95 protein-coding genes, 1 pseudogene and 1 riboswitch are annotated in these 104876 nt (G+C 71.4%); of the genes and pseudogenes, 60 read left to right on the plus strand and 36 right to left on the minus strand.

Going from position 1 to position 104876, the window contains the following annotated elements; genetic code table 11:
• Positions 1 to 225: 225 nt before the first annotated feature.
• From tig to clpX, 4 genes are all read left to right on the plus strand, one after another.
• Positions 226 to 1677 (plus strand): trigger factor, encoded by a 1452-nt coding sequence (gene tig / locus FCN22_RS10175; RefSeq protein ID WP_137121443.1) that lies wholly within the window; start codon positions 226 to 228, stop codon positions 1675 to 1677.
• 219 nt (positions 1678 to 1896) lie between these two features.
• Positions 1897 to 2511, plus strand: a complete 615-nt coding sequence (locus FCN22_RS10180; RefSeq protein WP_137121444.1) for an ATP-dependent Clp protease proteolytic subunit — start codon at positions 1897 to 1899, stop codon at positions 2509 to 2511.
• 33 nt (positions 2512 to 2544) lie between these two features.
• Positions 2545 to 3195: an ATP-dependent Clp protease proteolytic subunit gene (locus FCN22_RS10185; RefSeq protein WP_137121445.1), complete on the plus strand. Its 651-nt coding sequence runs from the start codon at positions 2545 to 2547 to the stop codon at positions 3193 to 3195.
• 196 nt (positions 3196 to 3391) lie between these two features.
• The gene (clpX, locus tag FCN22_RS10190) at positions 3392 to 4678 is read left to right on the plus strand and encodes an ATP-dependent Clp protease ATP-binding subunit ClpX (protein WP_137121446.1); all 1287 of its coding nucleotides are present in this window, start codon (positions 3392 to 3394) and stop codon (positions 4676 to 4678) included.
• 66 nt (positions 4679 to 4744) lie between these two features.
• Here the strand turns inward: clpX and FCN22_RS10195 are convergent, their stop codons facing one another.
• The 6 genes from FCN22_RS10195 to valS form a co-directional block, all read right to left on the minus strand.
• A complete protein-coding gene (locus tag FCN22_RS10195; RefSeq protein WP_137121447.1) occupies positions 4745 to 5311 on the minus strand; it encodes a hypothetical protein in 567 nt (188 codons plus the stop codon).
• 28 nt (positions 5312 to 5339) lie between these two features.
• Positions 5340 to 6668 carry a DUF58 domain-containing protein gene (locus FCN22_RS10200; protein WP_137121448.1) on the minus strand — a complete coding sequence of 443 codons (1329 nt, stop codon included), beginning with the start codon at positions 6666 to 6668 and terminating at the stop codon, positions 5340 to 5342.
• A gap of 1 nt (position 6669) precedes the next feature.
• On the minus strand, positions 6670 to 7650 hold the full coding sequence (locus tag FCN22_RS10205) for an AAA family ATPase (protein ID WP_137121449.1): 981 nt from the start codon (positions 7648 to 7650) through the stop codon (positions 6670 to 6672).
• Positions 7647 to 8150: a hypothetical protein gene (locus FCN22_RS10210; RefSeq protein WP_137121450.1), complete on the minus strand. Its 504-nt coding sequence runs from the start codon at positions 8148 to 8150 to the stop codon at positions 7647 to 7649. The genes FCN22_RS10205 and FCN22_RS10210 overlap by 4 nt, the downstream gene beginning before the upstream one ends.
• Complete coding sequence (locus tag FCN22_RS10215; RefSeq protein WP_137121451.1) at positions 8147 to 8926, minus strand: DUF4129 domain-containing protein; 780 nt, start codon at positions 8924 to 8926, stop codon at positions 8147 to 8149. The genes FCN22_RS10210 and FCN22_RS10215 overlap by 4 nt, the downstream gene beginning before the upstream one ends.
• A 318-nt stretch (positions 8927 to 9244) precedes the next feature.
• Positions 9245 to 11905 carry a valine--tRNA ligase gene (valS, locus tag FCN22_RS10220; RefSeq protein ID WP_137121452.1) on the minus strand — a complete coding sequence of 887 codons (2661 nt, stop codon included), beginning with the start codon at positions 11903 to 11905 and terminating at the stop codon, positions 9245 to 9247.
• Between the two features lie 221 nt (positions 11906 to 12126).
• Here valS and FCN22_RS10225 point away from each other — a divergent pair, with 221 nt between their 5' ends.
• The 11 genes from FCN22_RS10225 (at position 12127) to ndk (ending at position 26821) form a co-directional block, all read left to right on the plus strand.
• Positions 12127 to 14412, plus strand: a complete 2286-nt coding sequence (locus tag FCN22_RS10225; RefSeq protein WP_137121453.1) for an HAD-IB family phosphatase — start codon at positions 12127 to 12129, stop codon at positions 14410 to 14412.
• On the plus strand, positions 14409 to 15320 hold the full coding sequence (locus FCN22_RS10230) for an SDR family NAD(P)-dependent oxidoreductase (RefSeq protein WP_238384657.1): 912 nt from the start codon (positions 14409 to 14411) through the stop codon (positions 15318 to 15320). The genes FCN22_RS10225 and FCN22_RS10230 overlap by 4 nt, the downstream gene beginning before the upstream one ends.
• Positions 15313 to 16143, plus strand: a complete 831-nt coding sequence (locus tag FCN22_RS10235; RefSeq protein ID WP_137121454.1) for a lysophospholipid acyltransferase family protein — start codon at positions 15313 to 15315, stop codon at positions 16141 to 16143. Before FCN22_RS10230 ends, FCN22_RS10235 begins: the two co-directional genes overlap by 8 nt.
• Positions 16140 to 17810, plus strand: coding sequence for an FAD-binding oxidoreductase (locus FCN22_RS10240; protein WP_137121455.1), 1671 nt, complete (start codon positions 16140 to 16142; stop codon positions 17808 to 17810). Before FCN22_RS10235 ends, FCN22_RS10240 begins: the two co-directional genes overlap by 4 nt.
• Positions 17811 to 17825: 15 nt before the next feature.
• Positions 17826 to 19436, plus strand: coding sequence for a polyprenol phosphomannose-dependent alpha 1,6 mannosyltransferase MptB (gene mptB, locus FCN22_RS10245; protein WP_137121456.1), 1611 nt, complete (start codon positions 17826 to 17828; stop codon positions 19434 to 19436).
• A 111-nt stretch (positions 19437 to 19547) separates the two neighbouring features.
• Positions 19548 to 20183, plus strand: coding sequence for a hypothetical protein (locus FCN22_RS10250; protein ID WP_137121457.1), 636 nt, complete (start codon positions 19548 to 19550; stop codon positions 20181 to 20183).
• Between the two features lie 311 nt (positions 20184 to 20494).
• On the plus strand, positions 20495 to 23839 hold the full coding sequence (ileS, locus tag FCN22_RS10255; RefSeq protein WP_137121458.1) for an isoleucine--tRNA ligase: 3345 nt from the start codon (positions 20495 to 20497) through the stop codon (positions 23837 to 23839).
• Entirely contained in the window at positions 23836 to 24462 is a 627-nt protein-coding gene (locus tag FCN22_RS10260; RefSeq protein WP_238384658.1) for a GNAT family N-acetyltransferase, read from the plus strand. Before ileS ends, FCN22_RS10260 begins: the two co-directional genes overlap by 4 nt.
• Positions 24459 to 25853 carry a bifunctional folylpolyglutamate synthase/dihydrofolate synthase gene (locus tag FCN22_RS10265; RefSeq protein WP_137121459.1) on the plus strand — a complete coding sequence of 465 codons (1395 nt, stop codon included), beginning with the start codon at positions 24459 to 24461 and terminating at the stop codon, positions 25851 to 25853. Before FCN22_RS10260 ends, FCN22_RS10265 begins: the two co-directional genes overlap by 4 nt.
• Complete coding sequence (locus FCN22_RS10270) at positions 25850 to 26314, plus strand: DUF4233 domain-containing protein (protein ID WP_137121460.1); 465 nt, start codon at positions 25850 to 25852, stop codon at positions 26312 to 26314. Before FCN22_RS10265 ends, FCN22_RS10270 begins: the two co-directional genes overlap by 4 nt.
• A 69-nt stretch (positions 26315 to 26383) precedes the next feature.
• Entirely contained in the window at positions 26384 to 26821 is a 438-nt protein-coding gene (gene ndk / locus FCN22_RS10275) for a nucleoside-diphosphate kinase (protein ID WP_238384659.1), read from the plus strand.
• 45 nt (positions 26822 to 26866) lie between these two features.
• Here ndk and FCN22_RS10280 read toward each other — a convergent pair whose 3' ends face one another.
• The gene (locus FCN22_RS10280; RefSeq protein WP_137121462.1) at positions 26867 to 27412 is read right to left on the minus strand and encodes a MarR family winged helix-turn-helix transcriptional regulator; all 546 of its coding nucleotides are present in this window, start codon (positions 27410 to 27412) and stop codon (positions 26867 to 26869) included.
• An 83-nt stretch (positions 27413 to 27495) separates the two neighbouring features.
• Between FCN22_RS10280 and FCN22_RS10285 the strand changes: the two genes are divergently transcribed.
• The 12 genes from FCN22_RS10285 to FCN22_RS10340 all read left to right on the plus strand — a co-directional run bounded on the left by FCN22_RS10285 (position 27496) and on the right by FCN22_RS10340 (position 41150).
• On the plus strand, positions 27496 to 28770 hold the full coding sequence (locus FCN22_RS10285) for an MFS transporter (protein WP_238384660.1): 1275 nt from the start codon (positions 27496 to 27498) through the stop codon (positions 28768 to 28770).
• Between the two features lie 115 nt (positions 28771 to 28885).
• Positions 28886 to 29929 carry a rod shape-determining protein gene (locus FCN22_RS10290; protein ID WP_137121525.1) on the plus strand — a complete coding sequence of 348 codons (1044 nt, stop codon included), beginning with the start codon at positions 28886 to 28888 and terminating at the stop codon, positions 29927 to 29929.
• A 61-nt stretch (positions 29930 to 29990) separates the two neighbouring features.
• Complete coding sequence (mreC, locus tag FCN22_RS10295; RefSeq protein ID WP_137121463.1) at positions 29991 to 30818, plus strand: rod shape-determining protein MreC; 828 nt, start codon at positions 29991 to 29993, stop codon at positions 30816 to 30818.
• 34 nt (positions 30819 to 30852) lie between these two features.
• Complete coding sequence (gene mreD, locus FCN22_RS10300) at positions 30853 to 31350, plus strand: rod shape-determining protein MreD (protein ID WP_137121464.1); 498 nt, start codon at positions 30853 to 30855, stop codon at positions 31348 to 31350.
• Entirely contained in the window at positions 31347 to 33380 is a 2034-nt protein-coding gene (gene mrdA / locus FCN22_RS10305) for a penicillin-binding protein 2 (protein WP_137121465.1), read from the plus strand. Before mreD ends, mrdA begins: the two co-directional genes overlap by 4 nt.
• A gap of 196 nt (positions 33381 to 33576) precedes the next feature.
• Positions 33577 to 33846 (plus strand): 30S ribosomal protein S15, encoded by a 270-nt coding sequence (rpsO, locus tag FCN22_RS10310; protein WP_137121466.1) that lies wholly within the window; start codon positions 33577 to 33579, stop codon positions 33844 to 33846.
• 214 nt (positions 33847 to 34060) lie between these two features.
• On the plus strand, positions 34061 to 36508 hold the full coding sequence (locus FCN22_RS10315) for a polyribonucleotide nucleotidyltransferase (protein WP_137121467.1): 2448 nt from the start codon (positions 34061 to 34063) through the stop codon (positions 36506 to 36508).
• Between the two features lie 346 nt (positions 36509 to 36854).
• A complete protein-coding gene (locus FCN22_RS10320; RefSeq protein WP_137121468.1) occupies positions 36855 to 37889 on the plus strand; it encodes a YihY/virulence factor BrkB family protein in 1035 nt (344 codons plus the stop codon).
• Positions 37890 to 38017: 128 nt separating this feature from the next.
• On the plus strand, positions 38018 to 38662 hold the full coding sequence (locus FCN22_RS10325) for a PadR family transcriptional regulator (protein WP_202911516.1): 645 nt from the start codon (positions 38018 to 38020) through the stop codon (positions 38660 to 38662).
• A 236-nt stretch (positions 38663 to 38898) separates the two neighbouring features.
• Positions 38899 to 39927, plus strand: coding sequence for an ATP-binding cassette domain-containing protein (locus tag FCN22_RS10330; protein WP_137121469.1), 1029 nt, complete (start codon positions 38899 to 38901; stop codon positions 39925 to 39927).
• Positions 39924 to 40676 (plus strand): ABC transporter permease, encoded by a 753-nt coding sequence (locus FCN22_RS10335; RefSeq protein ID WP_137121470.1) that lies wholly within the window; start codon positions 39924 to 39926, stop codon positions 40674 to 40676. The genes FCN22_RS10330 and FCN22_RS10335 overlap by 4 nt, the downstream gene beginning before the upstream one ends.
• Positions 40677 to 40760: 84 nt before the next feature.
• On the plus strand, positions 40761 to 41150 hold the full coding sequence (locus tag FCN22_RS10340; RefSeq protein WP_137121471.1) for a VOC family protein: 390 nt from the start codon (positions 40761 to 40763) through the stop codon (positions 41148 to 41150).
• A 20-nt stretch (positions 41151 to 41170) separates the two neighbouring features.
• Here the strand turns inward: FCN22_RS10340 and FCN22_RS10345 are convergent, their stop codons facing one another.
• On the minus strand, positions 41171 to 42430 hold the full coding sequence (locus tag FCN22_RS10345; RefSeq protein WP_137121472.1) for a low temperature requirement protein A: 1260 nt from the start codon (positions 42428 to 42430) through the stop codon (positions 41171 to 41173).
• Between the two features lie 118 nt (positions 42431 to 42548).
• On the opposite strand from FCN22_RS10345, the gene FCN22_RS10350 reads away from it, so the two are divergent.
• Entirely contained in the window at positions 42549 to 43667 is a 1119-nt protein-coding gene (locus FCN22_RS10350; RefSeq protein WP_137121473.1) for a DNA glycosylase AlkZ-like family protein, read from the plus strand.
• Here the strand turns inward: FCN22_RS10350 and FCN22_RS10355 are convergent.
• Positions 43654 to 44220, minus strand: coding sequence for a cysteine hydrolase family protein (locus FCN22_RS10355; RefSeq protein WP_137121474.1), 567 nt, complete (start codon positions 44218 to 44220; stop codon positions 43654 to 43656). The two genes, FCN22_RS10350 and FCN22_RS10355, sit on opposite strands and share 14 nt — an antisense overlap.
• The gene (locus FCN22_RS10360) at positions 44217 to 45710 is read right to left on the minus strand and encodes a purine-cytosine permease family protein (RefSeq protein WP_137121475.1); all 1494 of its coding nucleotides are present in this window, start codon (positions 45708 to 45710) and stop codon (positions 44217 to 44219) included. Before FCN22_RS10360 ends, FCN22_RS10355 begins: the two co-directional genes overlap by 4 nt.
• A 62-nt stretch (positions 45711 to 45772) precedes the next feature.
• On the opposite strand from FCN22_RS10360, the gene FCN22_RS10365 reads away from it, so the two are divergent.
• Genes FCN22_RS10365 through FCN22_RS10375 form a run of 3 tightly spaced genes read left to right on the plus strand, consistent with a single transcriptional unit; the run spans position 45773 to position 48414 of the window.
• Entirely contained in the window at positions 45773 to 47266 is a 1494-nt protein-coding gene (locus FCN22_RS10365; RefSeq protein WP_238384662.1) for an MFS transporter, read from the plus strand.
• 10 nt (positions 47267 to 47276) lie between these two features.
• Positions 47277 to 48026, plus strand: a complete 750-nt coding sequence (dapB, locus tag FCN22_RS10370; RefSeq protein ID WP_137121476.1) for a 4-hydroxy-tetrahydrodipicolinate reductase — start codon at positions 47277 to 47279, stop codon at positions 48024 to 48026.
• Between the two features lie 19 nt (positions 48027 to 48045).
• On the plus strand, positions 48046 to 48414 hold the full coding sequence (locus FCN22_RS10375; protein WP_137121477.1) for a hypothetical protein: 369 nt from the start codon (positions 48046 to 48048) through the stop codon (positions 48412 to 48414).
• Between the two features lie 180 nt (positions 48415 to 48594).
• Here the strand turns inward: FCN22_RS10375 and FCN22_RS10380 are convergent, their stop codons facing one another.
• From FCN22_RS10380 to FCN22_RS10390, 3 genes are read right to left on the minus strand one after another with little or no spacing between them, the layout of a single operon-like run.
• The gene (locus tag FCN22_RS10380; protein ID WP_137121478.1) at positions 48595 to 48909 is read right to left on the minus strand and encodes an AzlD domain-containing protein; all 315 of its coding nucleotides are present in this window, start codon (positions 48907 to 48909) and stop codon (positions 48595 to 48597) included.
• Between the two features lie 10 nt (positions 48910 to 48919).
• Positions 48920 to 49633 carry an AzlC family ABC transporter permease gene (locus FCN22_RS10385; RefSeq protein WP_137121479.1) on the minus strand — a complete coding sequence of 238 codons (714 nt, stop codon included), beginning with the start codon at positions 49631 to 49633 and terminating at the stop codon, positions 48920 to 48922.
• The gene (locus FCN22_RS10390) at positions 49630 to 50229 is read right to left on the minus strand and encodes a GNAT family N-acetyltransferase (RefSeq protein WP_137121480.1); all 600 of its coding nucleotides are present in this window, start codon (positions 50227 to 50229) and stop codon (positions 49630 to 49632) included. The genes FCN22_RS10385 and FCN22_RS10390 overlap by 4 nt, the downstream gene beginning before the upstream one ends.
• An 83-nt stretch (positions 50230 to 50312) precedes the next feature.
• Between FCN22_RS10390 and paaA the strand changes: the two genes are divergently transcribed.
• The 5 genes from paaA (at position 50313) to paaE (ending at position 54320) form a co-directional block, all read left to right on the plus strand.
• Positions 50313 to 51359, plus strand: a complete 1047-nt coding sequence (gene paaA, locus FCN22_RS10395; RefSeq protein WP_137121481.1) for a 1,2-phenylacetyl-CoA epoxidase subunit PaaA — start codon at positions 50313 to 50315, stop codon at positions 51357 to 51359.
• A gap of 65 nt (positions 51360 to 51424) precedes the next feature.
• Complete coding sequence (paaB, locus tag FCN22_RS10400; protein ID WP_137121482.1) at positions 51425 to 51748, plus strand: 1,2-phenylacetyl-CoA epoxidase subunit PaaB; 324 nt, start codon at positions 51425 to 51427, stop codon at positions 51746 to 51748.
• Positions 51749 to 51814: 66 nt separating this feature from the next.
• Complete coding sequence (gene paaC, locus FCN22_RS10405; protein ID WP_137121483.1) at positions 51815 to 52627, plus strand: 1,2-phenylacetyl-CoA epoxidase subunit PaaC; 813 nt, start codon at positions 51815 to 51817, stop codon at positions 52625 to 52627.
• 58 nt (positions 52628 to 52685) lie between these two features.
• Positions 52686 to 53198, plus strand: a complete 513-nt coding sequence (gene paaD / locus FCN22_RS10410; protein ID WP_137121484.1) for a 1,2-phenylacetyl-CoA epoxidase subunit PaaD — start codon at positions 52686 to 52688, stop codon at positions 53196 to 53198.
• A complete protein-coding gene (gene paaE / locus FCN22_RS10415; RefSeq protein WP_137121485.1) occupies positions 53199 to 54320 on the plus strand; it encodes a 1,2-phenylacetyl-CoA epoxidase subunit PaaE in 1122 nt (373 codons plus the stop codon).
• Here paaE and FCN22_RS10420 read toward each other — a convergent pair.
• Complete coding sequence (locus tag FCN22_RS10420; RefSeq protein ID WP_137121486.1) at positions 54308 to 56029, minus strand: glycerol-3-phosphate dehydrogenase/oxidase; 1722 nt, start codon at positions 56027 to 56029, stop codon at positions 54308 to 54310. The genes paaE and FCN22_RS10420 overlap by 13 nt on opposite strands.
• Before the next feature lie 82 nt (positions 56030 to 56111).
• Entirely contained in the window at positions 56112 to 57626 is a 1515-nt protein-coding gene (glpK, locus tag FCN22_RS10425; protein ID WP_137121487.1) for a glycerol kinase GlpK, read from the minus strand.
• A 193-nt stretch (positions 57627 to 57819) separates the two neighbouring features.
• Between glpK and FCN22_RS10430 the strand changes: the two genes are divergently transcribed.
• Positions 57820 to 58716 (plus strand): universal stress protein, encoded by an 897-nt coding sequence (locus tag FCN22_RS10430; protein ID WP_162308184.1) that lies wholly within the window; start codon positions 57820 to 57822, stop codon positions 58714 to 58716.
• A gap of 35 nt (positions 58717 to 58751) precedes the next feature.
• Here the strand turns inward: FCN22_RS10430 and FCN22_RS10435 are convergent, their stop codons facing one another.
• The 3 genes from FCN22_RS10435 to FCN22_RS10445 all read right to left on the minus strand — a co-directional run bounded on the left by FCN22_RS10435 (position 58752) and on the right by FCN22_RS10445 (position 60401).
• On the minus strand, positions 58752 to 59042 hold the full coding sequence (locus FCN22_RS10435) for a hypothetical protein (RefSeq protein ID WP_137121489.1): 291 nt from the start codon (positions 59040 to 59042) through the stop codon (positions 58752 to 58754).
• A gap of 73 nt (positions 59043 to 59115) precedes the next feature.
• Positions 59116 to 59592, minus strand: a complete 477-nt coding sequence (locus tag FCN22_RS10440) for a dihydrofolate reductase (protein WP_137121490.1) — start codon at positions 59590 to 59592, stop codon at positions 59116 to 59118.
• Positions 59589 to 60401, minus strand: coding sequence for a thymidylate synthase (locus FCN22_RS10445; protein ID WP_137121491.1), 813 nt, complete (start codon positions 60399 to 60401; stop codon positions 59589 to 59591). Before FCN22_RS10445 ends, FCN22_RS10440 begins: the two co-directional genes overlap by 4 nt.
• A 250-nt stretch (positions 60402 to 60651) precedes the next feature.
• On the opposite strand from FCN22_RS10445, the gene dapA reads away from it, so the two are divergent.
• The 4 genes from dapA to FCN22_RS21600 all read left to right on the plus strand — a co-directional run bounded on the left by dapA (position 60652) and on the right by FCN22_RS21600 (position 63979).
• Complete coding sequence (dapA, locus tag FCN22_RS10450; RefSeq protein WP_137121492.1) at positions 60652 to 61551, plus strand: 4-hydroxy-tetrahydrodipicolinate synthase; 900 nt, start codon at positions 60652 to 60654, stop codon at positions 61549 to 61551.
• Positions 61548 to 63233: a ribonuclease J gene (locus FCN22_RS10455; protein WP_137121493.1), complete on the plus strand. Its 1686-nt coding sequence runs from the start codon at positions 61548 to 61550 to the stop codon at positions 63231 to 63233. Before dapA ends, FCN22_RS10455 begins: the two co-directional genes overlap by 4 nt.
• A gap of 184 nt (positions 63234 to 63417) precedes the next feature.
• Entirely contained in the window at positions 63418 to 63762 is a 345-nt protein-coding gene (locus FCN22_RS10460) for a DUF1905 domain-containing protein (protein WP_238384663.1), read from the plus strand.
• 67 nt (positions 63763 to 63829) lie between these two features.
• On the plus strand, positions 63830 to 63979 hold the full coding sequence (locus FCN22_RS21600) for a hypothetical protein (RefSeq protein ID WP_162308185.1): 150 nt from the start codon (positions 63830 to 63832) through the stop codon (positions 63977 to 63979).
• A gap of 22 nt (positions 63980 to 64001) precedes the next feature.
• Here FCN22_RS21600 and FCN22_RS10465 read toward each other — a convergent pair whose 3' ends face one another.
• The 6 genes from FCN22_RS10465 to FCN22_RS21885 all read right to left on the minus strand — a co-directional run bounded on the left by FCN22_RS10465 (position 64002) and on the right by FCN22_RS21885 (position 69849).
• Positions 64002 to 64787: a hypothetical protein gene (locus FCN22_RS10465; protein WP_137121494.1), complete on the minus strand. Its 786-nt coding sequence runs from the start codon at positions 64785 to 64787 to the stop codon at positions 64002 to 64004.
• Positions 64784 to 65434: a SatD family protein gene (locus FCN22_RS10470; RefSeq protein ID WP_137121495.1), complete on the minus strand. Its 651-nt coding sequence runs from the start codon at positions 65432 to 65434 to the stop codon at positions 64784 to 64786. The genes FCN22_RS10465 and FCN22_RS10470 overlap by 4 nt, the downstream gene beginning before the upstream one ends.
• A gap of 113 nt (positions 65435 to 65547) precedes the next feature.
• The gene (locus tag FCN22_RS10475) at positions 65548 to 66000 is read right to left on the minus strand and encodes a MarR family winged helix-turn-helix transcriptional regulator (RefSeq protein ID WP_137121496.1); all 453 of its coding nucleotides are present in this window, start codon (positions 65998 to 66000) and stop codon (positions 65548 to 65550) included.
• A gap of 8 nt (positions 66001 to 66008) precedes the next feature.
• Positions 66009 to 67631 carry an MFS transporter gene (locus FCN22_RS10480; protein WP_202911518.1) on the minus strand — a complete coding sequence of 541 codons (1623 nt, stop codon included), beginning with the start codon at positions 67629 to 67631 and terminating at the stop codon, positions 66009 to 66011.
• Positions 67632 to 67788: 157 nt separating this feature from the next.
• On the minus strand, positions 67789 to 69318 hold the full coding sequence (locus FCN22_RS10485) for an aminotransferase class V-fold PLP-dependent enzyme (protein WP_238384664.1): 1530 nt from the start codon (positions 69316 to 69318) through the stop codon (positions 67789 to 67791).
• Positions 69319 to 69369: 51 nt separating this feature from the next.
• A riboswitch (SAM riboswitch) is annotated at positions 69370 to 69483 on the minus strand.
• 186 nt (positions 69484 to 69669) lie between these two features.
• Complete coding sequence (locus tag FCN22_RS21885; RefSeq protein ID WP_152186980.1) at positions 69670 to 69849, minus strand: hypothetical protein; 180 nt, start codon at positions 69847 to 69849, stop codon at positions 69670 to 69672.
• Between FCN22_RS21885 and FCN22_RS10490 the strand changes: the two genes are divergently transcribed.
• From FCN22_RS10490 to FCN22_RS10500, 3 genes are read left to right on the plus strand one after another with little or no spacing between them, the layout of a single operon-like run.
• Positions 69842 to 72418, plus strand: a complete 2577-nt coding sequence (locus FCN22_RS10490; RefSeq protein WP_202911523.1) for a DNA translocase FtsK — start codon at positions 69842 to 69844, stop codon at positions 72416 to 72418. The genes FCN22_RS21885 and FCN22_RS10490 overlap by 8 nt on opposite strands.
• Before the next feature lie 36 nt (positions 72419 to 72454).
• Positions 72455 to 73132 (plus strand): ion channel, encoded by a 678-nt coding sequence (locus tag FCN22_RS10495; protein ID WP_137121498.1) that lies wholly within the window; start codon positions 72455 to 72457, stop codon positions 73130 to 73132.
• A gap of 28 nt (positions 73133 to 73160) precedes the next feature.
• Complete coding sequence (locus tag FCN22_RS10500; protein WP_137121499.1) at positions 73161 to 74000, plus strand: YggS family pyridoxal phosphate-dependent enzyme; 840 nt, start codon at positions 73161 to 73163, stop codon at positions 73998 to 74000.
• Here the strand turns inward: FCN22_RS10500 and FCN22_RS10505 are convergent.
• Genes FCN22_RS10505 through FCN22_RS10530 form a run of 6 tightly spaced genes read right to left on the minus strand, consistent with a single transcriptional unit; the run spans position 73916 to position 79233 of the window.
• Positions 73916 to 74656, minus strand: coding sequence for a RibD family protein (locus tag FCN22_RS10505; RefSeq protein ID WP_137121500.1), 741 nt, complete (start codon positions 74654 to 74656; stop codon positions 73916 to 73918). The two genes, FCN22_RS10500 and FCN22_RS10505, sit on opposite strands and share 85 nt — an antisense overlap.
• Positions 74649 to 75716 carry a lysylphosphatidylglycerol synthase transmembrane domain-containing protein gene (locus FCN22_RS10510; protein WP_137121501.1) on the minus strand — a complete coding sequence of 356 codons (1068 nt, stop codon included), beginning with the start codon at positions 75714 to 75716 and terminating at the stop codon, positions 74649 to 74651. Before FCN22_RS10510 ends, FCN22_RS10505 begins: the two co-directional genes overlap by 8 nt.
• A gap of 39 nt (positions 75717 to 75755) precedes the next feature.
• Positions 75756 to 76613, minus strand: coding sequence for a class I SAM-dependent methyltransferase (locus FCN22_RS10515; protein WP_137121502.1), 858 nt, complete (start codon positions 76611 to 76613; stop codon positions 75756 to 75758).
• Positions 76610 to 77806 carry a glycosyltransferase family 4 protein gene (locus FCN22_RS10520; RefSeq protein WP_137121503.1) on the minus strand — a complete coding sequence of 399 codons (1197 nt, stop codon included), beginning with the start codon at positions 77804 to 77806 and terminating at the stop codon, positions 76610 to 76612. The genes FCN22_RS10515 and FCN22_RS10520 overlap by 4 nt, the downstream gene beginning before the upstream one ends.
• A gap of 25 nt (positions 77807 to 77831) precedes the next feature.
• Positions 77832 to 78230, minus strand: a complete 399-nt coding sequence (locus tag FCN22_RS10525; RefSeq protein WP_137121504.1) for a 6-pyruvoyl trahydropterin synthase family protein — start codon at positions 78228 to 78230, stop codon at positions 77832 to 77834.
• Between the two features lie 4 nt (positions 78231 to 78234).
• Positions 78235 to 79233 carry a zinc-dependent alcohol dehydrogenase gene (locus FCN22_RS10530; RefSeq protein ID WP_137121505.1) on the minus strand — a complete coding sequence of 333 codons (999 nt, stop codon included), beginning with the start codon at positions 79231 to 79233 and terminating at the stop codon, positions 78235 to 78237.
• A 95-nt stretch (positions 79234 to 79328) separates the two neighbouring features.
• On the opposite strand from FCN22_RS10530, the gene FCN22_RS10535 reads away from it, so the two are divergent.
• Both FCN22_RS10535 and FCN22_RS10540 read left to right on the plus strand, forming a co-directional pair.
• Positions 79329 to 81722: a CDP-alcohol phosphatidyltransferase family protein gene (locus FCN22_RS10535; protein ID WP_202911519.1), complete on the plus strand. Its 2394-nt coding sequence runs from the start codon at positions 79329 to 79331 to the stop codon at positions 81720 to 81722.
• Entirely contained in the window at positions 81719 to 82549 is an 831-nt protein-coding gene (locus FCN22_RS10540) for a class I SAM-dependent methyltransferase (protein WP_202911520.1), read from the plus strand. Before FCN22_RS10535 ends, FCN22_RS10540 begins: the two co-directional genes overlap by 4 nt.
• Here the strand turns inward: FCN22_RS10540 and FCN22_RS10545 are convergent.
• Positions 82528 to 83736, minus strand: coding sequence for a dipeptidase (locus FCN22_RS10545; protein WP_137121507.1), 1209 nt, complete (start codon positions 83734 to 83736; stop codon positions 82528 to 82530). The genes FCN22_RS10540 and FCN22_RS10545 overlap by 22 nt on opposite strands.
• Before the next feature lie 36 nt (positions 83737 to 83772).
• Between FCN22_RS10545 and rimO the strand changes: the two genes are divergently transcribed.
• From rimO to FCN22_RS10565, 4 genes are all read left to right on the plus strand, one after another.
• Complete coding sequence (gene rimO / locus FCN22_RS10550; protein ID WP_137121508.1) at positions 83773 to 85311, plus strand: 30S ribosomal protein S12 methylthiotransferase RimO; 1539 nt, start codon at positions 83773 to 83775, stop codon at positions 85309 to 85311.
• Between the two features lie 133 nt (positions 85312 to 85444).
• Complete coding sequence (pgsA, locus tag FCN22_RS10555; RefSeq protein WP_338016647.1) at positions 85445 to 86185, plus strand: CDP-diacylglycerol--glycerol-3-phosphate 3-phosphatidyltransferase; 741 nt, start codon at positions 85445 to 85447, stop codon at positions 86183 to 86185.
• A gap of 29 nt (positions 86186 to 86214) precedes the next feature.
• Complete coding sequence (locus tag FCN22_RS10560) at positions 86215 to 86706, plus strand: CinA family protein (RefSeq protein ID WP_338016648.1); 492 nt, start codon at positions 86215 to 86217, stop codon at positions 86704 to 86706.
• 228 nt (positions 86707 to 86934) lie between these two features.
• Positions 86935 to 87246 carry a helix-turn-helix domain-containing protein gene (locus FCN22_RS10565; protein WP_137121509.1) on the plus strand — a complete coding sequence of 104 codons (312 nt, stop codon included), beginning with the start codon at positions 86935 to 86937 and terminating at the stop codon, positions 87244 to 87246.
• Between the two features lie 30 nt (positions 87247 to 87276).
• On the opposite strand, the gene FCN22_RS10570 is transcribed toward FCN22_RS10565, so the two are convergent.
• The 5 genes and pseudogenes from FCN22_RS10570 to FCN22_RS22940 all read right to left on the minus strand — a co-directional run.
• On the minus strand, positions 87277 to 88074 hold the full coding sequence (locus FCN22_RS10570) for a DNA-formamidopyrimidine glycosylase family protein (RefSeq protein ID WP_137121510.1): 798 nt from the start codon (positions 88072 to 88074) through the stop codon (positions 87277 to 87279).
• A gap of 45 nt (positions 88075 to 88119) precedes the next feature.
• On the minus strand, positions 88120 to 89022 hold the full coding sequence (locus FCN22_RS10575; protein WP_137121511.1) for an LLM class F420-dependent oxidoreductase: 903 nt from the start codon (positions 89020 to 89022) through the stop codon (positions 88120 to 88122).
• 89 nt (positions 89023 to 89111) lie between these two features.
• Complete coding sequence (locus tag FCN22_RS10580; protein WP_137121512.1) at positions 89112 to 90719, minus strand: acyl-CoA dehydrogenase family protein; 1608 nt, start codon at positions 90717 to 90719, stop codon at positions 89112 to 89114.
• A gap of 178 nt (positions 90720 to 90897) precedes the next feature.
• Positions 90898 to 95730, minus strand: coding sequence for an ATP-dependent helicase (locus FCN22_RS10585; RefSeq protein ID WP_137121513.1), 4833 nt, complete (start codon positions 95728 to 95730; stop codon positions 90898 to 90900).
• Positions 95731 to 95863: 133 nt separating this feature from the next.
• Positions 95864 to 95995, minus strand: a pseudogene (locus FCN22_RS22940) (response regulator transcription factor); the annotation flags it as partial.
• 51 nt (positions 95996 to 96046) lie between these two features.
• Between FCN22_RS22940 and FCN22_RS10595 the strand changes: the two are divergent.
• From FCN22_RS10595 to FCN22_RS10640, 10 genes are all read left to right on the plus strand, one after another.
• Positions 96047 to 96820 carry a CPBP family intramembrane glutamic endopeptidase gene (locus tag FCN22_RS10595; protein ID WP_238384665.1) on the plus strand — a complete coding sequence of 258 codons (774 nt, stop codon included), beginning with the start codon at positions 96047 to 96049 and terminating at the stop codon, positions 96818 to 96820.
• A gap of 109 nt (positions 96821 to 96929) precedes the next feature.
• The gene (locus FCN22_RS10600; protein WP_137121514.1) at positions 96930 to 97154 is read left to right on the plus strand and encodes a DUF3046 domain-containing protein; all 225 of its coding nucleotides are present in this window, start codon (positions 96930 to 96932) and stop codon (positions 97152 to 97154) included.
• A 37-nt stretch (positions 97155 to 97191) separates the two neighbouring features.
• On the plus strand, positions 97192 to 98124 hold the full coding sequence (locus tag FCN22_RS10605) for an ABC transporter ATP-binding protein (RefSeq protein ID WP_137121515.1): 933 nt from the start codon (positions 97192 to 97194) through the stop codon (positions 98122 to 98124).
• Position 98125: 1 nt separating this feature from the next.
• Positions 98126 to 98959 (plus strand): ABC transporter permease, encoded by an 834-nt coding sequence (locus FCN22_RS10610; RefSeq protein WP_202911521.1) that lies wholly within the window; start codon positions 98126 to 98128, stop codon positions 98957 to 98959.
• Positions 98956 to 99801, plus strand: a complete 846-nt coding sequence (locus tag FCN22_RS10615; protein WP_137121517.1) for an ABC transporter permease — start codon at positions 98956 to 98958, stop codon at positions 99799 to 99801. The genes FCN22_RS10610 and FCN22_RS10615 overlap by 4 nt, the downstream gene beginning before the upstream one ends.
• Before the next feature lie 318 nt (positions 99802 to 100119).
• Positions 100120 to 101169, plus strand: a complete 1050-nt coding sequence (gene recA, locus FCN22_RS10620; protein ID WP_137121518.1) for a recombinase RecA — start codon at positions 100120 to 100122, stop codon at positions 101167 to 101169.
• Positions 101170 to 101183: 14 nt separating this feature from the next.
• Positions 101184 to 101849: a regulatory protein RecX gene (locus FCN22_RS10625; protein WP_238384666.1), complete on the plus strand. Its 666-nt coding sequence runs from the start codon at positions 101184 to 101186 to the stop codon at positions 101847 to 101849.
• Between the two features lie 57 nt (positions 101850 to 101906).
• Positions 101907 to 102380, plus strand: a complete 474-nt coding sequence (locus FCN22_RS10630; protein WP_137121519.1) for a carboxymuconolactone decarboxylase family protein — start codon at positions 101907 to 101909, stop codon at positions 102378 to 102380.
• Positions 102381 to 102431: 51 nt separating this feature from the next.
• On the plus strand, positions 102432 to 103934 hold the full coding sequence (miaB, locus tag FCN22_RS10635) for a tRNA (N6-isopentenyl adenosine(37)-C2)-methylthiotransferase MiaB (RefSeq protein WP_137121520.1): 1503 nt from the start codon (positions 102432 to 102434) through the stop codon (positions 103932 to 103934).
• A 70-nt stretch (positions 103935 to 104004) separates the two neighbouring features.
• Positions 104005 to 104796 (plus strand): class III extradiol ring-cleavage dioxygenase family protein, encoded by a 792-nt coding sequence (locus FCN22_RS10640; protein ID WP_137121521.1) that lies wholly within the window; start codon positions 104005 to 104007, stop codon positions 104794 to 104796.
• Positions 104797 to 104876 lie beyond the last annotated feature (80 nt).

Raw genomic sequence — 104876 nt, forward strand, 5'->3', positions numbered from 1 at the left:
AGTGACATGCCACACCTCCGCGCTAGGTGCCAACCATGTCGCGGGACAGGTGCCAACTATCTCGTGGAATCAGACACTGTCAGCCCGACCAGTGGCTTGCTCCCGCGCGGTCGGGCTCACAGTGCGGCCGTCGCCGTTTCGGTTCTGCGCGCCGCAGCCGATAGCATGGTTCGTCGTCCGCATCTGTGACCCCCACAGCCCCCACACGTTCTGGAGTGCCCTGCAGTGAAGAGTGCCGTCGAGACCCTCAACCCGACCCGGGTCAAGCTGACCGTCGAGGTCCCTTTCGACGAGCTCAAGCCGAGCCTCGATGCGGCCTACAAGGCGATCGGCGGGCAGATCAACGTGCCGGGCTTCCGCAAGGGCAAGGTCCCCGCCCGCATCATCGACCAGCGGGTCGGCCGCGGCGCGGTGCTGCAGGAGGCGGTCAACGAGGCCCTGCCGCAGTTCTACGGCCAGGCCGTCGAGGAGCAGGGCGTCCGCCCGCTCGGCCAGCCCGAGGTCGAGGTGACCGGTGTCCCCACGGGCGAGGGCGATGAGCTCGCCTTCACCGTCGAGGTCGACGTGCGTCCCGAGGTCACGCTGCCCGACTACTCCTCGATCAAGGTCGAGGTCGATGAGGTTTCGGCCTCCGACGAGGACGTGCAGGAGCGGATGACCGCGCTGCGCCAGCGGTTCGGGACCCTCACCGGTGTCGAGCGCGCAGCAGCCGAGGGAGACTTCGTCTCCATCGACCTGTCGGCCACGATCGGCGACGAGGAGATCGACTCCGTGACGGGCGTCTCCTACGAGATCGGTTCGGGGAACATGCTCGAGGGGCTCGACGAGGCGCTCACCGGTATGTCGGCCGGCGAGACCAAGGACTTCACCGCACCTCTGGCGGGGGGCGACCGTGAGGGCCAGGACGCCGACGTGACCGTCACGGTGCAGTCGGTCAAGGAGCGGGTCCTGCCCGAGCTCGACGACGAGTTCGCCCAGCTCGCTTCCGAGTTCGACACCATGGACGAGCTGACCGAGGACGTCCGCGCCCAGGCCGAACGCGCCAAGAAGTTCGAGCAGGGCGTCCAGGCCCGCGACAAGGTGCTCGAGCACCTGCTCGAGACCACCGAGATTCCGGTGCCCGACTCGCTGGTCGAGGCGGAGGTGCACAGCCACCTCGAGGGTGAGAACCGGCTCGACGACGATGAGCACCGCGCGGAGGTCGGCGAGAGCACTCGCAAGGCGCTGAAGGCCCAGTTCCTGCTCGACGCCATCGTCGAGAAGGAGGAGGTCCAGGTCAGCCAGGACGAGCTGATCGAGTACCTCGTGATGTCGGCCCAGCAGTACGGCATGGAGCCCAACGAGTTCGCCCAGGCGGTCGACCAGGGTGGGCAGGTCCCGGCCATGCTCGCGGAGGTGGGTCGACGCAAGGCCCTGGCGAGCGTGCTGGAGCAGGCCGAGGTCGTCGACAGCGCAGGCAACGTCGTGGACCTCAACGCGCTGAACACCGAGGAAGACGTCGAGGACGCCACCGACGACGCCGAGGCGACCGAGGCTGCTGCGATGGCGGCGGCGCAGGCCACTGCCGAGGAGACTGCCGAGACCGAGGAGGCCGCCGACACGCAGGCCCAGGATGCTGAGGTCGCGACCGACGAGGCCGCGCCACGCGACGAGCAGGCCACGCCGGCCGGCTCCTGACGCCCCACCGCTCGCGCACAGGGCGCCCCGCTCCACACCGGAGCCGGGGCGCCCTCGCGTCTCCCGGTACGGCCGCGGACTTGTGCGCTCAGGGCGAACACCGTGCCCTACGGGGACTGTCCCGGGGAAGCCGGGCGTTAGGGTCACTGTCAGGCACAGCAGACAGACAAACAGTGGGACCGAACCTGCGGTGGTCCCCTCCCGACAGATGGAGAAACGGTGAGCAACAGCAGCGAGATCGTCGCCGCGGAAGACGCGCGGCCAGGCGGTCTGGACGACCAGATCTACAACCGTCTGCTCAAGGAGCGCATCATCTTCCTGGGCTCCGACGTCCGGGACGACAACGCCAACGCGATCTGCGCGCAGCTGCTCCTGCTCGCAGCAGAGGACCCCGACCAGGACATCTGGCTCTACATCAACAGCCCCGGTGGCTCGGTGACGGCCGGCATGGCCATCTTCGACACGATGAAGTGGGTGCCCTGCGATGTGGCGACCGTGGCGATGGGCCTGGCCGCCAGCATGGGACAGTTCCTGCTGAGCGCAGGCACGCCGGGCAAGCGCTACGCGACCCCGCACGCCCGCGTGATGATGCACCAGCCGTCCGGCGGCATCGGCGGCACGGCCTCGGACATCAAGATCCAGGCGGAGCAGATGCTGCACATCAAGAAGCAGATGGCCGGCCTCATCGCGCAGCACACCGGGCAGACCGTGGAGCAGATCGAGAAGGACTCCGACCGCGACCGCTGGTTCACCGCCGAGGAGGCGAAGGAGTACGGGTTCGTCGACCACGTCTACCTGAGCTCCGACGAGGCCAGCAACGCCGAACAGTCCTGATCCGCCATACCTTCGAGACTTGGAGCACTGCAGATGATCAACCATTCGTATGGCGGCCCGCGTGTCCCCGCCCCGTCCAGCCGGTACATCCTCCCGCAGTTCGAGGAGCGCACCTCCTACGGCAGCAAGCGCACCGACCCCTACACCAAGCTCTTCGAGGACCGCATCATCTTCCTCGGCGTGCAGGTCGATGACGCGTCGGCGGACGACATCATCGCCCAGCTGATCGTCCTCGAGAGCCAGGACCCCGACCGGGACATCCTCATGTACATCAACAGCCCCGGTGGCTCCTTCACCGCGATGACCGCGATCTACGACACGATGCAGTACGTCCGCCCGGACGTGCAGACTTTCGTGATCGGCCAGGCGGCGTCCGCGGCTGCGGTGCTGCTCGGCGCGGGGGCGAAGGGCAAACGCTTCGCTCTGCCCAACTCCCGGATCCTGATCCACCAACCGGCCATGGAGGGCCTCGGCGGCCAGGCCAGTGACCTGGAGATCCAGGCCAACGAGGTCCTGCGCATGCGTGAGTGGCTGGAGGAGACCCTCGCCGCTCACTCCGGCCGCACGGTGGAGCAGGTCCGTGTCGACATCGAGCGTGACAAGATCCTGTCGGCGGAGGACGCCAAGGAGTACGGCCTCATCGACGAGGTCCTGCAGAGCCGCAAGGCAGCGCTCGAGGAGTGAACACTCCCGGCCGGCCCGCGCACGGGTTGTCCGCCCTGAGCGGACAACCCGTGACGGGAGGCCGACACCGGCGTTCAATGAAGGCGACTCGACGGCCCTCGGGGTAGCGTCGGGCCACGGCAGGGCAGCAACAGACGCACGAAACCGACAGGGCATCCGGACCACGGGTGCAGACCAAGGATGAAGGGGCCGCCTCGTGGCACGTGTGGGAGACGGTGGAGATCTGCTGAAGTGCTCCTTCTGCGGCAAGAGCCAGAAGCAGGTCAAGAAGCTCATCGCCGGGCCGGGCGTCTACATCTGCGACGAGTGCATCGAGCTGTGCAACGAGATCATCGAGGAGGAGCTCGCCGAGTCCTCCGACCTCGGCCTGGAGCAGCTGCCCAAGCCGCGTGAGATCTTCGACTTCCTCGAGCAGTACATCATCGGCCAGGACGTCGCCAAGCGGGCGCTCGCGGTGGCCGTCTACAACCACTACAAGCGGATCCAGGCCGGCGAGAACGTGTCCAAGAAGGACGCCGAGCAGGTCGTGGACATCTCCAAGTCCAACATCATGCTGATCGGCCCTACGGGGTGCGGCAAGACCTACCTCGCGCAGACGCTGGCGCGGATGCTCAACGTGCCGTTCGCGATTGCCGATGCTACGGCCCTCACGGAGGCCGGCTACGTCGGTGAGGACGTCGAGAACATCCTGCTGAAGCTGATCCAGGCCGCGGACTTCGACGTCAAGAAGGCCGAGACCGGCATCATCTACATCGACGAGGTCGACAAGATCGCCCGCAAGAGCGAGAACCCGTCGATCACCCGCGACGTCTCCGGTGAGGGAGTGCAGCAGGCACTGCTGAAGATCCTCGAGGGCACCACCGCCTCGGTGCCGCCCCAGGGTGGCCGCAAGCACCCGCACCAGGAGTTCATCCAGATCGACACCACCAACGTGCTGTTCATCGTGGGTGGGGCGTTCGCCGGGCTGGAGAAGCTGATCGAGTCCCGTTCGGGCAAGAAGGGGCTGGGCTTCGGTTCCGAGCTGCACCAGGCCAAGGACGTCGGTGAGTCCTATGGCGACGTGATGCCCGAGGACCTGATGAAGTTCGGGCTGATCCCGGAGTTCATCGGCCGGCTCCCGGTGATCACGACCGTGTCGCCGCTCGACCGCGACGCCCTGGTCAAGATCCTCACCGAGCCACGCAACGCCCTCGTCAAGCAGTACCAGCGGATGTTCGAGATCGACGGGGTCGAGCTCGAGTTCACCGACGAGGCGATCGAGGCCGTGGCCGACCAGGCGATGCTGCGCGGTATCGGCGCCCGCGGACTGCGCGCGATCATGGAGGAGGTGCTCCTGCCGGTCATGTTCGACGTGCCCAGCGAGGAGGACATCGCCCGCGTGGTCGTCACCCGCGAGGTGGTCCTCGACAACGTGAACCCGACCATCGTGCGTCGCGACGAGCGCCCCGCCCGGGCCAAGCGCCAGCGCAAGGAATCCGCCTGACCAACCCGCCTGGCGTCTGATCTCGCACGTCGCGCTGGCCCACTCGGCGCATGCTTTGCGCGCGCATCAGAGCCGGCGCGGGCCTCCGGGCGGGCGCAGCGACCAGCGACGGGCAGCCACCAGCGCCGCGGCCGCGACCACCCCGGCCGTCGTGGTCAGCACGACGCTGCCAGCGGTGTCCAGCGCGGCGAAGGCCCGCCCCACGGCATACACAGCGATGGTCACGCCGGCGACGACCGCTGTGCGGACCGACCAGCGGGCAAGGCTGCCTGCGGGCAGGCGGCCGGTGTGCGGTGCGCGGGTCGTGGCCGTGGTGGCGACGTGGAACCCCAACAACGCCAGAGCGGCGACCAGGGTCCACAGGGTGTGGGGATCGCCCTGGTGGCCGAAGTACCAGACGGCGAGCAGGTAGAGGGTCGTCAACGTCCCGGCGTCGCTGTCAGGGGCGAGCACCGTGAGGAGCGCCAGCAGCAGCCCCACGACGACCGCCCACACGGGGACCGAGCCGGCGGCCAGCACCGCCGCCAGGAACACCGCCGGCGCGAGCAGGACCACCAGGCGCAGCAGCAGCTCCGCACCGGCCAGCTGGAGCAGGTCGCGCAGCGCGTCGTCGAGCCGCCGGAACGGGGTCATCGGGGAGCCCCGGCTCCGAGGTCGGACCTCATCGGTGGGCCATCCGCGGTCCGGCAGCTCGCTGGGCGAGCTCGCGCAGCACCTGATCGAGACTGCCGGGACCGCGCCAGGCGACGACCGGCACGCCGGCCTGCTCGATCCGGCGGATCTCCCGCGCGCGCTCGAGCAGCCGCAGCCGCCACGCGAGGTGGCCGTAGCCGTCGTGGTCCGGCACCGCGAGGTCGCCCGGCAGGCTGTCGATCACCACGACGGTGAGACCGCGACTGGTCAGGGCCACCGCCTGCTGCAACGCCACCGGCGACACCAGCGGCGAGAGCATGACCACCAGCGCCCCCGCTCCGATGCCGAGCCGGGTGAGGCGCTCGTCGGGGTCACCGCGGTCGGTGCCGGGCCGGATCGCGGCCAACGTGTCGAGCACCCGTCGCAGGTGGCGCCGTCCGGTCGCGGGCGGGACACGGGTCACGTCGGCCGCGCCGAGGACCCGCAGGCTGACCCGTTCGCCTCGGTGCAGGTAGTGCTCGGCGACCGCTCCGGCGGCCCGCACGGACACGTCGAGCGTGCTCGCGCTGCCCTCGATGCCCTCGCTCTCACCGAGGTCGTTGAAGGCGTCGACCACGAGCACCACGTGGCTGTCCTGGTCGGCGTAGCTGGAGGTGACGTGCAGCTCACCGGTGCGGGCCGAGACCGGCCAGTGGATGCGCTTCAGCCGGTCGCCGACCTGGAACGGCCGGATGCTCGCGAACTCGCTGCCCTCGCCCGGCCGGGCCGCCCGGTTGACCCCCACCAGACCCTGTGGATGCGGTGCGTGGGCGGTGGTGTCGAAGACGGCCGGCAACGGCAGGGTCCGCACGCCGATCGGCTCGAGCTCGACCGGGCCGAACCGGAACGCACCCCACGAGCTCGTCGCCCCGACCAGTCCCGGCCCGACGTTCCGCTGGCCCCAGCGCAGCGACCGCCACGCGGTGCTCACGGTGTGGCGGGCCGGGTCGCCGCCGGCGTCGTCCTCGCCGTCGTGCAGGCTCTCGGTCCGCACTCCCGACACCGGGTCGAGCTGGGACCAGACCCCCCGCTCCAGCACCGTGGTGACCTCCTCCATCCCCTCGACCCGGGTCAGGTGCACGTTCCAGAGCGTGGCCTCTCCCTCACGCACGGTGGTCAGCGAGATGCCGCACGAGATCGTGGGCGAGGAGCGGGGCCTCGTGAGGACGGCCCAGAGCGCGATGGTCGCGAAGGGCGCCCCGAGCACCAGCAGGTCCGGACGGTGCAGCACCAGCGCGGCAAGCATGGCGAACGAGGCGACCAGCAGGGCGCGCAGGTGAGCGGGCGTCGGCCGCCAGCCTCGGTCGGAGCGTGCCATCTCAGCCCGCTGCCCGGCTCTCGCGGGCGGAGGGCGTGGGCACCGAGTCGAGGACCTCGCCGACCACCGAGGCGCCGGACACGTTGCTCATCCACAGCTCCGGCTTGACGGTGATCCGGTGCTCCAGCACCGCGTGTGCCACCTGCTTGACGTCCTCGGGGGTGACGTAGTCGCGGCCTTGCAGCACGGCATACGCCCTCGCCGTAAGCACGAGGGCGAGGGAGCCGCGTGGCGAGGCACCCATCAGGACGTGCCGGTGCCGGCGCGTCGCGGCGGCGAGCGCCACGCAGTACTCGCCGACGCTGGGGTCGACGGTGCCGCGCTCGATCGCGGCCTGCATCTGCAGCAGGCCGTCGGCCTCCGTGACGGCCTCCAGCGTCTGCTCCTCGTGCCGTCGTCCGATCCGCCGCTGCAGCACGTCGAGCTCCTCCTCCGCCCTCGGGTAGCCGAAGCTCACCCGCATGAGGAACCGGTCGAGCTGTGCCTCCGGCAGCGGGTAGGTGCCTTCGTACTCCACCGGATTGGCGGTCGCGAGCACGTGGAACGGCGCGGGCAGCGCGAAGGTCCGTCCCTCCACCGTGATCTGGCGCTCCTGCATCGCCTCCAGCAGGGCCGACTGGGTCTTGGGCGGGGTGCGGTTGATCTCGTCGGCGAGCAACAGGCCGGTGAACAGCGGGCCCCGGCGGAACTCGAACTCGGTCGAGCGCTGGTTGTAGATGAAGGAGCCGGTCAGGTCACTGGGGAGCAGGTCGGGAGTGAACTGGGCCCGGGTGAAGTCGAGCCCGAGGGCCTGCGCGAAAGAGCGGGCCGCCAGGGTCTTGCCGAGCCCGGGGTAGTCCTCGAGCAGCACGTGCCCGCCCGCCAGGATGCCGCTGAGCACCAGCTCCAGGGCGCGCCGCTTGCCCACCACGGCGGTCTCGACCCGGTCGAGGACGGTGTTCGCCCGCTGGGAGACGGTGGGCAGGTCGGGGGGAGTCGTCACAGTGCCTCGATTCGGGTCAGGTGGTCGGACAGCGTGGAGCGGCTGAGCTCGCCCAGCCGCTCGGGTGGTCGTGACAGGTAGTCGTGCAGCGCGGGACCGAGCAGCTCGACGGCGCGGGCGTCGTCGAGCCGTATGCCGTGTGCCGACTCCAGCCGTTCGGCGGCCAGGTCTGCGAGCAGTTGCTGCAGGTCCACCGGAGGCCGACGCCGCCGCAGGTTGCGCGCGTCCTTGTCGATCGCGTCGCGGACGATCCGGTGCAGGTGGGACAGTCGCGGGTCCGCGCCCCTCGGCCGGGGCGCCGGCGAGTAGAAGCCGGCCCAGTGGGCGGGCTGTGACTCCAGCGCGAGGTCCTGCACTAGCCAGGACAGTGCGAAGCCGGCGGCGAGGTAGCCGGCCAGCACGGTCACCGCGGGGTCGGTCCGCAGCCACCAAGCCAGCAGCACCACGACGAGCCAGACCACGGCCAGGCCGAGGACGCGCCGCCGCCACAGCCGGGTCACCGGTCCTCCCTCGTCGGGCCGTCGGGCGGGGTGGTGGGAGGTCTGGGAGGGCCGGGAGGGCTGCCAAAGCTCGCGCCGGTCGGTTGCCGAGGCGTCTCACCGACCCGCTGCAGCCCCTCGTGGGTCACCCGCAGGGCCGAAACGGCTCGGTCACGGTCGGCCTCGCCGAGGTCGTGGGTGGAGAACCGGGCGACCCGGTAGAGGTGGGCGAGCTCGTGGACGGAGTCGGGGTCGACCGCCAGGCCGGTGAGCACCCGGGCGGTGAACTCGGCAGAGGTCTCGCTCGGCCGGCGGGGCAGACCCGCGCCGGCCACCGCCTCCTCGAGGCGCAGCCAGCAGGCCACGATCGCGTTGCGTGGCCGGCCCTCGGCAAGGGCCGCGAACTGTGACTCGGCGTCCTCGACGACGGAGGTGGCGATGTCGGGCAGGACCTCGAAGGCCGTCTCTCGCGGACGGTCGCGGCGGAAGCGCACCAGGCGGTAGACGTAGTAGGCCACGGCGGCCACCACCAGCACGGCGACGAGGACGGCCAGGATCGTCAGCAGGAGGCCGAAGACGGTGCTGCCGTCGTGGACCTTGCTCATGTCGATGCTCGGCTGCGGGGGCGGGGTGCCGCTCGGCTGCGGTCCAGGGGTGCGTGGGCGCACCGTGGCACGGGGGAGCTCGAACGGGTCCTGCGGGGGTCCGAGGACGGTGACCGGGCGGCTGCTGGTCACCCACAGCAGGAGCGTCAGGGCCCCCGCCCCGGCGACCGCGATCCATCCCCGCCGAGTCACCCTCGCACCGTACACGCAGGCGCCCGGTGCTCCTTCGCGGTCACGGGGCCCGTCGGGAGGGCGACCGCACGCGCCGCGGTCGGCCCGAGACCGAGCAGCAGGGTCAGGCCGCCGAGGCTCCACCACGGGCGCGAGCAGCCCACGGCGTGCAGAGCGGGCGGTTGCGTGGATGTGGGCCGCAGCAAGCGGCGCCGGACGTCAGTGGCCGCGGTCGGGCGTCGCCGATGACGGGTCAGCTCGCCGGTATGACGGTGCTCACCGCGGCCGCTCCCCACCCTTGCGACACCGGCCCGCAGCGAGCAGCGACACCACCGGGAGTCAGTGCTTGACGTAGGGGACCAGCTGGACGTCGCGCACCTCGAGCTGGTCTGCCTCGGCATAGCTGATCGCGGTGACGTGTCCGGTGGCGGCCAGGTCGGCCTCCGCGCCCCGGACCTGCTCGACCTGGGCGGACGGGGCGGCCAGCACCATCGAGGTGATCTCGGACTTCATGCCGACCTTCGCCTCCGACTTGACCTTGCGCACCCCGGCCAGGGCGAGCCCGACCGTGTCGAGCAGGGCCTTGTCGGCATCGCCCGTCGCGGCGCGCAGGCCGGACGACTCCGGCCACGGCGACCGGTGGACCGAGCCCTCGTGCCACCACGACCAGACCTCCTCGGTGGCATACGGGAGGAACGGCGCCAGCAGGCGCAGCAGCACGTCGAGCGCGACCCGCAGCGCCGCCCGCGCCGACGCGGCCGCCTCATCTCCCTGCCCGCCGTAGGCACGGTCCTTGACCAGCTCGAGGTAGTTGTCGCAGAACGACCAGAAGAAGCTCTCGGTGACCTCGAGCGAGCGGGTGTAGTCCCAGGACTCGAAGCCCGCGCCCGCCTGGTCGACGACGTCGGCGAGGGCGGCGAGCATCGACCGGTCCAGCGGATGCGTCACCCGTGCGGCGAGGTCGTCGCCGTCCGCCGTGACGTCACCGAAGGACAGCGCGAACTTGCTCGCGTTGAGGATCTTGATGGCGAGGCGCCGGCCCACCTTCATCTGGCCGTCGTCGTATGCCGAGTCGGAGCCAAGCCGCCCCGAGAGGGCCCAGTAGCGCACCGCGTCGGAGCTGTGCTGCTTCAGCACGTCCTCGGGCGTGACCACGTTGCCCTTGGACTTGCTCATCTTCTTGCGGTCGGGGTCGAGGATCCAGCCGTTGATGGCCGCGTTGTCCCACGGCACGCTGTCGTGCTCGAAGTGGCTGCGCACCACGGTCGCGAACAGCCAGGTGCGGATGATGTCGTGGCCCTGCGAGCGCATGTCCATGGGGAAGATCCGGTCGAACAGCTCGGCGTCGTTGCGACCTCCCGCGTCGCTGGTCACCGGCCAGCCGGCGGCGATCTGGGGTGACAGCGACGAGGTCGCCCACGTGTCCATCACGTCGGGGTCCGCGGCGAAACCGCCAGGCCGGCCGCGCTGGTGCTCGTCGTAGCCCGGCGGGGTGTCTGAGGTCGGGTCGACCGGCAGGCTCGCCTCGTCGGCCAGGATCGGGTTGGCGTGGTCGGCCGTTCCGTCGGCGTCGACGGGATACCAGACGGGGAAGGGCACGCCGAAGAAGCGCTGGCGGGAGATCAGCCAGTCGCCGTTGAGGCCCTCGACCCAGTTGCGGTATCGGGCCCGCATGAACGCCGGGTGGAAGCCGATCTGCTCTCCCCGGGCGATGAGCGCCTTGCCGAGGTCGGCCTCCCGGCCGCCGTTGCGGATGTACCACTGGCGGCTCGTGACGATCTCCAGTGGCTTCTCGCCGCGCTCGTAGAAGTTCGCCTTGCGCTGCGTCTTGACCGGCTCGCCCACGAGGTCACCCGACTCGCGCAGGGCCGCGACCACGTTCTCCCGGGCGGTGAACACGGTCTTGGTGGCGAGCGACTCGGCATACAGCTGCTCGCCCGGACCACCCGCGATCCAGGCGGGGGTCTCGCCCTGCATCCGACCATTGCGGGTGACCAGCGAGCGGATCGGCAGCTGCAGCTCGCGCCACCACTGGACGTCGGTCAGGTCGCCGAAGGTGCAGCACATCGCGATGCCGGCGCCCTTGTCCGGCTCGGCGAGGCGATGGGCCAGCACCGGGATCTCGACCCCGAACAGCGGTGAGGTGACAGTGGATCCGAACAGGCCGGCATACCGCTCGTCGTCCGGGTGGGCGATCAGCGCGACGCACGCCGGGATCAGCTCCGGGCGGGTGGTCTCGATCTCGACGGCGTCGGCACCGTCCCGGTGGAATCGGATCCGGTGGTAGGCGCCGGGGTAGTCACGTGCCTCCAGCTCGGCCTGGGCGACCGCGGTCTGGAAGGTCACGTCCCACAGGCCCGGAGCCTCCGCCTGGTAGGCCTCCCCGCGCCGGACGTTGCGCAGGAACGCCTGCTGGGCCACGGTGCGCGACCGGTCGTCGATGGTGCGGTAGCCGCGCGACCAGTCCACCGAGATGCCGAGCCGGCGGAAGAGCGACTCGTAGGCCTCCTCGTCCTGCACCGTGAGCGACTCGCACAGCTCGATGAAGTTGGCCCGGCTGATCGGCTGCTGGTCGGCGGCCTTGATGCTCTTGGAACCCCCGCTGTGCGGCGGCTCGTAGTCGGGCGCGTAGGGCAGCGAGGTGTCCCCGCGCACGCCGTGGTAGTTCTGCACCCGCTTCTCCGTGGGCAGGCCGTTGTCGTCCCACCCGATCGGGAAGAAGACCTCCCGACCACGCATCCGCTGGTAGCGGGCCATGCAGTCGGTGTGGGTGTAGCCGAACACGTGGCCCATGTGCAGCGAGCCGGACGCGGTCGGGGGAGGCGTGTCGATGGAGAAGACCTGCTCCCGCGGCAGCCCGAGGGCGCGCTCCCGGTCGAACGCGTAGAGGTCCCGCTCCTGCCATACCGCCATCCAGCGGTCCTCGAGCCCGTCGACGGACGGCTTGTCGGGCAGCGTGGGCGTGCGGCGGTCGGGAGTGCCTGGGGCGGGTGAACTCATGCGGGGATCTTCCCAGACCACGGGGCCGGGCCACCAATCGGTTGACGCCGTCGCAGCCGCGGGTCGCGCCGCAGATTCGGCAGGCCCGGCGACCTTCACTAGAGTGTCGCTGTCGTGGGCCGCCATGGACGGACCCTGGACCGACCTGGACCGACATGGAGTGCCACGGAACAGCCCACGCGCTCGGAGGTGGGCGCTGTGGCGAGAGGAAGAAATCACAGATGACGGTTGCGGGTGCAGCAGGGCCGCTCGAAGGCGCCCGGGTCTTTCTGACCGGGGTCACCGGATTCGTCGGCCAGGCCGTGCTGCAGCAGCTGCTGAGCACCTACCCGACCACCTCGGTCACCGTCCTGGTCCGGCCCCGTGGCGACATCTCGGCGCAGGACCGGCTCGAGGGGCTGCTGCGCAAGGCGGTGTTCACCCCGTGGCGCCGGGAGATCGGTCGGGAGGCCGTGCAGGCCGCGCTGCGCGAGCGCGTGCGGGTCGTCGAGGGCGACCTCGGCTCGCTCACGGCGCTGCCCGGCGACATCGACGTGGTGCTCCACGGCGCCTCCACCGTTTCCTTCGACCCGCCCATCGACGAGGCCTTCCGCGACAACGTGTCGGGGGCGCAGGCGCTGTATGACGCGGTGCTGGCCAGCGGCGCCGACCCGCACGTCGTGCACATCTCCACCGCCTACGTCGCCGGGCTGCGCAAGGGCATCGTGCCCGAGGAGCGGCACGAGCACCACGTGGACTGGCGCGCCGAGGCGCAGGCCGCGTTCACGGCCCGCGACAGCGTGGAGCGCGAGTCCCGCCACCCCGAGGTGCTGCAGGACCTGCTGAAGAAGGCCCGCGACCGGCACGGCAAGGCCGGCCCGCAGGCGGTCGCGCAGGCCGCCGAACAGGCGCGGGTCAAGTGGGTGCACCGCCGGCTCGTCGACTTCGGCCGCAGCCGGGCCCAGTCGCTCGGCTGGCCCGACGTCTACACCTTCACCAAGGCCCTCGGCGAGCGGGTGGCCGAGGAGCTGTGGGCCGATTCCGGACACCGCCTGTCGGTCGTGCGCCCGACCATCATCGAGAGCGCGCTGCACACGCCGGCCCCGGGCTGGATCGACGGTTTCAAGGTCGCCGACCCGCTGATCGTCGCCTACGGCCAGGGCTACCTGCCGGAGTTCCCCGGCCTGCCCGACAGCGTGCTCGACATCATCCCCGTCGACATGGTGGTCAACGCGGCGCTCGCGGCGGCCGCCTCACCCCCGCCTGCGGGGCAGAGCCAGTACTTCCACGTCGGCTCCGGCGCCCGCAACCCGCTGCCGTTCCGGCGCATGTTCGACAACGTGCTGACCTACTTCACCGCGCACCCCATGCCGGACGGCAAGGGTGGGCAGGTGCAGGTGCCGGCCTGGGAGTTCCCGGGGGGCCGCCAGGTCGAGCGCAGGCTGCGACGGGACGAACGGCTCATGGACCTCGCCGGGCGCGCCCTGCTGCGGTTGCCCGCGACCGAGCGCACCCGCAACTGGGCCGTCGAGGTGCAGCGCAAGCACGACGGGCTCGGGCAGCTGCGCGGCTACGCCGACCTCTACCAGAGCTACACCCAGACCGAGGTCATCTACGACGACAGCCGCACCCGCGCCCTCCACGAGGCCCTTCCCGAGGACCGGCGACGCGACCACGGCTTCGACGTCTCCGAGATCGACTGGGAGCGCTACCTGCAGGAGGTGCACATCCCGGGCATCACCAAGCTGGCCCGCGCCTTCTCCGGCCGCAACCGCGACGCGACCACCCGGCCGGCCAGCCTGCCGCGACGCACCGACGTGGCCGCCGTCTTCGACCTGCAGGGCACCGTGCTGGCCTCCAACGTCGTCGAGCAGTACCTCCTCATGCAAAAGGCGGTGCTGCCGCCCGCGCAGTGGCCGCACGAGGTCGCCGACCTGGCCCGGTCGCTGCCGGAGTACCTGCGGGCCGAGCGCCGTGACCGCGGTGAGTTCATCCGCACGTTCGTCCGGCGCTACGAGGGCGTCGACCAGGTGCAGCTGCAGGCCCTGGTCGACGGGGAGCTGGGCGAGGCGCTGCGGCGCGGCGTGATCCCGCAGGCCGTCGCCCAGATCAAGGCGCACCGCGAGGCCGGCCACCGGACGGTCCTGGTGACCGGTGCCATCGACGTGTTCGTGCGTCCGCTCGCCCCGCTCTTCGACGAGGTGGTCGCGGCGAAGATGCATTGCGACCAGGGCACCTGGACCGGCTACCTAGACGCCCCGCCGCTCGTGGACGAGGCCCGCGCCGCCTGGCTGCGCGAATACGCCCGGGCCCGTGGCCTCGACCTGTCCGGGTCCTACGCCTACGGCGACAGCCAGTCCGACCGTGTCTGGCTGGAGCTCGTGGGACACCCCCAGGCGGTCAACCCGGACGTGGCGCTCTACCAGTACGCCAAGCGCAAGCACTGGCAGGTGCACTCGTGGGACCGGCCGTCGCGCACCCGCCTCGAGGGGCTGGCCGGCAACCTGGCGTCGCGGACGCACAAGTGACGGCCGGCGGACCGCTCGCGCGCCGGGCGCTGGTGACCGGGGGGACCTCGGGCATCGGTGCGGCCTTCGCCCGCGCGCTGGCCGGGCAGGGCGCCGACCTGGTCCTCGTCGCCCGCGACGCGACCCGGATGGAGGACTTCGCCGCGGACCTGCGCAGTCGCCACGGCGTCGAGGTGGAGACGCTCGTGGCCGACCTCGCCGAGCGTGACCAGGTGCTGCGGGTGGCTGACCGGCTGACCGCCGCGGACCGCCCCGTGGACCTGCTGGTCAACAACGCCGGTTTCGCGGTCCGGGCCCCGCTCACCGCCGCCGACACCACGCCGCACGAGCACGCGATGGACGTCATGTGCCGCGCGGTGCTGATGCTCGGCGCGGCGGCGGGCCGCACCATGCGCGAGCGCGGCAGCGGCCGGATCGTCAACGTCTCCAGCACTTCCGGGTATGTGGTGCTGGGCAACTACTCCGCGATCAAGGCTTGGGTCACGGCATACGGCGAGGGCCTGGCGGTGGAGCTGGCGGGCTCCGGCGTGACCGTCACGACGGTGTGCCCGGGGTGGGTGCGCACCGCGTTCCACGACCGGGCCGGCATCGCGACCACCAGCATCCCGGGTCCGCTCTGGTTGGACGCCGACGACCTCGTCGCCGAGGCGCTGAGCGACGTGGCCAGGGGCCGGGTCATCTCGATCCCCAGCAAGCGCTACCGCATCCTGATCTGGGGAGCGAGGCATGCGCCGCGACCGGTGATCCGTCGGATCTCCGCGGCCATCTCGTCCTCCCGGCACCGGGACGGGGCAGCCCGGGCCGAGCGCGCCGCGCAGACGACACAGGCAGAGCAGGACGGCGGGGACCAGCCGGGTCCGCGTCCACCCTCCGGCACAGAAATGTCAGATGATGATCCTCATGCATGAGTCCCCCGGCGCCAGACCGGGATCCCGCTACACCTCGATCCGCCACGCCGCCGCCCGTCACGTGGCGCAGCGCGGGCTGCTCAAGCCGCTCGTCTGGTCGCTGGTCGACGTGACCGTCCGGGGCACCGAGAACCTCGAGGGCCTGCGGGCCCCGTTCGTCGTGGTCGGCAACCATTCCAGCCACCTGGACGCCCCTCTCGTGCTGGGGTCGCTGCCGCCGCGGCTGTCGCGCTACCTCGCCGCCGGCGCCGCCGCGGACTACTTCTTCGACGTCTGGTGGCGCAAGGGGCTGACCGCGCTCTTCTTCAATGCGTTCCCGGTCGAGCGCTACGGGCTCCGCAAGCGCTCGAAGGTCGCCACGACGCTGCTCGCGGAGGGCGTCCCGCTGCTGCTCTTCCCGGAGGGCACCCGCTCCCACGACGGCTCGATGGCACCGTTCAAGCGGGGGACCGCGGCGCTGTGCCTCACCGCCGGGGTGCCGTGCCTCCCCATGGCGATCGTCGGTGCGAGCAAGGCGATGCCGCGCGGGACGAGCTGGCCGGTGCGAGGACGGCCCCGGGTCACCGTCGTCTTCGGCGCGCCCATGACGCCGCACGAGGGGGAGCACTCCTCGGCGTTCTCGGCCCGGATCGAGGAGCGGGTGCGCGAGCTGCACCTGTCCGTCGCTCCGCTCCCGCCGTCGACCAGGCGCCGCCACACCGACGAAGCCAGCGACAACCACCGCGTGGAATCTTCGCGAGGTCTCGGCCCCGCAGAAGGCACCGAACCTCACGAAGACTCCACACAGGAGTCGCAGCGACCGAGCGCAGGAGGAGAGTCATGACGTCCGTGCAGCACATGAAGTGGTGGGGATGGGGCCTCGACGGCGTCAGCTTCCACCACGAGGACAAGCCCGCCCTGCGCCCCTTCGTCCTGGAGGCCGTCGGTCTCGACCTGGACGTGCCCGCCGAGCCGATGATCTCCTTCGACGACCTCGCCGTCCCGGACAGCCGGATCGGTGACGAGCTGCTCGGTGCGCTGACGGCCGCGGTGGGCGAGGCCCACACCACGACCGACGGCATGGAGCGGGTCGTCCACACCTACGGCAAGAGCCTTCGCGACCTGTTGCGGGTGCGCGCCGGCGACCTGCCCCGGGTGCCGGACGTCGTGGTCTACCCGGCCGACGAGGGCGAGGTCCGGCAGGTCGTCGACCTCGCCGTCGAGGCCGACGCGGTGATCATTCCGTTCGGCGGCGGCAGCAACATCTCCGGCAGCCTCGAGCCACCCGCGGACGAGGCCCGACCGGTCATCTCGCTCGACCTGGGCCGCCTCGACCGGCTGCTCGAGGTCGACGAGGGCTCCGGTCTCGCCCGCATCCAGGCCGGCACCCTCGGCCCCGACGTGGAGCGCCAGCTCGGCGACCGGGGCTGGACGCTCGGCCACTTCCCGGACTCCTTCACGCACAGCACGATCGGTGGCTGGGCGGCCACCCGCTCCTCCGGCATGCAGTCGGACAAGTACGGCGACATCGCCGACATCGTCCGCGGCGTGCGGGTGGTGCGGCCGGGCAAGATGCTCGTCGTCCGGCCCGTCCCGTCGGCCTCGACCGGCCCGAGTGTGCGCGAGATGGTCCTGGGCAGCGAGGGCCGGCTCGGGGTCATCACCGAGGTCACCGTGCAGGTGCACCGGATCCCCGAGCACCGGGTCGTCCTCGGTTACCTCTTCCCGTCCTGGAAGAGCGGCCTGTCGGCGATGCGCGAGATCTCGATCAGCGAGGCCACCCCGTCGATCACCCGCGTCTCCGACGCCCACGAGACCGGCTTCTCGTTCGCCACCCGCAAGAAGACCGAGGGCTTCTCGATCAGTGGCACCGCGAGCAAGGGCCTGATGGCGGTGCTGGAGAAGCGCGGCTGGGACCTCGACCAGGCCTGTCTGTCGTTCGTGGGTTTCGAGGGCAGCAAGGGCCACGTCTCCGACCAGAAGGCCATCGTCCGCAAGATCATCCGCAGCCACGGGGGCATCGTCCTCGGCAAGGGCCCGGGCGAGCTCTACGACCAGAAGAAGTTCGACACGCCATACATCCGCGACTACCTGCTCGACCGTGGTGCCGCCGCGGACGTGTCGGAGACCGCGGCACCGTGGTCACGGCTGCAGCAGGTGTATGACGACGTGACTGCGGCTGCCAATAGCGCCTACGACGAGCTCGGCGTCAAGGGATGGATCATGTGCCACCTGAGCCACTCCTACCACTCGGGCGCCTGCCTCTACTTCACCTTCGCCTTCCCGCACGGCGGGGACGTCGCGCTGAAGCAGTACCAGACGGTCAAGAACGCGATCCAGCAGTCGTTCATCGACGCGGGCGGCACCCTGTCGCACCACCACGCCGTCGGCACCGAGCACTCGGCCTGGCTCGAGCAGGACATCTCGCCGGCCGGCGTCGAGCTCGTCAGCGGCCTGATCGGGGCGGCCGACCCGAGGGCGAACTTCAACCCCGGCAAGATCCTGCCCTAGGGGGACTCGGCCACGATGCCGCCACCAGACGGTGCGCCGGCCGCTGCGGCGCGCCGCCGGGCGGCGCTGGCGGGCAACGCGATCGGCGCAGTGCTGCTCAGCCCTGCGGGGCGGCACGGGCTGTTGGGACTCCTCGGCGCCGCGTGCCTCACCCTCGGTGGGTTCGCAGCCGGCGCCAAGCCGCGGACCGGCTCCTACTTCGACTGGAACCACCTGTCAGGTGCGACGTCCGGGCTGACCCAGGGCATCTCGACCTGGCTGGTCTGGGTCGGCGTGCTGGTGATGGTGCTCGCCTGGGTGCGGCTGGGCCGGGCGGTGCTCGCGGGGGGCGTCTCCCTCGGATCGGCCCGCTGGACGGTCGCGTTGTGGGTGGCGCCGATGCTGCTCGCCCTGCCGATGTTCAGCCGGGACGCCTACGCCTACCTGGCCCAGGGTGCGCTGCTGCGCGACGGCTTCGATCCCTATGTCGTGGGGCCCGCGGCCGATCCCGGGCCGTTGACCCGGAGCGTCAGCCCGGTGTGGCGATCCACCACCGCTCCCTACGGGCCCGCCTTCCTGCTGCTCGCCCGCGGTATCACCACGGTCACTGGCGACCACGTCGCGCTCGGCACCTACGTCATGCGGCTGGCGTTGCTGCCCGGGCTGGTGCTCATGGTGTGGGCGCTGCCGCGGATCGCCCGGCGCCTCGGCGGCGACCCGGTGCTCGCGGTCTGGCTCGGCGTGCTCAACCCCCTCGTCCTGGTGCACCTGGTGGCCGGCACGCACAACGACCTGCCGATGCTCGGACTGCTGCTCGCCGGGCTGCTCCTCGTGCTCGAGCGGCGGCACCTGCCGGGCGTCGCTGTGATCACGCTGGCGCTCGCGGTCAAGGCCACCGCGGTCGTCGCGCTGCCCTTCGTGGTCTGGATCTGGATGGCGCACGAACGCGAGCGCGCGCGGTCCGACGGGCGTCCGGAGCCGCACCGGTGGCCGTTGTTCCTGCGCACCACCGGGGCCGGACTGGTCGTCGGCGCAGCGGTGTTCGCGGCGCTGTCCCTCGCGGCCGGCGTGGGCCTCGGCTGGATCACGGCGCTGTCCGGCTCGTCGCAGACCGTCAACTGGCTCAGCCTGCCGAGCGCCGTCGCGCAACTGGTCACCGGCGTCGCCTTGTGGTTCGCGCCGCTGTCGCTGACCAACGTGCTGCCGGTGAGCAGGACGGTCGGCGCGGTCCTCCTGGTGGCGCTGCTCCTGGCCATCTGGTTCCGCGCCCGCCCCCGCGGACGTCCTGCGGTGTGGTCGCCTCGGCCACCACACCGCAGGACGTCCGGGGATGTGCAGACCGCGGTCAGGGGCATCGTCGCGGCGTTGGTCGTGCTGGTCCTGCTCTCGCCGGTCGCGCTGCCGTGGTACTACTCCTGGTCGCTCGCGGTCGCGGCCGGTCTCGCCCTGTCGCGGCGCACCCTCGTGTTGGTCGTGGGCCTGTCGACCTGGCTGATGCTGGTCTACCAGCCGGCCGGTGACACCGCCCTCTACATCTGGCCGCAGGTGCTGGGCGCCGTGGCGGCCGGCCTGCTCGCCGCGTGGCTCCTGGTTCGCGACATGGCCCAAGACGTGGCACAAGGCGTGACCCACGACCGCCACCTGTGAGGAATCGTCGTGGGTCTGCGACAGCGGCCTGCCGCAAGCGCCACGATCACTGCCCAGGAGGGGTGGGTCGCGATCCTTCCGCTCATGGGCCCCGAGCGGCACACTGGGCGGATGAGCCACCACGACGCGGTCCCCGTCCCCGACCTCCGCCTGCGGCTGTCCACCAGCCGGTTGCTCGGAGACGCCTCCACGCGCGGCCTGCAGCGCTGGGCGGTCGAGGCAATGCCCGCAGATGGTGCCGAGCCGATCGGCACCATCTCGGTGCTCTCGGTCGATCTGCGCGAGTGCGAGGATCCCTGGGACGCCCTGGACTCCTCCAACGACGACATCGCCCACATCGGGGACGTCGTCTTCGACGTCAACACCGGCCAGTTGGCCGAGGGGCTCGCCAGCCGGCTGCACGACACCGGCGACCGCGTGCTCGTCCTCGACCGGGTCGAGCTGGTGCCGGCCTGGCAGGGCAAGGGGGTGGCCGCGCTGCTCATCGCCGAGACGCTGGAGCTGATGCGCACCGGCTGCCGCGCCGCGCTCTGCCTGCCGGGGCCGCTCGACCGGGGTGCCGAGGAGGACTACGAGGCCGGCTACGACGAAGCCGTGCGCCGGATGACCAAGGTCTGGTCTCGGGTCGGCTTCCGCCCGTTCGCCGAGGGCGTCTGGCTGCTCGAGCCGCGGCTCGGCACGCTGGACGAGACCCTCGCCTCACTGCGCGAGGCCCACGGGCTGCTCCCCGTCCGGCAGACCGCCTGACCGCCGACTCCCCGTGCGTCGCGGGCGGCGCCTGCGTCCCGTAGAATGCGGCACAGGCGATCGAGCCGTCATCAGCGGCGAGCCTCCGGAAGAACGGGACCACACGGCATACGGGCCGATCCTCAGTAGAACCGGACGGGTGGGCCCCGTCAGCGGCCTTCGACCAAGAGCGGCCGTATGCCGTGCGCTCGAGCGAGCGGGCGGGTGCGGCAAGCGAGGTGGTACCGCGGTGCCGCCGGGCCGGACTTCACCGGTCGGCGACGTCGTCCTCGTGACCCTGACGGCACGAGTGACGCGACGGAGATGCACGCATGACCTATCCGAAGGTCGACTTCCTCTCGGCGGACGAGCGGGGCGAGGGCACCGAGAGGGCCGGGGTCGTCCCCAGCCCCCGTTTCCCGGAGATCGAGGAGCGGGTCCTGCGCTACTGGGACGAGGACGGCACCTTCGTCGCCTCGGTCGAGCAGCGGGACGCGGGGCGCAACGGTGACAACGAGTTCGTCTTCTACGACGGACCGCCGTTCGCCAACGGCCTGCCGCACTACGGGCACCTGCTGACCGGCTACGTCAAGGACATCGTGCCGCGCTACCAGACGATGCGCGGCCGGCGCGTCGAGCGCCGGTTCGGCTGGGACACCCACGGGCTCCCGGCCGAGCTCGAGGCGATGCGGCAGCTCGGGCTCAAGACCACCGACGAGATCCACGAGCTGGGCATCGAGAAGTTCAACGCCGCCTGCCGCGAGTCGGTGCTGCGCTACACCGACGAGTGGCAGGACTACGTGCGCCGGCAGGGCCGGTGGGTGGACTTCGAGCACGACTACAAGACGATGAACCCCGACTACATGGAGTCGGTGATCTGGGCCTTCAAGTCGCTCTACGACAAGGGTCACGTCTACGAGGGCTTCCGTGTGCTGCCCTACTGCTGGAACGACGAGACGCCGCTGTCCAACCACGAGCTGCGGATGGACGAGGACGTCTACCGGATGCGGCAGGACCCCGCGGTCACGGTCGGCTACCTGCTCGACTCCACCGGCGCGGACGAGGTGCTCGACGGCGCCCGCGTCCTGATCTGGACCACCACCCCGTGGACCCTTCCCAGCAACCTCGCGGTCATGGTGGGCTCCGACATCGACTACGTCGTCGTCGAGGGGGCCGTGCCGGGGACCGACGGGACGGCGCGCTACCTCCTCGCGGAGGCGCGGCTCGCGGCATACTCGCGCGAGCTCGGCGACGCCCCGGTGGTGCTCGGCCGCTACAAGGGCACGGACCTGCTGGGACGCACCTACACACCGCCGTTCTCCTACTTCGCCGGCCACGCGGGCGCCTTCCGCATCGTGGCGGCCGACGACGCGGTCACCACCACGGACGGCACCGGCGTGGTGCACACGGCCGGCGCCTTCGGTGAGGTCGACAAGGAGGTCACCGACCGGGAGGGCATCGAGGCGGTGATGCCGGTCGGCAAGGACGGCCGCTTCACCGAGCCGGTCGACGAGTACGCCGGGATGCTGGTCTTCGACGCCAACCCGCACATCATCGATCACCTGCGTGCGGCCACCCGGGGCGTGGGGGAGACCGGGTCCGTCTCGCCCGGGACGGTGCTGCTGCGGCGCGAGACCTACGACCACTCCTATCCGCACTGCTGGCGGTGCCGCGAACCGTTGATCTACAAGGGTGTCTCGTCCTGGTTCGTGGAGGTGACCGCCTTCAAGGACCGGATGCTCGCGCTCAACGAGCAGATCACCTGGGTCCCCGAGCACATCAAGCACGGTCAGTTCGGCAAGTGGCTCGAGGGCGCCCGCGACTGGTCGATCACCCGCAACCGGTTCTGGGGCAGCCCGGTGCCGGTGTGGAAGAGCGACGACCCGGCGTATCCCCGGATCGACGTCTACGGTTCCTTCGCCGAGCTGGAGCGCGACTTCGGCGAGATCCCCACGCGCGTGGATGAGCGCGGCGAGCGGGTGCCGGACCTGCACCGACCCAACATCGACCAGCTCACCCGGCCCAATCCCGATGACCCGACGGGCAACTCGACCATGCGGCGGGTTGAGGACGTGCTCGACGTCTGGTTCGACTCGGGGTCGATGAGCTACGCGCAGGTGCACTACCCGTTCGAGCACGCCGACTGGTTCGAGCACCACTTCCCGGCCGACTTCATCGTCGAGTACACCCCGCAGACCCGGGGCTGGTTCTACACGCTGCACATCCTCGCCACGGCGCTGTTCGACCGCCCGGCGTTCTCGACCTGCATGTGCCACGGCAACGTGCTCGGCGAGGACGGGCGCAAGATGTCCAAGAGCCTGCGCAACTATCCCGACGTGCGCGAGGTCTTCGACCGCGACGGGGCCGACGCGATGCGCTGGTTCCTGATGAACAGTCCGGTGCTGCGGGGCGGCAACCTCAGTGTCACCGAGCAGGGGATCCGCGAGGGCGTGCGGCAGGTCATGCTGCCGCTGTGGAGTGCCTGGTCGTTCTTCGGGATGTATGCCAACGCCGCCGGGGGACCGGACGGCGAGGGTTACGAAGCACGCTGGTCCACCGAGTCGGACGACGTGCTCGACCGCTACCTGCTCGCCAAGCTGCATGACTTCGTCGAGGAGGCGCGGGACCGGCTCGACGTCTATGACGTGGCCTCGGCGTGCGAGGCCATCCGCGCCTTCCTCGACGTGCTGACCAACTGGTACATCCGACGCTCGCGCGACCGCTTCTGGAACGTGCGCCGCGATGGCCTCGGGGCATTCGACACGCTCTACACCACGCTCGAGGTCGTGACCCGTGTTGCTGCTCCGTTGCTGCCGTTCACCACGGAGGAGATCTGGCGCGGCCTGACCGGTGGCCGTTCGGTGCACCTGACCGACTGGCCGGAGGTGTCCGACCTTCCTGCCGACGACGGCCTGGTGGCTGCGATGGACCGGGCCCGCGAGGTGTGCTCGGTGGCCAGCAGCCTGCGCAAGGCCGCGAACCTGCGCGTCCGGCTGCCGTTGCAGGACCTCACCGTGGTCGTGCCGGAGGCACAGGCTCTGGAGGACTTCGGCGCGATCATCGCCGAGGAGGTCAACGTCCGCACCGTGACACTGGTCGACCTCGCCGCGGCTCGTGCGTCCGACTTCGGGATCAGCCAGCGACTGGTGGTCAACGCCCGCGCGGCCGGCCCGCGACTCGGCCGCGACGTCCAGCAGGCGATCAAGGGCGCCAAGTCCGGCGACTGGGCGGTCGCCGACGACGGCACGGTCACCGCGGGCGGACTGGCCCTCGTCGAGGGCGAATACACCCTCGACACCATCGTGGAGCAGGACACCGCGACCGCAGGCAGGGCGACCCACCTCCTCCCGGGTGGTGGCTTCGTCGTCCTCGACACCGAGGTCACGCCCGAGCTGGCGCAGGAAGGTCTGGCGCGTGACGTCATACGGGCCGTGCAGCAGGCGCGCCGCGACGCCGGCCTGGACATCAGTGACCGGATCAGCCTGACCGTCACCGGCGACGACGACGTCTGGCAGGCGACAGTCGCCCACCAGCAGCTGATCATGAGCGAGACGCTCGCGGTCCAGTTCGGGTCGGCGGGAGCCGATCACGCCCTGCCGCCGGCCGCGACCGACGGGGCGACGGTTGCCACCGTCGGGGAGGGACAGCAGGTGCAGATCCAGGTGAAGAAGCGGTGATCAGCGACGGCGACCGCCGAGGCTCGGGCCGCGGCGACGACAGCGGCGACGATGCGGAGCGGAGCGGAGAGCCTGCCGCGGAGGAGCCGAGGCAGGAAGACTCCGTGGTGATCCGCGGGGCGACCGGCGACGATCTGCAGGGGGTGCTGTCGGTGGGGCACCGCACCTGGCCGGCCACCTACTACAGCATCGCCGGCGAGGACTACGTCCAGGCCGGACTGGCCAAGTGGTGGTCGGCTGACGCGACGATCCCCGCGATCCGCGCGGGGCGCGTGACGGTGGCCGAGCTCGACGGCGAGATCGTCGGCATGGCGAGCGTCGGCCCGGGCAAGCACCACCTGGTCCTCTGGAAGCTCTACGTCCTGCCCGAGCACCAGGCCAAGGGCGTTGGCTCGCGGCTCATCGAGGCCGTGATGGCCAAGGCGGCCGAGGACCACGACGAGATCCAGCTCTCCTACATCGACGGCAACACCGACGCCGAACGCTTCTACCGAGCCAAGGGATTCGTCGAGTTCACTCGTGAGGCCGGTGGTGGCGGCGTCCCGGACGACATCTGGATGCGGAAGGTGCTGCGCGACGCCTCGGACGACGACGACCCGGGCCTCGAGGAGGCACGCGCATGAGCCCGAGCGGACGTCCGGACTCCGCCCAGCAGGCTGCCGCCGAGCAACTTGCGGTGCGGAAGCGGCTGCGGGAGGTGAGCGAGGCCCTGCTGGCCAGGGCTCCCGAGAACGACGTCGAGCCGTCACTGGACCAGATCCGGCAGGTCATGGAGCTGCTGGGCGACCCGCAGCGCGCCTTCCCGGTGATCCACCTCACCGGCACCAACGGCAAGACCTCGACGACCCGCATGATCGAGCGGCTGCTGCGTGAGCTGGGCCTGTCGACCGGACGCTTCACCTCGCCGCACCTGCACGACCTCAGGGAGCGGATCGCGTTGTCGGGCGAGCCGATCGGGCCCGAGGCCTTCATCGCTGCCTATGACGACGTGGCGCCCTTCCTCGAGATCGTCGATGCGCTGTCACGCGAGGCCGGACGGCCGCGGATGAACTACTTCCAGGCGATGGTCGCCCTGGCGTATGCCGCGTTCGCCGACGCCCCTGTCGACGTGGCCGTGGTGGAGGTCGGTCTGGGCGGTGCCTGGGACGCCACCAACGTCGCTGACGGCCAGGTCGCCGTGATGACGCCGGTCGCCCTCGACCACCAGCGCCTCCTCGGCTCGACGGTCGAGGAGATCGCCACCGAGAAGAGCGGCATCATCAAGCCCGGTGCCATCGGGGTGGTCGGAGTGCAGGAGCCCGAAGTGGTCCAGATCGTCCGGGACCGGGCCGAGGAGGTCGGGGCCGACCTGCGCTTCGAGGGCGAGCAGTTCGGGCTGCTTGGCCACGACGTCGCGGTAGGTGGGCAGCTGATCTCGGTGCGTGGTCTGGCGGGCGACTACCCCGACCTCCTCCTGCCGGTGCACGGGACGCACCAGGCGCACAACGCGGCCATCGCCCTCGCGGCGGTCGAGGCGTTCGTCGGTGGTGGCGAGCAGCCGCTCGACCTCGAGGTGGTCCGGGCCGGATTCGCCGGGGTCACCTCGCCCGGGAGGCTGGAGATCGTCCGCCGCTCGCCCACCGTCATGGTCGATGCCGCGCACAACCCGGCGGGCGCGGTCTCGCTGCGTGACGCCCTCAACGAGGCATTCACGTTCACCAAGGTCGTCGGGCTCGTCGCGATCCTCGCCGACAAGGAGGCGGGCGAGATCCTCGAGATCCTCGAACCGGTCCTGGACGAGGTCGTCGTCACCCGCACCTCCTCGCCTCGCGCCACCGACCCCGCGGTCCTCGGGCGGATCGCGGCCGAGATCTTCGGCGAGGACCGCGTCACCGTCGTGCCCGACCTCTCCGAGGCGCTCGACACCGCTGCCGGGATGGCCGACGCCGGCGGCGTGGCCGGGGGCGTGCTGGCGACGGGGTCGGTGGTCACCGCCGCAGAGGTCCGGATGTTGCTCGGGGTGACCACGACGTGAAGGGGCTCGTCTTCTACGGCGTGCCGGGCAAGATGGCTCGGCGGTTTGCCGCCATGGTCATCGCCAGCCAGGCCTTCGCGGTGTTCCTGTGCGCGGTGGTGGCCTACGGGCTGGCCTCCGTCCAGGGCGACGACCGGTCGGGCACGTGGCTCGCGGTCGGGTCGGTGGTGGCGGTGCTGTGCATCCTCGACGCCGGCCTGATGCGGCGGCCCTGGGGGGTCACGATCGGCTGGCTGCTCCAGGTCGTCACGTTCCTCGCGGCGCTGGTCGTGGGCGGCATGATCATCGTGGCCGTGATCTTCCTGGCGCTGTGGGTGACCGCCCTCGTCCAAGGACGCAAGATGGAGGACCTGACCCAGGCCCACCTGCGCGCCCACCCGGTCGACGAGGACCAGCAGGGCGGGGGCGCGGGCTCGGACACGGATGCTCCTGCCGACCGGGGTGACGCACCGGACCGGTGACGGCGGCGGCCGACCGCCCTCGGTGGGCGGGCGGCATACCCTTCGATGTCCCTCGATAGGGTCTGGCCTGTGACGACATCGACGACGCCCGAACGCTCCCTCGTCCTGGTCAAGCCGGACGGTTTCCAACGGGGCCTGTCCGGCGAGGTCCTGCGCCGGATCGAGGCGAAGGGCTACACGCTCGTGGACCTGGCGATCTTCACGCCCGACCGTGAGCGCCTCGCCCAGCACTACGCCGAGCACGAGGGCAAGCCGTTCTACGAGCCCTTGCTCGAGTTCATGAGCAGCGGCCCGGTGACCGCGGCGATCATCGAGGGGGAGCGGTGCATCGAGGGTTTCCGCGCCCTCGCGGGGGCCACCGATCCGACGGCTGCGCTGCCCGGAACCATCCGCGGCGACCTCGGCCGCGACTGGGGCCTCGCCGTGCAGCAGAACATCGTGCACGGCTCCGACTCGTCGGAGTCGGCCAAGCGCGAGATCGACATCTGGTTCGGCCACCAGGCCTGACGCTGTCGCGCTCCCGGACCTCCCCAGCGACTCCGGGGCCACAGGTCAGCTGGTCTCGTCCGCCTCGGCGTCGTCGAGACCGGCGATGACCAGCTCGAGCAGCGCGGCCAGCTCCTCACGCTGATCGCGTGACAAGGGGCCGAGCACGTCCGACTCGACCATGTTGGCCTCCTGGATGGCGGCCTTGAAGGTCTCCCAGCCACGATGGGTCAACGAGACCAGGACCCGGGTGCGGTTCTCGGGGTCGGCGGCGCGGTCGATCAGGCCCCGCTCGGTCATCCGGTCCAGTCGGTGCGTCATCGACGAGGGGGCCACGCTGGTGGCCTCGGCGAGCTGGGTGGGCGTGAGCGCGGCGCCCTCCTCCGCGGTCGCCAGGTTGGCGAGCACCGCCCACTCGCCGGCGGACAGGTCCAGGTCGACCAGCTGGCGCGCATACCACTGGCCCAGCTTGCGCTGCAGGCTCTGCACCGCGGTGATGACGCGCTGCACGGACTCGTCGCCACCCGCTGCCACGTAGGCGGCCACGTCGGCGCGGTAGCGCTGGTGCGCGGACCTGCCCGCGCGTCTGCCGGATCCCGGACGAGTGGTCATGGGCACCATGTTGCCATGCTAATATTTCGGAGTCGAAATATTCGATATCCAACACTCCCGTTTCGAACTCTGATGGAGGCGTGGTGAAGCGCGCACACCTGCTGGTCCTGGCGTCCACCGTGAGCATGATCGGTTGGGGCACGGTGCTGCCCTATCAGTACGCCTACGCCGCGAACACCCGCGGCTGGGGCGGTTTCGTCGCCGCAGCGGCCTCCAGCCTGTTCTCGATCGGCGCGCTGGTCGCGGCGCCGGTCGGCGGCCGCCTGGCCGACCGGATGTCCCCGGTGCGCGTCGCGGTCGTCGCACGGGTGCTGGCCTGCGTCGTCAGCCTGGCGCTCGTCGTGGCCGGCACTCCGCTGACCTTCCTGCTCGGCATGCTGGCCTTCGGGCTCGCGATCACGGCAGCGGCCCCGGCACAGCAGGTGCTCGTGCTGCGCTGGTCGTCCGGTGCCGACCGCCGTCGCGTCTTCGCGCTGGTCTTCAGCGGGCAGGCGCTCGGCATGGCGATCGGCGCGTTCGCGGCCGGCTACATGGTGGACCTGGACCAGGTGCACGGCATGTGGCCCGCGTTCGTGACCGCCTCCGCGGGGTTCGGGCTCTCTGGCCTGCTGCTCGCGGTGGCGGGTCGAGGTGTCGACGCATCCGTCCCGCCCGTGCCCGAGTCGCCGGCCCAGCAGGGCAGCACCGGACTGGCGCTGCGGGCCATCTGGGCCACGCCGGCGCTGCGCTGGACCGCGGTGGTGACGATCGCGCTCGCCCTGGCCTTCTACGCCCAGTTCGAGAGCGGGTTGCCGGCCTTCGCGCTGACCGTCCTGGACGCCTCGGAGCGCAGCATCGGCACAGCCGCCGCGGTCAACTGCCTGGTGATCATCGCCCTGCAGATGGCCGTGGTCCGGTGGACGGCCACCCGCTCCGCGCCGTCGCTGCTGGTCGCGGTCGGGCTGATCTGGGTGCTGTGCTGGGGGATGATGTCGCTCGCCACGCAGCTGGGGCCGCACGGTGCGACACTGTTCGTCATCACCTTCGGGGTCTTCGCCGTCGGCGAGACGATGTATGCCCCGGTGCTCAACCCGCTCACGGCAAGCCTTGCCCCCGAGGGCATGGTGGGCACGACGCTCGGCGTCTTCGCGGCGCTGCAGACGGGGGTCTCGGCGGCCGGGCCGATGCTGGCCGGGCTGTTGCTCGGGTCGGGGCTGCCCGGCACCTTCCTCCTGGTGCACGCCGGGTTCGCGGGCATCGCCGTCCTCGGCGCCTGGCGGCTGCGGGCGATGCTGCGCGGTGGACCCACGCTGGCCACGTTCGAGGACGCCGACCCGCTGCCGGCGGACGAGCCGGACGCCTACGCGCTGGCCCACTGACCACGCCGTCCCGGGCCGGGCGCCACCTTCGCGGCGGACGCCCTCGTGGGTGTCTTGTGGATGGCGTGTCGACGGGCGAAACGCCACCCTCGAGGGGCTCGCCGGCCCGGGTAGCATCGCGGGCGTGAGGAGACTGCGGGGCTGGCCGGTGCTGGGGCGTGACCTGGCCGTCGATCTCGGCACCGCCAACACCCTCGTCTACCAACAGGGACGGGGCGTGGTGCTCGACGAGCCGTCCGTGGTCGCGATCGAGGTCGGTTCGGGCCGGCTCATCGCCGCCGGGCACAAGGCCCGCGAGATGCTCGGCCGCACGCCCGCCCACGTCCACGCCATCCGGCCGCTGCAGGACGGCGTCATCTCGGACGCCGACGTCACCGAGCGGATGCTGCGCTACTTCGTCGACCAGGTGCGCCCCTCCCGGCTGGTGCGGCCGCGGATGGTGGTCTGCGTGCCGAGCGAGGTGACCGGGGTCGAGCGCCGCGCCCTCGAGGACGCCGCGACCCGTTCCGGCGCGCGCCGCGTCTACGTCATCGAGGAGCCGATGGCGGCCGCCATCGGTGCCGACCTGCCGGTCAACCAGACTGCCGCGAGCACGGTCGTCGACATCGGTGGCGGCACCACGGATGTCGCGATGATCAGTCTGGGCGGCATCGTCAACGCCCGCTCGATCCGGCTCGGCGGCGACGAGATCGACGAGGCGATCATCGCCCACGTCAAGAGCGAGTACTCGCTGCTGCTCGGCGAGCGCAGCGCCGAGGACATCAAGGTCTCCGTCGGGTCGGCGTTCCCGATGACGCAGGAGCTGAGCACCCGGGTGCGAGGCCGCGATCTGACCACCGGCCTGCCCAAGACGGTCACGGTCTCTTCGGTCGAGCTGCGTCGAGCCATCGAGGCGCCCGTGCTGCAGATCGTCGAGCTGGTCCGCGCCACGCTCGACGTCTGCCCGCCGGAGCTGTCGGGCGACGTCATCGACTCGGGCATCGTCCTGACTGGTGGGGGAGCCCTGCTGCGCGGCCTCGACGAACGGCTCCGCCACGAGCTCGGTGTGCCCGTCCGCGTGGCCGACGACCCTCTGCGGGCCGTGGTGCGTGGCTCCGGCCGTTGCGTGGAGGAGTTCGGCTCCCTCGAGCGCGTCCTCGTCGGCAACCGCCAGTTCTGAACGTGCCACCGATGCCCCAGCCCCATGCCGAACTCGTGCCTCGTGCCGCCGGAACCTCACGATGATTCCTCGCGGGAGGGTCGTGGTGGCGCTGGTCGCGCTGACCGTGGTCGTGCTGGGGGTCGACGTGTCCCGCCCGGCGGTCACGGCGCCGTTGCGCGAGGCCGCCGCCACGGTGGTCGGCCCGGTGCAGCGCGCGCTCAGCGCCGACCCCGCTCCCGAGGTCACGCGGCTCACCCAGGAGCGGGATGCGCTGCGACGAGAGCTGCAGGAGACCCGCGCTCAGGTCCACGACGGCCGGGGACTGACCGACCTCCTCCGGTCGCCGCCGGCACGCGGCCGGTCGCTCGTGCCGGCCCGCGTCGTCGCGTCCTCGGCAGTCGGCACGCCCGAGCGGATGCGCCGGGTCACGATCGACGTGGGCTCGCGGGACGGCGTCACCACGGACCTCACCGTCATCTGCGTCGACGGGCTGGTCGGTCGAGTGGTCTCGGTGGCGCCGTGGACCTCCGACGTGCTGGTACTCGGAGGTCGGGACGTGACCGTCGGGGTCCGGGTCGGCAAGCACCGCACGCTCGGGTGGGTCTCGTCGCACCCGGTGCCCGGGCTGCCCCCGCGCGGGCCCCGCGACCTCACCCTCACCCTCGTCCAGCCGGGGTCCACCCGCGTGGGCGACCGGGTCACCACGCTCGGCAGCGTCGGGGGGCGGCCGTTCGTCGCCGGCGTCCCCGTCGGCACGGTCACCTCGGTCGATCCTGCCCACGGCCAGCTCGGGCAGACCGCCGTGGTCCGTCCCGCGGTCGACCCCAGCACCCTCGATGTCGTCGGCGTCGTGGTGAGCTCGCCACGCGAGACCCCACGTCCGGCAGTGACGGGCGCGGCTTCGTGATGCCAGGTCCGGCAGTGCAGGGTGCCGCGTCGTGATGCCGCGCCCGAGCCTGCTCACGGTGTTGCGCGTGGTCGTGGTCATCGCCTGCGCCATCGGGGGCACGACCCTGCTCCCACGCCTGGACGACGGCGCCACCGCCGACCTCGTCCTGCTCGTGGTCGTCGCCGGCGCCGTGATGCGCGGAGCGCCGGCCGGGGCCCTGCTCGGCCTCGGCGCCGGGTGGGTCGTCGACCTCGTGCCGCCGGGCGGCGATCCCCTGGGTGCGGCGGCCCTGAGCTACGCGGCGGCGGGGGCGCTCGCCGGCGCTGCCCGCCGCTTCGGCACCTGGTCGCCGCTGCTACCGGTGCTGGCGACCGTGGCCGGCGCGGTCGTGGTGCAGGGCGCCGGGTTGCTGGTGGCGGCCGCGACCGCCGACCCGCTGCTGGTCGGGCGTGCTGCCTGGACCGTCGCCCTGACCACGGCGGTCGGGCTCTTCGTCGTCCCGCTGCTGCTCGCCGTCGAACGAGCCCTGGTCCGCAGGAGACTGGGATGAGGACCGGGCAGAGCGGCCACGCCCATCGCACGCGGACCCGGCTGTGGGCGTTCGTCGGTGTCGTGGTGCTGCTCATGACCACCCTCGTGGGCCGGCTCGCCATGGTGCAGCTGACCCAGCAGGGCGCCTACGCCCGCGACTCCTCCCTGGTCAACACCCGCCTCGTGCACGAGCCCGCGGTCCGCGGCCGGATCCTCACCGCGGACGGCTCGCCCCTGGTCGACAACGCCGCCAAGACGGTCGTCACGGTCGAACCCGCCGCGCTGCTGTCCCACCGGGACGGCGGCCGGGCGCTGATCGACAAGGTGGCTGCCGTCCTCGGTATGCCGTCCGCGCGCCTCTGGGACAAGACGCACCTGTGCGGAAGTCCCGGCGCACCACCGCCGCCGGCCTGCGCTCCCGGCTCCCCCTACCAGCCGATCGCCATCGCCACCGGGGTCGACACCCGCCGGGCGTTGAGCCTGCTGGAGCAGCCCGAGAACTTCCCCGGGATCGGGGTGGAGGCCGCGCCGGTGCGTCACTACCCCCACCCGGACGGCGTCAACGCGGCGCAGCTGGTCGGCTACCTGGGACGGACCACGCCCGAGGAGGTCTCGAAGGGACTGGGCGACCAGGACCTGGTCGGACGCGCCGGTCTGGAGCAGGAGTACGACAGCGTCCTGCGTGGCGAGCGCGGCACCACCACCGTCGCGATCGACCGCAGGGGAGTGGTCACCCGCCGGCTCTCGCACACCGACCCGGTGCCCGGCAACGACCTGGTCACCCATCTGGACGCCCGGCTCCAGGCGGCCACCGAGAAGGCGCTCGCCGGCGCCGTGGCGCAGGCCCGCCAGGCCACCACGGACGCGCGCGGCAAGAAGCAGCCGGGTGACGCCGCCGACACGGGCGCGGCCGTCGTGCTGGACACGCGCACCGGTGCGGTGCTCGCGGCAGCCAGCTACCCGACATACCGGCCCGAGGTCTGGACGGGAGGGATCAGCAGCAGGGAGCTTGCGCACCTGACCTCCGAGAAGGCCGGCGTGCCGCTCACCGACCGGGTGACCTCGGCGCTCTACCCGCCGGCCTCGACGTTCAAGGTGGTCTCGCTGCCCGCCGCGATCAAGAGCGGTGTCAAGCGCACCGGGAAGTACGACTGTTCCTCCAGCGTGCAGGTCGGCGGACGGAGGTTCCACAACTTCGAGTCGCACGCCTACGGGATGATCACGTTGCGGCAGGCGCTGGTGGTCTCCTGCGACACGGTGTTCTACCGGTTCGCCTACGACAACTGGCTGCGGCTGGGTGGGTTGGACGCCAGGAGCGACGTGCACGATCCGTTCGTGGCGACGGCGCGCCGGTTCGGGCTGGGCAGACCCACCGGGATCGACCTGCCGGGTGAGGCGGCGGGACGCATCCCTGACCGGGCCTGGAAGCGGCAGCAGTGGGAGAGCACCAAGGACCAGGTCTGCAAACGGGCCAAGCGCGGCTACCCCGAGGTCGAGGACCGCCGGCGCGCGGCCTACCTCAAGGAGCTCGCCGTCGAGAACTGCGCCGGCGGCTTCGAGTTCCGCGGCGGCGATGCGGTCAACTTCGCCATCGGGCAGGGCGACGTCGCCGTCACACCGCTGCAGATGGCCGTGGTCTACGCAGCCATCGCCAACGGCGGCACGCTGTGGACGCCGCAGGTGGCCGCGGGTGTGCGGACACCGACCGGCGAGCAGGTCAAGACGTTCCGCCGTGACGTGACCGGCTACGTCGACCTGGACCCGCAGACGTGGGCCCTGTTGCGGTCCGGCCTCGCCGGTGTGGTCCGGGACGGGACCGCGAGCGAGGCGTTCCGGGGCTTCCCGCTGGACGCCTACCCGGTCGCGGGCAAGACCGGGACCGGCGAGGTCTACGGCAAGGACGCCACCGCCTGGTTCGCGTCCTACGGGCCGCTTCCGAAGCCGCGCTACGCGGTCGTCGTGGTCGTCGGGCAGGGCGGCGAGGGCGGCAAGGTGGCCGCGCCCGCGGCCCGGCAGATCTGGGAGACCCTGCGCAGCCGGGGGCCTTGAGCAGCGACGGGCCGCGGCGACCGATCGCAGCGATCCTGCCGCCGAGGAGCTGCGACGGGAAGACGGCGCAGATTAGGGCTACGCCGCCACACGCTGGTAGCCTTGCCCGTGCCGTGATATCGGCCGCGGAACGAGAGAGCCCTGGTGGACCAGCCCAGGCGCGCCGCGCAATGACCAAGAAACGGAATGGTGTCGCATGCCCCTGACGACAGACGTCAAGAAGCAGATCATGACCGAGTACGCCACCAAGGACGGCGACACCGGTTCCCCCGAGGTCCAGATCGCGATGCTGACGCAGCGCATCAAGGACCTCACCGAGCACTCCCGCCAGCACAAGCACGACCACCACAGCCGCCGTGGGCTGCTGCTGCTGGTCGGCCGCCGCAAGCGGATGCTGCGCTACCTGCAGGCCACCGACATCGAGCGCTACCGCTCGTTGATCAAGCGCCTCGGGCTGCGCCGATAAACGTCTCTCATGTCAGGGGCGACTCTCGTCTGGATGACGCGGGTCGCCCCTTTCGCATGAGGGCGGTGCGTATGCCGGGTGCTCACCTTCCGCGCGGAGGTCACCACACGGCATACCCACCAGGAGCGGTCTTCCCGCTGCACCACCGCAAGGACAGCCCGCGCACAACGACGATGCACGGATGCTGAAGAGAGACAAAGAACAGGAGGGCCCAATGGAGGGTCCAGAAATCACCTTCGCCGAGGCGAAGATCGACAACGGCTCGTTCGGCACCCGCACGGTGCGCTTCGAGACCGGACGCCTGGCCAAGCAGGCCGGCGGCGCCGTCATGGCGTACCTCGACGACGACACCGCGCTGTTGTCCACCACAACCGCGGGCAGCAAGCCCAAGGAGCAGTTCGACTTCTTCCCCCTGACGGTCGACGTCGAGGAGCGGATGTATGCCGCGGGCAAGATCCCCGGCAGCTTCTTCCGTCGCGAGGGGCGTCCGTCCACCGACGCGATCCTCACCTGCCGCCTGATCGACCGGCCGCTGCGCCCCACCTTCAAGAAGGGGCTGCGCAACGAGGTCCAGGTCGTCATCACGGTCATGGGACTGAACCCGGACCACCAGTACGACGTGGTCGCCATCAACGCGGCGTCCGCCTCGACCCAGATCTCGGGCCTGCCGTTCAGCGGCCCGATCGGCGCCACCCGCGTCTCGCTCATCGACGGCCAGTGGGTCGCGTTCCCGAACTTCAGCGACAGTGAGCGTTCGGTCTTCGACATGGTCGTGGCCGGTCGCGTCGTCGGCAAGGACGACAACGGTGACGATGACGTCGCGATCATGATGGTCGAGGCCGAGTCCACCGACGCCACCTGGGACCTGGTCAAGAACCAGGGCAAGGGCGCCCCGACCGAGGAGGTCGTGGCCGAGGGCCTCGAGGCCTCCAAGAAGTTCATCGCGGCGCTGTGTGCCGCGCAGGCAGACCTCGCGTCCAAGGCTGCCAAGGAGGTGCAGGACTTCCCGGTCTTCCTGGACTACCAGGACGACGCCTACGACGCCGTCGAGGCCGCCGTCTCCGCCGACCTGGGCGCCGCGCTGCAGATCGCGGGCAAGCAGGAGCGCGAGAGCAGGCTCGACGAGATCAAGTCGGCCATGAAGGTCTCGCTCGCCGGCAACGGAGATGACGCGGACGCTTCCGCTGGTGCTTTCGCCGGCCGGGAGAAGGAGCTGTCGGCGGCGTTCCGCGCCGTGCAGAAGAAGCTGATCCGTCAGCGGATCCTCACCGACAAGGTGCGCATCGACGGCCGCGGGCTGGCCGACATCCGGGCGCTCTCGGCCGAGGTCGAGGTGCTGCCGCGGGTGCACGGTTCGGCGATCTTCGAGCGCGGCGAGACCCAGATCATGGGTGTCACCACGCTGAACATGCTGCGCATGGAGCAGATGCTCGACACCCTCTCGCCGGTGACGCGCAAGCGCTACATGCACAACTACAACTTCCCGCCCTACAGCACCGGTGAGACCGGTCGCGTCGGGAGCCCGAAGCGCCGCGAGATCGGTCACGGCGCCCTCGCCGAGCGGGCCCTGATGCCCGTGCTGCCGACGCGCGAGGAGTTCCCCTACGCGATCCGCCAGGTCTCCGAGGCGCTCGGCTCCAACGGCTCGACCTCGATGGGCTCGGTCTGCGCCTCGACGCTGTCGCTGCTCAACGCCGGTGTGCCGCTGCGCGCCCCGGTCGCGGGCATCGCCATGGGTCTCGTCTCCGCGGAGGTCGACGGTCAGACGCAGTATGCGGCACTGACCGACATCCTCGGCGCCGAGGACGCGTTCGGTGACATGGACTTCAAGGTCGCCGGCACGCGGGAGTTCGTCACCGCGATCCAGCTCGACACCAAGCTCGACGGCATCCCCGCCTCGGTGCTCGGTGGCGCGCTCACCCAGGCCCGCGACGCGCGCCTGCACATCCTGGACGTCATGAACGAGGCCATCGACGTGCCCGACGAGATGAGCCCCTACGCTCCTCGCGTCATCAGCGTCACGGTCCCGGTCGACAAGATCGGCGAGGTCATCGGCCCGAAGGGCAAGATGATCAACCAGATCCAGGACGAGACCGGCGCGCAGATCTCGATCGAGGACGACGGCACCATCTACATCGGTGCCACCGACGGCCCCTCGGCCGACGCCGCTCGGGCGCAGATCAACGCGATCGCCAACCCGCAGATGCCCGAGGTGGGCGAGCGCTTCCTGGGGACCGTGGTCAAGACCACGACCTTCGGCGCGTTCATCTCGCTGCTGCCGGGCAAGGACGGCCTGCTGCACATCTCCGAGGTGCGCAAGCTGGTCGGCGGCAAGCGGATCGACGCGGTCGAGGACGTGCTGTCCATCGGCCAGAAGATCCAGGTCGAGCTCAAGGAGATCGACCCGCGCGGCAAGCTGTCGCTCGCGGCGGTCCTCGCCGACGACGCAGGTGCCGAGGCCCCGGCCACGGCGTCCGCTCCGGCGCAGGAGGCCCCGGCGCAGGAGGCTCCGGCGGCCGACTCCGGTTCCGAGGACGGCGACGCTGCCGCCGACTCCGGTTCGGAGGGTGGCAACCGTCCCCGTCGCAACCGTCGCCGTCGCGGCGGCAAGGGTGGCGGCGACAACGCGGCTCCGGCGACGTCGGAGGACGCAGCCGGCTGACGACGATGGCGTGAGAATCGAGCGTAGCGAGGCTCGGAGCGTCGAGGAGTCGGCCGCGACAAGATGGCTGACGAAGAAGGCGTGAGAATCGAGCGTAGCGAGGCTCGGAGCGCCGAGGAGTCGGCCGCGACAAGATGGCTGACGGAGGCGTGAGAATCGAGCGTAGCGAGGCTCGGACGGCCCGGCACACCTGGTGGTGTGCCGGGCCGCTCTCGTTGGCACACACGAACCATGGCCAACCAGGGGGCTGGCGGAACCCCCGTCGGGAGATCGGCCGGCCGGCGGCGCCGCCCACGTTCGTCGGGCACGATAGAAGGCGACGACCGTGGTCGGACGAAGGAGGGACATGGGAGCCGCCGAACGTCTTGACGCCTACCAACGCAAGCACCCGTGGGCAGGCTTCCCACTGGCGGTCGTCTACAAGTTCTTCGACGACCAGGGCGCCTACCTGGCGGCGCTCATCACCTACTACGGCTTCCTCTCGCTCTTCCCGTTGTTGCTGCTCCTGTCCTCCATCCTCGGATTCGTCCTCCAGAACGACCCGGCGCTGCAGCACCAGATCCTCGACTCGGCCCTTCGACAGGTCCCCGTGATCGGCCGGCAGCTCGACCAGCCGGGCGGTCTCAGCGGCAGCGTCGCCGCCGTCGTGGTCGGCGTCGCCGTAGCGATCTACGGCGCGCTGGGAATCGCCCAGGCACTGCAGAACGCGATGAACGTGTGCTGGGCAGTGCCGAGGCACCGCCGGCCGAACCCCTTCCTGGCCCGACTGCGCAGCCTGATGCTGATCGGCACCGCCGGGTTGGCCCTGATCGGCACCACGGTGCTCTCGGCACTCGGAGCCGCGGCGGGCGCCTACGGCGTCGACCTGGGCTGGATCGGGCAGGTGCTGCTGCTGGCTGGATCGGTCCTGGTCAACGCCGCGGTCTTCGTCCTGGCCTTCCGCATCTCGACGGCGCATCGCCAGACCGTGCGCCAAGCGGCCCCGGGGGCGCTGACCGCGGCAGTCGTGTGGCAGGTGCTGCAGGCCTTCGGCACGACCTACGCCGGGCACGTCGTCAGGGACTCCAGCGACACCTACGGCGTCTTCGCGGTGGTCCTCGGACTGCTGGGCTGGATCTTCCTCGGCGCCGTCGGCGTGGTGCTGGCCGTGGAGCTCAACGTGGTGCGGGCCAAGCGGCTCTATCCGCGGGCGCTGCTCACGCCCTTCACCGACGACGTGCAGCTGACGGACGCGGACGAGCGTGCCTACCGTGGCTCGGCTCGCGCGCAGCAGCTCAAGGGCTTCCAGTCGGTGAAGGTCACGTTCAACAAGCAGATCAGCCGGCGCGAGGGCGAGCAGCCGAGGCCCGACCCGGATGACCGCGAGGGGTCCGGCCCGTGAACAAGGGCGTGCGGTGCACCCGGGTCGGTCTCGAGATCGCCGCGGACGCGGCGAACGGCATACCGGTGGGGGTTGGTCAGCGAGGCGCAGTCGGCGCCGCCCGACGCGCTCCTGCCTAGACTCCGGTCATGGCCGCCGCCGAGACCCGACTGCTGGTGCTCGGTGCCGTCATGCTGTTCGAGCCGGTCAACGGCTACCAGATCCGCAGGGAGCTGATGTCCTGGCGGATCGACGAATGGGCCCACATCAAGCCCGGGTCCATCTACTCCTCGCTCTCGACGCTGACCGGGCAAGGGCACCTGGCGCGGCACGATCTGGTCGACGGCGGGCGGGACGTCGCGGTCTACACGGTGACCGACGGCGGCAAGGCCGAGTTCGCACGCCTCTTCCGTGACGCGATGGAGCGGGTCGACCCGCTGGCGCCGCTCGCCTTCCACACCGCTGTGCTGCTGTTGCCGATGGTGAGCCGGGCGGACTTCATCGACCTGCTCGAACGTCGGTTGGAGGCGCTTCGCCGCGCGCACACCGAACGGCTCACCGCGCCGGCCGAGGGCGACCCGGACGCCAGCCCGCCACACCTGCCGGCGGTCGCTGACCTGTGGTCGCGGATGGACCGGACCGAGCGCGAGTGGCTCGAGCAGCTGCTCGACCAGGTCCGGGACGGATCCTTCGCCTTCGCGGGGGAGCCGACCCGCTGGGCCCCGCCGCCGGACGACCCCGGTTGGCAGATGGACGCCGACCGGCGGCGCTACCGGCAGCTTCTGCGCGGCTGACGGCGCTGTCCTCGCGTCCTGCACGCAGGGGCGTCAAGAAGATCGTGACAACACGCTATATCGCGATATATCGTATGTGCCGTGCCTGCGGTTGGCCCGATGAGTTACACGTTCTCTGCTGGCCCACCCATCGGCGCCGCCCGGTTCGGCCGGGTGACGAATTCGCTTGACAAGGACTGTGATCAAGTTTGAATATTTGAGGTTCAAGCTTGATCAGATGTGACGAGGGAGCACCCATGATCCATGCACGAGGTCTGGTCCAGACGTTCCAGGCCGGCAAGGGCAAGCGCAAGAGCGAGGTCCGCGCCGTCGACGGAGTCGACCTCGACGTCGCCGAGGGTGAGGTGGTCGGGTTCCTCGGTCCCAACGGTGCGGGCAAGACCACCACGCTGCGGATGCTCACCACGCTGCTGCGGCCGACGGCGGGCACGGCCACCGTGGCTGGGTATGACGTGGTGCGCCAGTCGCAGGACGTGCGGCGCAGCATCGGCTACGTCTCCCAGGCCGGAGGCGCGTTCAGCGGGGCCCGGGCCGGGGACGAGGTGATGGACCACGGGATGCTCTACGGGCGGTCCAGGGCTGAGGTGCAGCGCCGTGGCCACGAGCTGTTCGACCAGTTCCAGCTGGACGGACTGTGGGAGCGGATGCCCAAGAACATGTCCGGCGGTCAGAAGCGACGCCTCGACATCGTCATGGGCCTGATCCACGAGCCCACACTCGTCTTCCTCGACGAACCGACCACCGGCCTGGACCCGCAGGCACGCGCCAACCTGTGGCAGCACATCGCCGAGCTGCGGACGCGGCGGGGAGCCACCGTCTTCCTCACCACGCACTACCTCGACGAGGCGGACGTGCTCAGCGACCGGATCGTCATCATCGATCGCGGTCGCATCGTCGCCTCGGACACGGCGGACAATCTCAAGGCGCAGGTCTCCGGTGACCTGGTGGACCTCGAGATCCTTGACCCGCGGCAGCTGGGAGTGGCGGCCGAGCGCGTCGCCGCGGTCACCGACGGCAGGGCCAGGCCCGAGGTCGATGGCAGCCATGTCCGCGGGCGAGTGCCTCGGGCCGGCCGCGTGGTGCCCTCGCTGCTGCGCGACCTCACCACCGCGGGTGTGACCCTGGAGTCGATCGAGGTCATCCGTCCCACGCTGGACGACGTGTTCCTCTCCCTGACCGGACGCTCGCTGCGCGACGCCCAGGATGCGAGCGCCGACGACGGTCCCGAGCCCACCGACCACGAGCTCGAAGGAGCCCTGACATGACCTTCCTGAGGGAATCCTCGATCGTCTTCCGCCGCCAGCTGCGGATGAACCTGCGCAACCCGGCCTGGGTGATCATCGGCATGCTCCAACCGGTGCTCTACCTGCTGCTCTTCGGCCCGTTGCTCAAGGACGTGGTCAAGACCTTCGGCTACGACAACGCCTACACCTTCTTCGTGCCGGGGCTACTCGTGCAGCTGGGCATCTTCGGCGCGTTCTTCGCCGGCTTCAGCCTGATCGGGGAGTGGCGCGAGGGCGTCATCGAGGCCGAGCGGGTCACCCCGGCCAGCCGGACGGCCCTTCTGATGGGCCGCTTGTGGCGCGACCTGACCCAGCTGCTGGTGCAGGCGATCATCCTCGTGGCGCTCGGCTACCTCATGGGCATGCGCGCCTCGTGGCAGGGCGCGGTGCTCGGAGTCGTGCTCACGCTGCTGATCGGCGGGGCCTGCGCCGCGTCGTCGAACGCGCTCGCGCTCACCACCAAGAGCGAGGACGTCATGGCGCCGGTCATCAACATGGTGATGATGCCCGTCCTGCTGCTCTCCGGCATCCTGCTGCCGATGACGATCGGGCCGAAGTGGCTGTTGGACGTGAGCGACGTGATGCCGACCCGGCACGTGGTCGACGCCGTGCGAGGACTCTTCACCGGCGGCGCGGGCTCCGAGCTGGCCTGGGGGACCGGGTGGGCGATCGTGCTGTGTGCGCTGGGCGTCTGGTGGGGCACCGCTACCTTCCGCCGCGAGAACGCCTGAGCCACCTGTCGATCGGCTCCGTCTCGGCACGGCCCGCCGGAAATGGTGTGACCGGAAGGCCGGGTGGCGCATACCGTGCCCGCCATGACCTCACGCATCTCGCACACCACCGTCAACGCCCTCAACGCCTACGACCAGTCGGTCTGGTGGTCAAAGGTGCTCGGCTGGACCGAGATCCCCGACGACCCGAACGAGCCCAGCCACGAGGAGTGCATGATCATCGATCCGGACGGGCCGGGGCAGTTGCTCTTCATCGACGTGCCCGACGCCAAGCAGCTGCGCAACCGGATCCACCTCGACCTGCGGCCCACGGACCGCACCCGTGATGAGGAGGTGGAGCGGTTGCTCGGTCTCGGTGCCACGTTGGTGGACGACCAGCGGCAGCCGGACGGTGGCTGGGCCGTGCTCGCCGACCCCGAGGGCAACGAGTTCTGCATCCTGCGCAGCGACGTCGAACGTGCTGCCGCCCGCTGAGTCCGCGAAGCCTCGTCCGATCACCCCGACGGTCGTCCGGGCCGGCCGGGAGCCTGCCCGTGATGGGTGGACGAGAACCACGTCACCATCCCGAAGAACCAGACGGCTCCGAGAACCAGGGTGACGAGCAGGATCTGGGTCCAGGGCGGAGGAGCCAGCCACCCGATGCCGAGGACGACCGCGGCCGCCACCGCCAGGGCGACGGACACCGGCCGGTACACCGCAGCAAGGTCATGCCAGTCGGCCAGCGAGGTTGCCAGGACGACGAGGGCCAGGACGCCGACGGCGACCGACAGCGACAGCACCAGGGGAGCCGGGTCAGGCGCGTGACCGCTCGACGCGTGATCGACCATGCTGACCATCACCGCGCCGGTGGCTGCGATGGTCATCGTCACCGGCAGGTGCCCGACGACCCAACGGGACAAGGCCCCGCGCCGGGAGGCGACCCGCCGAGCCCCGACGAAATCGAAATAGCTCCACCAGTAGGCGAACCCGACGCCGAGGCCGAGGATGCCCGTGACCACCGCGACCGGCGTCCGGCCAGCATCGGCGATGCCGGCCACGACGCCGACCACCACCTCTCCGAGGACGATGATCGTGAACAGGTCGAACCTCTCGATCATCGACTCGCTGGCGCTGAGGCTCGTGTCTCGGGTGGCACCGTTGCGCCAGTCCAGGACCGTGATGCCGCCGAGCCACCCCACCACGACCACCGCCCAGACGGCCAACCGCATCCCATCCGGCAGCGCCGCGCTGAGCGCCATGACCGTCGCCGAGACGAGGACCCCGAGGATGTAGGGCGTCGTGATGCGACGAAAGGCCCGGTCGTCCTGGCGCCGCACCGAGTACCAGAGCCAGCCGAGCAGAAACAGGTAGATCGCGTAGACGACGGCGAAGGCCGGGCCGTCGCCTGCGGTGGCGCCGCCGGTGAACACCGCGAGCAGAGCGAGGACCCCCATCTGCAGGAAGACATACGAGCGGGTCCGGCCCTCCGCCCGGCCGTGCAGGTCGTGGTAGATCGCGCCGTTGACCCAGGCGAACCAGATCAGACCGAAGACGACGGTGAAGCGGCCCAGGCCCGCCCAGGTCACCTGCTCGGACAGGTGTCGAGCCGCCTGGCCCACGACCACGACGTAGACCAGGTCGTAGAAGAGCTCGAGGAAACTGACTTCGCGACCCACGATGACGTCGCCGTGGGCCCTCGGCGGCTGCCAGAAGGAGCGGCCGAACGCTCCCGCGGACGCCCAGGAGACGGCCCTGTGCCCTACTCGATCCGGCATGTGCGCCCCTCGGTGTCGGCGGCTCTGCCCTGAGCGATCTTCCCGCACCTCGGGGAACGGGGCGGGTCAATCCGCCAGCAGGACGATCATCGTCCGGAATCGATGCGAGGCTGCGCAGATGAGCACGTCGACGAAAGCCAGGATCACGTGGACGCAGGCGCTGGCCTGGCGGATGGGGCGACACCTGCTCGACCCGGTCGGGTCCGAGTCGGCGGCCGGCGTCGTCCGCCGGCTCGGTGCGGTCCTCTCGATGGACGAGGCCCTCGCCGAGCTTGCGGTCAGGACACGACGCAACGCCTCCAGGGCCGGCGAGCTCGCGCAGGCGCTGGCGGATGGGGCGGTGATCAAGGCGTTCGTCTTCCGCGGGTCGATGCACTACCTGTCGGCCGAGGACGGCGGCGTGTACCTCGCGCTCCGATCGGCCGGGCGGCAGTGGGAGCTGCCGAGCTGGGTGGAGCACTACCGGCTCAGGCCGTCGGACTGGCCCGACTTCCGGGCCGCGGTGCGGGAGGCTCTCAGCGACGGGCCGTTGACCGTCCACGAGCTCGGTGATGCGCTGACCCGACACCGCGCGTACCGCCACCTGAAGCCGGTCTTCGACGAGGGCGCGGGCACCTTGATCAAGCCGCTGACCTGGCAGGGGGACATGGCCTTCGGTCCAGCCCGCGACGGACAGCACACCTTCCAGCGCCTCGACGACAACCCGCTCTGGCGGGGCATCCCGGACCTCGAGGACGCGGGACCGCGGGCCGTCACCGCCTATTTCCGGACCTACGGCCCTGCCACTCTCGAGCACGTGCACTACTGGCTCGGCGATGGGCTGAGCGCGGGTCGCAAGCGACTTAACGGCTGGATCTCCGGGCTGGGTGACCGCCTGGTCACGGTCGATGTCGAGGGGACCACCGCGTACGTCATGCGGGAGGACGTCGACGAACTCGCCGCGGTGCAGCCGTCAGAGGCCGTGCGGTTCCTTCCCGGGCACGACCAGTGGGTGATCGGTCCCGGCACCAAGGACGTCAAGGTCACCCCGTCGTCGAGACGCGATGCCGTCACCCGCAAGGCCAACCCGCTGATCGTCGGTGGCGTCGTCTGTGGGACGTGGGCTCTCAAGCGCGACGAGCTCACGGTCTGCTGGCTCGACCAGCGACGCCGACCCGACGTGGCCATCGCGCAGGAGGCCGAGCGACTGTCCGGCATCATCGGCCGGGACCTGCGCTTGGCACTCAGCTCGTCGTGAGCAGCTTGTCGGTCGTGGTGAAGCCGACGAGGGGGGCGTAGAGCGCCATCGCGGCGAGCGCTTGCTGGTGCGCTTCGTCGGTCGAGCCGGCACAGGCGTCGGTGACCACGGTGACGCGGGCACCGGCGTCGGCAGCCGGCAGCACGGTCGACAGCACGCAGCAGTCGGTCGCCACGCCGCAGACCACGAGGTGTGGCTCGGGGCCGGTGATCGCGGCCAGGTCGGTGCCCCATTTTCCGAAGGTCGTGGCGGAGACGGTCCGACCCGCGTGGGTCGCGATCCGGTCGTCCAGCCGGTAGACGTTCGCGTCCGGCGGCTGGAGGGCGAAGGAGAACTCCTCGTAGTAGGGGACCCACGACCCGCTCGGTCGCTGTGGCGCGACGAACCGCGTGAAGACGCAGCGCTCGCCGAAGGCCTCGGCCAGGCGAAGCGTCGCGTCCACCGACTCCTCGAACCGCGGTGCCGCCCAAGGGCTCTGGGGATCACCGAAGATGTTCTGCAGGTCGATGGCGACGAGCCAGGCGTCGTCCGGGACGCCGGTGGGGGAGCTCACGCGTCCTCGGCGACCGGCACGGCATACCCGCTCTCCTGGCGACGCACCACCGGCCGTCGTGCCAGGTAGGTGACCACGAACGACAGCGCGAGCGCGAGGATGACGCCGAGGTTGGCATAGGCCCAGTTGCCGTCCCGGCCACCGAGGCCGAGCGGCCCGAGCAGGTAGCCCTGCCAGTTGTTCCAGGCGGCGTCCTGGGCGAAGTTGTTGATGACCAGGCCCCAGCCGATGACCGACGTCACGACCATGGTGCCGATCGCGACCCAGTCGAACGAGCCATACCGGCCGCGGGAGTCGAAGAGCGCGTCGTCCTCGTAGTCCCGCCTGCGCAACGCGATGTCGGCCATCATCACGCCGGCCCAGGCCGCGAGCGGCACGCCGAGGGTGATGAGGAACGACTGGAACGGCGCGAGGAAGGTCTCGGCGAAGAACACCACGTAGATCGTGCCGAGGGTCAGGATCACTCCGTCGATCAGGGCCGCCGACGGACGGGGGATGCGGACCCCGAGGGAGAGCAGGGTGAGGCCGGAGGAGTAGATGCCGAGGACCGCGCCACTGACCAGGGCCAGCACGCTCGCGATGAGGAACGGCACGAGGAACCACGTCGGCAGGATGGTCGCGAGGGTGCCGATCGGGTCGGCGGCGATGCCGTCGGACAGCTTCTTCGACGAGCCGGCCAGCGCGATGCCGAAGATGACCAGCAGCACGGGGGCGAGGGCCCCGCCGAAGGTGTTCCAGAAGACGACCGCCGGTCCGGAGGCGTCACGGCGCTGGTAGCGGGACCAGTCGGCGGAGATGTTGATCCAGCCCAGCCCGAACCCGGTCATCACCATGACCAGGGCGCCGATCACGGCCTGGCTGGAGCCGCTCGGCAGCGAGGTCACGGTGGAGACGTCGACGTCCTTGAGGGTCAGGACGATGTAGACGATGGTCACGATCCCCGTGATCCAGGTCAGCACCGACTGCAGCTTCATGATGAAGTGGTAGCCGGCGACGGAGGCGAGGACGATCAGCGCCGCGACCACGACGCACGCACCGATCTTGGTGGCCGTGCCGCCGCCCCAGCCGAGCTCGCGGAACACGGTGGCGGTCGCCAGGGTTGCGAGGATGGCGAGGAAGGTCTCCCACCCGATGGACACGAGCCACGAGACGACGCCGGGCAGTTTCTGCCCTTGCACGCCGAACGCCGCGCGCGACAGGATCATGGTCGGTGCCGAGCCGCGCTTGCCCGCGATGGCGATGACACCGCAGGCGAGGAAGCTGAGGATGATGCCGACGACGGCGACGAAGATGGCCTGGCCGAAGGAGATGCCGAAACCCAGGATGAACGAGCCGTAGCTGATGCCGAAGACGGAGACATTGGCCGCAAACCACGGCCAGAACAGGTCGAACGGACGCGCTGTCCGCTCGGCCTCGTCGATGATCTCGATGCCGGTGGTCTCCACGCCCATCCGGCGGGTGTCGCGCGCGGTCCGCGCCGTGGTGCTCATGGTCCGAGCCTGCCAGATTCCGGGGCGTCGCGCGTCGCGCCCCACCCCGAAGGTCCTGTGACGTGACCATCGCCACGCCCGCGGGCCTGTCCTTCCGTTCCGCCAGCGGTCGGTGGGTGGTCGTCGCGACCGCTCTCGGCTCGGGGATGGCCATGCTCGACGGGTCGGTCGTCAACGTCGCGCTGCGCCAGATCGGCGAGCACCTGGATGCGAGCCTGGCCCAGCTGCAGTGGATCACCAACGGCTACCTGCTCGCCCTGGCCTCGCTCATCCTGGTCGGGGGGTCGCTGGGGGACCGCTACGGCAGACGGCGCGTCTTCCTGATCGGCGTCGGGTGGTTCGCGCTGGCGTCCGCGCTGTGCGCCGCGGCGCAGGACCCGAGTCAGCTGATCGCCGCGCGGGTCCTGCAGGGCATCGGCGGCGCACTCCTCACACCCGGCAGCCTGGCCATGATCCAGTCCGCCTTCCGCACCGAGGACCGTGGCCGGGCCATCGGAGCGTGGGCGGGCTTCGGCGGGATCGCCACCGCGGTCGGACCGTTCGTGGGCGGCTGGTTGGTCGAATACGCCAGCTGGCGCTGGGTTTTCCTGATCAACCTCCCGCTCGCCGCGGTCACCGTGCTCATCACGCTGCGCCACGCCCCGGAGAGCCGGGACACCGAGTCCGCGCAGCACTTCGACGTCGCCGGGGCGGGCCTGGCGACCCTCTCGCTGGTGGGCGTCACCTTCGCGCTCATCGAGGCGACCACCCTGCCGGTGGCGGCCGTGGCGACCAGCGCGGCCGTGGGACTGCTTGCCGGGCTCGCGTTCGTCCCGGTCGAGCAGAGGCGGCTGCACCCCATGATGCCGACGCACCTGTTCGCCAGCCGCCAGTTCAGCGCCGCCAATGGGATGACCCTGCTGGTGTATGCCGCGCTGGGCGCCTTGATGTTCTTCCTCGTCCTCCAACTTCAGACGGTGAGCGGCTACGGCCCGCTACGAGCCGGGATGGCCACCGTGCCGGTCACCGTGATGATGCTGCTGTTTGCCTCGCGCGGCGGCGAGCTGGCGACCCGCATCGGCCCGCGGCTGCCGATGACCTTGGGCCCGTTCGCGTGCGCCGCCGGTGCCGCCCTGCTCGTGGGCGTGGGCGAGCACGTGAGCTACTGGACCGAGGTGCTGCCCGGGCTCCTCGCCTTCTCGGTGGGGCTGTGCCTGCTCGTCGCGCCCCTGACGTCGACCGTCCTGGCGGCCGCCCCCGACCGCAACGCCGGCATCGCGAGCGGCATCAACAACGCCGTCGCACGCGCCGGCTCGCTGCTCGCGGTCGCGGCTCTGCCGGCGGCCGTCGGCCTCCGCGGAGACGACTACGCGCGGCCGGTGGTGTTTGCCGCCGGCTACGCGCGGGCCTTGTGGGTCTGCGTGGTGCTCCTGGCCCTGGGCGGAGTCGTCTCGTGGCTGCTGGTTCGCGACCCCGAGCGCGATGTGGGCGTGGCGGCCACGCCTGCCGACCCGGTCAGCTGCCGCACCACCCCGATGGGCGACGCCGAGCACCAGCAGCGCGACCGGGCCAACTAGTCTGACCGACGTGAGCGAACGGATCGGCGTCGCCGTCATCGGGGCGGCCGGGCGGATGGGCACGCAGGCGTGCGGCGCCATCGAGGATGCCACCGATCTCGACCTGGTCGGCCGGTTCGGCCACGCAGACGACCTCGGCGACCTGGCGGGTGCGCAGGTGGCCGTGGAGCTGACGGTTCCCGACGCCTCCCCGGCCAACGTCGCACACTGCGTCGACCGGGGCGTGCACGTGGTGGTGGGCACCACCGGATGGACCGACGACCGGCTCGAGACCCTCCGCACCCAGTTGGCCGACCACCCCGGGGTCGGCGTGCTCGTCGCGCCGAACTTCGCGATCGGCGCCCTGCTGATGATGTCCTTCGCCAGACAGGCCGCGCGCTTCTACGAGTCCGTGGAGGTCGTCGAGTTGCACCACCCGGACAAGGTCGACGCGCCCTCCGGAACGGCGTCCCGCACCGCCGCACTCATCGCCGCGGCCCGCCGTGAGGCCGACCTGCCCGCGCCGCCGGACGCCACCACCTCCGATCCGGACGGTGCGCGCGGCGCGCGGGTGGACGGCATACCGGTGCACGCGCTGCGGCTGCGTGGACGGGTCGCCCACCAGGAGGTGCTCTTCGGGGCGGCCGGCGAGGCGCTGTCGCTGCGGCACGACTCCTTCGACCGCGTCAGCTTCATGCCGGGGGTCCTCACCGGTGTCCGCGAGGTCGCCTCGCGCCCGGGCCTGACCATCGGGCTCGAGCACTACCTCGGGCTGGCCTGAGCGTGGCAGGGAGTATGCCGTGAGCGTCGCCCGCGAGCGCATCACCGCGCTGGTCACCTTCGCGATCCTGGTCTTCTACGCGGGCACCATCGGATGGCGCGGCGTGCTGCTCGTGCTCGACGGCCGGTGGCAGTCGGTGCTGCTCGGCCTCGGCGTCATCATCATCCCGCTCGTCGCGCTCTACGCGATCTGGCGGTTGGTCCTGTTCGCCCGCGACGGCGAGCGGATGATGCAGCACCTGCGATCGGGGGCCGAGCCGCTGGCGCGCGACGAGCAGTGGCGGGCACACCTGGCCAGGGCGGAGGAGTGCCGGGTCGCGCGCGATCGCCAGGGTGAGCAGTCGGCATACCGGCAGGCGGTGCGGGCCTGGCGCCTCTCCCGGTCCTGACCATCCGCCGCCGCGGTGGCCCGGGGGCTGACCTCGCTCAGGACGTCCTGCGTTCGGGCGGTCGGGGCACCCACACCGCAGGACGTCCTGAGGCTCGACCCGCAGGTCGGCCAGGGATGTCCTGCGTTCGGGCGGTCGGGGCGCCCACACCGCAGGACGTCCTGAGGCTCGACCCGCAGGTCAGCCCCAGCCGAAGGCACGCAGTGCCGCCGCTGTCGCCGCGGCCAGGATGATGACCACGAGGAAGGGCGCGCGCAGCAGCAGCGCCACGACCGCCACGCCGACCGCGGCCGCGCGCGCATCGAGGATCGGCGCGCCGCCGCTCGTCGTGAAGGCCTGGGTCATGACCAGGGCCGACAGCAGCGCCACCGGGAGCAGCCCGGTCACACGGGAGATCCGGGGCCCGTCGAGCCAGTGGTGGGGGACGACGTAACCGCCCAGCTTCAGCAGGAACGACAGGGCGCTCGCGACCAGGACGGTCGCCCACAGGCTCATCGCGTCGTCCTCATCGCGTCGCCGGAGCGGGTCGACCGGGCCGCAGGCCGACCACCACGGCAGCGACCGCCGCCACCAGGACCGGTATGCCGGCCGGTGCCGCGGGAGCGACGAGCAGGGCGAGCACGGCGGCCAGGGCCGCGGCGGCGCGCCCGTCCCTGGAGCGCAACCTCGGCCACAACAGCGCACAGAAGGCTGCCGCGGCGGCCGCGTCCAGACCGTACTGCCGCGGGTCACCGAGCAGGTCGCCGATGAGGGCGCCGACGAAGGTCATCAGGTTCCAGAGCACGAAGACGGCGCCGCCGGTCACCCAGAAGCCGAGCCGGCCAGCGGCCGGCTCGGGTTGGCCGACCGCGACTGCGGTCGACTCGTCGATGGTCAGCTGGGCGGCCGCGAGGCGGCGCAGTCCGTGTGCCCCGAGGATCCGGGAGACCTGCAGCCCGTAGAGGCCGTTGCGGATGCCGAGCAGCGTCGAGGTCGTGATCGCCGCGGCGCCGGAGCCGCCCGCCGCGATGACGCCCACCAGGGCGAACTGCGAACCGCCGCTGAACAGCAGCAGCGACAGGGCCATCGCCTGCCACAGGGACAGGCCCGCGGCGACGGCGAGCGCGCCGATGCTGATGCCGTATGCCCCGGTGGCGACCCCGACGGAGAGCCCCTGTCGCAGCACGGCGCGTCGACGCTCGGCGGGCAGGCTCGGCGACGGTGCCCCGCCGTCGGTCACGGCGTCGACAGGTCTACTGCGAGGCGGACCTCGCGGACCACCGACCCGTCGGGGTCGATGACGCGGTCACGGAAGGCGCCGTCCGGCGCGAGGCCCGCCACCTCGAGGAAGGCCCGAGTGGTCTCGTCGGTGGCGAGCAGCCAGGCCACACACTGCTCGAACCCGACCACGCGCATGGTGTCCACGGCCGCGTTCAGCAGCCGCGAGCCATGGCCGACACGTCGGGCCTGCGGGTGGACCCCGAGCGTGAGCAGCTCGCCGTGGTCCGCGCCGGCGTCGGGGTCGCCGCTCGGGCCGAGGGCCACGAAGCCGACCACCTGCGGACCGGCACAGGCCACGAGCAACCGGTGCCGTGAGCTGGGCGGCTCCTCGAGGGTGGCGCGCCAGGCCTTGGCGAACGACTGCTCCTCGAACTGCACCAGCAGCTCGGGGGAGAGGATCTCGGCGTAGGCGTCCTCCCACACCGCCGCCTGCACGCGCCCCACCGCCGGCGCGTCGCTGGTCCTGGCCGTGCGCACACTCGCATCGGCGATCGGGCCGTCCGACGACCCGTGCTGGTGCTCGTGGTCGTGCTCGTGCGGCTCCGTCGTGGTCATCGAGCCATCCTCTCAGGTGGAGCGCTTGTGACACTTTTGGACCCATATTGCAAGCAGATGTAACAACCCGGCATACTGGAGGCATGTACGGCAACGACTTCATCGACCCCGACGAGCCCCTCAACGCCGCCGAGTCGGGGGAGTACGACCAGACCGTCGCCGATGGCGCCGAAAGCGCACAGCGCGGCGACGGGATGTCGTTCGACGAGCTGATCGCCGCCGACAAGCGGATCGAGCCGCGCGACGACATGCCGGACGCCTACCGGCAGACGTTGATCCGGCAGATCGCGCAGCACGCGCACTCCGAGATCATCGGCATGCAGCCCGAGGGCAACTGGATCACCCGCGCTCCGTCGTTGCGGCGCAAGGCGATCCTGATGGCCAAGGTGCAGGACGAGGCCGGCCACGGGCTCTACCTCTACAGCGCCGCCGAGACGCTGGGCGTCGACCGGGCCGAGCTGCTCGACAAGCTGATGAGCGGCAGGCAGAAGTACTCCTCGATCTTCAACTACCCCACGCTCACCTGGGCAGACTGCGGTGCCATCGGGTGGCTGGTCGACGGGGCGGCCATCATGAACCAGGTGCCGCTGTGCCGGTGCTCCTACGGCCCGTACGCCCGGGCCATGATCCGGGTCTGCAAGGAGGAGTCCTTCCACCAGCGGCAGGGCTTCGAGATCCTGTGGAACCTCGCGCGCGGCACCGACGAGCAGAAGGCGATGGCCCAGGACGCGGCCGACCGCTGGTGGTGGCCGTCGCTGATGATGTTCGGCCCGCCCGACACCGGTGACGCCGCCGCCCAAGGAGGCCACACCGAGCAGAACATGGCCTGGGGCATCAAGCGATTCAGCAACGACGACCTCCGGCAGAAGTTCATCGACATGATGGTGCCCCAGGCCCAGAAGCTCGGTCTCAAGCTGCCCGACCCTGACCTCGCCTGGAACGAGGAGCGTGGTCACTGGGACTTCGGGCCGATCGACTGGGACGAGTTCTGGCGGGTCATCAAGGGCGACGGCGCCTGCAACCGCGAACGGCTCGCGTGGCGCAACGCTGCGCACGACGAGGGTGCCTGGGCGCGAGACGCCGCGAACGCCTACGCCGACAAACGCGCCGGGAAGGAACAAGCGGCATGAGCGGCGACGGACGCGGCGACGACGGAGCGGAGCGACCCCGCAGCCGAGGAGCGCGAACAGACGGCATGACCGACACCCCGACGGGCGACCAGCCCACCCCGCAGGCCGGCCGCAGCTGGCCGCTCTGGGAGGTCTTCGTCAGGGGCAAGCGGGGACTGTCGCACGTACATGTCGGCTCGCTGCACGCCCCCGACGCCCAGATGGCCCTGCGCAACGGCCGTGACCTCTACACCCGCCGGCAGGAGGGCGTCTCGCTGTGGGTCGTGCGGTCGAGCGACATCGAGGCGAGCAGCCCCGACGAGCGCGACTCGTTCTTCGACCCGGCCGCCGACAAGGTCTACCGCCATCCCACCTTCTACGACGTGCCCGACGACGTCGAATACCTGTAACACCCGCGAAGTTCTCCGCTTCGCTCCGATGCTTCGCGTGGACTTCCGAGGAAGGGCCGAAAGCGTATGAGTGACAAGGTAATCGACACGACCTCACCGGGTCGTGCCCTACCCGTGCCGAGCGCGGACGAGTTGCTGCCGCGCTACGTCCTCGGTGTGGCCGACGACGCGCTCGTCTACGCCCAGCGGCTCGGCGAGTGGATCAGCCGCGCGCCGCAGATCGAGGAGGACATGGCCCTCGGCAACATCGCGCTCGACCTGCTCGGTCAGGCCCGGGCGCTGTTGACCCGCGTCGGCGAGCTGGACGGCACCGGCCGCAGCGAGGACGACCTCGCTTACCTGCGCGACGAGCGCGATTTCCGCAACGTGCACCTCGTCGAGCAGGAGCGCAGCGACTTCGGCTTCGAGTTGGCCCGGATGCTGTGGTTCTCCTCCTACCAGTGCGAGCTGTATGCCGCGCTCACCTCCTCCACGGACGAGACGGTCGCCGGGGTGGCGCAGAAGGCGGTCAAGGAGGTCGACTACCACCGCGACCACGCCACCCAGTGGGTGCTGCGCCTCGGCGACGGGACCGTCGAGTCGCACGAGCGGATGCAGGACGCGCTGGGGCGGGTCGCGCCATACGTCTCGGAGCTGTTCGCCGACGACCCGGCCAGCCAGGCCGCGGCGGCGACCGGCCTGGGAGTGCTGCCCTCGAGCCTCGAGGCGGCGGCGACGGCATACGTCGAGCGGGTCGTGGCGGAGGCGACGCTCGAACTGCCGGAGGATGGGCGCTGGCACGCCCGCGGCGGACGCGACGGGGTGCACTCGAGGGCGATGGGCTACCTGCTGGCGCAGCTGCAGCACATCGCGCGTTCACACCCTGGGGCGCAGTGGTGAGCGACGTCAGCGTGCGGATCGCGGCGAAGCGAGGACCCGAGCGCCGAGGAGCGCGTCGATGAGCGCAGCGAGAACGGTGGAGCGCCCCGTGCTGTCGGTCCGTGACGCCATTGCGGCAATCCCCGACCCGGAGGTGCCGGTCATCACGATCGAGGACCTCGGCATCCTGCGCAGCTGTGTGGCCGACGAGGCGGATCGGACGGTGCGTGTGGTGATCACGCCGACCTACTCCGGTTGCCCCGCGATGGAGGCCATCCGCGGCCGGATCGAGCACGAGGCCCGGCGGGCCGGCTACGCGGCGCAGGTCGAGATGCAGTTCTCGCCTGCGTGGACGACCGACTGGATGAGCCAGGCCGGCAAGGACAAGCTGCGCGAGTTCGGCATCGCGCCCCCGGGGCCCCGCGACGCGGGCGGACCGGTGACCCTGGGGCTCAGCGTCCGGCAGGTCACCTGTCCACTGTGCGGCTCACGTGACACCACCGAGGTCTCCCGCTTCGGATCCACCGCGTGCAAGGCGTTGCGCCGCTGCAACTCCTGTCGCGAACCCTTCGACGAGTTCAAGGCGCTCTAGATGACCGTCACCCTGATCAAGAAGCCGAAGCGCGGACGAGCGCGGTTCCACCCGCTGCGGGTGGCCCGCCTCCAGCGGCTCACCGACGGCGCCGTGGCGGTGTCCTTCGCCGTGCCCGACGACCTGAGGGACGAGTTCGCCTACGAGCCGGGCCAACACCTCACGCTGCGCGCCACGATCGACGGCGAGGACGTCCGCAGGTCCTACTCGATCTGCCTGCCCCGCTCGCGGGCCCTGGCCAGCGGAGAGCTGCGGGTGGCCAGCTCCAGCGTCGCGGGTGGACGGATGTCCAACTGGCTGAACGAGAGCGTCGCCGTCGGCGACGAGATCGAGGTGATGACCCCGCTCGGCGGGTTCACCTGCCCCACCCGCCCCGGCGCTGCGCGCCACCACGTGGCGATCGCGGCCGGCTCTGGCATCACCCCGGTCATGGCGCTGATCGCGAGCGCGCTGGAGGACGAACCGGATTCGCGCGTCACGCTCGTCTTCGGCAACCGGCGCACCGACTCGATCATGTTCCTCGAGGAGCTCGAGGACCTGAAGAACCAGTATCCCGGGCGGTTCCACCTGATCCACGTTCTCTCCCGCGAGGTCCAGGACGTCGAGCTGTTCTCCGGGCGGATCGACCGCGACCGGCTCGAGCGGCTCTTCGGCTCGCTGATCCCGGTCGACCAGGTCGACGAGTGGTACCTGTGCGGGCCGTTCGGCATGGTGGAGACGGCGCGCGAGCTGCTCGGCGAGCGCGGTGTCGACGAGAAGCATGTGCACCACGAGGTCTTCCACGTCGACGAGGTCGGCGCCCCGCCGCTGGCACAGGTGGAGGCCGTGCCCGGTGCTCCGCCCGAGGCCGTCGTGACGGTCAACCTCGACGGCCGGACCACCGTCATCGACATGCCCTCGAAGGCCGAGACCATCCTGGCGGCCACGTTGCGCGAGCGTCCGGACGCGCCGTTCAGCTGCACGGGCGGGGTCTGCGGCACCTGCCGCGCCCGACTCGTGGAGGGCGAGGTCACCATGGACCGCAACTACGCGCTGGAGCCCGAGGAGGTCGCGGCCGGGATCGTGTTGGCGTGCCAGTCGCACCCGGTCACCGACACGGTGCACCTCGACTACGACGCCTGAGCCGACGGCAGCCCCCGCCGCACGTCTTCCGCTCCGAGCCGCGCGGCGTCGGCGGTGCGGTCGTCCGGCATCGACTGTGACTCCCGTTCGGCCAGCACCCGGGCGCGGTAGTGCTGCACCTCCCGGTCGATCGTGGCGGCGTCCCAGCCCAGCACCGGAGCGACCAGCTCAGCCACCTCGGCCGCCGCGGCCTCCCCGCGGTCAGGCACCTCGATGGAGATCCGGGTCCGGCGGGTGAGGATGTCGTCCAGGTGCAGTGCTCCCTCGTGGCTGGCCGCGTAGACGGCCTCGACTGCCAGGTATTCCGGTGCGCTGGCAAGGGGTTCGGCCAAGCCCGGGTCGGACTTCATGAGCGCGAACAGCTCCTCGCAGAGCGTGCCGTAGCGACCGAGCAGGTGCTCGACCACCGAGACGCGCAACCCGGTCCGCTCGGCGATCAGCGCACGGGAGTTGTGCGCGGCGAAGTAGCCGTCCGCTCCCAGCAGCGGTGTGCGTTCGGTCACCGACGCGGGCACGTTGCGCTCCATGCCGTGCACGGCCGAGTCGACGGCGTCCTTGGCCATGACCCGGTATGTCGTGTACTTGCCACCCGCGATGACGGTCAGCCCGCGCACGGGGCTGGAAACGGCGTGCTCGCGGGAAAGGGTGCTGGTCGACTCCGACTCGCCCTTCAGGAGCGGCCGGAGCCCGGCGTAGACCCCCACGACGTCTTCGCGGGTCAGGGGATCCTGCAGCAGCGAGTTCGCATGGTCGAGAAGGTAATCCACGTCCGTCCGGCTCGCGGCGGGATGGGCCAGGTCGAGGGCCCAGTCGGTGTCGGTGGTCCCGATGATCCAGTGGCTGCCCCACGGGATGATGAACAGCAGGCTCTTCTCGGTGCGGGTGATGATGCCGGTGCCCGAGTTGATCCGGTTTCGCGGCACGACGAGGTGGACGCCCTTGGAGGCGCGCACCTGGAACTGCCCGCGGCCCCCGACCATCTGCTGGATCTCGTCGGTCCACACGCCCGCCGCGTTGATCACCTGGCTCGCGCGGATCTCGAGCTCTCGGCCGGTCTCGAGGTCGGTCGCGCGAACCCCGACCACCCGGTCGTCCTCACGGATGAACGCGCTGACCCGCGTGCTGCTGGCACACAGTGCGCCGAACTGTGCCGCGGTGCGGGCCAGCATCATGGTGTGCCGGGCGTCGTCGACCTGACCCTCGTAGAAGCGGACCGCGCCGCGGATCGCCGACCGCTTGCCGGAGGGGAAGGACTCCATGGTCTTGCGCCGACCGAGGTGCTTGAGGTGGGTGGGCACGCCCCGTCCGGCGCCCATCGCGTCATACACGCCGACACCGAGACCCACGTAGCCCCGGTCGATCGGCCGCTCCAGGGGGTAGATGAACGGCACCGGCCGGGCCAGGTGCGGGCTCAGCCGGTTCAGGACCAGCTTGCGTTCCTTGAGGGCCTCGAAGACGAGGTGGAAGTTGAACTGCTCGAGGTAGCGCAGGCCCCCGTGGAACAGCTTGCTCGATCGGCTCGAGGTCCCGGCGGCGTAGTCGCGGGCCTCCACCAGCCCGACCCGCAGCCCGCGGGTGACGGCGTCGAGCGCCGACCCGGCGCCCACCACGCCGCCGCCGATGACCAGCACGTCCAGCTCCTCGGTGGCCAACCGCTCCAGCGCGGACTCCCGGCCCGCCGGGCTCAGCGGCTGGGGCTTGTCGCTCATCTGCGTCCTTCCTCTCGGCGACGGGATGTCACCCGGCGGTCCTGCTCGAAACCGTACGCTGCCGGGCGAACCCGGCCCGGGATCAGTCGACCTCGACCCAGTCCAGGGTCCGTTTCACGGCCTTCTTCCACCCGGCATAGCCGTCCTCGCGCTGCCGTGGCGACCACGTCGGCTCCCACCGCCGGGATTCCTTCCAGTTGGCCCTGAGCTCGTCGAGATCCTGCCAGAAGCCGACGGCGAGTCCTGCAGCATAGGCCGCGCCGAGGGCGGTCGTCTCGGCGACCACTGGCCGGCTGACCGGGACGCCGAGGATGTCGGCCTGCAGCTGCATGCACAGGTCGTTGGCGGTGACACCGCCGTCGACCTTGAGCACCTCGAGGTGCACACCGGAGTCGGTCTCCATCGCCTCGGCCACATCGCGGCTCTGGTAGCAGATGGATTCCAGGGTGGCGCGGGCCAGGTGCGCGTTGGTGTTGAACCGGGACAATCCGACGATCGCGCCCCGTGCGTCGCTGCGCCAGTAGGGGGCGAAGAGGCCGGAGAACGCGGGGACGAAGTAGACGCCGCCGTTGTCGTCCACGCTGCGGGCGAGCGGCTCGATGGCCGCCGCGCCGGAGATGATGCCGAGCTGGTCGCGCAGCCACTGCACGGCCGATCCGGTCACGGCGATCGAGCCCTCCAGCGCGTAGACGGGGCGGTCGTCCCCGAGCTGGTAGGCCACCGTCGTGAGCAGCCCGTTGCCGCTGCGGACCGGCTCGGGCCCCGTGTTGAGCAGCAGGAAGTTGCCGGTGCCGTAGGTGTTCTTGGCTGTGCCAGGGTCGAAACACGCCTGGCCGAACACGGCGGCCTGCTGGTCGCCGAGAATGCCGGTCAGCGGGATGCCGGCGAAGCCCGCGGGGGCGGCCAGCACGCCATACCCCTGCGGGTCGGAGGAGGGGCGGATCTCGGGCAACATCGAGCGGGGGACGCCGAAGAAGCCGAGCAGCTCCTCGTCCCAGTCGAGTGTCTCCAGGTCCATCAACATGGTGCGGCTGGCGTTGGTGACGTCGGTGACGTGCACGCCGCCGTGCACGCCGCCGGTGAGGTTCCACATCAACCAGGTGTCGATCGTGCCGAACAGCGCGTCGCCCGCTTCGGCGGCCTCGCGGGCCCCCGGCACGTTCTCCAGGATCCACTGGAGCTTGCCGCCGGCGAAGTAGGTGGCCGGAGGCAGCCCCGCCTTCTGGCGTATGACGTCGCCGCGGCCGTCGTGCTCGAGGGCGCTCGCGATCCGGTCGGTGCGGGTGTCCTGCCACACGATCGCGTTGTGGAACGGCCGCCCCGTGCGCCGGTGCCACACCACGGTCGTCTCGCGCTGGTTGGTGATGCCGAGCGCGGCCAGGTCCGAGGCGGCCAGGCCGAGGCCGTTGAGTGTCTCCTGGATCACCGAGCTGGTGCGCTCCCAGATCTCCACCGGGCTGTGCTCCACCCAACCGGCCCGGGGCAGGATCTGCTCGTGCTCGAGCTGGTGCCTGCCCACCTCATTGCCGTCGTGGTCGAAGACCACGAAGCGCGTGCTGGTCGTGCCCTGGTCGACGGATCCGACGAAATCAGCCATGTGGCCCGCTCCTCGTAGCAAATGATCGTGCGGAAGGCGACAGCCCGGCTGTCGTTTCCCGCACGATCATTCCGCACGAGCGGCGGTGGGCGGGGCGGGCTGTGCCACGAGATGTCTCGCAACGATGTGGACACGGATCGCCTCACGGCGGCCTCCGGCTGGGATGATGGACACCCCGCCCGAGGAGGCAGCCGTGAGCCAGCCCGCCGACCACCCCGAGCCCGACGCGCCCACCATCGTCGTGGGCTTCGACCGTTGTGACCACGCCGAGATCGCCCTGGACTGGGCCGCGCTCGAGGCGACCCGCCGGGGCGCAACCCTCGAGATCCTCACCACCAGCCTGCCCACCGGAGCGACCACCTGGCCGGAGGGCGCCTTCGACGTGATGTCGGAGTCGGCTCTGGGAGCCGCGCAGGTCACCGCCGACGAGGGCCTGGCGCACGTCCGGGCGGTCGCGCCGGGCCTCACCGCAAGGGCGAGCGCGGTCGTGGGCAGCCCGGCAGGAGCCCTCGTCGAGGAGTCGGAGCACGCCAAGCTGGTCGTCGTCGGCACCCGCGGCCACGGCGACCTCGCGGGCACGCTGCTGGGCTCGGTCGCCTTCGCGGTGACCGCTCACGCCGCGTGCCCGGCGATCGTCGTGCGGGGCAACCCGGCGCCGGCGGGTCCGGACCGCCCGGTCGTCGTCGGCGTCGACGGTTCGGACCGGTGCGCGCAGGCCGTGCGGTATGCCGCCCGCGCGGCTGTGGCGAACGACGCCGAGCTGGTGCTGCTGTCGGCCTGGGAGCCCCAGTCGGCCCAGGCCATGGGCTACCGCACCGCGGACTACCCGACCGATCTCGCCGAGCGGCACGCCGCTGAGCTGGTCGAGTCGGCCCGGCTGGTGGCGCAGGAGGAACGGCCCGGTGTGCGGACGAGCTCACGGACTCCGGAGGGCCTGCCGGGGGAGGCGCTGACCGCGGCGTCGGAGACCGCCGGGCTGGTTGTGGTGGGGGCCCGGGGTCACGGCGGCTTCGCCGGCCTGAACCTCGGGTCGGTCTGCCACGCGCTGATCCACAAGTCCGGCGCTCCCGTGGTCGTGGTGCGTCGCTGAGGGCCTCGACGGCCGTGCCGGCGGAAGGACAGGATTTACCGGTCGGTGCGGGTGCGCAGCACGAGCTTGCGCAGCAGGTTGACGACCACGATGACGAGAAAGGCGATCAGCACCGCGAGCATGAAGCCGGACAGCGCGCCGGCGATGACGTCGCCGTGCTCGGTGCCGCTGGACAGCACCTTGCCGGTGTCACGTTCGTATGCCGCGTCGCTGCGGTGGGCCAGCAGGCCACCGATCAACGCGCCGAGCAGCGGCACCACGATGCCGAGGACCTGGTAGACGCGCAGCAGTCCCGGGCTCGTGCGGGCCCGCGACGGCTCGGTCACGCTGCTGCTCCGCTCATGCTCGATGGTCGCGCTCCTCGGCGCTCCGGGCCTCGCTCGTCCCTCGCTCGTTTCCTCACGCCGTCGTCGCCGCTCCTGCTCGCGCGTAGCTGACCCATGCGAAACCCTCGCGCTCCTCGCGGCCGACCTCACGCCATACGCGCGGGTCGAGCTCGGGAAACCAGGTGTCACCCTCGACCTCGCGGTCGAGCTCGGTGAGCAGGACCCGGTCGGCCAGCGGCAGGGCCAGGGCGTAGACCTCGCCGCCGCCGACCACGAAGACCTCCCCTTCGCCCGCCAGCCGGAGCGCCTCCTCGAGGGAGGCCGCCGTCTCCACACCGTCGGCCGACCAGTCGGGCCGGCGGGTGATCACGATCGACCGGCGGCCGGGGAGCGCCCCCATCGAGTCGAAGGTCTTGCGGCCCATGACCATCGGGTGACCCATGGTGGTGCGCTTGAAGTACTTCAGGTCCTCCGGCAGGTGCCAGGCCATCGTCCCGCCGGCCCCGATGACCCCGCCGCGAGCCACGGCGGCGATGAGCGTGATCGTCATACGGCGATCGGTGCCTTGATCCACGCCTGCGGCTGGTAGCCCTCGAGGGACACGTCCTCGGGGACGAACTCGTCGATGCTGCGCCGCTCGGGGTTGAGCCGCAGCCGGGGGAGCGGTCCGGGCTCGCGGGAGAGCTGCTCGTCGGCCTGTTCGAGGTGGTTGAGGTAGAGGTGCGCGTCGCCCATCGTGTGCACGAAGTCGCCGGGCTCGAGGTCGCAGACCTGGGCGACCATGTGGGTCAGCAGTGCGTAGGAGGCGATGTTGAACGGCACGCCGAGGAAGATGTCGGCGCTGCGCTGGTAGAGCTGGCAGGACAGTCTCGCCCGGTGGTCGCCGGTCGGCGGGGCGACGTAGAACTGGAACATCGTGTGGCACGGGGGCAGCGCCATCTCGTCGACCTCGGCGACGTTCCAGGCGCTGACGATGTGGCGCCGCGAGTCGGGGTTGGTCCTGATCGACTCGATGACCCGGCCGATCTGGTCGACCGTGCGACCGTCCGGCGTGGGCCAGGAGCGCCACTGGTGGCCGTAGACCGGCCCGAGCTCGCCCTGCGTGTCGGCCCACTCGTCCCAGATGTGCACGCCGCGCTCCTGCAGCCAGCCGACGTTGGTCGAGCCGGTGAGAAACCAGATCAGCTCGGTGACGACCGACTTCATCTGCAGCTTCTTCGTGGTGACGGCCGGGAAACCGTCGGACAGGTCGAAGCGCATCTGGTGGCCGAACACGCTGCGGGTGCCGGTGCCGGTGCGATCGGTCTTGGTGGCGCCGTGGTCGCGGACGAGGCGGAGGAGATCGAGGTACTGGCGCACGCCTGAAAGGTAGCAAACGTGGCCGACGGGCAAACCAGTGTGATGCAGGTCACATTAACGGGCCGTAACGTCGTCAACGATTCAACCGATGTAGACCCTGATCGCGTCGCTACCCGGACCCCCGAGCGGGTAGCGACGCGATTCTCATCTCCGGCTCCCGGGCTGGTCCGGTCGGCGGTGCCGCTCGATCTGCGGCGCCGCATCCCGGACGGGCGACGGCGGACCCTCCTCGGGGCGATACCGTGACCCCATGACCAGCACGACCCCCACAGCCACCTTCGGTCGTGTCCTGACCGCGATGGTCACGCCCATGCACGCCGACGGCTCCGTCGACCTCGACAGCTGCCAGCGGCTGGCCACACACCTGGCCGACCACGGCCACGACGGGCTCGTGGTCAACGGCACCACCGGCGAGTCGGCCACCACCACCGACGAGGAGAACGTCGACCTCGTGCGGGCCGTGGTCGAGGCGGTCGGCGACCGCGTCACCGTCGTGGCGGGCGTCGGCACCAACGACACGGCCCACTCCGTCGCGGCCGCGCAGGCCCTGGTCAAGGCCGGGGCGCAGGGCGCCCTGGTCGTCACCCCCTACTACAACAAACCCCCGCAGGCCGGTGTGCTCGCGCACATGACGACCGTCGCGGACGCGATCGACGTGCCGGTCATGGTCTATGACATCCCGGGCCGCACGGGCACCGCGATCGAGAGTGACACGCTGCTGCGGCTGGCCGAGCACGAGCGGATCGTCGCGGTCAAGGACGCCAAGGGCGACCTCTTCGGGGCCAGCCGCATCATGGCCCAGACCGACCTGCAGTGGTATTCCGGCGACGACCCGCTGAACCTCGCGCACCTCGCGCAAGGGGCCGTGGGCGTCGTCAGCGTCGTCGGCCACGTCGCCGGACCGCAGTATGCCGAGATGGTCACCGCCGTGGCCGAGGGCAACCTCGACCGGGCGCGCGAGATCCACCGGCAGCTGATCCCGGCGGTCGACGCACTCATGCACATCACCCAGGGCGCGATCATGGCCAAGGCCGCGATGCGGGAACTCGGCATCATCGAGTCCGCCTTCATCCGCCTGCCCCTGCTCGAAGCCACCACCGAACAGGTCGAGCGCCTTCGCGCCGGCCTGAGACAGTCAGGACTTATGTGAGTCATCCCCACCCCGAACTGAATGCACCACCCGTTCTCCAGCCGGGCGCCGTCCGCGTGATCGCGCTCGGTGGCCTCGGCGAGGTGGGCCGCAACATGACGGTCATCGAGCACGCGGGTCGCCTGCTCATCGTCGACTGTGGCGTCCTCTTCCCGGAGGACCACCACCCGGGCATCGACCTGATCCTGCCCGACTTCGAATACCTCAAGGACCGGCTCCAGGACATCGACGCGATCGTCCTGACCCACGGTCACGAGGACCACATCGGCGCGGTGCCCTACCTGCTGAGGCTCAAGTCCGACATACCGGTCATCGGCTCGCAGCTGACGCTGGCGCTGGTCGAGGCCAAGCTCAAGGAGCACCGGATCAAGCCCTACACGCTCACCGTCGCCGAGGGGCAGCGGGAGCGGCTGGGGGTCTTCGACGCCGAGTTCATCGCGGTGAACCACTCGATCCCCGATGCGCTCGCGGTCTTCCTGCGCACTCCCGGCGGCACCCTCCTGTGCACCGGCGACTTCAAGATGGACCAGCTTCCGCTGGACGGGCGGATCACCGACCTGCGGGCCTTCGCCCGGCTCGGCGAGGAGGGGGTCGACCTCTTCCTCACCGACTCGACCAACGCCGAGGTCCCGGGGTTCACGACCTCGGAACGCGAGATCGCTCCGGCGATCCAGAACGTCTTCCAGACCGCGCAGCGGCGGATCATCGTGGCGTCCTTCTCCTCGCACGTGCACCGGATCCAGCAGGTGCTCGACGCGGCGCAGGCCAACGGGCGCAAGGTCGCGATGGTGGGCCGGTCGATGGTGCGCAACATGGGCATCGCCGCGGAGCTCGGCTACCTCAAGGTGCCCGAGGGCGTGCTGGTCGACCTGAAGAAGCTCGGCCAGCTGCCGGACGACAAGGTCGTGCTGGTCTGCACCGGCTCGCAGGGAGAGCCGATGGCCGCGCTGTCGCGGATGGCCAACCGCGACCACAAGATCGAGGTGGGGGAGGGCGACACGGTGCTGCTCGCCTCCTCCCTCATCCCGGGCAACGAGAACGCCGTCTACCGGGTGATCAACGGTCTGATGCGGCTCGGCGCCACGGTGGTGCACAAGGGCAACGCCAAGGTCCACGTCTCCGGCCACGCCAGCGCCGGCGAGCTGCTCTACTGCTACAACATCGTCCGGCCCCGCAACGTCATGCCGATCCACGGCGAGTGGCGGATGCTCGTGGCCAACGCCGAGCTGGCGAAGAAGACGGGGGTGCCGCACTCGCGGGTCGTGCTCGCGGAGAACGGCATCGTCGTCGACCTGGTCGACGGGCGCGCGCAGATCACCGGCGCCGTGCCGGCGGGCTTCGTGTATGTCGACGGGTCGTCCGTGGGAGGCACGACCGAGACGCTGCTCAAGGACCGCCGCATCCTGCGCGACGAGGGCTTCATCACGATCATCGTGGTGCGCGACGCCGACACCGGCAAGATCGCGGCCGGTCCCGAGATCACGGCACGCGGCTTCGCGGAGGGGCAGGACGTGTTCGACCAGGTGCTGCCCAAGCTCGAGACCGCGCTGGCCGAGGCCGCGGACCGCGGGGTGACCGACTCCTACCAGCTGCAGCAGGTGATCCGCCGGGTCGCCGGCAGCTGGGTGGGCGGCAAGCTGCGGCGTCGGCCGATGATCATCCCGATCGTCATCGACGCCTGAATCGCGACTCACGCTGGCACGGGTGCGCGACACGCGGGACGACACGCCGGTATGGCGTCCGCCCACCGCAGTAGGGCCAGCGCGGCTTGCGAACAGTGCGGCAAGAGGCCACGGTTTGCCGGGCGTCGTCGCATCGGACGAGCTGCGGAAGCACCTCGTCCGCGATCGGCTCTAGCCTCGGGGCATGACGTCCCCGACCAGCCGCCGTGCTCCCGAGACCTTCGGCGAGGACGCCGTCGTGCTGCTCGACTTCAGCGGTGAGGTCTTCCACTGGCGCGGGCCCGCGCCATACCACTTCGTCGCCCTGCCCGAGGAGGACGCGGCCGCCGTGCAGGACGTCGCCCGTGAGGTGACCTATGGCTGGGGCGTGATCCCGGTGCGGGCCCTGCTCGGAGGCACCGAGTGGCCGACCTCGCTGTTCCCCAAGGACGGCGGCTTCCTGCTGCCCTTGCGCGTCTCGGTGCGCAAGGCCGAGGGCGTCGCACTCGGCGACCTCGTCGACGTCCGGCTCGCCGTGGTCCGTCCCTGACCCGGCCGGCAGCGCGACGTCCGTCGCCGTGCGTCGGTGACCGGTGGAGAAGGCCGGGGTCTCCAACGTGACGCTCGACCAGGTGCGGCAGGCGCGGTCGGTCACCGAGGTCGTCTGTGTCCAGAACCGGTATGCCGTGGGCTACCGCACCGACGACGCGCGCAAGGTCGTCGGCTACTGCGCCGCGGCGGCAGATCGTGACCCCGCCGGCCGATGATCATCCAGGTCAGCCGCAGGGGTCACGCCAGCAGGCTGAGGGCCAGCCCGGCCATCGCCACGAGCCAGCTGACGAAGCTGCCGACCAGGAAGTACTCGGTCACCTCGTTGATCCCCACCCCGCTGACCTCGGCCTGGAGCGCCCCTTCGCCGCGCGCTGTCCGGGCGGCCAGGCCGGAGCGGGCGGTGAGCTCGGGAAAGCGGATCACACCCTTGGCTGCGATCACCAGGCTCGCAGCTGTGAGCTGGCCGGAGAGACCCAGCCCGAGGATGAACAGCCGCTCCAGGGGGCCGAGCAGGCGACCGCCGCGCAGGCTGTCCGAGGGCTGCGCCTGCTCGCCCGGTTTCATCGCGCCGACCGAGACGAGGATCAGGCGCACCAGCTCGTTGCCGGTGCTCAACTGCACCAGCACCAGCCCGAGCAGCAACAGGAACCGGTCGGCCGACAGGTCCTGCAGGTGCGGGATGTCGGTCCAGCGGAGCCACCGCACGACCTCGCCGCCCGCAGGTGAGGCTGCTCCCGCCAGGGCGAACACTGCTGCCAGCCCGAGACCGAACACGAGCAATGGTGCGGCTTCTCCACGCTCGCGTCGGCGAGCGCGCTCGGCCAGGGCGCTCCAGACTGTCGTGAGGGCCGCCACCAGGACCAGCAGCAGGAGGTCGGCGACGGTGTGCAGGTCGGCCAGGATGCCGGCCAGGACGACGGCGACCAGACCGGTCAGCGGAGGGATCCACGCCTGGGCCGTGCGCACCGAGCGGGCGAGGTCGGCTACCCCGACGGCGAGCAGCAGCACGGCGACGATGCTCACTGGACCTCCCTCAGTCGATCGGACGCCGCAAGGACGACGTCGATGCCGTCGCGCCCCGAGCGCTGGGACACCGCTGACCGGCTGATGCCCTCTTCCGCGGCCAGCTCGGCCTTGGTGCGTCCGGCGACGAGCCCTCCCAAGATCCTCAGGGATCGCGGGTCCATGCATCCCATCAGATGGTCCCGACACAGCAGGGCCGCGTTGACTGCTTCGCTGTGCGCCCCGGTGGACTCGTGGGGCAGGTAGGTCGTGTGCAGGTGTCGCGTGGCCACCGACGACTGTGCCCGCTTGGTCGAGTCGATCGCATCACGCGCGCTCCACCAGCCGGGACCGTCCTGGGTGCCACGGTCCCGGTCAAGCACGGTGATCTCGCCCCAGCCGATGCCGAAGCGCATGTCGATCTCGGGGAGCAGGTCGAGACGCAGGGTGAAAGCGGCGTGCAGCGCCGCGCCGACAGTCGCGTAGACGGCCTGGAACTCGTCGCCGGACACGATCACGGGGTCGTCGTCGGCGGGCAGCGCCTCCTGCAGTCTGCGCAGTGCCAGGGCGAACTGCCGGTGAAGCTCCCGGCGATCGGTTGCCGTGCGCGAGGCCATGACATCACCCAGCAGCGTCGCTCGGTAAGCATTATGCTTCATTTGTGTCATATGAAGATTATAGATTTATCTCTGGCGAGAGTCGATCATGCCTGAAGCGCAATCCTTCACTCCCGTCGGGTGAAGCTTAATGCTTCACCCGTCGGGGAGCGATCGGCTGACCCTCACCCCGGGGAGGCGTTGTAGCGCCGCAGGTCCTCGGCGAATCCGGCCAGCTGCTCGGGCGCCCAGCTCGCCAGGCGCCCGCGGAACTCCGAGTGCCACCGGCGACGGACCGCGGCCATCCGCTCCTCGCCGGCCGGCGAGAGCGACAGGGTCTGCACCCGACCGTCGCTCGGGTCCGGTAGCCGTTCGACCAGTCCGAGCTGCTCCAGCTGGCTGACCTGCCGGCTCACGGCGCCCTTGTCGAGCTCGAGCAGCCGCACGAGCTCGCAGGCCCGGGTGGGTTGGTGCTTCGCGACGGTGACCAGCACGCCATACCCCGCCGCCTGCAGCTCCGGGTGCACCAGCCGAGCGTGCTCCCGGGAGTCGCGTCGAGCTCGACGCACGAGGGCGATGAGCTCACGCTCGATCTCCCGCTCGACGTCGGGGATGGCAGCCTTCGTGGCCCCGGTCATCGGTCGCCTCAGCTCGCGACCGGCTCAGCGAGCTGCTCGAGCTCGTCCTCGCGCTCGATGGTCTTGCGCAGCGGGACCTCGCGGATCAACAGGATGGCGATCAGGGCCAGCACCGCGAACGGCACGGCCAGCCGGAACAGGTAGCCGGTCGCGTCGGCGAACGCTCCCTCGAAGACCGGCCGGATCTTGTCCGGCAGGGTGGTCATGTCCGGGATCTCGCTGCCGGTCGAGCCCTCCGGCGGGGTGACCCCGATCCGCGCCAGACCCTCGGTGATCCCCGAGCTGACCCGGTGGCCGAGCGCGGTGCCGAGCGCGGACACGCCGATCGAGCCGCCCAGCGTGCGGAAGAACGCGACCAGCGAGCTCGCCGCGCCGATGTCGGCCTGGGCGGCGTTGTTCTGGACCGCGAGGACGAGGTTCTGGTTGACCGCGCCCATGCCCAGGCCCAGCACGGTCATCGACGCGCCGACCCGCAGCAGGCTGGTGTCAGGTCCGATCATGCCGAGCAACCCGATCCCCGCGACCATGACCACGCCGCCGCCCACGAGGTAGCGCTTCCAGATGCCGGTGGCGGCGATGAGCCGGCCGGTGGCGATGCTGGAGACCAGCACCCCGCCGACGAGGGCGAGGGTCATCAGCCCCGCGCGGGTGGGCGTCATGCCCCGAGAGATCTGGAAGTACTGCACGAGGAAGACCGTCGACCCGAACATCGCCACACCGACCATGACGGAGGCGAACACCGCAAGGCTCGTGGTGCGGTCGCGGAACAGCCGCAGCGGGATGATCGGCTCGGCGACCTTGGTCTCGGCGTAGACGAACGCCGCCAGGAGGAGCAGGCCGAGCGTGAGCAGCACCGCAGTGGTGGCCGAGACCCAGGCGAACTGGGTGCCGGCGAGTGAGACCCAGATCAGGAGGGCGGAGACCCCGGCGGTGATCAGGGTGGCGCCGAGGTAGTCGATGGAGGCCTCGCGCTTGATCGTCGGCAGGTGCAGCGTCTTCTGCAGGACCACGAAGGCCACGACGGCGATCGGGATGCCCACGTAGAAGCACCAGCGCCAGGCCTGCCCCTCCATGTAGCCGGGCAGGAAGCTCCCGAGCCACTTCGCGTCCACCAGGAGGCCGCCGATCAGCGGGCCGCTGACGGTGGCCATCGCGAAGACGGCACCGAGGTAGCCGAAGTACTTGCCCCGGTCGCGTGGCGTCACCATGCTCGCGATGACGATCTGCACCAGCGCGGTGAGGCCGCCCATGCCGACGCCCTGCAGCAGCCGAGCGCCGATCAGCGCGCCCATGTCGGGGGCGATCCCGGCGATGACCGAACCGGCCATGAAGATGACCAGGGTCAGCTGGGTCAGCAGCTTCTTGCTGAACAGGTCGGCGAGCTTGCCCCAGATCGGCGTGGTCGCGGTCATCGCGAGCAGCGAGGCAACCACCACCCAGGTGTAGCCCGCCTCGCTGCCGTGCAGGTCGGCCACGATCCGGGGGAGCGCGGTCGACACCACGGTCGAGGACAACATGGCGACGAACATGGCCAGCAGTAGGCCGGAGAGGGCGTAGAGGACCTCCCGGTGGCTCATCGGCACGGAGGCGCCGGGCGGCCGGGTGGGTGGGGCTTGGGTGGTGGTACTCATGCAGCGGTTCCTCGAGGAGTGGTCAAGCACGTTGGTTGCCGTCGGCAACAATATACAAGTTGCTTGCTGCATGCAAATAAAAAGCCGTTTCCCTCGTTGCTGGCGATCGGCGTCACATATGACGCCGATCGCCAGCAACAGTGGGTGGTCTAGGGGGTCACCAGGGGCGAGGCAGGGTGAGGTCGCGTGGGTCCGCGACCGGCGTCCACCCCTCGGCGGTCAGCTCGTAGTCGAACTCCGGGCCGTCCGCGGCGATCGAGGCGACCGCTGCCACCAGCCGCTGCACGTGTTCCCGCGTCGTCGCCAGGCCGAGACTGGCGCGCACAGCGGTCGGCGGAGCGTCAGGGCCGGCGTCCCCGAGCAGCTCGTCGACGAGCGGGTGTGCGCAGAACCGGCCGTCCCGCACGCCGATGCCGTGCTCCGCCGACAGGGCCGCCGAGACCAGGGCGCTGTCCACGCCGTCGATGGTGAACGCCACGACGCCGACGCGGGGGTGATCGTCGCCGAAGACGGAGTAGGTCCGTACCCCGGCGATGCCGCCCAGCCCGGCCTGCAGCGCGGCGGCCAGCTCGGCCTCATGCGCCTCGACCACGTCCCGCTCGCGGCGCAGCGTGGCGCATGCGGCCGCCAGCGCGACCGCGCCGAGCACGTTGGGAGTGCCGCCCTCGTGCCGTGCGGGCCCCTCGTGCCAGACCACCCCGCCCGGGGTGACGGCCGCGGTGGCGCCGCCACCACGCAGGTAGGGGGCGGCCGAGTCCAGCCAGTCGGCGCGCCCCACCAGGGCGCCCGAGCCGTAGGGCGCGTAGAGCTTGTGGCCGGACAGTGCCAGGTAGTCGACGTCGAGGGCTGTGAGGTCGACCCGGCGGTGGGGCGCCAGCTGCGCGGCGTCGAGGGCCACGCGCGCGTCATACCTGCGGGCGACCGTGACCAGCTCCTCGACGGGCCACAGCTCGCCGGTGACGTTGGAGGCGCCGGTGACGACGACGAGTCGCGGCCTGCCGTCGTCGGACTCGGCCAGCGCCCCGTCGAGCAGGGCGACGGCGTCCGCGGCGCTCGCGGGCACCGGCAGCCGCACGGTCCGCGAGGAGGGCCAGGGCAGCAACGCGGCGTGGTGCTCCGACTCGAAGACGAAGGTCGTCGTGCGCGAGGGCAGGCACCGCGCCAGCAGGTTGAGGGCGTCCGTGGTGTTGCGGGTGAACACCACCTCGTCGCCGGGCCGCGCGCCCACGAACTCGGCCACCTCCTCGCGCGCCGCCTCGAACCACCCGGTCGTGATCCGCGAGGTGTAGCCGGTGCCGCGGTGCACCGAGGAGTAGGTGCGCAGGGCGGTGTCCACGGCGTGCTTGACCGACTCGAGCGCGGGTGTCGACGCGGCGTGGTCGAAGTTGGCGTAGTCGACGACCGTGCGGTGCAGCGTGGGCACGCCGAGGTTCTCTGCGACGGTGCGGGGTGGGGCCAGGACCGCCGGTGCCTGGGGACGGGCGCTCTCACGACCCTGCGGAGTCGAGGGTGAGGACCGCTCCGCGGGCGCAGGTCCGGTGGGTGGGATCGGCACGGAGCGCAGCCGATGGGGTGGCTCAGGCGCCGGTCGGCTGCCCGCTCCGGGCATAGCGGGCACCGGAGGCACCGCCCAGCCGTAGGTGGGCGGCGTATCGGCGGTGCGGCGGGTCAGGCTCGCGATCGACATACGGGCTGCTCCTGTCGGTCCAGTGTTTGGGTCGGACCTGCGACGGGCGCCGGTCCGCGCTTGCCGCCTGCTGGTGCAGGACGGCCGGGTCGTCACCCGGAGCACCCCACCGCGGAGGAGGGTTGCCGACCAGCGAGCCGGGGCTTGACGCTGGCACTCATGACCTGTGCAGGAAACTACCGCTTCGGGGGCCGCGGTGCCCACCACCTGAGCGGTCATCTCAGATGTCGAGACGTTCAGGCACGGGAAGGGCCCATCCGACGCTTGCCGGGTCCGACCGGTGACCTGTGGTGCGCGTGTGACACGTGATCCGAGGGTGACTATCGCGTAGCCTGCGACAGTGGCGACACGTCAGTCCTCCTCCACGGCCCGCTCGAAGTCCTCGAGTCGCCGCACCTCGTCGCGCCCGGCCGCCGGGCGCCCGAGCACGCGCAAGACCCCGGCCCGGGCCTCGGCCAAGGGCCGGTCGAGAGCCAGGGGTGGCGGCCTGCCGCTGCCGTTGCGTGCCGTCCGAGGCACCTGGATGGGCATGGCGCACGTCGCGGGCGGCGCGGTCCGCCGGGTCGGCACGAGCGCGCGCGACCTCGAGCCGGAGCACCGTCGCGACGGGATCGGCTTCGCCCTCATCGGGCTGGCGGTCGTGGTCGCGGCCCGCGAGTGGTGGGGTCTGACAGGAGTCGTCGGCGACATCATCCACGCGATCGTCGCGGGCACCTTCGGACGCGTCGCGTTTGCCCTGCCGATCGCCCTGCTGCTGCTCGGCCTTCGCCTGCTGCGCGCGCCCGGCGACGCCACGTCCAACAACCGCGTGACCATCGGCACGACCGCCCTGGCCTTCGCCACCTGCGGGCTGGTGCACATCGCCCAGGGCCTGCCCAGTCCGCCCGACGGGGCTGCCGCCATGCGCGACGCGGGCGGCATCATCGGCTGGCTGGCCTCGAGCCCCGTGGCCGCCGCCGTGCACACGTGGGGCGCCGTCGTGCTGCTCTGCCTGCTCGGTCTTTTCGGCATCCTCGTCATCACCGCCACCCCCGTGCACCAGATCCCGGCTCGGCTGCGTGAGGCCCGCGACCGGCTCTTCCACCACCCGGGGACCCAGGCATCCGACGAGACGGCACACCCCGAGGGCGAGGAGCAGCCCGCGCCCAAGCGTCGCTCGCGCCGCCGGGCCGACCCCGACCTGGTGGGCGGCCCCGAGGGATTCGTCGGCGACGAGGCGTTCGAGCAGGCCGCGGTGGTCGACGCCGACGGCAACGCCGTGGGCGACTCGCGGGGCAAGGGCCCCCGCCCCGGGGAGAAGCGACCCACCGCGCCCGGCGTGCTGGCGCCGAGTGCTGCCGATCCCCCGCCCTCGACCGATGCCACCGACCCTCCCGGCCCGGGCCAGGTCCACGACAAGGGCGGCCTCGAGGCGCCCCCGACGACCCCGCTGCCGCAGCGGGTGGAGCAGCTGGCGCTGGCCGGGGACGTCACCTACACGCTGCCCGACAACACCTTGCTGACCGCCGGCCCGCCGCACAAGAAGCGGTCGGCCGTCAACGACCACGTGGTGGAGGCACTCACCGGGGTCCTCGACCAGTTCGACATCGACGCCCAGGTGACCGGCTTCATGCGCGGCCCGACCGTGACTCGCTACGAGGTCGAGCTCGGTCGCGGCACCAAGGTCGAGCGGGTCACGGCGCTGTCCAGGAACATCGCGTATGCCGTGGCGTCGGCCGACGTGCGCATCCTCAGCCCGATCCCGGGCAAGTCCGCGATCGGCGTCGAGATCCCCAACACCGACCGCGAGACGGTCAGTCTCGGTGACGTGCTGCGCAGCCAGGTCGCCCGGGCCAACGAGCACCCCATGGTCATGGGGGTCGGCAAGGACGTCGAGGGCGGCTACGTCATCGCCAACCTGGCGAAGATGCCGCACCTGCTGGTGGCCGGAGCCACCGGCGCGGGCAAGTCGAGCTTCGTCAACTCGATGATCACCTCGATCCTGATGCGGGCCACGCCCGACGAGGTCCGGATGGTCCTGGTCGACCCCAAGCGCGTGGAACTGACCGGCTACGAGGGCATCCCGCACCTGATCACGCCGATCATCACCAACCCCAAGAAGGCCGCCGAGGCCCTGCAGTGGGTCGTCCGGGAGATGGACACGCGGTATGACGACCTGTCCGCCTTCGGCTACAAGCACATCGACGACTTCAACAAGGCGGTCCGCACCGGCAAGCTGAAGACCCCGCCCGGTTCCGAGCGGGTGCTGCAGGCCTACCCCTACCTGCTGGTCATCGTCGACGAGCTGGCCGACCTGATGATGGTCGCGCCGCGTGACGTCGAGGAGTCGATCGTCCGGATCACCCAGCTGGCGCGCGCGGCCGGCATCCACCTCGTGCTGGCGACGCAGCGGCCCTCGGTCGACGTGGTCACCGGCCTGATCAAGGCCAACGTGCCGTCGCGGATGGCGTTCGCCACCTCGTCGCTGGCCGACTCCCGGGTCGTGCTGGACCAACCGGGAGCCGAGAAGCTCATCGGCCAGGGCGACGCCCTCTTCCTGCCGATGGGTGCCTCCAAGCCGATGCGGGTCCAGGGTGCATGGGTCACCGAGTCCGAGATCCAGCGAGTCGTCGGGCACGTCACCGGCCAGCTCAAGCCGAACTACCGCGACGACGTCACGGTCGTGGCGCCCAAGAAGCAGATCGACGAGGACATCGGCGACGACCTCGACCTGCTGCTGCAGGCCACGGAGCTGGTGGTCACCACGCAGTTCGGCTCCACCTCGATGCTGCAGCGCAAGCTGCGGGTCGGGTTCGCCAAGGCCGGCCGGCTGATGGACCTGCTCGAGTCACGTGGCGTCGTCGGACCGTCGGAGGGGTCCAAGGCGCGTGACGTCCTGGTCAAGCCGGACGACCTGGCGACCACGCTGGCGCTGATGCGGGGCGAGGACGTGCCCGACGACGACCCGGTCTACGACGACCGGGCAGACGCTGCGGCTGCCCCCGCCCCGGCGCCCCCCGCCCCGGTGCGCCCCGAAGCGGGGGCCGCGCCGCCGGAGGGCCTGGAAGAGGTCGAGGCGGAGAGCGACGAGGACGCGTGGTCGCTGACCGAGAGGCGCTGACACCGGGCAGGGGGCTCTTTCCCTAAGGTGTCCCGCATGACGCGAGTGCGGGATGCCTGGGAGACCGTCAAGGACCATCCCTCAGCGGTGCTGCTCGCCGTCCAGCTGGGCAGCGTGATCATCTACCCGTTCACGGACGCCACCTCTGCCGGCCGGACCGTCGTCTCGGTGATCGGCGTCCTCGTGCTCGGGCTGGCCGTGCTGGCCGTGCGTCGCACACCGGCGATGAACATCGTCAGCGTCGTGATCGGCATACCGGCGGTGGCGCTCACGGTGTTCGAAGCCGTCGATCCCGGCGTGTCCGCGGTGGAGCTCATGTCGGGGTTCACGCACGCGATCTTCTACTTCTACACGGCGTGGGCGCTGCTGCGGTACATGTTCGCGGACAACTGGGTCACCCGGGACGAGCTGTTCGCGACCGGTGCCTGCTTCACCGTCGTGGCCTGGGGGTTCGCCTACCTCTACAGCGCGATCCAGGTCATCTGGCCCAACGCGTTCCTCGGGGCGGCCCCCGACCCCAACACGCCGCTGTCCTGGATGGAGCTGCTCTTCCTGTCCTTCACCACGATGACCAACACCGGGCTGTCCGACATCGTGCCCGGCACGGCGCACGCCCGTTCCTTCATCATGCTCGAGCAGCTGGCCGGGCTGAACTACGTGGCTCTGGTGGTGGCGCGGCTGCTCGGGCTCACCCTGGCTCGCTTCCGCCGCTGAGGGACGGCAGGCCTCGTAGGCTGTCCGTGTGCCAGCCGACGGGAGTGGGACCGGGCCGCGGTACCCGACGGCCGGAACGGTGCAGGAGCTCGCCGACCACCTCGACCACGTGCGCGCCCTCATCGACGCCGCTGCGCGCCGGTCGGGTCGCCGACCCGGCGAGGTGGCGCTGCTCCCGGTCAGCAAGCCCGTGACCGAGGACCGGATCCGGCTCGCGGTGCAGGCCGGCTGCCACCGGCTGGGTGAGAACAAGGTCCAGGAGGCGGCGCGCAAGCACGACGCGCTGGCCGACCTCGCCGTCGAGTGGTCGATCATCGGGCACCTGCAGACCAACAAGACCAAGGACGTGGTGGCCTTCGCCACCGAGTTCCACGCGCTCGACCGGCTCAAGGTGGCCGAGGCACTGGACCGGAGACTGCAGGCAGCGGGCCGCAGCCTGGACGTCTACGTGCAGGTCAACACGTCCGGCGAGGACTCGAAGTACGGTCTGCCGCCGGGGGAGGCCCTGGGCTTCTTGCGGCAGCTGCCCCGGTTCACCTCGCTGCGGATCCAGGGGCTGATGACGCTGGCCGTGTTCAGCGACGACACCGAGCGGGTCCGACCCTGCTTCGTGCGGCTGCGCGAGGTGAGGGACCGGGCCCGTGAGATCGATCCCGACCTGATCGGTCCCGGCGGCCTGTCGATGGGCATGTCCGGGGACTTCGAGGTGGCGGTCGAGGAGGGGGCCACCGTGGTCCGGGTCGGGCAGGCCATCTTCGGGGCGCGGCCGCTGCCGGACAGCTACTACTGGCCCACCGACTCCGCGGGCGGGCCGCCGTCGCCGTCGCGGTCCGGCTCCTCTTGCGTGAACCGGTCGGACAGGCCGTAGCGCAGCAGCACCACGTCACCCAGCTGTCGCACCTGGGCCAGCCGGGCCCGGCGCCCCGCGTGGAAGGGGAAGGCGCCGTCGGCGACGAACCGCACCGCCTGCGAGTCGCCGACGAAGAAGGGCGCGACGACCAGGTGCAGCTCGTCGGCCAGGTCGTCGGTCAGGAACTGGGTGTGGACGTGTCCGCCGCCTTCCACCATGAGCCGGCGGACACCGCGGGCGTGCAGGTCCTCACTGAGCCAGCGCATGGTCACCGTCGCCCCGGCGTCGACCACGGTCGCCACCGAGTGCAGGTTGCCGCACGCGGTCGCGGCGGCGCTCGCGGCGTAGACCAGCTTGGTGCCACCGCCGTGGGTGAAGAACCGGGTCCGTGGGTCGAGGTCGCCTGAGCCGGTCACGGTGACCTTGATCGGCGAGGGTGTCCGGCCCCGGGCGACGCGTGCTGTGCGGCGGCGCGCGGCCCGCACCGTCAGCCGGGGGTCGTCGTTGCGGACGGTGGCGGCCCCCACGAGGATCGCGTCGCAGGTCGCACGCACCGCATCCACGCGGTCGAGGTCGGCGCGGTTGGACAGCACGAGCCGCTCGCCGGAGGCCGAGTCGAGATAGCCGTCCAGGGACATGCCGCAGCTGAGCACGGTGTAGGGACGGTCAGCCATCGGCCGCGGCACGTCGTGTCGGCAGGGCCGGTCGTGGCCGCTGCGTCGTTGTCTGACCTTGACCGTTCGAGGACGCCGTCGCGGCCGTGTCCTGCGTGTCCTTCCCGTCCTCCGGGTCCTTCGCGCCGCGCGCGGAGCCACGGCGACGGGACACGGCCTCCACAGCCAGGACCACACCGCCTGGCAGCGCGCCCGCCAGGGCCAGCACGCCATACACCACGGCCGCGCCGACGCCGGCGGTCGCGCCGAGGCCGGCCGCGGCGAACGTCCAGGACGCGACGCCCTCGCGCGGCCCCCAGCCGGCGACGTTGGCGGGCACGGCCATGGCCAGCAGCACCAGGAACGCGAGGGGCACCAGCCGGGCGAGGGAGGCGGCGCTTCCCGCCGTGCGGGCCGCGACGACGAACGTCGCCACGTGGCCGCTCACCGCCACCGCGGACGCAGCGGCCACCCGGGGGCCGGACCGGAGCCACCAGGTCCCCGCGGGCCACGGACCGACCACTCGGCGCACGCCACGGGCCACGCGGCCCCGGGCAGCCGCAGGGTGCCCCGCGAGTGCCCAGACCGCGACGGCGGCACCGGTGAGCAGGACGAGGCCGATGAGGACCGTCGGGAGCATGTCGCGGACGGGTGAGGGCAGCACCAGCAGGACCACGACGGTCATCACCAGCTGCACGAGCTGGCCGGCGCACCGCTCACCGACCACCGCCCGCGCGGCGTGTGGCAGGTCGCCGACATCGTGCCCGCGCCGCACCGCGCGGTGCACGTCACCGAGCACCCCGCCGGGGAGGACGAGGTTGAGGAACTGCGAGCGGTAGTAGGCCGCGACAGCGGTGCGCAGCGGCAGCTCCGAACCCAGTCCGGCCGAGACCCACCGCCAGCGCCAGGCGGCGCAGACGGTGCTCAGGGCCGCGAGGAGCATGGCGGCTGCCATGGGCGGGCCGTCGAGACGCTGCAACGGTGCGAGAAGGGCCTCGGTGCCGAGCCGCCAGGCGACGGCGCCCAAGATGGCCAGGCCGACGACCGGTCGCGCCCAGGACCACAGACTCCGTCGCGCCATGGCTGCTCCTCGTCGACCCGTGGCGGGCCTCACTCCACCCTAACGAGACCGAGCGCCGGCCGGTTCAACGTCGGGTCGGGCGAGCAGGTCCCGATGGTCCACCGTCGCCGTCAGCCGCCCCGCCGCGGCCTGCCCCCGGCGTCGGCGGACGTAGTCGAGGGTCGGTCCGGCGAGCTCGGGGCGCTGCTCGAGGGCGGCCGCCAGCCAGCCGTCGAACCAGGCGGCCGTGAGGGCGGCGTTTTCGTGGCCGAGCCGCCACGGGCTGGCTGCGGCGGTGACCTCGGCGCCCCTGGCCGTGAACGCCTCGATCGTCCTCCGGACCGCCCCTGGGCCGAGCAACCGGTGGCCGCCGACTGGCCGTTGCTGGTGTGCGTTGAAGGCCTCGGAGATCGGCTGGTCCCACCGGTCGGGCGGGTCGAGCCGGACCCGGCCGGTGACGGTGAGGTTCAGCAGCACCGGACACCCGGCGTGCACGCAGGAATCCACCAGGCGTTCGAGCTCGGTCGTGGTCAGCACGTCCAGCAGGGCCGAGGCGGTGACCAGCCCGCCGGTGGCAAGCTGCCGCGCCGACATCCGGGTGACGTCGACCCGCCGGGTCTCCATGGTGACCGCGGAACCGTCGGCGGCGCGGGGCAGCGGGCGAGTCGCCGCCACCCCGAGCAGGTCCGCGTCACGGTCGCACAGCACCCAGTGCTGCGGTCCGGGCAGCCGGGGAGCGAGCCAGCGCAGCATCGCCCCGGTGCCGCAGCCGAGGTCGTGGACGGTCAGCGTCCCGGAGGGCGACAGACCCCGGGCGAGCTGGTGGACCAGGCCGGTCGAGCGGGCGGCCGCGTCGGCGGGTTCGCGGAGCGCCAACCAGTCCGGCGTCGCCCGCGCCCGGCCGACGCTTGTGCTCATGGCCGCAGCTCCTCCGCGGCAGAGCCGCTCCGCTCAGTCGTCTGCCCCGGCTCCTCCGCGGCAGAGTCGCTCCGCTCCATTCTCGCCGCTGTCGTCGCTGGGGCGAGAGCCGTCGGTGCTGCTGGGGGCGCGCCCTGGAGCGCTAGGGCGATCTTCCCGGCGGTGGCCGGCCAGGTGGACAGGTGGCGCCCGCGATGGTGGGCCGCGTCGCGCAGCCGCTCGCGCAGTGCGGGTTCGGTGAGCCACTCGTGCAGGGCCGAGGCGAGAGCCCGCGCGTCGCCAGGTGGGACCACCATCCCGGCCGGGCCGGCGGGGTTTCCGCGCCCGATGGTCGCCGGCAGTCCACCGACGTCGCTCACCAGGGCGGGTATGCCGTGTGCCATGGCCTCGGCGGCGACCATGCCGTAGGACTCGGCGCGCGAGGGGACCACGAGCAGGTCGGTCCGGGCGTAGTGCTCGGCCAGGGCGGGGCCGGTCAGGGCACCCGTGAACCGCACCCGCGGACCGAGCCCGGCGGCCGCCACCCGCCGCTCCAGCCGGCCGACGAAGGGCCGGTCGTGGTCCAGGTTGCCCACGAACGTGCAGCCCCAGGCGCTCGAGTCGGTCCGCTCGAGCGCGGCGAGCAGCACGTCCTGACCCTTGTGCGGGGCGACCACTCCGACGCACAGCAACCGGCCGCCCGAGGCCGTGCCGGCTGCCAGCGGGGACGGGTCGCACCCGGGCTCTGCGAGGTGCAGCCGAGCCGGGTCGAGCCCGTGACGGTGCAGGGCACGGTCCCGGGTCCAGCCACTGGTGACCACGACCGCTTCCGCCGCCCGGAGCACGGCGCCCTCCTTCTCGCCGACCGCGGTGGCCGCGGCAGAACGAGCCGGCAGGGCGTCGACCAGCAGCTGGTGCACCAGCACCACCAGCCGCAACCGTTCCGCGTGCGGGAGCAGCACCTCGGGGGTGCAGCAGGCGACCAGACCGTCCACCAGGACGATGGCCCCGGCGGGCAGACCCGCGACGACCGCACGCAGCGCGGCCAGGTCACCGGGGCGGGGCCGCGGCCAGCGGCCCGGCACTGCGTGCTCGTGCACCGTCCACCCGGTTGCCCCCAGCTCCCGGCACAGTCGCCGGTCGTAGACGTTGCCGCCGCTGGGGCGCCGAGGGTCGTCGACGTCGCCGGGGACCACCACCTCGACCCGGTTCACGCCGGCCCCTGGGCGACGCTGGAGATCACAACGTCCGTTGGTAGCTCGCCCGGGCGAGGTCCGACTCGTGCAGGGTCACCTCGAGACCCTCGAGGTCCTGACCGGCCGGCCCCAGCTCGCCCGCCGCGATGCGGTCGGCCAGGCGGTCCGCGACCTCCCGGGCGAGCACTTCGGTGGTGGTGTTGTGACCGGCGAACCGGGGCAGCTCGTCCAGGTTGCGGTAGTCGAGCTCGTCCAGCACAGCGCGGAGCTGCTGTGCGGCCGCGGCGATGTCCACGACCAGGCCGGCGCCGTCGAGCTCGGTGCGCCGGAAGCTGGCGTCGACCACGAAGGTGGCGCCGTGCAGTCGCTGCGCGGGACCGAACTGCGCTCCGGTGAAGCTGTGGGCGACCATCATCCGGTCGCGCACCGTGACGTTGAACATTTCCTCACTCCCGTCCGTAGTCAACAAGGTGACACACAGCGCGCTCGCGGCCGTCGACCAGCCGCGGCATCACCTCGGGCAGGTCCTCGAACCTGACCGGTCCGGTCAACAGGGCGTCGAAGGCAGCGTCGCGCAGGAGGTCGAGCGCCAGGGTCAGCCGATCGCGGGTGCTGCGGGTGCCGCGCCGGGCCGGCGCCACCATCCCCACCTGGCTCGCCCGCACGCTCAGCCGGCCGGAGTGGAAGGTGCCTCCGAGGGACAGCTCGACGGGAGCGTCGCCATACCAGGACATCTCGCAGACCAGGCCCTCCCGTGTGAGCAGGTCCAGCGAGAGCTGCAGGCCGGCCGCGCTGGCGCTGGTGTGCACCACCAGGTCCTGGCCACCCGGGGCCTCGCCGGGCGCGGCGAACCGGGCGCCGAGCCCGGTGACCAGCGCCTTCCGGGACGGGTCGACGTCGACGACGGTGAGCTGCACCCCCGGGAAGCGGGAGAGCAGGCGCGCGACGCAGCACCCCACCATGCCCGCGCCGACGACGGTCACCCGGTCACCGACGAGCGGGGGAGCGTCCCACAGGGCGTTGACCGCGGTCTCCACGGCCCCGGCCAGCACCGCACGGCGCGGCGGGACCCCGTCGGGCACCGGGACCACGGCCTCGGCGGGCACCACGAACCGGGTCTGGTGGGGATGCAGGCAGAACACGGTGCGCCCCGTCAGCTCCGGCGGGCCCTTCCGCACGACCCCGACGTTGAGGTAGCCGTATTTGACCGGACCGGGCAGCGACCCCTCCTGGAAGGGTGCTCGCATCACCTCTCGCTGGTCGGCCGGCACGCCGCCGCGGAAGACCAGCGCCTCGGTGCCGCGGCTGATGCCGGACCACAGGGTGTCGACGAGCACCTGTCCGTCGCCGGGTTCGGGCACCGTCGACGTGCGGATCTCCCCGACCCCTGGCGCGCGGACCCAGAACGCGCGGGCGCTGCGTTCCTCGCTCGAGGTTCCCGGCATGTCCACAACCTAGTGGGGCCCGCGGTGTCGGGCGGCCTCCTTGCCGCCACGACCGGCAGAGCAAGATGGAAGCAGGGGCGAGCGCAGGAGGTGACGTGCACAGGCTGGCGGTGGTGGCAGGTGGGCTGACCGGTCTGGCGGCCCTGCTCGCGGCCCTCGCCGCCGGCCCGGGCCTCACGCCGGCGGCGTGGGTCGTCGGTGCCGCCTGCGGCCTCGTGCCGAACCTCGCCATCGCCCGCGGCGGCGGCCGCGCGGACCGTCGGCGCTCGGGCGAGGCGGCAGGCGAGGCGCCCACGCCCGCGGACCTGGTGACCCTGACGCGGGCCGTCCTCGCCTCCGGGGTGGCCGCACTGGTCGCCGACTCGAACGCGAGCGGGTCCACCGGTGCCCCTTCCGTGGCGCTGGTCGGGCTCACGGTCGTGGCGCTGCTGCTCGACGCGGTCGACGGACGAGTCGCCCGCCGCACCGGGACGGTGTCGGCCTTCGGGGCGAGGTTCGACGGCGAGACCGACGCCTTCCTCATCCTGGTGCTCAGCGTGTATGCCGTGCCCCGCTACGGCGCCTGGGTGCTCGCCATCGGGCTGGTTCGCTACGTGTTCTGGCTGGCCGGGCGAGTCCTGCCGTGGCTACGGGCGCCGCTGCCGGCGCGTGACTGGCGCAAGGTGGTGGCGGCCTTCGCCGGGGTGGCGCTCACGGTGGCCGCCGCCGGGATCCTGCCCCGTGCGGTCACCCTCGGTGCGCTGGTGGTGGCCGCGCTGTTCCTGGCGGAGTCCTTCGGCCGGGACGTGCTGTGGCTGTGGCGTCGACGTCACGAGGTGCCGACCGCGGCACCGCAACGGGTCGTGCGACCTGCCGGGCCGGGGCGGCGCGTGGCACGTGTGCTCCTGGACGTGATCGCCCTGCTGGTCGTCTGGGCCGTCCTGCTGGCGCCGACCGAGCTCCCCGCCCTGACACCGAGCGTCCTGCTGCGGATTCCCTTGGAGCTGTTGGTCGTCGGGGCCCTGGCCCTCGCCCTGCCCACGCGGCCGCGGCGGGCGGTGGCCGGGGTCCTCGGGGTGCTGTTCGCGCTGGTCATGATCGTCAAGCTGCTCGACATGGGCTTCTTCGCGGCCCTCGACCGACCGTTCAACCCGGTCACCGACCTCGGCCTTTTCGGCCCGGTCTTCGCCCTGGTGCGGGACACGGTCGGCCGGGTCGCGGGCGAGGTCGTCGGCGTCGCGGCCCTCCTCGTGGTCGTCGGGCTGCTCGTGGGCGTGCCGCTCTCGGTGGGGCGGATCTCCTCGGTGGTCTCGCGGCACCGCCGCCAGGCCACGCCGGTCGTGGCCGGGCTGACGGCGCTCTGGGTGGTGGCGGCGGCGGTCGGGTGGCAGGTCGACACCGGTGAGCCGGTCGCGGCCGCGAGCTCCGCGCGGGTTGCGGCCGGACAGGTGCAGCTGGCCGTGACGACCCTCCGCGGCGAGCGGCGCTTCGTCGCGGCGCTCACCCGCGACCCGCTCCGTGACCTCCCCGCCGACCGGCTGCTGACCGGGCTGAGCGGTAAGGACGTGGTCGTCGCGGTCGTGGAGAGCTACGGACGAGTCGCCGTAGACGGGACCAAGGGTGCCGACGCCGGGGTGCGCGACCTCCTTCGAGCGGGCACCCGCCAGCTGCGGTCGGCCGGATACCAGTCGCGCAGCGCGTTCCTGACGTCACCGACCTTCGGCGGGCACAGCTGGCTCGCCCACTCCACCCTGCAGTCCGGGCTCTGGGTGACTGACGAGGGCCGATACGGGCAGCTGCTCGGCAGCGACCGGATGACCCTGTCCCGGTTCTTCCACCGTGCCGGCTGGCGCACCGTCGCGCTGCAACCCTCGGACGGCGAGCCCTGGCCGCAGGGCCGCGCCTTCTACCACTACGACCGGATCTATGACGGGCCGCAGCTGGGTTACCGCGGGCCACGGTTCGGCTTCTCGCTGATGCCGGACCAGTTCGCCCTGGAGGCCCTGCACCGGGAGGTGCTGGGCCCGGCCCGGCAGCCGGTCTTCGCGCAGATCGAGCTGGCCAGCAGCCACACCCCGTGGGCACCGTTGCCCCGCCTGGTGCCGTGGGACCGGCTGGGCGACGGCGCGGTCTTCGGGCCGATCCACCACCGCGCCCAAGGAATCGGGCAGCTGTGGGACCACAAGGAACTGGTGCCCCGCGCCTACGCCCGGTCGATCCACTACACCCTGACCTCGCTCATCCAGTACGTCGAGCGCTACGGGGACGACGACCTGGTGCTCGTCCTACTGGGCGACCACCAGCCCGCCAGCATCGTGTCCGGCTACCACGCGAGTCACCAGGTGCCGATCACCGTCATCGCCTCCGACCCGACGGTGCTTCGTCGGATCGACGGATGGCACTGGCAACGCGGCCTGCTCCCAGGATCGGGCGCGCCGGTGTGGCCGATGGACGCCTTCCGCGACCGGTTCGTCCGGGCCTACAGCCCCACCGCCCCGGGCGCGCCGTGAACGACGCACAAGCGCTCGGCGTGCAGCGCGACCTCGCGTCCGGTGACGGCTCCGGCCGGGGTCGGTATGACGCGGCGCTGCGATCCACCCGCGAACGCGCTTTCGAGCCGGGCCAGTTCGCCGGGCAGGAGAGCTTCATGACGGCCCGGGAGATCCTGGCTCTCGCCCGACGAGCCGGCGTGCGGCGGAGCTCACGCGTCCTCGACCTGTGTTGTGGCGTGGCCGGCCCGGGTCGCCTGGTCACCAGGGCCCTGGGCTGCGACTACCTGGGCGTGGACGCCGACGCCGAGGCGGTCGCCCTCGCGCGGGAACGGGCCGACGGGTTGTCGTGCCGCTTCGAGGTCGGATCGGTGCCACCCGTCCCCGAGGGTGGCTACGACGTGGTGCTGCTGCTGGAGACGTTGCTCGCCTTCCCCGACCAGCCCGCCCTGCTCCGGCAGGTCGCCGGTGCCATGCGGCCAGGTGGCCGGTTCGCCTTCACTGTCGAGCAGGGGCACCAGCTGACCGGCGCCGAGAGTCGCCTGATGCCCGCAGCGGACACCGTGCACCTCACGCCCGAGGGCGCCATCGTGGACAGGCTGGAGCGGGTCGGACTTCGAGTCGTGTGGCAGCACGACGTCAGCGACGCCCACCGGCGCACCGCAGCCGCGCTCGCGGACGCGCTGGTCGCGGAACAGGGCCGGATCGTGCCGCGGCTCGGCCGGCGCAGGTGGACCGACCTGCTGGCTGCACACCGGCTCTGGGCGGACTGGTTGGCGTCGGGCCGGGTCCGCAAGCTGGCGGTGGTGGCCTTGCGCAGCCGCAGTCAGCCGTCGAGCTGCTCGTAGGTCGCGAGGCTCGGCCCGCGGGTCTCCTGCAGCCGTCGGGCACCCGCCTCGGCGTCCCGCAGGACCCGCAGGACGTTGCCGCCGGCCAGCTTGACGAGGTCCTCGTCGGACCAGCCGCGGTCGGCGAGCGCGGCCAGCAGCCGGGGGTAGCCGGTGACGTCCTCGAGCCGGTCCGGCAGCGCGTCGACGCCGTCGTAGTCGCCGCCAAGCCCGACGTGGTCGACGCCCGCCACCTCACGGACGTGCTCCACGTGCTTGACCACCTGGTCGAGGTCGGTCGTCGGCTTGGGGTGCTTGGTGACCCACTCCTTCTGGAAGGCACCGAACGCCGCGATATCGGTCGGGGCGACCCCCTTGGCCTTGGCCGCCTCCGCGGCGTCGGTCCGCCACTGCGCACACGTCGGGTCGACGAAGCCCGGGACGAAGGTCACCATGCACACGCCGTTGTTGTCGCCCAGCGTCTCGAGGACGTCGTCGGGGACGTTGCGCGGCACATCGCAGACCGCGCGCGCACTGGAGTGCGAGAACATCACCGGCACCTCGGTGACCCGCAACGCCGCTCGCATCGTGTCAGCGGAGACGTGCGACAGGTCCACGAGCATGCCGATCCGGTTCATCTCGCGCACGACCTCCTCGCCGAAGGCGGACAGCCCGCCGACCTTCGGCTCGTCGGTCGCCGAGTCGGCCCACGGGGTGTTGTCGTTGTGGGTCAACGTCATGTAGCGCACGCCCAGGACGTGCAACATCCGCAGGACGGCGAGCGAGCAGCCGATCGAGTGCCCGCCCTCTGCGCCGAGCAGGGACGCGACCCGGCCGGAGGCGAAGACCGACTCCACCTCGTCCGCGGTCCGCGCGAGGCCCAGCCGGCCGGCATACCGGCCGATCATCTGGTGCGCCGCGTCCACCTGCTCCAGCGTCTGGGCCACCGCTGCGTGGGCCGGCGGCGTGGACGGCACCCACACCGACCAGAACTGTCCGCCCATGCCGCCCGCCCGCATCCGGGGCAGGTCGGTGTGCGTCGTCGTGGTCCCGGCCTCGAGGTCGAGCCGGTCGAAGTCGTAGCCGGTCTGCTTGCGGGCCTCCCACAGCAGGTCGTTGTGGCCGTCGATGAGCGGGTGGTCGCGCAGCAGCGCGGTGACCCGCTCGAGGGACGGGGAAGCGGTCGCGGTCGTCTCCGTGTTGGCCATGCGCCCATTCAATCGCAGCCCAACTACGCTGTGTCTGTGACGTCACCCCCCACCTCCCCGGCGGCCCCCGCACGACCCTCGGGACAGCGCAGCGTCGCGCTGGTGACGCTGGGTTGCGCCCGCAACGAGGTCGACTCCGAGGAGCTCGCCGGGAGGCTGGCCTCCGAGGGCTGGCTCCTCGTCGACGACGCGGCGCAGGCGGACGTCGCGGTGGTCAACACCTGCGGCTTCGTCGAGCAGGCCAAGAAGGACTCCATCGACGCGCTGCTCGAGGCCTCCGACCTCAAGGAGGACGGACGCACGCAGGCGGTCGTCGCCGTCGGTTGCCTCGCCGAGAGGTATGGCGAGCAGCTCGCCTCCCAGCTGCCCGAGGCCGATGCGGTCCTCGGCTTCGACTCCTACGCCGACATGTCATCGCACCTGTCCGCGATCCTCGACGGCGAGCGACCCGCCTCCCACGTGCCGTCCGACCGGCGCCGGCTGCTGCCGCTCTCACCGGCCCGCCGGCAGGAGGGTGCGAGCGCGGTGGCGGTGCCCGGTCACGGGACGCCGGAGGCGCTCGAGGTGCGTGAGCCCGAGTCGGTCGCGATCGACGGCCCGGTCCCCGAGCACCTGAGCGGGCTGCGGCAGGCTGGCCCGGGACGGTCGGTGGTGCGCGCGCGCCTGGACGACCGGCCCTGGGCGCCGCTGAAGATCGCCAGCGGCTGCGACCGGCGCTGCGCCTTTTGCGCGATCCCGATGTTCCGTGGCGCGTTCGTCTCCCGCCGCCCCTCCGACGTGCTTGCGGAGGCGCGCTGGCTCGGCGAGCGGGGCGTGGAGGAGATCTTCCTCGTCAGTGAGAACTCCACGTCATACGGCAAGGACCTCGGCGACCTGCGACTGCTGGAGACCATGCTGCCCGAGCTGGCGGGCGTCGACGGCATCGAGCGGGTGCGGGTCTCCTACCTGCAGCCGGCCGAGATCCGCCCGGACCTCCTGGACGTCATGGCCGGCACGCCGGGTGTGGTGCCCTACTTCGACATCTCCTTCCAGCACGCCAGCGCCCCGCTGCTGCGCCGGATGCGCCGCTTCGGCGGGAAGGATGCCTTCCTCGACCTCGTCGAGCAGGTCCGCAGGCGTGCGCCGCTGGCCGGTATCCGCTCCAACGTCATCGTCGGTTTCCCGGGCGAGACCGAACAGGACGTGGTGGAGCTGGAGGAGTTCCTCACGGCCGCGCGGCTCGATGTCGTCGGCGTCTTCGGCTACTCCGACGAGGACGGCACCGAGGCCGAGACCCACGACGGCAAGCTGCCCGAGCAGGTCGTGGCGGAGCGGCTCGCGCGAGTCGGCTCCCTGGTGGAGCAGCTCGACGACCAGCGCGCCGAGGAGCGGGTGGGGGAGACCGTCGAGGTGTTGGTCGAGGAGGTCGACGATGACGAGGGCGTGACCGGTCGCGCAGCCCACCAGGGGCCCGACGTGGACGGGGTGACCCTCCTGCGGCAGGCCCCTGGGGAGCGGGTCCCGGCCGTGGGCGACCTGGTCACGGCCCGCGTCGTCGGCACCGAGGGCATCGACCTGGTGGCGGAGCACGCGTGAGTCAGCCCACAAGGCCATCCCGCGAGGTTCTGCGCCGGCACGCTCGCTGCGATGCCTCGCGTGGGCCCGGGCCTGCCGTACGTCGCGGCGACCGGTCACGTCGGGGCCTCCGGTACGTCGCGGGGACCCCGACGTGACCGGTCCCCAGCCCACTGGGCCGATGGCGCCCCAGGCCAGTGCCTGGAACATCGCCAACGCGCTGACGGTGCTGCGCATCGCGCTCGTGCCCGTCTTCGGCTGGCTGCTGCTGTTCGGCGGAGGCGAGGACGAGACCTACCGGATCCTGGCGGCGGCGGTCTTCGCCGTCGCCGCGATCACCGACCGCATCGACGGCGACCTCGCCCGGGCCCGCGGCCTGGTCACCGACTTCGGCAAGGTCGCCGACCCCATCGCCGACAAGACGCTGGTCGGTATGGCGCTCGTCGGGCTCTCGCTGCTCGGTGAGCTCCCGTGGTGGGTCACCGTCCTCGTCCTGGCCCGCGAGATCGGTGTCACCGCGATGCGGTTCTTCGTCATCCGGCATGGTGTGATGGCGGCCAGCCGGGGCGGCAAGGTCAAGACCGCGCTGCAGGGGCTGGCCATCTTCCTCTACGTCCTGCCGCTGCCCGGCAACTGGCACATCGTGGCGGTCGCGGTCATGGCGGCTGCCGTCATCGTCACCGTGGTCACCGGCCTCGACTACGTCTTCCGCGCACACACGCTGCGCACCACCAGCCCGAGGGCGATCGCCAAGCGCGAGCGGCGGGCAGCGATGCTGCGCGAGCAGGCCGCCAAGCTGCGGGCCACGACGGAGACGGCCCGCCGAGCCGCCAAGAAGGCACAGCCGGAGAGCTCGGCGGGCAAGAACAAGCGCTCGTCCCAAGGCAAGTCGTGACTCCCGGCGGGACGCACTCGGCCCGGTCGGTGAGCGCGGCGTCTGCCACGGGATCGGGCACCGCGCTGTCGCGCGAGCTGATCGGCCGCTTGGCTGCCGCCGGCCTGACCGTCGCGACGGCCGAGTCACTCACCGGTGGCCTGGTCGCCGCGCGGCTCACCGACGTGCCCGGCGCCTCGGAGGTGGTGCGCGGGGGAGTCGTGGCCTATGCGCTGGAGGTCAAGGCGGAGGTCCTGGGCGTCGACGCGGCGTTGCTCGACCAACGGGGTGCCGTCGACGCGGAGGTGGCGCAACAGATGGCGACCGGCGTGCGGCAGCGGCTGCGGTCGACATACGGGCTGGCGACGACCGGCGTGGCCGGGCCCGGGCCGGCCGACGGCAAGCCGGCCGGCACCGTCTTCGTCGCGGTCGCGGCGGAGCAGGGTGTCCGGGTGCGCCAGCTGGCGCTGACCGGCGACCGTGAGCAGATCCGCGCCCTGACCGTCGACGCCGTGCTCGAGCTGCTGGCGCAGTCACTCTGACCACCCGCCCGATCGTCGCGGTGCCGACCGAACCCCCTCGGAACACGCCGCCGCAGTCGGTTGTTGGCACCGATGTGGCCTCGAGGATGAGCAGCTCGTCTTGCGCGCAACCGTCGGCGCGGCTCGCCCTCGGGGACGAAACATGATCGCCTGGTGGATCCGGGAGGCGGGGGACCCGCCGGTCGGGGTACCGTGGAGGCCACAGACAGGACCGCGAGAGGAGGCGTCATGATCCTGCTTCGCCGTGAACTCGGTGACGTGCTGCGAGAGCAGCGTCAGTCACAGGGCCGCACCCTGCGCGAGGTGTCGGCGTCCGCGTCGGTCTCGCTCGGTTATCTCAGCGAGGTCGAGCGTGGCGAGAAGGAAGCCTCCTCCGAGTTGCTCGCGTCGATCTGCGGAGCACTCGAGCTGCCCCTGTCCGAGATGCTCAGCAACGTGTCCATGCGCGTCGCCGTCACCGAGGCCGCCGAGGCGCTGACCGCACCGGTGAACCTGCCGGTCCAGACCAGCGCACGAGAACTGGTCTCCTCCGCCGCCTGATCCCTGCCGTGCACCACGGGCCCGCGCCGATCAGCGCGGGCCCTGGCACATCGGGCAGTAGAACATCATCCGGTCCTTCGGCGGCTCCCCGATCATCTCGACCAGAACCGTTCCCCCGCAGCGGCGACAGAGCCGCCCCGCCCGGCCGTACACGTAGAGCCCCTGACCACGACGGCGCACCCTGGTCGTGGTCGGTATGCCGTGTGCGCGCCCCGCGTCCAGCAGCCGCCGGGCCCGCTCGACCACTGCCCGGAGCCGGCTCGGCGGGACCTCGGCCACGGGCTGCCAGGGCTGCTGCGTCTCACAGAAGAGGGTTTCCGCGGTGTAGATCGTGCCGAGGCCGGCGAGGTTGCGTTGGTCGAGGAGGGCGGCACCGAGAGGGGTGTCGGGGTGTGCGCGCAGTCTGGCGAGCGCCGCCTCCAGGTCCCAGTCGGCGCCGAGCAGGTCGGGCCCGAGGTGGCCGACCAGCGAGCTCTCCTCCGCGGTGGGAACCAGGTCGAGCATGCCGAGCTGCCACCCGACGGCGGTCCACCGCTCGGTGGCGAGGACTGCACGGATGGCGTGGTGGCGCAACGGCTTGGCCGCCTGCTGCGCCGTCGCGTCCAGCCGCCACCTGCCGTCCATGCGCAGGTGGCTGTGCAGGGTCCGGCCGTCGTCGAAGCGTTGCAGCAGGTGCTTGCCGCGGCTCACCACCTCGAGGGTGGTCGCCCCGCGCAGGTCGGCGGTGGCCAGCGAGGGCCAGCGCAGGTCGCCGTGGACGAGCGGAGCCCCCGTCAGGGCCCGGTCGAGCCGCCGTGCGGTGCGCCAGACGGCGTCACCCTCGGGCACGCCGCACCACCGTCACCACGTCGGGCGAACCCGTCGGGGACACGGTCAGCGTCCCTGCGGAGTGATGCGGTGCACCTGGTCGACCACTTCGGAGACGAGGTCGAAGGTCTCCGTCTCGTGGACGTCGGAGAGGCTGACGATGGCCTCGTCGATGCCGAGCTCGGCGAGCCGGCCAAGACGGTCGACGGCCTGGTCGACCGTCTGGGTCTTGCCGTGCCCGTCGCTGGAGATCGCCAGGCGTCCGAGCGTGGTGCGCGTGATCTCGCCGTAGTCACGTCCGGCGTCCGCGCAGTGTCCGCGCAGCACGCCCAGCTTGTGCGCGATCTTGTCGTGGCCCATCTCGTAGAGGTTGCACGCGTCGGCGTACTGCGCCACCAGCCTCAGCGTCTTCTTCTCCCCGCCGCCGCCGATGAGGATCGGTGGGTGCGGGGTGGACCTGGCCTGCGGGAAGTTGAGGGGACGTTCGAGCCGGTAGTGGCGGCCGGCATACGGGCTCTCGTCGCCGGACCACATCTGCAGGGCGATCTGCAGCGTCTCCTCGAGCATCTCGAAGCGCTCCGCGAGAGGCGGGAAGGGCACGCCGAGGCCGAGGTGCTCCTCCTCGTTCCAGGCGGCGCCGATGCCGAGCCAGGCCCGGCCACCGGAGAGCACGTCGAGGGTGGTGACGGTCTTGACGAGCAGGCCGGGGTGCCGGTAGGTCACCCCGGTCACCATGGCGCCCAGTCGGATTCGTTCGGTCACGGCAGCGAGGTGGGAGAGCGTCGTGTAGGCCTCGAGCATCTCGTGCTCGGGTGGGCCGACCATCCGGATCTGGAAGAAGTGGTCCATGACCCAGACGCTCGAGATGCCGCTGGCCTCGGCGTTGCGGGCGATCCGCGCCAGGTCGGGACCCAGGCTTCGCGGTGAGCCGGGCCAGGTGAAGTCGGGGATCTGCAGGCCGATGCGCATGTCCCCATCATGCAACCCGGTATGCCGTGTGGTCGCGCTGTGACGAGCCCCGGGATGGGGTCAGGGACCTGGCGTCGCCACGGCGAGCGTCAGGCTGTTGCCGCCCTGGCGGCCGCGAATCCTGTCGCTGGGGCCATGAGCTCGCGCCAGGCGCCGGACGGGATGGGCCCGGTCGAAACCTCCGGGGCGAGGGACCTGTGCAGCCGCGATGCCAGCGCACCGACGTCCTCGCGCAGTGCCGCCACGGCGAGTGAGACGTGGTCCTGGTCGAACCCGCGGCGGCCCATGGTGTGGACTGTGGTGAGGGTGAACACCCGGGTGGCGATCGCGCCGATCTCGACCAGGCGGCGCTGGGCGGGCCGCTCGTCGATGTTGATCTCCAGCTGCGCCCCCGCCAGGTCTGCGCCGGCCGCGGTCGTCTCATCCCGGGCCAGCTGCTCGCGCAGGTTCGAGGTGCCGGCCCGGCGCATCTGATCGGCCAGCTTGGCGCCGACCTGGGCATAGAGCACGTCATTCGAGCCCTCGAAGATCTGGAAGGGCCGGGAGTCCACCACGGCGCGACCGGCGATGTGGTTGAGCGCGTATCCCTTGGCGCCGACCAGCTGCAGGAGGGACTGCGCCGACTCCTGGAGGTAGTCCGACGCCACCGCCTTCACCGAGCTGGCCGACTGTGCCTCGCGGGACAGGTCGACCGACAGCCCGGCGTGTTCGGAGCTCCACAGGCTGAGGGCGCTGGCACAGGCCCACTGCCCCTGGAGCCGGGCGATGCGCGCGCGCACCTGGTCGTAGTCCAACAGCTGCCGGCCGGAGACGACCCGCTCGGTGCAGTGTGCGACGGCCTCGTCGACCATACGGTGGATGAAGCCGACGGCGTTGCCGGCAAAGCTCGAGCGCGACCGGTGCAGCAGGTCCATCATCATCCGGAGGCCGCCCCGGTCTCCCTCGAGCCGATGCGTGAGGGGAACGCGGACGTCAACTCGATTACGGCCGTAGGGGATCCCATAGAGACCAAGGGACGGATAGCGTTCGACCAGCTCGATCTGCTGCTCTGGGTCGCTCTGGTCGCAGACGAACATGTCGATGCCGTTGCCGAGGTCACCACCGTCCTTGCCGGGGCGGGCCATGACCAGCCAGTAGTCGGCCCAGCCGGACAGGCCCGCCCAGTGCTTGGTGCCGCGCACGCGGTAGTGCTCGCCCTCACGGCGCCAAGCGGTCTGCATGGACAGCGCGTCCGTGCCGTAGCCGGGCTCGGTGATCATCAGCCCACCGAGGCTGCCGCGACCGGCCAGTTGCGGAAGGATGCGCTCGGCGACCGCCCGGTCGGCATACTTCGCGACCGGTTGCACGAACAGGCCGCCGCTGATGCCCATGGTCAGGCCGAGCGCGAGGGAGTGGTAGGCCGCCTCCTCCATCACCGCCTGGCCCGGCGCGAGGCTGTCACCGAATCCGCCGAAGCGCTCCGGCAGGAACGCCCGCATCGGCTCCGCCGCCAGCACGTCGCGCATGACGAAGGGCGGCAACCCGCGCTGCTGGCCGATCACGTCGACGTCGGCTCGCCCGAAGGTCCGCGCCACCGCGCCCCGGAACCTCTCGATCAACGAGGCGGCCCTGTCCGGATCGACGCTCCCGGTGCCGTGGGTGTCCGTGTCGAGGTCGAGGTCCCTGGTCGTGTCGGGACGAGTCAGCTGCAACACCATCGGGGGATTCTCCTGCTCAGATCGGTTCGTTAGGTTTACCTTACCTACGGTTACGTTACCGTAGGTTAGAGGCGCCGGTCACCCTGTACCGAGTGTGAGGCTGGACATAGACGAGGAGGGGCGGCAAGGAGGCGAGCCTTCGACGGGCAGCCGACGGCTGGGCTCGGAGGGCAGGCCTTCAGCGGCGCAGCCGAAGGCCTCGTGGCGTGGCGTGGAACCCGGCTTCGGCCAGGGCCGCCACGAGCGGGTGGCCCGAACCGAGCACCGCTCCGCCGTCCGCCTTCTCGACGGTGAGCTTGCCGAGGGCACCCTCGCGGACCGAGAGGGCCAGCGCGTCGGCCGCCGCCTGCAGGCTGGCCGGGTCGTCGGTCCACGACAGGAGCGTCTTGCCGCCGCGCTCGACATAGAGGGTCAGCGCGCCGTCGACGAGGACCGCCAGGGCGCCCGCTTTGCGCCCCGGTCGGTGCGCCGTCGCCGACCGCTCGCCCTGCACCGGGTCGACCTCCCGCTCGGGCCAGGGCAGCGCCGCACCGTAGGGATTGGCGGGGTCTGCTGCCGCGAGGACCACCGCCGGTGGAGTGACCCGGCGCCCGCCCGCGGCCGGCCGCCCCGACCCCCGGGTGTCCCACGGATCCGGGGGGAGGCTGGGTTGCGCCGAAGGACCGTCACCGAGGCCGCGGCTGTGGCTGCGTAGCCGGTCGACCGCACCCGTGGTCGCGAACTGCGCCGCCCCGAGCCCCTCGACGAAGTAGCCGCGCCGCACCCGGCCGGACTCCTCGGCCGCCGCGAGGACGCGGTAGACCGCGGCGAACCCGCCGGCGCGACCCTCGGCGGCGACGCTGCCGCGGGTCACCACGCCGTAGCGGTCGAGCAGGACCTCGGCCGCGGCGTAGGCCCGCACCGTCGCATCCGGCTCGACAGGGGGGAGCAACGACCAGCGGCCCGCGGCGGTCGGGGGACCACCCCGCGACGGCATCGAGGGCCGGCCGGTGCCGCGTCGCCCGGACAGCGCGCCCAGGCTCCCGGCCCGGCCGGAATAGCGGGTCGAGCGCGGGGCGGTGCGCCGCGCCCTGTGGGCGGTCCGACCGCCGGAGAGCAGGGCGCGCAGCGGCGCGAGCGTGTCGCCGCTCAGGTATCCCGCCCAGACGAGGTCCCACAGAATCGTGGTCAGCTCGTGGTCGTCGGTGCTGCCGACCGAGTCGGAGAGGGTGCGGAAGAAGTAGGCGCCGCCACCCCCCAGCGCGTCGAGGACCCGGCGGTGCGCCTCGGTCAGCTCGAGGTCGGGCGACGGCGCGTCGAGGGTGAGCGGGGCCGTCTCCGCCAGGTGCAGCGAGACCCAGCCGTCGTCACCCGGCAACGCGCCGTGCCCGCGCCAGAGCACCTCGCCGGCCGCGGTCAGCTCGTCGAGCAGGGCCGGGCGGTATGACGCGACGCGGCCGGGCAGCACGAGGGTCTCCACCGCACTGGCCGGCAGTCGGGCGCCCGCGAGCTGCTCGACCGCCCGCAGGACGCCTTCGGTGCCGTGCAGGCCGGAGCCGACTCCCTGCCAGGCCGGCAGGAACCGGGCCAGGTCCACGGGCGGCACCGGCTCCACCTCGGCCCGCAGCGCGGCGAGGGAGCGGCGCCGCAGCACCCGGAGGACCTCGGCGTCGCAGTAGTCGGGGCCGTGCTCGCCGCCACCGGACTCGATCGGGCGCAGCTCGCCCTCGACCACGCGACCGGCCTCGACCAGCCGGCGCAGCGCCGTGCTCGCCACCGCGGGGCCGAGGCCGAACCACCCCGCGACGTCGTGCGCGGTGAACGGACCGTGGGTCCGGGCGTAGCGCATCACCAGGTCACCGACCGGGTCGCGCGCCGGCTCGAGGAAGACCTCGGGCAGCCCGACGGGCAGGGCCACGCCGAGGGCGTCCCGCAGCCGGGAGGAGTCCTCGACCGCGGCCCAGGACTCCTGACCGCCGACGCGGACCCGGATGACCTGCCGGTCGCCCTCCAGCTCGACGAGCCAAGCGGACAGGCTGGCCGGCGACGTGCCCTCGGTGCACCTCTCGAGGATCGCCGCGTGCGGCAGCGGGCCGAGCACGCGGACGAGGTCGACGACGTCCTCGGCATCCCGGCAGCGCCGCTCCGACGCGAGGTGCTGCAGCTCGTTCTCGGTGCGGTGCAGCGCCTCCGGGTCGAGCAGGTCTCGCAGCGCGGCGCCCTCACCCCGGCCGAGCAGCTCCGACAGCAGCGTCGGGTCGAGGGCCAGGGCCGCGGCTCGGCGCTCGGCCAGGGGTGAGTCACCCTCGTAGAGGAACTGGGCGACGTAGCCGAACAACAGGCTCTTGGCAAAGGGCGAGGGCGAGGCTGTCTCGACGTGGACCAGGCGCACGCGTCGCGCGGCGATGTCACGCATCAGGTCGGTCAGGCCGGGGACGTCGAAGACGTCCTGCACGCACTCCCGCACCGTCTCGAGGATGATCGGGAAGGAGGGGAACTGGCTGGCCACCTGCAGCAGCTGGGCCGACCGCTGACGCTGTTGCCAGAGCGCCTGGCGTTTGCCCGGGTTGCGTCGCGGCAGCAGCAGCGCGCGCGAGGCGCACTCGCGGAACCGGGCTGCGAACAGGGCTGATCCGCCGATCTCGGTGGTCACGAGATCATGCACGTCGTCGGCGTCGAGGGTGATCAGTGACAGCAGCTCGGACGAGAGATCGGCCACCGGGACGGTGGGACCGTCGTCGCCCTCGCCGAGGTCGAGCTCGAGGTCGGGAAGCCGCAATACAATGCCGTCGTCACCGTGCATCGCCTGGACGTCGACGCCGAAACGTTCGCGCAGGCGGGCGGCGACGCACAGCGCCCACGGAGCGTGCACCTGGGCGCCGAAGGGGGAGTGGAGGGCGATCCGCCAGTCGCCGAGCTCGTCGCGGAACCGCTCGACGACGATGGTGCGGTCGTCCGGCACGTGGCCGGTCGCCTCCCGCTGCTCCTCGAGGTAGGTGAGCAGGTTGTCTGTGGCCCACTCGTCGAGACCTGCCTGAGCGACCCGCGCGCGGGCGGATCGGCCCGGCAGCGCGACGATCTCGCGGACGAACGCGCCCACGGCGCGCCCCAGCTCGGCGGGCCGGCCCAAGGTGTCACCCTTCCAGAACGGCAGCCGGCCGGGCACCCCGGGCGCCGGGGTCACGAGCACCCGGTCGTGGGTGATGTCCTCGATCAGCCAGGACGAGGTGCCGAGCATGAAGACGTCGCCCACGCGCGACTCGTAGACCATCTCCTCGTCGAGCTCGCCGACGCGGCGGCCCGATCCCTCGGACGAGGCGAGGAACACGCCATACAGCCCACGGTCGGGGATGGTGCCGCCGCTGGTGACTGCGAGCCGCTGGGCTCCGCGACGGCCGGTGAGCACCCCGGTGACGCGGTCCCAGACGAGTCGCGGTCTCAGCTCTGCGAACTCGTCGCTCGGGTAGCGCCCGGACAACATGTCGAGCACCGCCTCGAGGATGGACCGCGGCAGGGCCCCGAACGGCGCGGCGCGGCGCACGAGCGACTCGAGGTCGTCGACCGGCCAGTCGTCCATGGCGCACATCGCGACGACCTGCTGGGCGAGCACGTCGACCGGGTTGGCGGGCACCCGCAGGGCCTCGATCTGACCGGCCCGCATCCGCTCGACCACGACGGCCGTCTGCACCAGGTCACCGCGGAACTTCGGGAAGAGCACGCCGCGCGAGACGGCGCCCACCTGGTGGCCGGCGCGGCCGACCCGCTGCAGCCCACTCGCCACGCTGGGCGGGGACTCGACCTGGATGACGAGGTCGATCGCCCCCATGTCGATGCCGAGCTCGAGCGAGCTGGTGGCCACCACGGCGGGCAACCGGCCGGCCTTGAGGTCGTCCTCGATGAGCCCGCGCTGCTCCTTGCTCACCGAGCCGTGGTGGGCACGCGCCAGGACCGCGGGAGCGCCGCTGCCCTGGCCCGACTGGGCCATGATCTGCGCGGGCGTCGAGCGTGTATGCCGGTCGGACGGGTCGACGCCCGTGGCGTCCTCGCCGTTGCGGTCGTCGTCGGCTGGCCCGCTGGCCGCCTCGACAGCTGCCTGCTCGAGCCGGTCGGCCCAGATCTCGTTGAGCCGAGCGGTGAGCCGCTCGGCCAGCCGCCGGGAGTTGGCGAAGACCAGGGTGGACCGGTGTGCCGCGACCAGGTCGACGATGCGCTCCTCGACGTGCGGCCAGATCGACGCACGTTGCGGCTCACCGGAGGCAGGGCCGGACAGGTCGTCGTCCACCTGGCCGATGGCGTCCATGTCGGCGATCGGCACCACGACGTCGAGGTCCCACTCCTTGGTGGACTCCGGTTGCACGGTGGTCACCGGCCGCCCGCCCGCGAGGAACCGGGCGACCTCGTCGACCGGACGCACCGTGGCCGACAGGCCGACCCGCTGGGCGGGTTTGTCCAGCAGCGCGTCCAGCCGTTCGAGGCTCAACGCGAGGTGGGCCCCGCGCTTGGTGCCCGCCACCGCGTGGATCTCGTCGACGATGACCGTCTCGACGCCGGCCAGCGCCTCGCGTGCCTGGGAGGTCAGCAGCAGGAAGAGCGACTCGGGCGTGGTGATCAGGACGTCGGAGGGGCGGCGGGCGAACGCGCGACGCTCGCCCGCCGGGGTGTCGCCGCTGCGGACCGCGACGCTGACGTCGGGCTGGGGCTGGCCCGACCGGGCCGCGGCGTGACCGATGCCGACCAGCGGCGAGCGCAGGTTGCGCTCGACGTCGACGGCGAGCGCCTTCATCGGCGAGATGTAGAGCACCCGGCACCGGCGCAGCGGTTCCTCCGGCGGCGGTTCGGCCGCCAGTCGGTCGAGCGCCCACAGGAAGGCCGACAGGGTCTTGCCCGATCCGGTCGGCGCCACGACGAGGGTGTGGTCGCCGCTGCTGATCGCGTCCCAGGCGCCCGCCTGCGCGGCGGTCGGCGCGACGAAGGACGCGCGGAACCAGTCCTGGGTCGCGGGGGAGAAGCGTTCGAGCACGTCGGTGACCATGACCGTCCCAGCCTGCCACGCCGCACCGACACCCCGCGGCCGAGCACCCGCCGCTGCCGCTGAGGCCGCCACCGGGGTCGATGCCGGTGTCGCCACCGCGTCCCGGCCGCGGCAGTCGCCACGTGTTGCGGGTGAGGACCAGGCCGGTCTCGTAGGCGAAGACGACCAGCTGGGCCCGGTCCCGGGCGTGCACCTTGGTCATCGCCCGGCTGACGTGGGTCTTGACCGTGGTCGGGCTGATCACCATGTGCGCGGCGATCTCGTCCGGTGGGGGTCGTGCAGGCGGTAGGCGACCGGATCCCCCAGACTGGGGGCCGTGAGCACCCCCAGTGACGCCGTCCCGCACCGGCCGCGGCGGGGGCGCGAGGTCCTCACCGTGCTCGGCGTCTCCCTGGGGATGTCGGGGATCTTCGCCCTGCTGACCTTCCTGCGCGCCGAGGTGACGGTGCCCGGCGGGATCTCCGCCACCACGGCGACCGTGGTGGCGGGCCGGCAGACCACGGCGATGTGGCTCGACATCCTCGACGACCTGGCGCGGCTCGCCGCAGGGGTGATGCCGGCACTGCTGGCCCTGGCGTTGCTGAGCCGCGACCCGGCCGGGCGTGGGCTGGGGATCGGCACCCATCGCTGGCACCGGGGGAGCGACCTGGCGACCGGCGTCGGCTTCGCCGCGCTGATCGGCATACCCGGCCTCGCCCTGGTGTGGGCCGCGCACGAGGTCGGGGTCAGCGCGAGCCTGGCCGTGGTGAACTTCCCCGATGTCTGGTACCGCGTGCCGATGCTGCTGCTGTCGGCGTTCCAGAACGGCTTCCTCGAGGAGGTCGTCGTCGTCGGCTACCTGCTGACCCGGCTGCAGCAGCTGGGCTGGTCGTCGCGCAAGGCGCTCGTGGCCAGCGCGGTGCTGCGGGGCAGCTACCACCTCTACCAAGGACTGGGCGGGTTCGTCGGCAACCTGGTCATGGGGCTGATCTTCGGGTGGTGGTTTCAGCGGACCAAGCGGGTGGTGCCGTTGGTTGTCGCGCACACCCTGCTCGACGCGTTCGCGTTCGTCGGCTACCTCTTCCTGCGCGACCACATCTCCTGGCTCTGAGCCCAGCCCCTTCGCGCTGTTGCTGGGAGGCGGCGTCGTCCGTGACGCCCCTTCCCAGCAACAACTCCCAGCAACAACCCGGGGGGCGGGGGCGTGCGAGACTCGGAGGGTGCGCATCAGTGACTTCTGGCGGTTGATGGAGGACGAGTTCGGGTCGTCCTATGCCCGCTCGCTCGCGAACAGCCACGCCCTGCACGAGCTGGGGGACCGGACGGCCGCCGAGGCGCTCGGGGCCGGCGTGAGGCCGCGGACCGTGTGGGCCGCGCTCTGCGACGACATGGACGTGCCGCCCGAGCGACGGTTCGGCCGCGAGCGTCGCGCCGCGGAAAAGTGAGGGGACCGGCCTCGGGCCGGCGACGTATCCTCGCGCCGTGACCTCCGACGAGCCGCTGATCCACGCCTCCGGGCTGACCAAGAGGTTCGGTGATTTCGAGGCGGTCAAGGCGATCGACTTCGCGGTGCAGCGTGGTGAGGCGTTCGGGTTCCTCGGGCCCAACGGCGCGGGCAAGACCTCGACCATGCGGATGGTCGGCTGCGTGTCGCCGGCGACCGGCGGTGAGCTGCGGCTCTTCGGCCTCGACCCGGCCACCGAGGGTCCGCGCATCCGCGCCCGGCTCGGCGTGGTCCCGCAGAAGGACACCCTCGACGAGGAGCTGACGGTCGAGGAGAACATCTGGGTCTACGGCCGCTACTTCGGCCTGTCCAAGCCGCAGGTCCGGGCGCGCGCGACCGAGCTGCTGGAGTTCGCCCAGCTCACCGAGCGGGCCAGGTCGAAGGTGGAGCCGCTCTCGGGCGGGATGAAGCGGCGGCTCACCATCGCCCGCTCGCTGGTCAACGACCCCGAGGTGCTGATGCTCGACGAGCCGACCACGGGGCTCGACCCGCAGGCGCGGCACGTGCTGTGGGACCGGTTGTTCCGGCTGAAGCGGCAGGGCGTCACCCTCGTGCTGACCACGCACTACATGGACGAGGCCGAGCAGCTGTGCGACCGCCTGGTGGTCATGGACCACGGCGAGATCGTGGCCGAGGGGTCACCACGCGACCTGATCCGCGAACACTCGACGCGCGAGGTGCTCGAGCTGCGCTTCGACGTCGACGACCACGCCGAGCTGGCCGGCCGGGTCGACGGCCTCGGCGACCGGGTCGAGGTGCTGCCCGACCGGCTGCTCATCTACACCGCCGACGGCGACGCGGCCGGTGAGAAGGTGCATGCCGCAGGGCTCGAGCCGCTGTCGGCCCTCGTGCGCCGCTCCACGCTGGAGGACGTCTTCCTCAACCTCACCGGCCGCACCCTGGTGGACTGACGTGGCTGCCGACCCGACGCTGCCCACCACGGCGAGCACCCGGAATACCCCCGAGCCGTTCCCGCGCAGCCGGCGCTGGCAGCCGGTGTTCGCGTTCTGGGCCACGCAGTACAAGCGGACGTGGCAGGGCAACGTGGTCAGCCGGTTCCTGATGCCGGTGATGTTCCTGCTCGCGATGGGGCTCGGGCTCGGCAGCCTGGTCGACTCGTCCTCCGGCGGGGTCGACGGGATGCCCTACCTGCAGTACGTCGTGCCGGGAATCCTTGCGGCACAGGCGATGTGGGTCGCGATGGGAGAGTCGTCCTACACCGTGCTCGGCGCGATCCGCTGGCAGATGCAGTACCACGCGATGCTCGCCACCCCGATCGGCGTCGCCGACATCCTGATCGGCCACATCGGCTGGGTCGCCTCGCAGATCGCGCTCGCGACCGGCATCTTCCTCGCGGTCGGGGCGGGGTTCGGCGCGTGGGCGTCCTGGTGGGTGCTGCTGGCGCTGCCGCTCACCGTGCTGACCGGGCTGGCCTTCACCGTGCCGGTCTTCGCGTTCGCCGCGACCCAGGAGAACGACGCCGGCTTCTCGATCATGTTCCGGTTCGTCATGACGCCGCTGTTCCTCTTCTCGGGCACCTTCTTCCCGCTCGACCAGCTGCCCGCGTTCCTGCGCCCGATCGCCTGGGTGACGCCGCTGTGGCACGGGGTCGACGGCAACCGCGACCTGGCCAAGGGCTCCCCGGACTGGCTGCACCTGCTGGGGCACACGGCATACCTGCTCCTGGTCGTCGTGGTGACGGGGTGGCTCGCCTACAAGGCCTTCCGCCGGAGGCTGGTCGTATGACGACCCGCACCGCCGCGCCCGCCGCACCGCGTCCTGGGGTCGTGTCTCGACTGGCGCGGGTGCTGCCCATCCCCGCGGGCGCCGGGATGGCGCGGATCCTGGTGGAGCGCAACGCGATGGCCTTCCGGCACGGGTGGATCGCGTTCGTGACCGGACTGGCCGAGCCGATCCTCTACCTGTTCTCCCTCGGGGCCGGGCTCGGCGCGCTGGTGCGCACGGTGACCACCGACGGCGGGGCGGTCGTGTCGTATGCCGAGTTCGTCGCCCCGGCGCTGCTGGCCGCGGCGGCGATGAACGGCGCGGTGTTCGACTCCACCTTCAACGTCTTCTTCAAGCTGAAGTACGCCAAGCTCTACGACTCGGTGCTCGCGACGCCGCTCGGGCCGCGTGACGTGGCGGTGGGGGAGATCAGCTGGTCGCTGCTGCGTGGCGCGTTCTACTCCGGGGCGTTCCTGCTCGTGGCGGTCGTCGCCGGGATGGTGCACTCGTGGTGGGCGCTGCTCGCGTTGCCGGCGGCGAGCTTCATCTCGTTCGCGTTCTCGGCGGTGGGGATGTTCGCGACGACCTTCATGCGGTCCTGGGTCGACTTCGACTGGATCAACCTCGCCATCCAGCCGCTCTTCCTGTTCTCGGCGACCTTCTTCCCGCTGGCGACCTATCCCTCGGGGGTGCAGTGGCTGGTGCAGGTGACGCCGCTCTACCACGGGGTGGCGCTCGAGCGTGGGCTGATGCTCGGCGAGGTCGGGACGGGGCTGCTCGTGCACGTGGCCTACCTGGCGGTGCTGGGTCTGGTCGGCCTGGTCGGGGCGGCCCGGCGGGTGGAACGCCTGTTGCTCTCGTGACTGGTGAGGCTGGAGATGTCCTCGTGGCAGGAGGGTGGCCACGCGGAACTGCCGCGGTGACGGTCTGCTCCGCGTTTCGGCGTGTCGCTGCCCGCGTGCGCTCATCGAACGTCTGTCCGAGTAGTCTTGTCCCCATGGAACGCCGCCGGCGTCCCGCCGTCCACAGCCTCGGCCGTGGCGGGGGCCGGTGTCGGTGGTCGCTCCTAACGTCTGACTCGACACAGTGCGTCAGGTGGCCGGTGACTGCCGGTCAGCGGCGACCGGGTGTCGGTCGCAGGTAGACGGCAGCCCACGATTTCAGGAAGAGCAGGTCAGGACATGGCTCAAGCCGACAAGTCCAAGTCCCTCGACGCCGTCATGGCGCAGATCGAGAAGGCCCACGGCAAGGGTGCCGTGATGCGTCTCGGCGACGAGGTCCGTGCGCCGATGGAGGTCATCCCCACCGGGTCCATCGCGCTCGACGTCGCCCTCGGCATCGGCGGCCTGCCCCGCGGCCGTGTGGTGGAGATCTACGGACCGGAGTCGTCGGGTAAGACGACCGTGGCGTTGCACGCGGTGGCCAACGCGCAGAAGGCCGGCGGCATCGCGGCCTTCATCGACGCCGAGCACGCGCTCGACCCCGACTACGCCAAGAAGCTCGGCGTCGACACCGACGCGCTGCTGGTCAGCCAGCCCGACACCGGTGAGCAGGCGCTCGAGATCGCGGACATGCTGATCCGCTCGGGCGCGATCGACATCATCGTGGTCGACTCGGTCGCGGCGCTCGTGCCCCGCGCCGAGATCGAGGGCGAGATGGGTGACAGCCACGTCGGCCTGCAGGCCCGGCTGATGTCCCAGGCGCTGCGCAAGCTGACCGGCACGCTCAACAGCACCGGCACGACCGCTATCTTCATCAACCAGCTCCGTGAAAAAATCGGTGTCATGTTCGGTTCTCCCGAAACGACCACGGGTGGCAAGGCGCTGAAGTTCTATGCGTCGGTGCGGCTGGACGTCCGCCGGATCGAGACCCTCAAGGACGGCACCGACGCGGTCGGCAACCGCACCCGCTGCAAGGTGGTCAAGAACAAGGTCTCCCCGCCGTTCAAGCAGGCCGAGTTCGACATCATCTACGGGCAGGGCATCTCCCGCGAGGGCGGCCTGATCGACATGGGCGTCGAGCACGGCTTCGTCCGCAAGGCCGGCGCCTGGTACACCTACGAGGGCGACCAGCTCGGCCAGGGCAAGGAGAACGCCCGCGGCTTCCTGCGCGACAACCCCGACCTCGCCGACGAGATCGAGAAGAAGATCAAGGAGAAGCTCGGCATCGGCCCGCAGCTCGACAAGCCGAGTGAGCCGGTGGCAGCGCCGGACGTGCCGGTCGACTTCTGAGCACCCTGCCCGACGTGTTCGGCTCCTCTGACTCGTCCGCACCGGGCCCGCCCGGTGCGGACGACCGGCGCGAGAGGGTCCGTTCGCTCGCGGACATGATCGCCCGCGCCGGCCTCCAACCCTCCGGTGGCGGTGGTGCCTCGCCCTCCTCGGGGCGCACCCCGCCGCCGGAGGACCTGGCCACCCGTGGTGTGGACGCCGACCCGTATGCCGTCGCGCGCCAGATCGTGCTGCGCCAGCTGACCATGGCTCCCCGCAGCCGGGCACAGCTGGAGGACAAGCTGCGCCAGAAGAACTGCGACCCCGAGGTGGCCCGGGAGGTGCTGGATCGGCTCACCGAGGTCGGGCTGGTCGACGACGAGGCCTACGCCGCCATGCTGGTGCGTTCGCAGCAGAGCGGGCGTGGGCTCGCCCGTCGGGCCCTGGCTCGCGAGCTGAGCAGGAAGGGGGTCGACCGCGACGTCGCCGACCAGGTTCTCGAGCAGGTCGGCGCCGAGGACGAACGTGACCGGGCGCGGCGGCTGGTCGACAAGAAGCTGCGGACCATGCACGGTCTCGACCGCCAGGTCCAGACCCGGCGCTTGGCCGGGATGCTCGCCCGCAAGGGCTACTCCTCGTCGATGGCGTTCGCGGTGATCCGCGAGGCGTTGGACGAGCTGCCCCAACACCGTCGCGACTGAGGGCCGGTTCGCGGGGTCCGCGGTGGCGGCCGGCCGGTCCCGGCATACCGTCGAGGGGTGAGTTCACGCATCCTGCCCCACGCAGCCCTGCCGGACGCGTTCAAGCGTCTGGTCAACCTGCACGAGTACGTCGAACGGACCGCTGCGGAAGAGGGCCTGGACCCGGTGCTCATCGAGCTGGTCAAGACGCGCGCCTCGCAGATCAACGGCTGCGCCTACTGCGCTGACATGCACGCCCGGGACGGAGCGCGCCACGGGGAGACGGCCCGCCGGCTCGCGGTCCTGCCGGTCTGGCGCGAGACCGAGCTGTTCACCGCGCAGGAGCGGGCTGCCCTGGCGCTGACCGAGGCGATCAGCCACCTGTCCGAGACCCGTGACGTGCCGGACGAGGTCTACGCCGAGGCGGCCGAGGCCTTCAGCGAGCGCCAGCTCGCCGTGGTCATCTGGGCCGCGTCTCTCATCCAGACCTTCAACGGCATCAACGTGGCCGGTCGCAAGCCGCTGCCCGAGCAGGACTGGTCCGGCAGCTGACCGCCGGTGGCCACGGGCGAGGCGACCCGACGTCGTACCCTTGGCGGTGCGATGAAGACCTATGACGTGCGCACCCTCGGGTGCCAGATGAACGTGCACGACTCCGAACGACTGGCCGGCCTGCTCGAGACGGCCGGCTACGTCGACGTGGCGAGTGTGCCGAGCGCCGAGCGACCCGAGGCGGCCGACGTGGTCGTGTTCAACACCTGCGCGGTCCGGGAGAACGCCGACAACAAGCTCTACGGCAACCTCGGTCAGCTGCGCCCGGCGAAACTGCGCAACCCGGACATGCAGATCGCCGTGGGCGGTTGCCTCGCGCAGAAGGACCGCTCCACGATCGTCGACAGGGCGCCCTGGGTCGACGTCGTCTTCGGCACGCACAACATCGGGTCGCTCCCGGCATTGCTGGACCGCGCGCGGCACAACAAGCGCGCCGAGGTCGAGATCCTGGAGAGCCTCGAGACCTTCCCCTCCACACTCCCGACCCGACGCGACTCCGCCTACAGCGCGTGGGTCTCCATCTCGGTCGGCTGCAACAACACCTGCACCTTCTGCATCGTCCCGAGCCTGCGCGGCAAGGAGGCGGACCGGCGACCGGGCGAGATCCTGGCCGAGATCGAGGCACTCGTCGCGCAGGGTGTCGTGGAGGTCACCCTGCTCGGCCAGAACGTCAACACGTATGGCGTGGAGTTCGGCGACCGGCTCGCGTTCGGCAAGCTGCTGCGCGCCTGTGGCGAGATCGAGGGGCTCGAGCGCGTGCGGTTCACCAGCCCGCACCCCGCCGCGTTCACCGACGACGTCATCACCGCGATGGCCGAGACCCGGGCCGTCATGCCGAGCCTGCACATGCCGCTGCAGTCGGGATCGGACGCCGTGCTCAAGCGGATGCGCCGCTCCTACCGCAGCGCCAAGTTCCTCGGCATCATCGACCGGGTGCGCGAGCAGATCCCGGACGCCGCGATCACCACCGACATCATCGTCGGCTTCCCCGGCGAGACGGAGGAAGACTTCCAGGGCACCCTGGATGTGGTTCGGGCGTCACGGTTTTCGAGTGCCTTCACGTTTCAGTACTCCATCCGCCCCGGCACCCCGGCCGCCACGATGGACGACCAGGTGCCCAAGGCCGTGGTGCAGGAGCGCTACGACCGGCTGCTGGCCGTGCAGGAGGAGGTCTCCTGGGCCGAGAACCGCACCCTCGAGGGGCGGACCGTAGAGGTGCTCGTGGCGACCGGCGAGGGCCGCAAGGACGCCGAGACCCACCGCCTCTCCGGGCGCGCCCGCGACAACCGGCTGGTCCACTTCGCCGTGCCCGAGGGCGCCGAGCGGCCGCGCCCGGGCGACGTCGTCTCGGTCGACGTGACGTATGGCGCTCCGCACCACCTGGTGGCCGACTCCGCTCTCCGGGGCGGCACGTATGCCGTGCGCCGGACCGCCGGCGGCAACGCGTGGGAATCGCTGCAGGACCAGCCGGAACCGGGACGGCCGCAGGTGTCCCTCGGAATGCCGTCGGTCGGCCGGCCACCCACTCCCGCGCCTGCGCCCGCCTGCCGATGACCTGCCCCTCCGATCGGCGCCGTCTGACGACCCGTCGAGCCAGACGTTCTGGCGCCGGGGAGCGCACGACGTGATCAGGTCGGTCGCTGTCATCCCCGCAGCCCCGGCCCTCATCCCCGAGCTCATGGCCGGGGCCGCGGCGGAGGTCGAACCGGTCCGGTCCGCCGCCCGGCAAGCCATCGCGGCCGTCGCGGCGAGTGTCCTGGGGCCGGCCGGGCTGCCGCCCCTCGGCAGGCTCGTCGTCGTGGGCCTGGCGGCCGACGACGTCGAGGCCGGCTCGCGGTCGCACGACCTGGCCGGTGCGCTCAAGGACGACTCCTTCGGACCACGCCTCGAGCTCGCCGCGCTGCGCGGAGCGCTGGTGCCGTCCAGCGCTCCGGGGCTGCCGACCGACGGCGTGCCGACGCCGTTGCTGGTCGCCCGCCGTCTCGCCTCTGACGTCGCCCGCGAACATCCCGGGACCGCGGCGCTCTGGAGGGAGACACTGTGGATCACCCTGACTCCCGAGTCGGTCGAGGACTACGCACGCAGCCTGGTGCTCGACGACGCACCCATCGGCCTCGTCGTCGTCGCGGACGGGGCCGCCTGCCACGGGCCCAAGGCGCCACGGGCCGAGGACGTCCGCGCCGAGAGCTATGACGACGACGTATGCCGAGCGCTCACCTCGGCCGACCCGGCCGACTTCGCGGCGTTGGACCCGCGCCTCGGCCGTGAGCTCACCGCTGAGGGCGCCGAGCTGTGGCCGTTGCTCGCGGCGGCGGCACGGGACGGGCACCGGAGTGGCAGCGGCTGGCGCGCCGAGCTCGGGTGGCGAGGAGCGCCATACGGTGTCGGGTGGTTCGTGGCCACCTGGCTGCGCTGATCTCCTAGTACTACAGCCGCACTTAGTTTTTGCTGGTCCCGCGTGTCGACTGTGTGAGACTGGGAATTCACCGGCATGTT

Source organism: Segeticoccus rhizosphaerae, assembly GCF_005222685.1.
Taxonomy (GTDB): domain Bacteria; phylum Actinomycetota; class Actinomycetes; order Actinomycetales; family Dermatophilaceae; genus Segeticoccus; species Segeticoccus rhizosphaerae.

Coding starts and splice junctions, on each gene's coding strand:
- FCN22_RS10185 (WP_137121445.1), top strand. CDS start 2,545: ATGATCAACCATTCGTATGGCGGCCCGCGTGTCCCCGCCCCGTCCAGC.
- FCN22_RS10195 (WP_137121447.1), bottom strand. CDS start 5,311: ATGACCCCGTTCCGGCGGCTCGACGACGCGCTGCGCGACCTGCTCCAG.
- FCN22_RS10200 (WP_137121448.1), bottom strand. CDS start 6,668: ATGGCACGCTCCGACCGAGGCTGGCGGCCGACGCCCGCTCACCTGCGC.
- valS (WP_137121452.1), bottom strand. CDS start 11,905: ATGAGTTCACCCGCCCCAGGCACTCCCGACCGCCGCACGCCCACGCTG.
- FCN22_RS10225 (WP_137121453.1), top strand. CDS start 12,127: ATGACGGTTGCGGGTGCAGCAGGGCCGCTCGAAGGCGCCCGGGTCTTT.
- FCN22_RS10235 (WP_137121454.1), top strand. CDS start 15,313: ATGCATGAGTCCCCCGGCGCCAGACCGGGATCCCGCTACACCTCGATC.
- FCN22_RS10240 (WP_137121455.1), top strand. CDS start 16,140: ATGACGTCCGTGCAGCACATGAAGTGGTGGGGATGGGGCCTCGACGGC.
- mptB (WP_137121456.1), top strand. CDS start 17,826: ATGCCGCCACCAGACGGTGCGCCGGCCGCTGCGGCGCGCCGCCGGGCG.
- FCN22_RS10250 (WP_137121457.1), top strand. CDS start 19,548: ATGAGCCACCACGACGCGGTCCCCGTCCCCGACCTCCGCCTGCGGCTG.
- ileS (WP_137121458.1), top strand. CDS start 20,495: ATGACCTATCCGAAGGTCGACTTCCTCTCGGCGGACGAGCGGGGCGAG.
- FCN22_RS10265 (WP_137121459.1), top strand. CDS start 24,459: ATGAGCCCGAGCGGACGTCCGGACTCCGCCCAGCAGGCTGCCGCCGAG.
- FCN22_RS10280 (WP_137121462.1), bottom strand. CDS start 27,412: ATGACCACTCGTCCGGGATCCGGCAGACGCGCGGGCAGGTCCGCGCAC.
- mreC (WP_137121463.1), top strand. CDS start 29,991: ATGATTCCTCGCGGGAGGGTCGTGGTGGCGCTGGTCGCGCTGACCGTG.
- mreD (WP_137121464.1), top strand. CDS start 30,853: ATGCCGCGCCCGAGCCTGCTCACGGTGTTGCGCGTGGTCGTGGTCATC.
- mrdA (WP_137121465.1), top strand. CDS start 31,347: ATGAGGACCGGGCAGAGCGGCCACGCCCATCGCACGCGGACCCGGCTG.
- rpsO (WP_137121466.1), top strand. CDS start 33,577: ATGCCCCTGACGACAGACGTCAAGAAGCAGATCATGACCGAGTACGCC.
- FCN22_RS10315 (WP_137121467.1), top strand. CDS start 34,061: ATGGAGGGTCCAGAAATCACCTTCGCCGAGGCGAAGATCGACAACGGC.
- FCN22_RS10320 (WP_137121468.1), top strand. CDS start 36,855: ATGGGAGCCGCCGAACGTCTTGACGCCTACCAACGCAAGCACCCGTGG.
- FCN22_RS10325 (WP_202911516.1), top strand. CDS start 38,018: ATGGCCGCCGCCGAGACCCGACTGCTGGTGCTCGGTGCCGTCATGCTG.
- FCN22_RS10330 (WP_137121469.1), top strand. CDS start 38,899: ATGATCCATGCACGAGGTCTGGTCCAGACGTTCCAGGCCGGCAAGGGC.
- FCN22_RS10335 (WP_137121470.1), top strand. CDS start 39,924: ATGACCTTCCTGAGGGAATCCTCGATCGTCTTCCGCCGCCAGCTGCGG.
- FCN22_RS10340 (WP_137121471.1), top strand. CDS start 40,761: ATGACCTCACGCATCTCGCACACCACCGTCAACGCCCTCAACGCCTAC.
- FCN22_RS10345 (WP_137121472.1), bottom strand. CDS start 42,430: ATGCCGGATCGAGTAGGGCACAGGGCCGTCTCCTGGGCGTCCGCGGGA.
- FCN22_RS10350 (WP_137121473.1), top strand. CDS start 42,549: ATGAGCACGTCGACGAAAGCCAGGATCACGTGGACGCAGGCGCTGGCC.
- FCN22_RS10360 (WP_137121475.1), bottom strand. CDS start 45,710: ATGAGCACCACGGCGCGGACCGCGCGCGACACCCGCCGGATGGGCGTG.
- FCN22_RS10380 (WP_137121478.1), bottom strand. CDS start 48,909: ATGAGCCTGTGGGCGACCGTCCTGGTCGCGAGCGCCCTGTCGTTCCTG.
- FCN22_RS10390 (WP_137121480.1), bottom strand. CDS start 50,229: ATGACCACGACGGAGCCGCACGAGCACGACCACGAGCACCAGCACGGG.
- paaA (WP_137121481.1), top strand. CDS start 50,313: ATGTACGGCAACGACTTCATCGACCCCGACGAGCCCCTCAACGCCGCC.
- paaB (WP_137121482.1), top strand. CDS start 51,425: ATGACCGACACCCCGACGGGCGACCAGCCCACCCCGCAGGCCGGCCGC.
- paaC (WP_137121483.1), top strand. CDS start 51,815: ATGAGTGACAAGGTAATCGACACGACCTCACCGGGTCGTGCCCTACCC.
- paaD (WP_137121484.1), top strand. CDS start 52,686: ATGAGCGCAGCGAGAACGGTGGAGCGCCCCGTGCTGTCGGTCCGTGAC.
- paaE (WP_137121485.1), top strand. CDS start 53,199: ATGACCGTCACCCTGATCAAGAAGCCGAAGCGCGGACGAGCGCGGTTC.
- FCN22_RS10420 (WP_137121486.1), bottom strand. CDS start 56,029: ATGAGCGACAAGCCCCAGCCGCTGAGCCCGGCGGGCCGGGAGTCCGCG.
- glpK (WP_137121487.1), bottom strand. CDS start 57,626: ATGGCTGATTTCGTCGGATCCGTCGACCAGGGCACGACCAGCACGCGC.
- FCN22_RS10440 (WP_137121490.1), bottom strand. CDS start 59,592: ATGACGATCACGCTCATCGCCGCCGTGGCTCGCGGCGGGGTCATCGGG.
- dapA (WP_137121492.1), top strand. CDS start 60,652: ATGACCAGCACGACCCCCACAGCCACCTTCGGTCGTGTCCTGACCGCG.
- FCN22_RS10460 (WP_238384663.1), top strand. CDS start 63,418: ATGACGTCCCCGACCAGCCGCCGTGCTCCCGAGACCTTCGGCGAGGAC.
- FCN22_RS10470 (WP_137121495.1), bottom strand. CDS start 65,434: ATGACACAAATGAAGCATAATGCTTACCGAGCGACGCTGCTGGGTGAT.
- FCN22_RS10475 (WP_137121496.1), bottom strand. CDS start 66,000: ATGACCGGGGCCACGAAGGCTGCCATCCCCGACGTCGAGCGGGAGATC.
- FCN22_RS10480 (WP_202911518.1), bottom strand. CDS start 67,631: ATGAGTACCACCACCCAAGCCCCACCCACCCGGCCGCCCGGCGCCTCC.
- FCN22_RS10485 (WP_238384664.1), bottom strand. CDS start 69,318: ATGTCGATCGCGAGCCTGACCCGCCGCACCGCCGATACGCCGCCCACC.
- FCN22_RS10490 (WP_202911523.1), top strand. CDS start 69,842: ATGGGCATGGCGCACGTCGCGGGCGGCGCGGTCCGCCGGGTCGGCACG.
- FCN22_RS21885 (WP_152186980.1), bottom strand. CDS start 69,849: ATGCCCATCCAGGTGCCTCGGACGGCACGCAACGGCAGCGGCAGGCCG.
- FCN22_RS10495 (WP_137121498.1), top strand. CDS start 72,455: ATGACGCGAGTGCGGGATGCCTGGGAGACCGTCAAGGACCATCCCTCA.
- FCN22_RS10505 (WP_137121500.1), bottom strand. CDS start 74,656: ATGGCTGACCGTCCCTACACCGTGCTCAGCTGCGGCATGTCCCTGGAC.
- FCN22_RS10510 (WP_137121501.1), bottom strand. CDS start 75,716: ATGGCGCGACGGAGTCTGTGGTCCTGGGCGCGACCGGTCGTCGGCCTG.
- FCN22_RS10515 (WP_137121502.1), bottom strand. CDS start 76,613: ATGAGCACAAGCGTCGGCCGGGCGCGGGCGACGCCGGACTGGTTGGCG.
- FCN22_RS10525 (WP_137121504.1), bottom strand. CDS start 78,230: ATGTTCAACGTCACGGTGCGCGACCGGATGATGGTCGCCCACAGCTTC.
- FCN22_RS10530 (WP_137121505.1), bottom strand. CDS start 79,233: ATGCCGGGAACCTCGAGCGAGGAACGCAGCGCCCGCGCGTTCTGGGTC.
- FCN22_RS10545 (WP_137121507.1), bottom strand. CDS start 83,736: ATGGCCAACACGGAGACGACCGCGACCGCTTCCCCGTCCCTCGAGCGG.
- FCN22_RS10565 (WP_137121509.1), top strand. CDS start 86,935: ATGATCCTGCTTCGCCGTGAACTCGGTGACGTGCTGCGAGAGCAGCGT.
- FCN22_RS10575 (WP_137121511.1), bottom strand. CDS start 89,022: ATGCGCATCGGCCTGCAGATCCCCGACTTCACCTGGCCCGGCTCACCG.
- FCN22_RS10580 (WP_137121512.1), bottom strand. CDS start 90,719: ATGGTGTTGCAGCTGACTCGTCCCGACACGACCAGGGACCTCGACCTC.
- FCN22_RS10585 (WP_137121513.1), bottom strand. CDS start 95,730: ATGGTCACCGACGTGCTCGAACGCTTCTCCCCCGCGACCCAGGACTGG.
- FCN22_RS10615 (WP_137121517.1), top strand. CDS start 98,956: ATGACGACCCGCACCGCCGCGCCCGCCGCACCGCGTCCTGGGGTCGTG.
- recA (WP_137121518.1), top strand. CDS start 100,120: ATGGCTCAAGCCGACAAGTCCAAGTCCCTCGACGCCGTCATGGCGCAG.
- miaB (WP_137121520.1), top strand. CDS start 102,432: ATGAAGACCTATGACGTGCGCACCCTCGGGTGCCAGATGAACGTGCAC.